Annotated in this window: 106 protein-coding genes and 2 tRNA genes; 69 read left to right on the forward strand and 39 right to left on the reverse strand. The window is 45.8% G+C overall.

The annotated features are described in order from the left end of the window. Positions 1–105 precede the first annotated feature (105 nt). Positions 106–474, reverse strand: a complete 369-nt coding sequence (locus tag CMM32_00815) for a hypothetical protein (protein ID MBT05450.1) — start codon at positions 472–474, stop codon at positions 106–108. A 316-nt stretch (positions 475–790) separates the two neighbouring features. Here CMM32_00815 and CMM32_00820 point away from each other — a divergent pair, with 316 nt between their 5' ends. From CMM32_00820 to CMM32_00840, 5 genes are all read left to right on the forward strand, one after another. Further along, positions 791–1,207: a phospholipid-binding protein gene (locus CMM32_00820; protein ID MBT05451.1), complete on the forward strand. Its 417-nt coding sequence runs from the start codon at positions 791–793 to the stop codon at positions 1,205–1,207. Positions 1,208–1,389: 182 nt separating this feature from the next. Then, positions 1,390–2,190 carry a hypothetical protein gene (locus CMM32_00825; GenBank protein ID MBT05452.1) on the forward strand — a complete coding sequence of 267 codons (801 nt, stop codon included), beginning with the start codon at positions 1,390–1,392 and terminating at the stop codon, positions 2,188–2,190. A 242-nt stretch (positions 2,191–2,432) separates the two neighbouring features. Then, positions 2,433–2,828 (forward strand): hypothetical protein, encoded by a 396-nt coding sequence (locus CMM32_00830; GenBank protein ID MBT05453.1) that lies wholly within the window; start codon positions 2,433–2,435, stop codon positions 2,826–2,828. Positions 2,829–3,267: 439 nt separating this feature from the next. Next, a complete protein-coding gene (locus CMM32_00835; protein MBT05454.1) occupies positions 3,268–3,648 on the forward strand; it encodes a DUF805 domain-containing protein in 381 nt (126 codons plus the stop codon). Between the two features lie 70 nt (positions 3,649–3,718). Continuing rightward, the gene (locus tag CMM32_00840; GenBank protein MBT05455.1) at positions 3,719–4,207 is read left to right on the forward strand and encodes a hypothetical protein; all 489 of its coding nucleotides are present in this window, start codon (positions 3,719–3,721) and stop codon (positions 4,205–4,207) included. A 101-nt stretch (positions 4,208–4,308) separates the two neighbouring features. On the opposite strand, the gene CMM32_00845 is transcribed toward CMM32_00840, so the two are convergent. Then, positions 4,309–4,566, reverse strand: a complete 258-nt coding sequence (locus CMM32_00845) for a hypothetical protein (protein MBT05456.1) — start codon at positions 4,564–4,566, stop codon at positions 4,309–4,311. Positions 4,567–4,688: 122 nt separating this feature from the next. Here CMM32_00845 and CMM32_00850 point away from each other — a divergent pair, with 122 nt between their 5' ends. Beyond that, entirely contained in the window at positions 4,689–5,534 is an 846-nt protein-coding gene (locus tag CMM32_00850; GenBank protein MBT05457.1) for a hypothetical protein, read from the forward strand. 237 nt (positions 5,535–5,771) lie between these two features. Here CMM32_00850 and CMM32_00855 read toward each other — a convergent pair whose 3' ends face one another. Beyond that, complete coding sequence (locus tag CMM32_00855) at positions 5,772–6,002, reverse strand: hypothetical protein (protein MBT05458.1); 231 nt, start codon at positions 6,000–6,002, stop codon at positions 5,772–5,774. Then, a complete protein-coding gene (locus tag CMM32_00860; protein MBT05459.1) occupies positions 5,999–6,181 on the reverse strand; it encodes a hypothetical protein in 183 nt (60 codons plus the stop codon). Before CMM32_00860 ends, CMM32_00855 begins: the two co-directional genes overlap by 4 nt. Positions 6,182–6,414: 233 nt before the next feature. Between CMM32_00860 and CMM32_00865 the strand changes: the two genes are divergently transcribed. The 4 genes from CMM32_00865 to CMM32_00880 all read left to right on the forward strand — a co-directional run bounded on the left by CMM32_00865 (position 6,415) and on the right by CMM32_00880 (position 8,150). Then, a complete protein-coding gene (locus tag CMM32_00865) occupies positions 6,415–6,705 on the forward strand; it encodes a hypothetical protein (protein ID MBT05460.1) in 291 nt (96 codons plus the stop codon). Between the two features lie 38 nt (positions 6,706–6,743). After that, positions 6,744–7,475, forward strand: coding sequence for a cation transporter (locus CMM32_00870; protein ID MBT05461.1), 732 nt, complete (start codon positions 6,744–6,746; stop codon positions 7,473–7,475). Between the two features lie 18 nt (positions 7,476–7,493). Beyond that, the gene (locus tag CMM32_00875; protein MBT05462.1) at positions 7,494–7,808 is read left to right on the forward strand and encodes a hypothetical protein; all 315 of its coding nucleotides are present in this window, start codon (positions 7,494–7,496) and stop codon (positions 7,806–7,808) included. A gap of 114 nt (positions 7,809–7,922) precedes the next feature. Beyond that, positions 7,923–8,150, forward strand: coding sequence for a hypothetical protein (locus tag CMM32_00880; protein MBT05463.1), 228 nt, complete (start codon positions 7,923–7,925; stop codon positions 8,148–8,150). 205 nt (positions 8,151–8,355) lie between these two features. Here the strand turns inward: CMM32_00880 and CMM32_00885 are convergent, their stop codons facing one another. Further along, positions 8,356–9,123 (reverse strand): short-chain dehydrogenase, encoded by a 768-nt coding sequence (locus tag CMM32_00885; protein MBT05464.1) that lies wholly within the window; start codon positions 9,121–9,123, stop codon positions 8,356–8,358. A gap of 175 nt (positions 9,124–9,298) precedes the next feature. Between CMM32_00885 and CMM32_00890 the strand changes: the two genes are divergently transcribed. The 3 genes from CMM32_00890 (at position 9,299) to CMM32_00900 (ending at position 10,976) form a co-directional block, all read left to right on the forward strand. Beyond that, entirely contained in the window at positions 9,299–9,838 is a 540-nt protein-coding gene (locus CMM32_00890; GenBank protein MBT05465.1) for an aminoacyl-tRNA deacylase, read from the forward strand. Positions 9,839–9,922: 84 nt separating this feature from the next. Beyond that, a complete protein-coding gene (locus CMM32_00895) occupies positions 9,923–10,444 on the forward strand; it encodes a hypothetical protein (GenBank protein MBT05466.1) in 522 nt (173 codons plus the stop codon). A 37-nt stretch (positions 10,445–10,481) separates the two neighbouring features. Then, positions 10,482–10,976 (forward strand): hypothetical protein, encoded by a 495-nt coding sequence (locus CMM32_00900; protein ID MBT05467.1) that lies wholly within the window; start codon positions 10,482–10,484, stop codon positions 10,974–10,976. A gap of 142 nt (positions 10,977–11,118) precedes the next feature. Here the strand turns inward: CMM32_00900 and CMM32_00905 are convergent, their stop codons facing one another. The 3 genes from CMM32_00905 to CMM32_00915 all read right to left on the reverse strand — a co-directional run bounded on the left by CMM32_00905 (position 11,119) and on the right by CMM32_00915 (position 13,616). Then, positions 11,119–11,550, reverse strand: coding sequence for a hypothetical protein (locus tag CMM32_00905; protein ID MBT05468.1), 432 nt, complete (start codon positions 11,548–11,550; stop codon positions 11,119–11,121). A gap of 366 nt (positions 11,551–11,916) precedes the next feature. Further along, entirely contained in the window at positions 11,917–12,351 is a 435-nt protein-coding gene (locus tag CMM32_00910) for a nitroreductase (GenBank protein MBT05469.1), read from the reverse strand. 128 nt (positions 12,352–12,479) lie between these two features. Further along, complete coding sequence (locus CMM32_00915) at positions 12,480–13,616, reverse strand: hypothetical protein (protein ID MBT05470.1); 1,137 nt, start codon at positions 13,614–13,616, stop codon at positions 12,480–12,482. A 143-nt stretch (positions 13,617–13,759) separates the two neighbouring features. On the opposite strand from CMM32_00915, the gene CMM32_00920 reads away from it, so the two are divergent. From CMM32_00920 to CMM32_00935, 4 genes are all read left to right on the forward strand, one after another. After that, positions 13,760–14,188, forward strand: coding sequence for a thioesterase (locus tag CMM32_00920; GenBank protein ID MBT05471.1), 429 nt, complete (start codon positions 13,760–13,762; stop codon positions 14,186–14,188). Between the two features lie 69 nt (positions 14,189–14,257). Beyond that, a complete protein-coding gene (locus tag CMM32_00925) occupies positions 14,258–14,902 on the forward strand; it encodes a hypothetical protein (protein MBT05472.1) in 645 nt (214 codons plus the stop codon). A 113-nt stretch (positions 14,903–15,015) separates the two neighbouring features. Continuing rightward, positions 15,016–15,450: a hypothetical protein gene (locus tag CMM32_00930; GenBank protein MBT05473.1), complete on the forward strand. Its 435-nt coding sequence runs from the start codon at positions 15,016–15,018 to the stop codon at positions 15,448–15,450. Between the two features lie 33 nt (positions 15,451–15,483). Continuing rightward, positions 15,484–16,029: a hypothetical protein gene (locus tag CMM32_00935; protein MBT05474.1), complete on the forward strand. Its 546-nt coding sequence runs from the start codon at positions 15,484–15,486 to the stop codon at positions 16,027–16,029. A gap of 75 nt (positions 16,030–16,104) precedes the next feature. On the opposite strand, the gene CMM32_00940 is transcribed toward CMM32_00935, so the two are convergent. The 3 genes from CMM32_00940 to CMM32_00950 are packed head-to-tail and all read right to left on the reverse strand — an operon-like array spanning position 16,105 to position 17,421. Then, the gene (locus tag CMM32_00940; protein MBT05475.1) at positions 16,105–16,428 is read right to left on the reverse strand and encodes a hypothetical protein; all 324 of its coding nucleotides are present in this window, start codon (positions 16,426–16,428) and stop codon (positions 16,105–16,107) included. 1 nt (position 16,429) lies between these two features. Further along, positions 16,430–16,615, reverse strand: coding sequence for a hypothetical protein (locus CMM32_00945; protein ID MBT05476.1), 186 nt, complete (start codon positions 16,613–16,615; stop codon positions 16,430–16,432). Between the two features lie 23 nt (positions 16,616–16,638). Then, entirely contained in the window at positions 16,639–17,421 is a 783-nt protein-coding gene (locus CMM32_00950; protein MBT05477.1) for a fatty acid hydroxylase, read from the reverse strand. A 174-nt stretch (positions 17,422–17,595) separates the two neighbouring features. Here CMM32_00950 and CMM32_00955 point away from each other — a divergent pair, with 174 nt between their 5' ends. The 9 genes from CMM32_00955 (at position 17,596) to CMM32_00995 (ending at position 28,905) form a co-directional block, all read left to right on the forward strand. Continuing rightward, a complete protein-coding gene (locus CMM32_00955; protein ID MBT05478.1) occupies positions 17,596–18,516 on the forward strand; it encodes a 2-dehydropantoate 2-reductase in 921 nt (306 codons plus the stop codon). A 64-nt stretch (positions 18,517–18,580) separates the two neighbouring features. Then, positions 18,581–20,032, forward strand: coding sequence for a succinate-semialdehyde dehydrogenase (NADP(+)) (gene gabD / locus CMM32_00960; GenBank protein ID MBT05479.1), 1,452 nt, complete (start codon positions 18,581–18,583; stop codon positions 20,030–20,032). Between the two features lie 30 nt (positions 20,033–20,062). Continuing rightward, complete coding sequence (gene gor, locus CMM32_00965; GenBank protein ID MBT05480.1) at positions 20,063–21,436, forward strand: glutathione-disulfide reductase; 1,374 nt, start codon at positions 20,063–20,065, stop codon at positions 21,434–21,436. Between the two features lie 63 nt (positions 21,437–21,499). Further along, entirely contained in the window at positions 21,500–22,879 is a 1,380-nt protein-coding gene (locus tag CMM32_00970; protein MBT05481.1) for a 3-deoxy-7-phosphoheptulonate synthase class II, read from the forward strand. A 122-nt stretch (positions 22,880–23,001) separates the two neighbouring features. Continuing rightward, entirely contained in the window at positions 23,002–24,126 is a 1,125-nt protein-coding gene (locus tag CMM32_00975; GenBank protein MBT05482.1) for a nicotinate phosphoribosyltransferase, read from the forward strand. Between the two features lie 168 nt (positions 24,127–24,294). Continuing rightward, a complete protein-coding gene (locus CMM32_00980; GenBank protein ID MBT05483.1) occupies positions 24,295–25,962 on the forward strand; it encodes an NAD+ synthase in 1,668 nt (555 codons plus the stop codon). Positions 25,963–25,977: 15 nt separating this feature from the next. After that, positions 25,978–27,366 (forward strand): cysteine--tRNA ligase, encoded by a 1,389-nt coding sequence (locus tag CMM32_00985; protein ID MBT05484.1) that lies wholly within the window; start codon positions 25,978–25,980, stop codon positions 27,364–27,366. A gap of 72 nt (positions 27,367–27,438) precedes the next feature. Next, complete coding sequence (locus CMM32_00990; protein MBT05485.1) at positions 27,439–28,215, forward strand: RNA methyltransferase; 777 nt, start codon at positions 27,439–27,441, stop codon at positions 28,213–28,215. Positions 28,216–28,290: 75 nt separating this feature from the next. Further along, positions 28,291–28,905: a 30S ribosomal protein S4 gene (locus CMM32_00995; protein ID MBT05486.1), complete on the forward strand. Its 615-nt coding sequence runs from the start codon at positions 28,291–28,293 to the stop codon at positions 28,903–28,905. 47 nt (positions 28,906–28,952) lie between these two features. Here CMM32_00995 and grxD read toward each other — a convergent pair whose 3' ends face one another. The 8 genes from grxD to CMM32_01035 form a co-directional block, all read right to left on the reverse strand. After that, entirely contained in the window at positions 28,953–29,300 is a 348-nt protein-coding gene (grxD, locus tag CMM32_01000) for a monothiol glutaredoxin, Grx4 family (protein MBT05487.1), read from the reverse strand. Positions 29,301–29,328: 28 nt separating this feature from the next. Then, entirely contained in the window at positions 29,329–29,568 is a 240-nt protein-coding gene (locus CMM32_01005) for a BolA family transcriptional regulator (protein ID MBT05488.1), read from the reverse strand. 27 nt (positions 29,569–29,595) lie between these two features. Then, entirely contained in the window at positions 29,596–31,773 is a 2,178-nt protein-coding gene (locus CMM32_01010) for a phosphoribosylformylglycinamidine synthase II (GenBank protein ID MBT05489.1), read from the reverse strand. After that, a complete protein-coding gene (locus CMM32_01015) occupies positions 31,770–32,459 on the reverse strand; it encodes a phosphoribosylformylglycinamidine synthase I (protein ID MBT05490.1) in 690 nt (229 codons plus the stop codon). The genes CMM32_01010 and CMM32_01015 overlap by 4 nt, the downstream gene beginning before the upstream one ends. 37 nt (positions 32,460–32,496) lie before the next feature. Beyond that, positions 32,497–32,739, reverse strand: a complete 243-nt coding sequence (locus tag CMM32_01020; GenBank protein MBT05491.1) for a phosphoribosylformylglycinamidine synthase — start codon at positions 32,737–32,739, stop codon at positions 32,497–32,499. A gap of 7 nt (positions 32,740–32,746) precedes the next feature. Further along, complete coding sequence (locus CMM32_01025) at positions 32,747–33,511, reverse strand: phosphoribosylaminoimidazolesuccinocarboxamide synthase (protein MBT05492.1); 765 nt, start codon at positions 33,509–33,511, stop codon at positions 32,747–32,749. A gap of 204 nt (positions 33,512–33,715) precedes the next feature. Then, positions 33,716–34,153, reverse strand: coding sequence for a rod shape-determining protein RodA (locus CMM32_01030; GenBank protein ID MBT05493.1), 438 nt, complete (start codon positions 34,151–34,153; stop codon positions 33,716–33,718). Between the two features lie 98 nt (positions 34,154–34,251). Continuing rightward, the gene (locus CMM32_01035) at positions 34,252–35,022 is read right to left on the reverse strand and encodes a hypothetical protein (protein ID MBT05494.1); all 771 of its coding nucleotides are present in this window, start codon (positions 35,020–35,022) and stop codon (positions 34,252–34,254) included. A 147-nt stretch (positions 35,023–35,169) separates the two neighbouring features. Between CMM32_01035 and CMM32_01040 the strand changes: the two genes are divergently transcribed. Beyond that, a complete protein-coding gene (locus tag CMM32_01040; GenBank protein ID MBT05495.1) occupies positions 35,170–35,454 on the forward strand; it encodes a hypothetical protein in 285 nt (94 codons plus the stop codon). Between the two features lie 78 nt (positions 35,455–35,532). Here CMM32_01040 and CMM32_01045 read toward each other — a convergent pair whose 3' ends face one another. After that, positions 35,533–36,825 carry an adenylosuccinate lyase gene (locus CMM32_01045; protein ID MBT05496.1) on the reverse strand — a complete coding sequence of 431 codons (1,293 nt, stop codon included), beginning with the start codon at positions 36,823–36,825 and terminating at the stop codon, positions 35,533–35,535. A gap of 138 nt (positions 36,826–36,963) precedes the next feature. Between CMM32_01045 and CMM32_01050 the strand changes: the two genes are divergently transcribed. Both CMM32_01050 and CMM32_01055 read left to right on the forward strand, forming a co-directional pair. Continuing rightward, the gene (locus CMM32_01050) at positions 36,964–39,006 is read left to right on the forward strand and encodes a bifunctional aldolase/short-chain dehydrogenase (GenBank protein MBT05497.1); all 2,043 of its coding nucleotides are present in this window, start codon (positions 36,964–36,966) and stop codon (positions 39,004–39,006) included. Positions 39,007–39,125: 119 nt separating this feature from the next. Continuing rightward, positions 39,126–39,713: a disulfide bond formation protein DsbA gene (locus CMM32_01055; protein MBT05498.1), complete on the forward strand. Its 588-nt coding sequence runs from the start codon at positions 39,126–39,128 to the stop codon at positions 39,711–39,713. A gap of 65 nt (positions 39,714–39,778) precedes the next feature. Here CMM32_01055 and map read toward each other — a convergent pair whose 3' ends face one another. Both map and CMM32_01065 read right to left on the reverse strand, forming a co-directional pair. Further along, a complete protein-coding gene (gene map, locus CMM32_01060; GenBank protein MBT05499.1) occupies positions 39,779–40,591 on the reverse strand; it encodes a type I methionyl aminopeptidase in 813 nt (270 codons plus the stop codon). A 113-nt stretch (positions 40,592–40,704) separates the two neighbouring features. After that, complete coding sequence (locus tag CMM32_01065; GenBank protein MBT05500.1) at positions 40,705–41,403, reverse strand: DNA/RNA nuclease SfsA; 699 nt, start codon at positions 41,401–41,403, stop codon at positions 40,705–40,707. Positions 41,404–41,517: 114 nt separating this feature from the next. On the opposite strand from CMM32_01065, the gene CMM32_01070 reads away from it, so the two are divergent. Both CMM32_01070 and CMM32_01075 read left to right on the forward strand, forming a co-directional pair. Further along, the gene (locus CMM32_01070; protein MBT05501.1) at positions 41,518–42,273 is read left to right on the forward strand and encodes a competence/damage-inducible protein A; all 756 of its coding nucleotides are present in this window, start codon (positions 41,518–41,520) and stop codon (positions 42,271–42,273) included. A gap of 7 nt (positions 42,274–42,280) precedes the next feature. Further along, positions 42,281–42,670, forward strand: coding sequence for a hypothetical protein (locus tag CMM32_01075; protein ID MBT05502.1), 390 nt, complete (start codon positions 42,281–42,283; stop codon positions 42,668–42,670). Positions 42,671–42,698: 28 nt separating this feature from the next. On the opposite strand, the gene CMM32_01080 is transcribed toward CMM32_01075, so the two are convergent. The 3 genes from CMM32_01080 to CMM32_01090 form a co-directional block, all read right to left on the reverse strand. After that, positions 42,699–43,445 (reverse strand): hypothetical protein, encoded by a 747-nt coding sequence (locus CMM32_01080; protein MBT05503.1) that lies wholly within the window; start codon positions 43,443–43,445, stop codon positions 42,699–42,701. A 55-nt stretch (positions 43,446–43,500) separates the two neighbouring features. Further along, a tRNA-Leu gene (locus CMM32_01085) sits at positions 43,501–43,586 on the reverse strand. Positions 43,587–43,666: 80 nt separating this feature from the next. After that, positions 43,667–44,425, reverse strand: coding sequence for a 3-oxoacyl-ACP reductase (locus tag CMM32_01090; protein MBT05504.1), 759 nt, complete (start codon positions 44,423–44,425; stop codon positions 43,667–43,669). 294 nt (positions 44,426–44,719) lie between these two features. Between CMM32_01090 and CMM32_01095 the strand changes: the two genes are divergently transcribed. Together CMM32_01095 and CMM32_01100 are read left to right on the forward strand one after the other, a co-directional pair. Further along, positions 44,720–45,805 carry an ABC transporter substrate-binding protein gene (locus CMM32_01095; protein MBT05505.1) on the forward strand — a complete coding sequence of 362 codons (1,086 nt, stop codon included), beginning with the start codon at positions 44,720–44,722 and terminating at the stop codon, positions 45,803–45,805. Positions 45,806–45,843: 38 nt separating this feature from the next. Then, on the forward strand, positions 45,844–46,914 hold the full coding sequence (locus tag CMM32_01100) for a phosphotransferase family protein (GenBank protein MBT05506.1): 1,071 nt from the start codon (positions 45,844–45,846) through the stop codon (positions 46,912–46,914). A gap of 98 nt (positions 46,915–47,012) precedes the next feature. Here the strand turns inward: CMM32_01100 and CMM32_01105 are convergent, their stop codons facing one another. The 4 genes from CMM32_01105 to CMM32_01120 all read right to left on the reverse strand — a co-directional run bounded on the left by CMM32_01105 (position 47,013) and on the right by CMM32_01120 (position 50,558). Then, entirely contained in the window at positions 47,013–47,801 is a 789-nt protein-coding gene (locus tag CMM32_01105) for an enoyl-CoA hydratase (protein ID MBT05507.1), read from the reverse strand. Between the two features lie 42 nt (positions 47,802–47,843). After that, positions 47,844–48,614, reverse strand: a complete 771-nt coding sequence (locus CMM32_01110; GenBank protein MBT05508.1) for a 3-hydroxyacyl-CoA dehydrogenase — start codon at positions 48,612–48,614, stop codon at positions 47,844–47,846. Between the two features lie 80 nt (positions 48,615–48,694). Next, the gene (locus CMM32_01115; GenBank protein ID MBT05509.1) at positions 48,695–49,462 is read right to left on the reverse strand and encodes an NAD kinase; all 768 of its coding nucleotides are present in this window, start codon (positions 49,460–49,462) and stop codon (positions 48,695–48,697) included. Between the two features lie 106 nt (positions 49,463–49,568). After that, a complete protein-coding gene (locus CMM32_01120; GenBank protein MBT05510.1) occupies positions 49,569–50,558 on the reverse strand; it encodes a GTP 3',8-cyclase MoaA in 990 nt (329 codons plus the stop codon). A gap of 187 nt (positions 50,559–50,745) precedes the next feature. On the opposite strand from CMM32_01120, the gene CMM32_01125 reads away from it, so the two are divergent. The 4 genes from CMM32_01125 to CMM32_01140 all read left to right on the forward strand — a co-directional run bounded on the left by CMM32_01125 (position 50,746) and on the right by CMM32_01140 (position 54,965). Continuing rightward, complete coding sequence (locus CMM32_01125) at positions 50,746–51,948, forward strand: acyl-CoA dehydrogenase (protein MBT05511.1); 1,203 nt, start codon at positions 50,746–50,748, stop codon at positions 51,946–51,948. 17 nt (positions 51,949–51,965) lie between these two features. After that, the gene (locus CMM32_01130; GenBank protein ID MBT05512.1) at positions 51,966–53,102 is read left to right on the forward strand and encodes a carnitine dehydratase; all 1,137 of its coding nucleotides are present in this window, start codon (positions 51,966–51,968) and stop codon (positions 53,100–53,102) included. Continuing rightward, a complete protein-coding gene (locus CMM32_01135; GenBank protein MBT05513.1) occupies positions 53,095–53,934 on the forward strand; it encodes an acyl-CoA dehydrogenase in 840 nt (279 codons plus the stop codon). The genes CMM32_01130 and CMM32_01135 overlap by 8 nt, the downstream gene beginning before the upstream one ends. Before the next feature lie 20 nt (positions 53,935–53,954). Next, positions 53,955–54,965 carry an NADP-dependent oxidoreductase gene (locus CMM32_01140; protein ID MBT05514.1) on the forward strand — a complete coding sequence of 337 codons (1,011 nt, stop codon included), beginning with the start codon at positions 53,955–53,957 and terminating at the stop codon, positions 54,963–54,965. A 46-nt stretch (positions 54,966–55,011) separates the two neighbouring features. Here the strand turns inward: CMM32_01140 and CMM32_01145 are convergent, their stop codons facing one another. The 4 genes from CMM32_01145 to CMM32_01160 form a co-directional block, all read right to left on the reverse strand. Beyond that, on the reverse strand, positions 55,012–56,793 hold the full coding sequence (locus CMM32_01145) for an acyl-CoA dehydrogenase (protein MBT05515.1): 1,782 nt from the start codon (positions 56,791–56,793) through the stop codon (positions 55,012–55,014). A gap of 130 nt (positions 56,794–56,923) precedes the next feature. After that, positions 56,924–57,865, reverse strand: coding sequence for a threonylcarbamoyl-AMP synthase (locus CMM32_01150; protein ID MBT05516.1), 942 nt, complete (start codon positions 57,863–57,865; stop codon positions 56,924–56,926). Between the two features lie 22 nt (positions 57,866–57,887). Then, positions 57,888–59,036, reverse strand: coding sequence for an aspartate aminotransferase (locus CMM32_01155; protein ID MBT05517.1), 1,149 nt, complete (start codon positions 59,034–59,036; stop codon positions 57,888–57,890). Positions 59,037–59,070: 34 nt separating this feature from the next. After that, positions 59,071–60,588: a galactonate dehydratase gene (locus CMM32_01160; protein MBT05518.1), complete on the reverse strand. Its 1,518-nt coding sequence runs from the start codon at positions 60,586–60,588 to the stop codon at positions 59,071–59,073. Between the two features lie 264 nt (positions 60,589–60,852). On the opposite strand from CMM32_01160, the gene CMM32_01165 reads away from it, so the two are divergent. The 10 genes from CMM32_01165 to CMM32_01210 all read left to right on the forward strand — a co-directional run bounded on the left by CMM32_01165 (position 60,853) and on the right by CMM32_01210 (position 70,448). Then, entirely contained in the window at positions 60,853–61,578 is a 726-nt protein-coding gene (locus tag CMM32_01165; protein MBT05519.1) for an NAD(P)-dependent oxidoreductase, read from the forward strand. A gap of 25 nt (positions 61,579–61,603) precedes the next feature. Next, positions 61,604–62,455 carry a 2-hydroxyhepta-2,4-diene-1,7-dioate isomerase gene (locus CMM32_01170; protein ID MBT05520.1) on the forward strand — a complete coding sequence of 284 codons (852 nt, stop codon included), beginning with the start codon at positions 61,604–61,606 and terminating at the stop codon, positions 62,453–62,455. 106 nt (positions 62,456–62,561) lie between these two features. After that, positions 62,562–63,626 carry a 2-ketogluconate reductase gene (locus tag CMM32_01175; protein ID MBT05521.1) on the forward strand — a complete coding sequence of 355 codons (1,065 nt, stop codon included), beginning with the start codon at positions 62,562–62,564 and terminating at the stop codon, positions 63,624–63,626. 111 nt (positions 63,627–63,737) lie between these two features. Then, positions 63,738–64,958, forward strand: coding sequence for a 5-aminolevulinate synthase (hemA, locus tag CMM32_01180; GenBank protein ID MBT05522.1), 1,221 nt, complete (start codon positions 63,738–63,740; stop codon positions 64,956–64,958). Between the two features lie 121 nt (positions 64,959–65,079). Beyond that, positions 65,080–65,994 (forward strand): branched-chain amino acid ABC transporter permease LivH, encoded by a 915-nt coding sequence (locus CMM32_01185; protein ID MBT05523.1) that lies wholly within the window; start codon positions 65,080–65,082, stop codon positions 65,992–65,994. 21 nt (positions 65,995–66,015) lie between these two features. Beyond that, on the forward strand, positions 66,016–67,296 hold the full coding sequence (locus CMM32_01190) for a branched-chain amino acid ABC transporter permease (GenBank protein MBT05524.1): 1,281 nt from the start codon (positions 66,016–66,018) through the stop codon (positions 67,294–67,296). A gap of 2 nt (positions 67,297–67,298) precedes the next feature. Further along, entirely contained in the window at positions 67,299–68,126 is an 828-nt protein-coding gene (locus CMM32_01195) for an ABC transporter ATP-binding protein (protein MBT05525.1), read from the forward strand. Next, positions 68,127–68,849 carry an ABC transporter ATP-binding protein gene (locus CMM32_01200; GenBank protein ID MBT05526.1) on the forward strand — a complete coding sequence of 241 codons (723 nt, stop codon included), beginning with the start codon at positions 68,127–68,129 and terminating at the stop codon, positions 68,847–68,849. Beyond that, positions 68,849–69,199, forward strand: a complete 351-nt coding sequence (locus CMM32_01205; protein MBT05527.1) for a hypothetical protein — start codon at positions 68,849–68,851, stop codon at positions 69,197–69,199. The genes CMM32_01200 and CMM32_01205 overlap by 1 nt, the downstream gene beginning before the upstream one ends. Positions 69,200–69,338: 139 nt before the next feature. Then, complete coding sequence (locus CMM32_01210) at positions 69,339–70,448, forward strand: branched chain amino acid ABC transporter substrate-binding protein (GenBank protein MBT05528.1); 1,110 nt, start codon at positions 69,339–69,341, stop codon at positions 70,446–70,448. A gap of 21 nt (positions 70,449–70,469) precedes the next feature. On the opposite strand, the gene CMM32_01215 is transcribed toward CMM32_01210, so the two are convergent. After that, positions 70,470–70,892, reverse strand: coding sequence for a transcriptional regulator (locus tag CMM32_01215; protein MBT05529.1), 423 nt, complete (start codon positions 70,890–70,892; stop codon positions 70,470–70,472). A gap of 359 nt (positions 70,893–71,251) precedes the next feature. On the opposite strand from CMM32_01215, the gene rpiB reads away from it, so the two are divergent. From rpiB to hppA, 10 genes are all read left to right on the forward strand, one after another. After that, on the forward strand, positions 71,252–71,716 hold the full coding sequence (gene rpiB, locus CMM32_01220) for a ribose 5-phosphate isomerase B (protein MBT05530.1): 465 nt from the start codon (positions 71,252–71,254) through the stop codon (positions 71,714–71,716). Positions 71,717–71,771: 55 nt separating this feature from the next. Continuing rightward, positions 71,772–73,082, forward strand: a complete 1,311-nt coding sequence (gene glyA, locus CMM32_01225) for a serine hydroxymethyltransferase (protein ID MBT05531.1) — start codon at positions 71,772–71,774, stop codon at positions 73,080–73,082. A 19-nt stretch (positions 73,083–73,101) separates the two neighbouring features. After that, a complete protein-coding gene (locus CMM32_01230; protein MBT05532.1) occupies positions 73,102–73,560 on the forward strand; it encodes a transcriptional regulator NrdR in 459 nt (152 codons plus the stop codon). Between the two features lie 19 nt (positions 73,561–73,579). Further along, positions 73,580–74,659, forward strand: coding sequence for a riboflavin biosynthesis protein RibD (gene ribD / locus CMM32_01235; GenBank protein MBT05533.1), 1,080 nt, complete (start codon positions 73,580–73,582; stop codon positions 74,657–74,659). A 9-nt stretch (positions 74,660–74,668) separates the two neighbouring features. Further along, positions 74,669–75,280, forward strand: coding sequence for a riboflavin synthase (locus CMM32_01240; protein ID MBT05534.1), 612 nt, complete (start codon positions 74,669–74,671; stop codon positions 75,278–75,280). Further along, positions 75,270–76,406 (forward strand): 3,4-dihydroxy-2-butanone-4-phosphate synthase, encoded by a 1,137-nt coding sequence (gene ribB / locus CMM32_01245; GenBank protein MBT05535.1) that lies wholly within the window; start codon positions 75,270–75,272, stop codon positions 76,404–76,406. Before CMM32_01240 ends, ribB begins: the two co-directional genes overlap by 11 nt. Next, the gene (gene ribH, locus CMM32_01250; GenBank protein MBT05536.1) at positions 76,403–76,852 is read left to right on the forward strand and encodes a 6,7-dimethyl-8-ribityllumazine synthase; all 450 of its coding nucleotides are present in this window, start codon (positions 76,403–76,405) and stop codon (positions 76,850–76,852) included. The genes ribB and ribH overlap by 4 nt, the downstream gene beginning before the upstream one ends. A 10-nt stretch (positions 76,853–76,862) precedes the next feature. Beyond that, positions 76,863–77,339 carry a transcription antitermination factor NusB gene (locus tag CMM32_01255; protein ID MBT05537.1) on the forward strand — a complete coding sequence of 159 codons (477 nt, stop codon included), beginning with the start codon at positions 76,863–76,865 and terminating at the stop codon, positions 77,337–77,339. A gap of 1 nt (position 77,340) precedes the next feature. After that, complete coding sequence (gene thiL / locus CMM32_01260; protein MBT05538.1) at positions 77,341–78,339, forward strand: thiamine-phosphate kinase; 999 nt, start codon at positions 77,341–77,343, stop codon at positions 78,337–78,339. A gap of 125 nt (positions 78,340–78,464) precedes the next feature. Further along, positions 78,465–80,549, forward strand: coding sequence for a sodium-translocating pyrophosphatase (gene hppA / locus CMM32_01265; protein ID MBT05539.1), 2,085 nt, complete (start codon positions 78,465–78,467; stop codon positions 80,547–80,549). A gap of 38 nt (positions 80,550–80,587) precedes the next feature. Here the strand turns inward: hppA and CMM32_01270 are convergent, their stop codons facing one another. Continuing rightward, positions 80,588–81,091 carry a hypothetical protein gene (locus tag CMM32_01270; GenBank protein MBT05540.1) on the reverse strand — a complete coding sequence of 168 codons (504 nt, stop codon included), beginning with the start codon at positions 81,089–81,091 and terminating at the stop codon, positions 80,588–80,590. 89 nt (positions 81,092–81,180) lie between these two features. Between CMM32_01270 and CMM32_01275 the strand changes: the two genes are divergently transcribed. From CMM32_01275 to CMM32_01315, 9 genes are all read left to right on the forward strand, one after another. Continuing rightward, a complete protein-coding gene (locus CMM32_01275; protein ID MBT05541.1) occupies positions 81,181–81,747 on the forward strand; it encodes a hypothetical protein in 567 nt (188 codons plus the stop codon). Next, on the forward strand, positions 81,740–82,300 hold the full coding sequence (locus CMM32_01280) for a hypothetical protein (protein ID MBT05542.1): 561 nt from the start codon (positions 81,740–81,742) through the stop codon (positions 82,298–82,300). The genes CMM32_01275 and CMM32_01280 overlap by 8 nt, the downstream gene beginning before the upstream one ends. Before the next feature lie 76 nt (positions 82,301–82,376). Next, positions 82,377–82,553: a 50S ribosomal protein L32 gene (locus tag CMM32_01285; GenBank protein MBT05543.1), complete on the forward strand. Its 177-nt coding sequence runs from the start codon at positions 82,377–82,379 to the stop codon at positions 82,551–82,553. 41 nt (positions 82,554–82,594) lie between these two features. Then, a complete protein-coding gene (locus CMM32_01290; protein ID MBT05544.1) occupies positions 82,595–83,623 on the forward strand; it encodes a phosphate acyltransferase in 1,029 nt (342 codons plus the stop codon). A gap of 136 nt (positions 83,624–83,759) precedes the next feature. Continuing rightward, complete coding sequence (locus tag CMM32_01295; protein MBT05545.1) at positions 83,760–84,053, forward strand: integration host factor subunit alpha; 294 nt, start codon at positions 83,760–83,762, stop codon at positions 84,051–84,053. Positions 84,054–84,127: 74 nt separating this feature from the next. Then, positions 84,128–84,631 carry a MerR family transcriptional regulator gene (locus CMM32_01300; GenBank protein ID MBT05546.1) on the forward strand — a complete coding sequence of 168 codons (504 nt, stop codon included), beginning with the start codon at positions 84,128–84,130 and terminating at the stop codon, positions 84,629–84,631. Positions 84,632–84,683: 52 nt separating this feature from the next. Next, the gene (locus tag CMM32_01305) at positions 84,684–85,352 is read left to right on the forward strand and encodes a hypothetical protein (protein ID MBT05547.1); all 669 of its coding nucleotides are present in this window, start codon (positions 84,684–84,686) and stop codon (positions 85,350–85,352) included. 146 nt (positions 85,353–85,498) lie between these two features. Next, entirely contained in the window at positions 85,499–85,759 is a 261-nt protein-coding gene (locus CMM32_01310) for a hypothetical protein (GenBank protein MBT05548.1), read from the forward strand. Positions 85,760–85,857: 98 nt separating this feature from the next. After that, positions 85,858–86,403, forward strand: a complete 546-nt coding sequence (locus CMM32_01315; GenBank protein ID MBT05549.1) for a hypothetical protein — start codon at positions 85,858–85,860, stop codon at positions 86,401–86,403. A gap of 108 nt (positions 86,404–86,511) precedes the next feature. Here CMM32_01315 and CMM32_01320 read toward each other — a convergent pair whose 3' ends face one another. After that, positions 86,512–86,976, reverse strand: a complete 465-nt coding sequence (locus tag CMM32_01320) for a chemotaxis protein (protein MBT05550.1) — start codon at positions 86,974–86,976, stop codon at positions 86,512–86,514. A gap of 156 nt (positions 86,977–87,132) precedes the next feature. Between CMM32_01320 and CMM32_01325 the strand changes: the two genes are divergently transcribed. From CMM32_01325 to CMM32_01335, 3 genes are all read left to right on the forward strand, one after another. Further along, positions 87,133–87,210, forward strand: a tRNA-Pro gene (locus tag CMM32_01325). 85 nt (positions 87,211–87,295) lie between these two features. Next, positions 87,296–88,957 carry an NADH-quinone oxidoreductase subunit F gene (locus CMM32_01330; GenBank protein MBT05551.1) on the forward strand — a complete coding sequence of 554 codons (1,662 nt, stop codon included), beginning with the start codon at positions 87,296–87,298 and terminating at the stop codon, positions 88,955–88,957. Further along, a complete protein-coding gene (locus CMM32_01335) occupies positions 88,954–91,695 on the forward strand; it encodes a formate dehydrogenase subunit alpha (protein MBT05552.1) in 2,742 nt (913 codons plus the stop codon). The genes CMM32_01330 and CMM32_01335 overlap by 4 nt, the downstream gene beginning before the upstream one ends. Before the next feature lie 45 nt (positions 91,696–91,740). Here CMM32_01335 and CMM32_01340 read toward each other — a convergent pair whose 3' ends face one another. The 3 genes from CMM32_01340 to CMM32_01350 all read right to left on the reverse strand — a co-directional run. Next, complete coding sequence (locus tag CMM32_01340) at positions 91,741–92,112, reverse strand: hypothetical protein (protein MBT05553.1); 372 nt, start codon at positions 92,110–92,112, stop codon at positions 91,741–91,743. Continuing rightward, positions 92,109–93,107, reverse strand: coding sequence for a hypothetical protein (locus CMM32_01345; GenBank protein ID MBT05554.1), 999 nt, complete (start codon positions 93,105–93,107; stop codon positions 92,109–92,111). The genes CMM32_01340 and CMM32_01345 overlap by 4 nt, the downstream gene beginning before the upstream one ends. 68 nt (positions 93,108–93,175) lie before the next feature. After that, the coding region (locus CMM32_01350) for a hypothetical protein (protein MBT05555.1) at positions 93,176–94,532 on the reverse strand (1,357 nt) is incomplete at its 5' end.

Here is a 94,532-nt window from a genome sequence, read left to right on the forward strand (position 1 = left end):
TGGACCTAAACCCATTGTTTAGGCGTTATGAAATAACTACTGGGATTCTGCCCGTGAATGTGTCGTGAGAGATTACAAAGGTTGTTGAGTAAGTAGACCTAGTTCTTAATTAGAAAACCCAAAATCACTCATCAGAATAGTCTTATCGACAACGTCCATACTGAAGTCGGACCACACCTCTGGATACTCTCGTTTTAATAGTTCCTCCTTTGCCAATCTCTTCTTCAAGATTGAATGGACATGAACACCTCTGAACCGTTTTCCACGCACAGTCAGGTATCCCTTCTTATTTAACCCCTCGGCAATGGCATTAAAGGTCATTCCTTGCTCTCGATACTCAGAGATGGTCTGATAAAGGAATAGTTGGTATGAGGAATAGTGATTTCCAGTGAGGGCAGGGGATCGATAAGTGATGGTGAAGTTGAAGGTTAGGTCAGTATTTTTTAATGCACCCCTACACCGTACAAATGCCACGGTGGAGTAAGTTCCAAAGGACGTATTTTCCCAATTAAGGCATCTTTCATAGGAAAGGTTTGTTGGCCTATGCAGAAACTCATTACCACCAAAAAAATTATTTTTCTATCGGTACTTTTCCTGTTACCCTGCCAGTTTGCTTAATTTCACCATCAAAAATCAATGCTTAAGATACGAGAGGCGATAATGAGGCAGCACAAAAATTTGACTTTGTGTCTGAAAACTAGACTTTTCTAGTCTCGGCACCTGTATTGCAATTTGCAAAACACGGATACTGTAACGTCTAAGATTTAAGCGTTTTGGGGAGGGAAAATTCGTGAATTATATAAATAAACTATTTTCGTATAGCGTAATCATTTTGTCTTTTGTGATCCTGCAGAGTCGAGCTCCGGCAACCGCGGATGATTTTGCGTTTTCATTTGAATGGGGAGATATTCCGAGGTGTACTACTGGGAGCCCTACCGACGTCGACAATCCAATTTTTACTCTATCAAATCTGCCAGCGGGAACGGTCGAGATAGATTTTAAACTTCGTGATCTCGATGCGCCAAGTTGGTTTCATGGAGGTGGAACTATCCAATACGTTGGGGAAGATGTTATCCAACCAGGAGCGTTCAGGTATAAAAGTCCTTGTCCGCCAAGCGGTAAGCACAGGTATCGTTGGAAAGCTACAGCCAAGAATGCAGACGGTGATGTTCTCGCAGAGGCGAAGTCTATAAAGCATTATCCGTAGGCGGTTTTCTGAAATTTTTTGGTTTTAAATGCGATGCGACAGCGGGGCCAAAATTAGTTATGCATTTTCAAAAAACATAACAAAAGGTCAAAGGGCTTAAATGTGCAAACATATCTGAGGAATGTAAATCAAGAGGGTTTATTGGTATTCCCTGATTTCTCTCAATGTGTCATCATTCTCGTATGAAAAACCTGACCGCCACCATCTGCCTAATGATTGCCGTGCTTCTTGGAAGTGCGGGGGTCAGTTGGAGTGCTGATTTCGAAAAATCATTGCGGGTACTCTATGAAGATTTAACGCCCGATCAACGATTAATTATTAAGTCATTACCACTACGGCGTATTGAATATCCTCAACCTGCGGGTACTAAGTATCAAGGTATATTTATAGACAAAGTGTGTGGCGATCAAGGTTACGGTACTGGTGGCATACTCGAATTGGATGATGGCGAGATGTGCTTTGATTTAGAAAATGGTGAGTACGGTTTTGGATGTTTAGAGAGAAGAATTTATTCTGGCGGTAGTGGCGATGTACTGCGTTATGGACCTTGGGTCGGTCGGAATGGTGAATTACGGTTTTTTGATAATGGAGGTTTTGAGGTAATTCCGACAAATAAAGAGATATTCGCTTTGTTCGTTTGCGCTTCCTCTAACGCAGAAATAACCCGCCTATTGCAAAATGCAAAAACAGAGTTTCTTCGACTTGCTAAGAAGGAAGATGCTGCCGCCATGTATAGGTTAGGTTGGTTGGATCAATTTTTACGAAGGAAATTTTCCCGCGCGGCAGAGTGGTACGAAAAATCGATGTATCTAGGTAACAAAAATTCGAAAGAGGCACTTAGCATGATGTGCAACGATGCCAATGGGGACAAAAATGGCAATTTCCGTTGGGGATCGTTCGCGGATTATCCGGGACGGACAGAGTCGTATGCTGACGTTAAGAGAGTATTACGTCATTGTAATTTTGCGGAAAAATCAGATTAGGTTCCTATAGGACACATACTAAAGGAACACCGATGGATATCTGCGTGGTTGCAATTGAGACATAGGAAATGTTGCTGGGTTGAGACTTGCCCGGCGCTGCGCAAACATCCACCCGTCTCCCACCCAGAACTCCACACGCCCCATTTTCTCTACCCATACCGAATATTCTCTGGCAGAATTTCCCTATGAAACACCTGACCACCACCTTCTGTCTGACGATTACCGTGCTTCTTGGAAGTATTATGTGTATTCAAAATGCATTTGCAAAAGATCTCTTCCTGTATGGCGGAAGCAATCACGATGAGTTTCTTGGGTGTCTAGTTTGTAATGAGTTTGATGGAGATAGTGTATGTAATGGATTTGGTAGATATGGGAATGAGTTTGGATCCAATATGTGGAATGAATTTTCGTCTCCTTATGGAAATGAATTTAGCAGTTGTAGTCCTTGGAACGAATTCTCGACCAGCACATGCGTTCCTGTCTTAGTCGATCAGCAGGGAAATTTTTATGGATACTTTACCACCAATACAGCAAGAACTGACGCCGTAGATTTCGCAGATGCACTATACAGAATATTCAGGGGACATGATGGTGACGTCGAAGCAGTCAGGAAAACGTTGTGTGATTTATTGAATTAATGATTTTTACCAACAGATGATAAAGTGAATGGGTATTTACTACCTCAGTGCGGATTCCATTTTTAGAGAAGGCATGGATGTTGAAAAAGCAGCAGATATGGCAAGGAAAGTTGTGGAAAATATGTATAATTAAGAATTCATATATTAAGTTTTTGTGGGGGTTTAGGAACCCCTATCACCAATATGGACTGTTCTAACATAAACAACCTCTGTCGATTAAAAGCGTTGATTTTCTGCGGTTTTTACCCCTAAAAATACCCTCCGACAGAGTGTCCTGTAGGGTGGTGAGTCTGATATAGAGGATTTATCGGTATTCCCTGATTTCCTCCAATCTGTCATCATTCTCGTATGAAACACCTGACCACCACAGTCTGCCTGATTCTTGCCGTGCTTCTTGGGGGTGGGGGTGGTAAATGTACAATACGAAGGGGCGACTGACATGAACCTTTTTGATGCTGTAAAAGTATGTTTTGTAAAATACACAAATTTTTCTGATAGAGCGTCTAGGTCAGAATTTTGGTTATTTACGTTATTTAACGCTATTGTAAGTTTGATGTTGATGTTTCTTGATCCATTGATCGCAGGGGAGTCGTTCCTGGATTACGATGAAATATTTCCGCCTTTATCTACTATTTTTTTACTGGCCATAATTATTCCAGCGATTTCTGTATCAGTAAGACGCCTTCATGATGTTAACAGATCGGGATGGTGGTTTCTTATCGAATTGACCATCATTGGAGTACTATTCCCGATCCTATACTGGTGCTGCAAGAAAGGGGATGAAGGAGAAAATAGGTTTGGACCTAAACCCATTGTTTAGGCGTTATGAAATAACTACTGGGATTCTGCCCGTGAATGTGTCGTGAGAGATTACAAAGGTTGTTGAGTAGATGAAACATATTCTGGCACCCATGCTCCTACTGGTCTTTCTGTCCCCCGCACTTGTATTAGGTGAAGAGCTTAGGATTGATGATTTGGTTGAGCGAGAAGGTATTTATTACAAAAAATTCAGCGATGTTCCATGCTCTGAGAAGAAAACAAACCAAAGAGAACAAGCCTTGAAGGATTTTGTATTCTATTGTCCTTATGCTGAAAAGGGCGAAAATGAACAGCTGCAGGGCGCGGGTCACATGACGACTGGAGAAAGGGAGGGTCCTTGGATCAAGTATCACGAGAATGGGCAATTAGAAAGCAAAGGATACATAAAGAATGGAATGTTGGAAGGTCCTTGGGTTGGTTATCATAAAAATGGCCAGTTAAGTATTAGAGGCACCTACAAGGACGGGAGGCGAGTGGGGATCTGGATACAATACTATGAAGATGGAACGATACACGAGAAATACACGGGTATTTTCGAGAATGGTGAAAAGGTTAAATAGGGGATGAAACACATCTCCACCCCCGCACCCCTAAGGATTTTCCTGTTCATCAAACTATCCCTTAAACATTGTTGAATCTCGGAATAACAAGATTTTTTTTATTAATTCATTTTTTCTAATGAATAGACTTCATCGATACAATTGAACTTGGTATCCCATGTTTGCATTTCCGCAGATGTCATTAATTCCTGAAATTTTTCCATATCAGTTATGTGAATCATCAAAGCGATCTTCCCCTCCCTTATTATCGCTATATCATAATCAGTAAAAAAATCTCCAACCCTTTCTTTCGTGGCATTAAACATTTCCATATAGTCATCAGTGGTGCCATCAAAAGTTGAAACTACGCATATATTCATAATTTTCTCCTAATTATTAAAATACAGTAGAGTTGTTCGTGAACTAGAGGTTAAATCTACTATTGAATTGTAAAAATGGAATATTGCTCAGAGAATTTCTGATGTCTATGGTGTAGAAGTTGATGTCGGTACAGCGTGAACTACAGTGTTTTAAGTGGACCGGGTCTAAATGGTTGATAGCAAATAATATTATCCCTTTGATTCCAGGTAATTGTGAAAACTACATTGAACCCTTCTTAGGAGGGGGAGCGCTGTTATTGAGTAACGCAAAAAGATTTAAAAGGATTACTGGAGCAGACTTATATCAACCTTTAATAAATCTTTGGAAAGTGCTTAGAGACAAACCTCAGGAAGTTATTGAACGTTATGATGTTTTGTGGGGCAAACTTCGCCAAGAGGTCTTGGAAATTGATTTAGGTAGAGACAAAGGAAAAAACTACCCGAAAATATTCTATAAATGCCGGGAAGAGTTTAACCGAACCAAAGACCCAGCACTTTTGCTCTTTCTATCTAAAACCTGCTTGAATGGAGTAATAAGGTTTTCCAAAGGTGGGCAATTTAACAATTCTTTCCATCATGGAAGACTCGGTCAAAAACCTGAAGCATTTCGCAAATGTGTTATGAATGTCTCACAAGTCATAAAGGGCGTTAATTTTCTTTCCGCAGATGCGTTGGAGATAGTTCAAAATGCCAACGAGAAAGATTTTATCTTTTTAGATCCTCCTTATTTTGCCTCAAAAAATAGATACATCGAGAATTATACACTTGAAAATTTGGAGACACTATTGGAACACCTGAATAGTAAGGGAGCGAAATGGATATGTACCTACGACTCACGGAACGATGTCAAATTAAACCCTAGTTTGTTCCGTCAGCATCTACTGAGTGATGCGTATCAGTCACGGATTAGAAGGACAAGCGGTCAAGGTGTTCAAAGCACTTCGGAATCAATCTACATGAACTATTAGCCGAACGGATAAACTCTGCAATGTTGTCGCAAAGGACAGTAATAGGAAATCTCTTCAGACGGCTGTATTATTGTAACCAGGGAAAAAAGATCTAGTTTTGTCTATCCAAGATGGATTAGTAACCCTAAAACATTACATTTAGTCTTCAATAAGAGGGTATAAGAAAAGTTCCTATGATAAGTGGTATTTAATGTTCACAATAAGGTTATGGCGCGGTAATTTTGATATCAGGAAACGCTATAAGAAAAAAAATCGGATTATCAGTGCAAGTGCCATCATGACAAAGAAGTGTAAAAAAAATACTTTCCACCTGTCCATAAAGGGGAAGTTAGTTAGATGATCCTTAAAAGTCTTGGAATACCTTTTCCAGCTTATAAGCTTCCTAAAATAATCCGCGAGGTAAAAAACACTCGCAAACAATGCCGGTATAATAATTGCCCAGAGTAGGGGTCCTTCCCACCAAATCATTTGTCCAATTCCCACATGTTCCCTGTAGCCCCGGTCCTGCGGGACTGCTCCAATACAAACATTAGCCAGACATTTTCCTGCCAATTAGAGAGTGCTTGATCTGGCAAGATAGCTAATACTACATCATGTATTGAACAATCTACTCCATTCAAGGCAGTATCCAAAGAGCAAGCCACCATATAACAGGTTAAGCCATGCCTTTACGCTTGTCCCGTTGCCGAGTTGGAAGAGCTCCAATGGCCTATTGAGTTTACTAATTTCCTAAGCAGCGTCACGGGATGTCAAAGTTTTCCTTTACTTGGTTATTGATATGTTAATGGGAGCAGGTGTATCAATGTTTTATCGTCGATGTGATAGGCATATTGTTGGGGGTAAATACTAGGGAACGACTTAGGAATAGGTTGTGAGAATAATGAAAAAAATAATTATAATATCTCTACTATTGTGGGCACCTATTGTCACCAAGCCATCAAGTGCTCAGGAAATTGTAAACACTGAATGGGAGGAGAATTTTTTGACTGTAACTTATTCTCCGACAAAAGGGGTTGTAAGTTGTACTGTCTATAGTTCTGAGGGAGCAGGAATTGGTGGATCCGCAGCAATGAGTGTTGGTGGTGTGGCAGTAGTAAGGGTAGAACTGCCTGAAGAATTTGTTAATACAGAACTTAGAATTGAGTGTTCTTCTCCAACCAATGGTTACTGATTGGGGAAGAGAACAATGTAGATTTACAGTAGTACTTTATGGGGTTTTGGAACTCGTTTATAGGATCGCGCTTGCCAACTAAAATATTTTTTAAAATCAAAGAACACAAATTATTCCAAGCTGTGGTGATTGCAGCCATTGTTTTATCAGCTTTGGTCATTGGTGTTTCTACGTTTGAGGTCTCTAGTTCTTACAAAACTATCTTTCAAATCATTGATCTTCTTATAACGATATTTTTTGTTGTTGAGATCAGTATTAGGTATATTGGGGAGCCTCAAAAGCAGTTATTTTTTAAGAGCGGATGGAATATATTTGATACGATTATAGTCCTCATCTCTATTATTCCATTAGGTCCAGATTCTTCTGTTTTATTGCTTAGACTATTGCGGATTTTTCGGGTTCTAAGGTTGATTTCTGCGGTGCCAGAGCTGAAGGAGTTAATTGAGGCGCTGTTTCTTTCGATAAAGAGAGTTTTCTATGTTGCCCTGCTTTTGTTTATCATTCTGTACATTTATGCCTCTTTTGGAGCGATATTATTTGCTGAGGAGGATCCGTTAAGATGGAAAGATTTAGGAATTTCTATGATTACCTTAGTTCAAGTGCTGACATTATCAAGCTGGGAGCAGGTAATGTTGCCACTTCAAAGAACGTTTTGGTGGTCGTGGATATATTTTTATAGTTTTGTTGCTATCGGGTCGATCACTATACTAAATTTGATAGTTGCTGTGCTGGTTGACGTGGTTACATCTCAAAAGAAGAAATTACCCTAATTGAAAAGGAGTGAGTGCGTGCTCTCCGAGATTAGTGCCAACTGCCCGGCAAAAGGTGTTTTCTTTTGTAGAAATTTGATCTTTGGAGGAGCAATGTCCGAGAAGAATTCAGTAGTGAATTACCAGTGGGAGTATAAAACTCTAAGACATGATACCAGCATCATGGGTTATGAAAAGGGTATGAATGACCTAAGTCGGGCAGGTAAGAATGGTTGGGAACTCGTGTCCACAGTTGCAGCCACTAGCCCCACCAATCCAGACACAAAATATCTCTGCCATTATCTTAAAAGAAAAACCGGTATGTTTGTCATAGATCTGGAAGAGGCTAATTAATTGAGTGTCACTGGTCGGGAAGAGAAACATTCGTTTCCTGAAGTGGAATCTGGGTCGTAAACTATTAATACCCGAAATTTGCAGAGCATTGCCGGCGTCGATGGTGGCAAGATAATGAGTTTCACTGGTGGGGATCTGGGCAAAGATTCTCCTGGGAACCTATCGAAAAAGATGTGCACTGCAACCATAAGAGGTCAGATTCTTTCCATAAACTGTGAAACCACAGATCAAGATGGAGACAGCGTTTATAGTTCTTTGTATCGAGATATGAGCAAAGGTCCTAAAGGGGTCAGGAAAGTTCTTGGCGGGACAGGAAAGTATGTTGGCGCAACGGAGGTATAAAATTACGTGGCGGACTTCATTGATGTCTAAGTTGGTATTGCCGTACTTTTGGGAAAATGGAAATAAAAGGTTGGGTTCACGTATGGAATTCAGCGTGTAGGACGTTCTTCATTGGCCTTGTCCTGCACGTTCGACTCTATTGTGAAGATATATTTTCAGAAAATGTGGTCGCGGACTCTGGAAATTTTTGCGACAAGTTTAGTCTTCACACTATAGTTACTCCGCTATCGACTGGTATCACTTGTCCGGTGGTAATAGTTGATTCGTCTCCAGCCAGATATACTGCTAATTCCGCTACATGTATTGGCTCCCCGAGACCAAGCAGATGTGTTTTTGATATTGCTTCGATCTCGGGACTCTGCGCTAAGAGTTTTTTAACCCGGTCTGACAAGGTTACGGACGGAGCAATAGCGTTCACTCTAATTTTATCAGGGGCATATTCCACCGCCATGGACCTAGTGAGAGAGGTGACGGCGCCTTTTGCGGCAGTATAACAATCCCGGCCTGGCAGCGCCATTAGAGCAACATTAGATGACATGTTAATCACTGATCCACCTCCAGATTTCGCAATTTCTGGGATAACAATCTTGGAACAAAGAAATGTGCCAAATAAATCTAGATTAATGCAGCGCCAAAATTCCTCGAAAGGAGCCTCGGTAACAGGGCCATCCTGGAGGGTTGATCCACCAGCATTGTTATGCAGGATATGAAGTGATTTATAGTGTTTGATGGTTTCTTTTACGGCAGCCTTAACGCTCTCAGCATTGGTTACATCAGTTTCAATGAAGATGGCATCACCACCTGCATTTTTCCCTTTGGAACGGGCTGATAAAGCGGCTTCTTCACCTGTAACTTTGTCTATTTCAGCTATAACAACTTTTGCACCCTCTTCCGCGAAGCGTTCTGCAGTCGCACGACCAATTCCGCCTCCACCACCGGTAATGAATGCAACCTTATCGCTTAATCTTGCCATTTTCTTCTTCATATATTTGTATAGTGTATTGCAATTTCCAGAATAATAGCCCTTTGTTTGTGTGTTATGTCAAAGAATTTATCCAAAGATCCCCTATTGGGTTGGTGGTGTGGATGTTCTAATGGTATTAAGGGCCTTCAGAGGCTCAAATGAACTCTGAAGTGGAAGAAATAATATGGAATTCGATGCCTCATCGCGCTTTCAGGACAGTCTTCCCGTCTCTTCGGATCAACTTTTGAGACAGCTACAGCTTTGGGCCATTGACTATAAGTGCCACTATCACGTACCAGTCGGAACGGTCCAACAGTCGAAGCTAATTCAACATCGGTTCTCACAAGTTGGTGGTCGAAGCGGGCATATCAAAAACCTGTACCTTCGGGATAAAAAGAAGAACAACTTTCTAGTAACAGTCCAGCAAGACCGGGAGATTAATCTGAAAGAATTGAAAGATATTATAGGAGCGGGCCGCTTATCATTTGGCTCTCCAGAGCGGTTGATGGAGAATTTAGGTGTGTACCCAGGTGCTGTAACCCCATTTTGTATGATTAATGGTGTAAAGACCGGTGTGAGGTTTTTTCTAGATAATAGTCTACGATTATGCTCTAAAATATATGCTCACCCCTTGGTTAACGATAGAACTCTTGAGGTATCGTTGCGGGATTTAGAAAAATTCTTTGATAGGATCGGTGCACAAATTAATTGGATCAGAGCATAATGCGTTTGGCATTTTGAAGGGTTTGGAGAGCATGGTCATTATAGTGAATGGATATTTCAAAATGCATAGTTATGGAGATGTTGTATGAGCTGTTTATCGCAGTTGAATGTAATTTCGTTTAATAAACGGAATACAGTATCATTCCTACTTTTGCTTGCCTCATTTGTTCTTTTGGTCCTGGGCGTTACACAGCCCATGTTAGAAATTTCGGCAGAGCATGCTGGAAGGGAGTTATTTTCTTATAAGCAATCGATTATAGAGGCAGTCGAGACTTTATACGAGGGGGAAAATTATCTGGTAGCCTTTTTGATCTTATTCTTTAGCGTCATGATACCAGTCTTGAAGGGTATCGTAATCCTTTGGGTATTCTTTTTTGGTACGTTGATCCAAAAAGAAACAGCCCATAGTTTTATCTTCACTATTGGCAAGTGGTCGATGGCAGACGTATTTGCCGTTGGTGTTTTTATTGCTTATTTAGCTAGCAAGGCCTCTGGAATGCTGGATGCAAGGTTAGAGTCGGGATTTTATTTTTTCACAGGATACTGCATTGTGTCACTATTATCGCTGCAGGCTAAAACGCGGCCTACTAAATTGGATAAAAGTTGAGGTGAGAGGGGGATTCCTGGTAAATCTCTGCCGTTATATGCTTTTGCTAGTAAGCAGACTAGATGCCAAAACTACTTTAAGTGTTGAGTGCTTCTCTTTGTCTATAGCGTGCCTCGTTGTGTTCAGTATTGGATCCCCATATTCTTTTCCTGGTGCTGTAGCAGGAGAGTTAGATGGCAAGGGACTGTCCTGTGTTGGAGTGACAGGCTCAACCGAAGATTTATACTATGGGTTTGTATTTAAGAATGGCCGTGTGAAGGCTTTATCGATTGTAAGGGGTCGCCTGTATATCCCCGCGAGCGATGAGGATGTCCCTTATAAATTTGATGGGCAAGACCGAATAGAATGGAGATCGAGGAGTCCTCTTCCTGAGACACGAACTCCGTCAAGTGGTTTTACCCATGTGGTGGACAGGAAGAGTATGAAACATACAGTATTGGGCGAAAAAGGGGGGTTCGAAGGTGGGCTTTGCTTCTTCGACACGGCGGTTGGTGTCAAGGTAGGCTTATTGCAGAGAATAGATATTCCTTAAAGTTGCGGAAGAAGCGTGTCTACGAGCTTAGTTGTGGGAGCAAACCGTTTCCTAGAAGGGTTGCAAAATTGTTTCGAACGAAACCCCGTGAGTTGGGATCTCTCAGGGCGGGAGCCCTGAGAGATGAGCAGTTTCTTACATTTTATTCTTTGCAATTTGCCGTAAGATAGCCGACCCCAACAGTAAAGTCAGAGAGTTCTACCGTATATACGCATGTGGAGGGTGACCCGGCATACTTTCCTGTTCCGCCTGTTCTCTGAAGGGTCCCTTGTTTATTGCCCCCGGACATGTCTCTAGAGACTGTTGTATATTCAATGTCTCCATCTTGATCTTTCCCCTGGCAATGACCTGATATTTTTCCATTGGTTACGTTTACCACGCATTTCAAGCTCGCCTTGTTGCCATTTGAATCTTCGGAATAACCTATAACGGTCGCATTCATAGCATTGGAACCATTATGGGTTGCCACCATGTCCGCATTTTCAAATTTATAGACATTGCGAATAGTATAGTCCGCGGCAGCCATGCTCGAAGACAGACAAACCACAGAAACGATTAGAACTAGGAATCTCATAGTATCTCTCCATGTTTGATTACGAAAACTTTGGCAGATTGCTAATACAAGAGGCAAAACAATCACATTTGGTATTATAAACAGTCACAAATAATTAATAAATATCCAAATAAGTTCCAGGTGTGTAGGGAAAAGTGCAGGGATTGGGTTTGTGGTGTCATCGAATGAGAAAGTTGGGGGCATATGGACCAAGCCATTTCAAAGCTTCTTGCGTTCCTGGATTAATGTCGAGGATACCTTCAGGAAATCTCATCTGAACTATGGGTTGTAGACCTTATGGGCTGGACGATGGTCGCAAAGCATGGATGCACAAAGGAGCCCTTAAGCCCTAACTAGAAAAGCGTTTCTGGAAGTTTTTCGGCTATCTTAAAGAGGTTCTGCTAGGAACACCGGAATTTTCCGAGAGGTTTTGTCTTTGTACTCGTTATAGGGAGAATATGCTTTGGCTGCTTCTTCCCAAAGAGCCTCGCGCTCAGCCTCATCGTTAACTTCCCGTACCCGCATCTTCGTTACTTCAGTCCCATCGCGGATTTCAACCTCAGGGTTTTTCCTAAGATTATATACCCAAGTTGGGTTGTTGGGACGGCCGCCGTAAGACCCAACTAAAATATAATTTGAATCAACTTTTACCCGCATCACTGGAATTTTACGTATGGCCCCAGTCTTGTTGCCTTCATGTGTTATGATTATGCACGGAAGGCCAGTGTCTCGCAGTGTCGTGCCTTTCGTGCCACCGCTACTTTCATATAATTCTACTTGCTCGCGGACCCAGTCTAGGGTGGGTGGAATATAGTTTGCCATCAAAATTCTCTATGCTAGGTAGCTGAGTTTAACGTTTAATTTATTCTCAGTGTATCATAACCAAAATCAACTAGAAACAAGTTACATCAAGCCTTAATATTTTTTTAGATCTAAAACTTTTAGCAAAATTAAGGTCGGGACAGGTCGCTTATGAGAAATTCAATAACCGCGTTCGAAATTTTGTGGTCCGCATGGCTTTCATCCAACATAACTGAAAATGAACCTCCCTGTCTCGTTTGCCTTACCATATCCTGAACATCTGGTTCGTATAGTGTGCCGCGAAGTCCATTGAAACAACATCGGTCATAGCGATTATAAATCTGTACTTGTTTACGATTTTTGCCAATGGCTCCTAACACGAATAAGTCCAAGGAACTTGCTATGCTTAGCATGGGTTTGTAAGAGGGAGGGCCGTCCGGCATGACTTCATTGCGGACGCGTATATAGGCGGGATATGCGCCTGCAATTGGATAGCTGCGTTCAATTCTTGGGTCGAGTGCGGCTACGACAACCGCAAGGTAGGCCCCCATGGAAAACCCTATTATGTCTATTGATTTATAATCTTTTTGTTTTAGAGCATGATTCATGCTCGCGAAAATAGGATTAAGGTGGTATCGGTAGGGTCTATCGAAGGATGACATTTGGTGGAAGATATTGGCCAAAGCTTTTGAGTCTTTCGTTGGAAAACCATAAGCAGGATTCAATATATGTCCGTGCCCCAGGGGATATAAGACGATAAGGTCAAACCCTTCATTCATTAGTTCTAGGAAAAGAGCTCTCATTTTGTGGGCAGCCTCGCCGAATCCATGGTGATAAATGATTAGGCGGTTGGCTTCGGGCGAACGGGACAGGTAGACTGGGTTTGAATGAAAACCAAGTTCCATTTGTAAGGTAAGTTGATGTACAGTATCTAGCGATGCTGTGATTCCGAGCATTTCTGCATCTGTTGAACTAACAAATTTCTGGGGAAGCAACTCCGCAGGAAATCCTTCATTGCCCCATAGAGCAGTAATTAGGGATTGTCTTGTTTTCGAGAAGTTAATGGTTAACTGCTTGTTTAACTTACTGGAGGGATCTATGACCATCAGTGATGGGTCTACTCTTTCATATATATAAGGGCTATCAGCTTTGAGTCGCTTATATATGACACGTGTGTAATCAATTTTGTGAGCGAGTATGTCAAAAATTAATATCGCTATTACAAAAATAATTAGTAGGGAAATAAATTTGCTGAGGCCATGTGTGTATACAGAGAGCGGTTTCATGAAATGCTTGCGGAACGGACCCCTTGTTGATGATCAATGCGTTTTTGTTTCTAGCTCATAGCATTCCAATCGCTTCATGTATTGCCCAAAAAATATTGGTATACAAGCAATATTGTTATTTCTTAAACGAAAGAAGCGGTGCGATGAAACGTGTTGATTATAGATTCTTTTTCCCATTTAGGGTCCGTTATTCGGAGATTGACGGTCAGATGATTGTTTATAATGCTCACTACCTTACCTATTTTGATACGGCTATTACCGAGTATTGCCGCCTTTTATCCTACGATTTCGTGGGAGAAAGGGAAAGGACTGGGCAGGACTTTCATACGGTGAGGGCCTTAGTTGAGTACAAGGCACCTATATTTTTTGATGATGAGATTGAAGTAGGTGTGCGGACATTACGGATAGGGAATTCAAGTTTAACATTTAATTTAGGAATTTTTCGCTTGCAACAGTCAGACTTGTTATCATCAGGCGAAGTGGTTTGGGTTAACACTGATCAATCTAGTCGTAAGGCTGTCGCTGTTCCTCAAAAATTAATTTCCAAACTAAATGAGTTTGATCGGAAATAATGATGATGGCTCTTGGGAAGTATTTTCAAGCCATTTTTATTCTTGGGGTTGTCCTTTTAGAAACCTGGTATGCTCTGTAAACTAATCAGGAACAAATTATTTCTAGGTGGTGAGCTGCTTGTGCTGAGCATCTTGCTGCCTGGCGCAGTACTCTTTTTTAAGCTGGCGCCATATATACTTTTGTTTCTGTGGGCTATCCTAATCTATACCTTGTTTATATACCATAATCTTGAGAGAGAGCCAGGCGTTGTAATTATTTTTGATCGTAGAATACTGTTTTTAATTTTTATTAGGTGGTCGTTTTTTAGTATCCTCTTGTTGATCCTAACGTACCAGGTGTTTCCAGATAAGTTATTTATGATTCAGGCCAATAACCCTGGGTTAATTTGGAAAATTTTACTGTTTTATCCAATATTTTCAGCGTTGCCCCAGGAGTTTATTTTTTGCAAATTTTTTTTTCATCGATATAAGTGCTTTTTTGGTGAGGGGGCTCTGATGGTAGCCATGAGTGCCATAGCGTTTTGTATCGCCCATATTTTATTTTTCAATTGGGTGGCGCCAATTTTGGGTCTGTTGGCGGGAATTATTTTTGCAAGCACATACCTGAGGACACGTTCTCTTGCCATGGTTACGCTGGAGCACAGTCTTTATGGAAATGCTATATTTGTTATGGGTCTAGGGTGGTATTTTTGGGGGGGGTCTATAAATTGGTAGGCGTGCAAGAGTTACTGGCGGGTTTTAGGTCTCCCGTTTTCAGAATCCATAGTGGACCATAAGATCTTTTACAGTGTAATCACCACATTGCCTTAGAATTGGGAAATCTGACCATGAGAAAATTTAAGATAGCGGTGCTCGTTGCGGTATTTTCTGTCGTTCCTTTGCTTGGCCTCGGTATGGCTTGTGGCGCTATAGATGGCAAGGGGTATCGGTGCTCAAGCACTATTGATGAGAGATTGAATGAGCAGGATGTAGAATCATTTTTCTATTTTCAAGATAAGGAAGTTTATAGAGCTTATCTTGCTGTGACGCAGGATGTCACGGAGGTTATGACTGAGAACCTTGGGCCCTATTCTTTTACCCCAGAAGGAATGGCCTGGGCCGGTATTTATGAGCTTGATAAGGAGTCGTTGACGCTTTCAGTTGGAGCCAATGTTCCGGCTACACTCTCGTGTGTATTAATGGCTAGTCCCTTGGTTGAGATTCTTGCGCACTTTGAGCCTATATTGGCAGCTGCCAATGATTCTAAGGACTCTTCTGAGTGAAACTTTAGCTGTTGATTAGATGTGGGTGGGTGGATGCCAGGTAGGTCAATGGGTATTATTCCTCTTTCCGAGGAACTTGGGTTCAGCAGGGCGAGAGAGAAAGTGCGGGAGGTTTTTTTTCTCACTTCGGCAAGTGGGGAATCATTGGGTGGCCCCAAGGCCGAAGATTTATTTTTTAACTGGGCTGGTTGGTATATGGAAAATATTCCTGAACAAACCTTACTATTGCGGGAGCCAGGAAATAAAGTCATCGGCTACTTGGTAGGTTGCTTTGATAGCATGTCGGCACAGGGGCTTTTCAAACATATCTTCTATTATACGACATTTGCGTGTTGGTATACTGAATATCCTGCCCACTTTCACGTTAACTGCCATCCAGATTATCAAGGAGTGGGCTATGGTAAGGCTCTCGTGGAGAGGTTTGAGAGCGATGCCAAAGCTGCCGGCGTAAGAGGTTTACATGTCGTGACAGGATCCAAAGCGCGAAACCGCACATTCTATGAACGATTACAATTTCACGAGCGAGACCGAAGAATAATTGGCGAAAGATCTCTAGTATTGCTCGGGAAAAGTTTGTGAAGACACAAATTTTTGGGTTGTACGGCACCAGAGAACAGTTACGGACTGAATAAGGGTGTGCCTTTTAAGGGCTATTTACTTTTGGATTATGTTTTCTAGTGCGTGGCTTATGTCAGCACTTGTCATTTCCCAGTCATTATCAAAATATGCGACAACCTTCTCCATGAAAGCCTTGTATAAATTAAGGGCAGCGGCATCATTATTTAGATGATCTGCCAGGATTGCTAAGGCTAACTGAGCGGGTTCTGCTCCTTCGTAACTCCACTCAAAAAGGCCGTCTCGCGAGAGCTTTTTTAGGTCAGTGCGGTGGGGAAGTGGTTTCCCGTCCACCCAAACTTCCGCACCTTCTTGAGTTCTGTCACCGCGATATCGTCGGACAGGGTTCGAACTAGCGTCCAATTCACTCTCCCTTTTTTCTGCCACCTTTGGCTTCAGGAAATATCCACATTCCCAACAGCATGATAGCTCCAACAAGTAGAACCAAGTGCTGACTTGTCGTGTGTCCAATCGCGGCCTGCCACCGCGAAATAAAAATAGCTCCAGCGACTACCAAAACACTAATTAATATTTGAACACTTCGTGGCACGGCCTGTTATTCAATTTCTAGTTTTATGAAGTTTGTTGATCTGATTTTCCGGTCGGAGTGTGAGCCGTATGGCGAAGACCTGCTTTGATATGTTTATTATTGTATCCATTAAATAGGTGACCTAAAAGCCCGCGTTGCAGATCAGATGTTCCAAACATCCAGTCACTAATTGGGAAGGTTAAGTTCATATTTTTTTCCATCATGATGGAGTGACTGTGATGAGCCGTGTGATGTCTTCGAAGGGTATTAACTAAAGGGCAATATTTTACGAAAGGGCTTTCTCCCACGTGACAACAAAAGTGCATAAATTCATATATCAAGTACATACCTACGGTAGTTGAAATCAACAACCAGCCGGCATTACTCGAGATACAGAGTCCTACTAGCAAGGCAGGTGGGATAGACATGATCGTAAAGACTACTAGTGCATATGGAGGAAAGAAAGTTACCCGCCAATCTCCTGTGGAGGCAAACCGCATATCTTTTTCGGTGAAAAATTGATGGTGATTTAGTGTGTGACGAGTATATATAGCCTTAAACAATGGGTTTTTGCTTGGCCTGTGCATTATGTGCCGGTGTAAAAACCATTCAAAGAAATTACAAGCGATCCCGATGGTCGGGATAGTTAGCCATTCCCACCATAATATATACTCCATATTGGCTATGAAAATTGAGAAAAGCCCGATACCAATGCTATAAATTATAGCCACATGTAACCAGCCACTGTACCATCCGTCTATGTTATCGCGATAGGTTTTCCGGAACTTTCTTTGCCTTTCATTCATCGCAGTATTTGAAAGTTCCATATTAGTTTGATCTCCGCAACTTTGTCATTGTAACAGGGTTAAGAAGCTGCTCTTTACTTTCATGACCTCCAAAAGGCAACCATGCGGATCATAGCATAAGTAATAAGTGACTTGAAGAGCTGGTTGTTAGATCCGCGGAAGGTCTAATTAGCTTAAATCTAGGGGTTTTGAAAAATGAAAATCGGAATTATTGGCGCTGGCGGAGTAGGCGGGTTTTTTGGGGCGAAATTGGCAAAATCTGGTCATGATGTGACATTCATCCAAAGGGGACCCCATTTACAGGCTATGCAGCGTAATGGATTAAAAGTGGAGAGTGAGTCGGGGGATATAGAGCTCCCGACAGTTCTCGCGACTGATGATCCTAGGCGGGTGGGGCTAGTGGATGTCGTGCTAGTGACCGTGAAAAGTGGTCAGACAGATGAGGCTATTGCGTTGATCAAGCCAATGATGGGCCAGAATACTGCTGTAATTACTCTACAGAATGGCGTTGAGAATGAGTGTAGGTTGATGGCAAAGTTGGGGGAATCGAGTGTATTGGGCGGAGTTGCCTATATTTTATCATTGATTAAGTCGCCCGGCGTCATCCAACAAACGGGACCAATGGCCAGGTTGGAATTTGGAGAACTAGATGGTACCCGAAGTAGACGAGCACTTAATTTTCTAGAAGTTTGTGAAAATGCCTCTATTGAGGCGACGCTGTCTGATAACATTCAACAAAATATATGGAAGAAGTTTGTTTTTCTTTGTCCTCACAATGGTATGACGAGTTTAACTCGCTCGAGTATAGGAAAAATTCGTGATGATCGGGACTGTCGGTCACTCTTGGAAGGGGCTGTTCATGAATTGCTGCTTCTAGCTGAAGCCAAGGGTATTTCGGTTGGCTTAAATGGTACTTCAGAAGTGATGAAAATGTATGATAGCATGCCTCATGCAATGACATCTTCCATGCACTATGATGTGCTTCACAAAAAGCCATTGGAGCTTGATTGGCTGAACGGCGCAGTGGTCCGTTTGGGGAAAGAGGTAGGTATTTCTACACCAGTAAATAGTTTCATATACGCGGCGTTAAAATTATTAAAAGATGGAGCGGTCTGAGCAGACTGTCTCATGGTTTAAGCTAAAGTGGGGTTGTGAGTTGAACAAAGGACGGGATGGGAGAATGAAACTCAAGGACCAGAAATTATTTTGTCAAAAGTGTTTCATAGATGGCGAATGGGTCGATGCTGATTCTGGTGAGACTGTTGAAGTTACTAATCCAGCTGATGGAAAAGTGATTGGTACCATGCCTAATGCGGGCGCGGCAGAGACCAAAAGGGCAATATCTGCAGCGGATCAAGCGTGGAAAGGGTGGAGGGCGATGACCGCCAAAGAGAGGGCCGCGTTGATTAGAGCGTGGCACGATTTAATTTTGGAAAATTTGGATGATATAGCCTTGCTTATGACCATGGAGCAAGGGAAGCCGCTGAGCGAAGCAAAAGGCGAGATAGTCTATGCGTCATGGTTTATAGAGTGGTTCGCAGAGGAGGGAAAACGAGCCTATGGGGATGTAATACCGCAAACTATTGCTGATAAGCGGATAGTGGTAACCAAGGAACCAGTAGGTGTTGTGGCTGCAATTACGCCATGGAATTTTCCAGCAGCCATGATTACACGCAAGGCCGGCCCAGCGCTTGCTGCGGGTTGTCCAATAGTTATAAAGCCAGCGAGTTCTACCCCTTTCACTGCGACTGCGCTGATCGAGTTAGCAAATCGTGCTGGGATTCCAAAAGGCGTAATTAATTTACTTAGCGGGTCTGCTCGAGCCATCGGTGGAGAAATGACCCACAATCCGACGGTACGAAAACTATCTTTCACAGGTTCCACGGAAATCGGCAAAGAACTAATGTCGCAGTGTGCGGGAACAGTTAAAAAGGTCTCCCTTGAGTTGGGTGGGAACGCCCCGCTAATCGTTTTTGATGATTGCAATATGGAAGAGGCGGTAGCTGGGGCAATGGCTTCTAAGTACCGCAATACAGGTCAAACTTGTGTGTGTGCTAACAGAATTCTAGTACAAGATGGTGTTTACGAGGAATTTTCCCGTAAGTTTGCTCAGTCGGTTGGAGAACTAGAGGTGGGATCTGGCTTGGACCACGGGGTATCACAGGGACCATTAATTGACATGGCCGCTGTGGAAAAGGTCGAAGAGCACATTAAGGATGCACTAGATAAGGGGGCGAGGCTAATGGTGGGAGGTGAAAGACATCCATTGGGTGGGCAGTTTTTTCAACCCACAGTGCTCTCTGAGGCGACTAATAATATGAAGGTAGCGAAAGAGGAAACCTTTGGCCCAGTCGCTCCAATATTTCGGTTCTCTACAGATTCGGAGGCCATTAAGATGGCAAATGACACTGAGTTTGGACTTGCCGCATACTTTTTTAGTAGGGACATAGGTCGAATTTGGAAGGTCGCAGAAGCGCTTGAATACGGCATGATTGGGATAAATGAGGGGATAATTTCTACAGAAGTGGCCCCTTTTGGGGGATTCAAGGAGTCAGGTTTAGGCCGGGAAGGTGCAAGAGAAGGCCTTAACGAGTTCTTAGAAACGAAGTACCTATGTATGGGTGGCATATAATGGTTATAGATCGGGCGTAAGGTTATAAAAATGCAATTTGATTACGACTTATTAACAATTGGAGCTGGGTCCGGTGGTGTGGCAGCCACTCGCCGTGCTGGAAATTACGGGGCTCGATCAGCTATATGCGAGGTCGATCGTGTGGGAGGCACCTGTGTTTTAAGGGGATGCATTCCGAAGAAGTTTTTAGTCTATGCTGCCCACTTCGCCCAAGAGGTTTCCGACTCAGTGGGGTATGGCTGGGCTACAGGAGATGTAACCTTAGATTGGGAGAAGTTAATTAAGCGTAAGGACTTGGAGTTGGATCGGTTACATGGAATTTATCAAAATATGCTGGATAAGGCGGGAGTAGAGGTGCTGTCGGGTAGGGCCTGTTTGTTGGATGAACACAAGGTCATGGTCGAATCCGATAAAGGACGTCAGGAAGTAACGGCAAAGAATATACTGGTTGCGACTGGTGGCTGGCCGCAGATTCCAGATGGCATGGGGTCCGGTCCTTTTCTTACTTCAAACGAGGCCCTTTCTCTTGAGAAACTTCCGCAGAGATTAATTGTGGTAGGAGGCGGGTATATAGCGGTAGAGTTTTGTGGCATCTTTAACAGTCTTGGTGTTGAAGTGATTGAGGTAATAAGGGCAGGCCGAATTTTGCGAGGTTTCGACTGGGATGTGAGGTGCCATTTGCAGAACGAGATGGTTCGAAAGGGGGTCAAAGTGGAGTCGGGGGTGACTATCAGTAATGTGACTGAGGTCTCAGAAGGGTATAAGGTTAAACTTTCAAGTGGTGCCACAATAGAGGCAGACGAAATTCTTTTTGCTACGGGACGAAATCCAAATACATCTGGGCTAGGGCTTAAGGAGGCAGGCGTACTGTTATCGGAAAACGGGGCTATTAAGGTTGATGAGTGGTCCCGAACAAGCGTTCCAAATGTCTATGCTATTGGAGACTGCACGGACCGCCTAAATTTAACCCCTGTGGCTATTGCAGAAGGCCGAGCATTGGCTGATTCACTCTATAATGAAGACCCTAAAACAGTCGATTATGACAGCACTGCAAGTGCTGTGTTCAGTCAGCCTCCAGTTGCCACAGTTGGTATGACGGAGGAAGAAGCACGCGGTAGGTTTGAATCTGTTTCTGTTTATCAGTCGGAATTTCGTCCATTGAAGGCTACTGTTAGTGGTGACGAGGGGAGGACAATGATGAAACTCGTCGTCGATGAGAGTTCTCGTAGGGTAATAGGTTGCCATATGGTTGGGGAGGATGCACCGGAGATAATACAAGGAATGGCGGTGGCCTTAAAATGTGGTGCAACTAAAGAACAATTTGATGCTACAATGGCTATCCACCCGACAGCGGCCGAAGAGTTTGTTACAATGTATGATGCAAAAGTTGGTCCCCTTGAATAAGTCTTTATTGATACTACGATAGTCTGCGGTAATTGATGTGAGTTTTGAAGGATAGGTGAATTTATGACTGAGGCTTGGAGTTTAGAGGGGTGGCGCAAGCTCCCGATAAAACATCAACCCGTATATGCTGACCCAAGAGCCCAAGCGGCAGTTGAGGATCAGATAAAAATGTTTCCACCGCTAGTGTTTGCGGGCGAAGCGAGAAGCCTAAGAAGTCGGCTTGCGGATGCCGCTAATGGACACGCCTTTCTTTTGCAAGGAGGTGATTGCGCGGAAAGTTTTGCAGAGTTTCATCCAGACCACATTAGAGATACCTTCAGGGTTTTGTTGCAAATGGCGGTGGTGCTAACCTATGGAGCTGCGTTACCGGTGATTAAAGTTGGAAGGATGGCTGGGCAATTTGCTAAGCCGAGATCGTCTGATGTCGAGGCTCAAGATGGTGTTGAGTTGCCTAGCTACAGAGGGGATATCATCAATGGTATCGAGTTTTCTGAAATGTCCCGCCTGCCAGATCCTGGAAGGATGTTACAGGCTTATTCTCAGGCAGCCTCAACTCTAAATCTTATTCGGGCTTTTGCTCAGGGAGGATATGCTGACCTTCATGAAGTGCATCGTTGGAATCTTGGTTTTGTTTCGGGTAGCCCGCAATCGGAGAGATACCAAGACTTGGCGGACAGAATTGGGGAGAGCCTCGCCTTCATGGAGGCCTGCGGTCTAACAACCGATGGGGTTGCTGAACTCCGTCAGACGGACTTTTTTACGAGCCACGAGGCGTTGTTGTTGGGTTATGAGGAGACGTTGACCCGTGTGGATAGTACCACTGGCAGTTGGTATGATTGCTCTGCTCACATGTTATGGATTGGTGACCGCACAAGATCCTTGAACGAAGCACATGTAGAGTTTTTGCGGGGCGTACAGAACCCGATTGGCGTTAAGGTTGGCCCGTCCATGGACCAAGAAGAGCTTCTAAAACTTATTGATATCCTAAATCCAGGCAATGAGGCTGGCCGGTTGACACTGATTGCTAGAATGGGTGCTGATAAGATAGGTGAATTGCTTCCACCTCTTTTGGCCCGGGTAAAGGCGGAGGGGAAGGTCGTTTTATGGGCCTGTGACCCGATGCATGGGAATACTATTAAATCATCAACGGGTTACAAAACGCGGCCATTTGATCGCGTTGTTTCCGAAGTGGAGCAATTTTTTGGCGCGCACTTGGCAGAGGGTACTTATGCGGGTGGGGTACATTTTGAAATGACTGGCCAAGATGTAACCGAGTGCACTGGTGGTGCCCAAGAAATAAGTGAAGAAAGTCTGCGAGACAGATACCACACGCATTGCGACCCTCGACTAAATGCCTCCCAAAGCATAGAGTTGGCCTTTTTGATTGCAGAGCAGTTGAAGGCACAAAGGAATGATATTTCGGGAGAGACAACGGCTGCGTAAGAGTGAAATATTCTAAAGGCTTAAACCAGAAACCGGCCAGACGAACTGGGGCTCCTGTATCAGGGGTTTAATTGCCGTAGCATGCTATTTACACCACCTAACTTTGATGACTGATTTGCGATATGTCTGATTTTGAATCCTACCTCTCAGCCCATTCTGATAGCTATTTTAAGCGAACTCGAGAAATAGTCAGACGTAACGGGGATAGTGAAGTGACATATGCGGTTTTCATGCGGAGGCCGGTTATTTTTTGTCCGAAGCTGGCCTTTGAGTGGATTGAAACAGCGGCAACTGAAAGAGAAACCAAATTTTCTATAGAATCCTGTTTCAGCGAGGGTGACCATGTTGGAGCGGGAGAGGTGCTATTCTATATATCGGGCCAGATGTCTCATTTGGTTGATCTAGAAACGACCTACCTTCAAAGACTGGGGGCGCCCTGTGTAGCGGCTTACAACGCTTATCTCATGTGCACCTACTTGCCTAAGGTTTCTTTTCTTGCCATGGATGCTCGGCATTGCGCTGGTGCGGGTATGGCTGATCTTATGGCGTATGCTGCCAGCGTCGGTTCTGCAAGCGCAAAAAAGAATGCGGGTTCAGTGGGTTTTATCGGTTGCGCAACCGACGGCACCGCGCATTATTTTGGGAAAAGAGCGGGGTTTGGCACCATGCCGCATGCTTTAATAGGATATGCAGGTTCTACTATTAAGGCTGCGGAAATGTTCCACGAGACGTTTCCCGAACTGCCACTAACAGTTTTGATTGATTATTATGGTCAGGAAATAACAGATTCTATCGAAGTATGCCGACGTTTCTCTGCCTTTGCTGAGGAGGGTAGGCTCAGTCTTCGAATAGACACACATGGCGGACGCTTTGTGGAAGGGTTGGACACGGCACGGTCCTACAGTGTATTGGAGCGCCACGTTCCTGAGGCAGTTCGCACATACAGAACTGAGACCGAACTGAGGTGGTTGGTTGGCACAGGAGTAACAGCTGCTGCCTTATATCATTTGAGAGTTAATTTGGATGAATCTGGTTATAAGAATGTAAAAATTGTAGCGAGTTCTGGATTTGATATGGCTAAATGTAAGTTAATGGGGCAGGTAAAAGCGCCGATAGATATTGTGGGTACGGGTTCCTACTTACCGGAAAACTGGTCAGAAACCTATGCCACGTCAGATATTATCACCTATGATGGGAAATCGGGGGTAAAAATAGGCCGAGAGTTCTTGCTGCGAAAGGACGATTAGAGAGATAGCTGCTTTTTCTCAGAGTAGGTGATCTAGATATAGGATTAAGATAGAGATTAGGGTCGTGGTGAGCATTAATTTTGAAGTATAAAAATGTCCAGGCAGGCCAACGGAGCTAGCCCTTTTATTCGAGATGAATTGTTGTTTCATTAAATTGCCGGATTAGGAATGAATAAAGATTTTCGTATAGCACTGGCCCAATTGAACCCGGTCGTTGGAGATATGGAGGGCAACGTAGTTATGCTACGGCAGGCGCGCTCGGAAGCTGCCCGTGAAGGAGCGGACCTTCTGGTAAGTGGGGAGCTCTCGATCACTGGATATCCCCCCGAGGACCTTGTGTTGCAACCTGGATTTTGTCGGGATGTAGAGAGTTGGGTTAAGAAACTGGCGGTGGAGACACTGGATGGGGGGCCAGCGGTATTAGTGGGCGCACCATGGTATTATGAGGGGCAGTTGTACAACGCCGCACTCTTGTTAGATGAAGGAGAAATAACCGCCCAAAGGTTCAAGCGTCATTTGCCAAATTATGGTGTTTTTGACGAAGTTCGGGTTTTTAAGCAAGGGCCAGTGGCCGGCCCTGTTCCTTTCCGTGGCGTCAGAATAGGAATAATGCTTTGCGAAGATATGTGGTTTGAGGAAGTTGCGGAGACTTTGAGTGAGTCGGGGGCACAGATTTTGGTGGTCATGAATGGTTCCCCCTATGAGATTACTAAAGAAAATAGCAGATTAAATTTTGCGGTAGCTCGCGTACAGGAAACAGGACTTCCCCTAATTTATGTAAACCAAGTTGGTGGACAAGATGAGTTAGCTTTCGATGGTGGATCCTTTGTTCTAAATGCAAAGAATACTTTGTGTTTGCAGGCTCCCCGGTGGGAGAGATCGGTAGCCATGACCCGGTGGAACGCTTTGGATAATGGACAGTGGTCGTGTAAGAAGGGGAACATAGCTCCGGAGGTTACAGGTCTAGAGGCTGTTTATTCAGCAATGGTGGTGGGTATAAGAGATTATGTTCAAAAAAACAAATTCCCTGGTGTTATTGTGGGTTTATCTGGCGGAGTCGACTCTGCATTGTCCGCAGCGGTCGCGGTAGATGGCTTGGGTCCGGAAAGAGTTTTGTGCGTAAGAATGCCATCTCGTTTTTCCTCACAGCATAGTTTGGACGATGCGGAGAGCTGTGCTCAACTTTTGGGTGTAGAATGTAGAACTATACCGATTGAGCAAGCCCACCTTTCATTTGATGGAATGTTAGGGGAAATTTTTTCTGGATATGCCCCGGATTCGACTGAGGAAAATATACAGGCTCGTATAAGGGGCCTTATTTTGATGGCTATCTCCAATAAATTGGGCAAGATGGTCCTAACTACCGGAAACAAGTCTGAAATGTCAGTTGGATATGCAACCTTATATGGTGATATGTGCGGTGGATTTTCAGTTCTGAAGGATGTCTATAAGACAAAGGTATACGAACTTTGCGAATGGAGAAACAAACATTGGGAAGATCGGTTCCGAGGCCCGCAGGGCCAGGTGATACCAGCCACTATTATTACGAAGGTCCCTTCGGCCGAATTGCGGCCAGATCAATCTGATCAAGATAATTTGCCCGCGTATGACGTATTGGATGATATCTTAAATTGTCTGATAGAGCAGGAGCTAAGTAATGTAGAGATAATGGATAAAGGGTATAGTGAGGCCTTAGTGAAAAAAGTGCGTAACCTTCTTTATCTGGCAGAGTATAAACGGCGGCAAGGTCCACCTGGGGTTAAAATAACTGGTAAGGCCTTTGGTCGGGATCGTCGCTATCCCATTACTAATGGTTATCTTCGGCTAGATAATTAAATTATCATAAGAATCATGACTTTACAGTTATATAATTCGTTGGGCAGAACCAAGAGTAAATTTGTTCCATTAAACCCGAATGAGGTAAAGCTCTATGTCTGTGGGCCAACCGTCTACAGTGATATACACATAGGTAATGCTCGACCGATTATAGTGTTTGACGTGTTGTATCGGTTACTAAAATTTTCTTATCCGCGGGTCACGTATGTTCGAAATATTACAGATGTCGATGATAAAATTTTAGCGCGTGCCAAGGAATTAGGTGAACCAATAAAAGAGCTCACGTCACGAACTGTTAAACAATTCCATCAAGATATTGCTCAACTAGGTACTATCGATCCTGATCATGAGCCTCGCGCCACGGATCATATTCGCCACATGATCCAGATGATTAAAAGGCTTGTCGACGCTGGATTCGCGTACGTAGCCTCAAGGCATGTGTTGTTTCATGTTCCTTGTGTTCCTAGTTATGGGATGCTTTCTGGACGGTCGCGGGATGAAATGGTAGCGGGCGCTAGGGTAGAGCCAGCCCCATACAAAAAAGATCCAGGTGATTTTGTGCTTTGGAAGCCCTCAGAGAAAGGCGAAATGGGCTGGGACTCACCTTGGGGAAGAGGCCGTCCAGGTTGGCATATAGAGTGTTCAGCAATGAGCACAGAATATCTTGGTGCAGATTTTGATATTCATGGGGGTGGTGAGGATTTAATATTTCCACATCACGAAAATGAGATAGTGCAGAGTTGTTGTGCATACCCAGACACTGGCTTCGCCCGTGTATGGTTGCATAATGGCTATCTCCAATCCGAGGGTACTAAGATGTCCAAATCATTAAATAATTTTTATACCGTGAAGGAGTTGTTGGGGGTTGGAGACCGCCAGAGAATGTGGCGAGGTGAATCTATTCGCCTAATGATGTTGGGCACTCAGTATAGGCAGCCGCTAGATTTTCGGGTTCAGGGAATAGAGACTTCAAAGAACAAATTGGACCGATGGTACAGGGCCGCCTCACTCGGAGCTCCATCTGATGTTGATCCATCGAGTAAGTTTTTGGAAGCTTTGAGAGACGATTTGAACACTCCGTTAGCAATATCTGTCTTGGACTCTATGTGTGGGAGAATTCTTGCAGGCGATGACGGGAGATCCAGGCATATTGAGGAATTTATTGCAGGTGCTCAAATGTTGGGGTTGTTTCGATATGAGCCGCGCATATGGTTCCAAGGTGGTTCACCTGAGACTGAAACAAGGGAAAAGACTAAAATTGAATCCTTAATCGAACAGCGAACATTGGCAAAAAGAGAAAAAGATTTTGAGAAGGCCGATTATATTAGAAAGATATTAACAGAGCAGGGCGTGATCCTCGAAGACAAGCCGGATGGTCAGACTGTATGGCGGTGGTCGACATGATTTTGGCAAATTGTAGTTTCGCAACGGAAATTTAGTGTCTGGTCAGTAGGTAAATAAGTTGGTGTAGGAGCTGTGGATAGAACGGAAGAATTAAAAGCGGGCCCAGCAGTTATTTTGGTAGAGCCGCAACTCGCGGAGAATATTGGAACTGTGGCTCGGGCGATGCTGAATTTTGGCCTAACTGATTTGCGATTGGTAGCGCCACGGGCTGACTGGCTTGATAAAAAAGCAACTGCCACCGCGTCCGGTGCAAATATAGTGTTACGCGGTGCTAAAACCTTTGGGAGCACTGAGGCCGCTATTGCGGATCTGCATACTGTATATGCTATGACAGGGCGGCGGCGTGATTTGACAAAAGTGGTAATGGTGCCCAATAAAGCTGCAGCTAGCATGTTTGAAGATGTTAACGCCGGAAAATATCCTGGTATGCTCTTTGGGCCTGAGGCCAGCGGGCTAAATAACGATGATATTGCATTATCGGATGCTGTTGTATCTGTACCTACGAACAACGATTTCAAGTCGCTTAATTTGGCTATGGCAGTGCTTTTACTTGGCTATGAATGGTTTTTACAGCTGGATTCAGGACGGTTAGCTGAGGTTCTCGAGTTGGGCCAGGGTAGGCCAGCGACTAAAAAGGACTTACATGGGCTGTTTGACCATTTGGAAGGGGCGCTGGATGCATGTGGTTTTTTCAGAGTACGAGAGAAACGTCCTCATATGGTTCGAGGTATTCGGAATATTTTTCAACGATCGCACCTAACGGAGCAGGAAGTTAAGACCTTCAGAGGGGTTATCTCTGGTCTTGTTAGCCACGGTGCGGATCCCAGGAAAATGACGAACGATGGTTGACGTTAGGAAATCCGCGCTTATAGTGCATTTTTCACTTTTCCTCGTGGGGTCCCGTATTAACAAGCTGGAGTATCAATGAGTAAACGTCAGAGCTCAAAATATAAGATTAACAGGCGGTTGTCCGTAAACCTTTGGGGGCGTCCAAAAAGCCCATTTAACATTCGGGAATACGGGCCTGGCCAACATGGGCAGCGAAGGCGCAAGGTCTCCGATTATGGGACCCAACTGCGGGCTAAACAGCAATTACGGGGATATTATGGTAATATCAATGAAAAGCAGTTTCGGCGAATATACGCTGAGGCGGTGTTGGCACGTGGTGACACGAGTGAGCAACTGATTGGGCTACTTGAAAGAAGATTGGATATTGTGATTTATCGGATGCTGTTTGTCCCTACGGTGTTTGCAGCGCGGCAGTTAATCAGCCATGGGCATGTCATGGTTAACGATCGACGTGTGAACATTCCTAGCTACCGCTTGCGGGAGGGTGATGCGGTGGAAGTAAGGCAAAAATCGAAGCAACATCCGGTTGTGCTTGAAGCCATCCAGACACCAGAGAGGGATGTACCTGATTATATGGAAGTGGACTTTGAGAAACTTAGAGGTACTTTCATTAGGACACCACTTTTATCGGATGTGCCATTCCCAGTCCAAATGGAACCCAATTTAGTGATTGAGTACTACTCTCGGTAGGTATTTTCAAAATTGGATTCCACCTATTAAGGGGGTGCGGTACTTTCTTATTCTACCCCTAATTCTATGCCTTTTTCGCTGAACACTGAGCTCAGTTCTCCAGCCTCGTGCATTTCCCGAATAATATCGCATCCCCCGACAAATTCTCCCTTAACGTAAAGCTGGGGAATTGTCGGCCAATTACTGTACTGCTTTATCCCTTCCCGGACTGCTGGCTCATTCAAGACATCGACGCTTTTGAATTGTACTCCCAGGTGGGTTAACACTTGCACTACCATGGCGGAGAACCCGCATTGTGGGAATATAGGAGTACCTTTCATAAACAACACCACAGAGTGGTCATTTATTTCCTGTTCGATTCGCTCGAATGTTGGGTTATTCTGGTCGTTGGCCATGTTTATTTTCCTTTGTTATCGCTTTTACCTACACTTCGTCTGGGACCGACGTATGGAGTGCTAGGGCATGAAGCTGGCCCCCCATGGCGCCTTTTAGTGCTTGATACACCAGTTGATGTTGCTGAACGCGGCTTTTCCCTCTGAACGCCTCTGACGTCACGTAAGCGGCGTAGTGATCTCCATCACCTCTAAGGTCATCAATTCGAATTTTCGCGTCAGGCATGGATCCTAAAATCAATTTTTCTAGTTCAGAGGCATCCATTGCCATTTTAACTTCCTTTGAATAAAATTAGTTTTAGCTAACGTTGGTATAGGATGGAAACCACCCTGTATGCAACTTGTTTAGTGCTTGGATTGGTATTGCATCGCCTGAATTTAGTGTCAATGCGGTTCCTCCGACCCTCCCTATTTCAGCTAAATTAACCTCTGCCCGTAAGGCTTTTGCGGAAATAATACCGACAGCCTCCTCAGTTGTAGTCAGAATATACCGGCCTTGATCTTCCCCAAACAGCCAACTTGCGGTTTCCTCACCTTCTAGCGTAATCCCCAGGTTTCCAGCCAAACACATCTCTGCAATGGTGACTAACAAGCCGCCATCCGATATATCGTGACAAGCCGTTACTAGCCGTTCTTTGATTAACTTTCGAACGAAGTTGCCGTTTTTATATTCCAACGAGAGGTCTACTTCAGGGGGAGACCCAAAGTCTCCATTAAAAATATTTCTGGCAAAAAGAGACTGCCCCAAATGCTTTGGCGCACCGCCGACTAAAAGCACTCTATTGCATCGAGCCGTAAGAGCTAGGTCACAGCGTAGGCCGATATCTTCTAATATTCCAACGCCGCCAACCTGGGGAGTCGGTGGAATATTAGAATTCTCTGTTTCATTGTAAAAAGAGACATTGCCAGAAACGACTGGGAAGTTCAGGGCACGGCAGGCCTCCGACATCCCTTCAATCGCTTTTACAAACTGGCCCATTACCTCTGGTTTTTCTGGATTTCCAAAGTTTAAGCAATCTGTAATAGCGAGTGGCTGGGCGCCGACGCAGGTAAGGTTTCTCCAGCACTCGGCAACGGCCTGTGCTCCACCTACTTTGGGTTCCGCCACGCAGTATCTGGGAGTACAATCAGCGGTAACAGCTATAGCTTTATTAGACGAGTGTATTCTAATCACAGCAGAGTCGGAGCCTGGTCCTGTTGCGGTATCTGCCATTACGGAGTAATCATACTGTTCCCAGATCCATTTCCGTGATGCGAGGTCTTTGCCTCCAAGCATTTTGCTGAGAATTTCTAATGGTGCAGGTAATGAGACGGGAAGGGCAGGAAGCTGGGGTGGCATAGGGGGTTCTACCCAGGGTCGTTCATAACTAACACCATCGGCTAAAGGTTTTACTGGTACCGAGGCCGCCACTTTTCCTCCTGCTTTTAGGACTATGTGATCACCGTCGGTGACCCTGCCAATGACTGAGAAATCTAGTTCCCACTTTTCGAATACTCCCCTAGCTTGGGCTTCGGACCCCGGCCTTAGAACCATGAGCATACGTTCTTGGCTCTCTGAAAGCATGAGCTCATAAGGGGTCATGCCCTCCTCTCGGCTCGGCACTAAATCCATATCCAGTTCTATGCCGCCTTCCCCTTTAGATGCCATTTCTATAGCTGACGATGTCAGGCCAGCAGCACCCATATCTTGAATGCCTGTTATCGCATCGCTTGACATTAATTCCAAACAGGCTTCTAGAAGTCTTTTTTCGGTGAATGGGTCCCCCACTTGAACAGTCGGACGCTTATCTTGAGAGTCTTCGTCGAAAGATGCTGAGGCCATAGTGGCGCCGTGGATCCCATCTCTACCCGTTTTTGAACCCACGTACACAACGGGGCTATCTACCCCTGTTGCACGGGCATAGAAGATGCCATCTGCTGCTGCAAGCCCAACACTCATGGCGTTGACAAGGATATTTCCATCGTATCGAGTATCGAACGTGCACTCGCCTCCCACAGTAGGAATACCCATGCAGTTGCCATAGCCTCCGATTCCCGCAACTACGCCATCTAATAAATAACGGGTTTTTGGGTGATCTTCGTGGCCAAAACGAAGGCAATTCAGTGAAGCAAATGGGCGGGCGCCCATAGTGAAGATATCTCGCAGAATTCCGCCAACTCCGGTTGCGGCGCCTTGATATGGTTCAATATATGAAGGGTGGTTGTGGCTCTCCATCTTGAAAACCAGAGCTAGGCCATCTCCAATGTCTACGACGCCAGCATTTTCTCCTGGTCCGCAAATAACCCAGGGAGCCTCCGTCGGAAGTTTCGACAGCCATTTTCTCGAAGATTTGTATGAGCAGTGTTCGCTCCACATGGCGGAAAAGAGACCGAGTTCAGTAAAATTAGGGGAGCGTCCCAATATCTTTTTGATACGATTGTACTCTGCCTCTGTTAGACCCATTCCCTGGGCAGATTTTAGGTTAACCGAAGTCATACAAGCTCATTCACCAACGCGGCGAACATGGCTCTTCCATCTGTGCTTCCATGTTCCAAGTCGGTAGCTCTTTCAGGGTGTGGCATCATCCCTAGTACCCGGCGAGATTTACTGAGAATGCCGGCAATAGACATTTGGGAGCCGTTGGGAGACTTATCATCATTAACAGAGCCGTCCTTCATACAGTAGTGAAAGGCAATCCGGTTTTCAGAAGTCAGGCGTTCAAGGGTTTCAGGGTCGGCATGATAATTTCCCTCATTGTGGGCTATTGGCATGGAAACCATGTTATTTCTCTTGAAACCGCTAGTGAAGATGGAGTTCGAAGTGGCTACTTTTAGTGTAACAGTTTTGCATATAAATTTCAGGTCACGATTTCGAAGTAATGTCCCAGGTAGCAATCCACACTCTGTCAGGACTTGAAATCCGTTGCATATTCCAAGAATGGGTATCCCGGCGGAGGCTTTCTTTAGCACCGATTCCATTACTGGAGATCTGGCGGCTATGGCGCCAGCTCGTAGATAGTCACCATAAGAAAACCCACCAGGAATCGCTATGAAATCTACCTCGGGGAGTGCTGATTCGCCGTGCCATACCATCTTGACCTCTGCTGAGGCATATTTTCGAAGGGCTGACGCCACATCTCTATCGCAATTTGATCCCGGGAACACGACCACAGCAGCTTTCATATGAACAGCCGGCTATTTATTAAAGTTGAATAGTTAATCAAGTTATTATCTCAATGGAATAGTCTTCTATAACGGTATTTGCTAAAAGTTTTTCGCACATTAGCCGTGCCGTTGCCTCCGCATCTTCAGGTTTTGTCTCATTAATAGTGAGTTCAAGAAATTTTCCTTGACGAACTTGACCTACCTGAGGGAAGCCTATTCTCTTAAGAGACTGCTCGATGACCTTCCCCTGAGGGTCTAGCACACTGGGCTTAAGAGTTATATGAATACGAACTTTCAAGGTTTTTCTATTGAGTTGTATCAGGACCATGAAGATCACGAGGGCTTCCCTCCGGGAAGATTCCCAGGCGCCGAGCTACTTCTTGGTATGCTTCTTCCACTCGATCTAAGTCACGACGGAAACGATCTTTATCAAGTTTCTCGTTAGTTTTCAAATCCCACAAACGGCAATTGTCTGGGCTTATCTCGTCCGCCAAAACCGTTCGAACCTCATCTCCTTCATAGAGACGGCCGAATTCTAGCTTGAAATCAACGAGCGTGATTTCTAGTCCCAGAAATAATCCAGATAGAAAATCATTTATCCTGAGAGCCATCGCTAATATTTCATCAAGTTCTGTTGGTGAGGCCCAGCCAAAAGCTGTTATATGCTCTTCCATTATCATTGGGTCATCTAGTTCATCAGACTTATAGTAGTATTCAACGATAGATCTTGGTAGGGCTGTCCCTTCTTCAAGCCCAAATCTTTTGGCTAAGGATCCGGCGGTTACATTCCTCACGACAACTTCTATGGGTATGATCTCAACTTCTTTTACAAGTTGTTCCCGCATATTAAGGCGGCGAACAAAATGGGTGGGTATCCCAATTGCGCCTAATTTTGTCATTAGGTATTCTGAGATTCGGTTGTTTAATACCCCCTTGCCAGTAATAGTTCCCTTCTTTTTATTATTGAAAGCGGTCGCATCGTCCTTGAAGTGCTGCACAAGAGTGCCGGGCTCCGGGCCTTCAAATAGCACCTTGGCTTTGCCCTCGTATATTTGTCTTCGCCGCGACATGTTTGTCTCTTTCCAAAGATATAGGAGTTTTAGCAACGGGTCATACTGTTATGGCTAAAGCTGCCAAAGAGATTATCGATCTTTTAACCTATAAGTAAACCACACACAACGGCCCCATCCCAAATATAGCATATATTACCAGGGGAAGGGCCGCACTATACCCAAAATTCGGTGCCTTTATGATGTGTGTTTGCTCGGGTAAAATTACTCGACTATTATGGTTATTACTTCTGAGTGAATTGGTGGATTATGTGGCAAGTGGTAGTGGTCTGCTAATAACAATTGGAGAGAGTGTTTCCCTGGAAGGAGTTCAATTGTTGTTTGGGTTTGTCCACCACCAAAGTGGCGATAATTTTCGTCGGAAGGGATAGGTTCGTTGAGTGGAGGCAGTGCAGCATCAACGATTAGGTGATGGTGCCCAGTGCCTGTCTTTTCCACTCCTGCTGGAGCGACCCCCATACCATCTAGTCCAAACAAGATAGTCACAGGGGAGGAAACAGTATCTCCATTCACCGGGCTAATTATATACACACGAGTTCCGACATTTGACTCCATGGCATCATCCGAATGTACCACGATCGGTGTTAAGCAAATTAAGCCGGTAGCTAATAGCGCAAGCTTTAAGTATAAATTTTTGAACATTTATTCCTCCTTGAAGGCACTGATCTAGGCGAGTTCGTGGTCCATTATCCCGGACTATGGGGCGTACGTCCAGAATAAGAGCACGATCCACGACGATTTTATTTCTCTGTTGAGAACCTTATCCGGTAGTAGGGTGATGGGCTGGGATACCCATCAGAGAAGTGCCAAACTGGTGGGACAGTAGAAAATTCAATAGAGGGTAAGGCGATTAAGGAACTTGAGGTTGTCCCAAACCCCGTTTCCGTCCAAATACGCATTGCTTCTGTTGGTCCCGCCTGAGGCTCATGGACACGACTGGCTAGCAAGTCTTTCCAGGATTGCCAATTATCAGATTCTGGAATGGGTTCCGTTGTTTTTCTAAATACGGGGAGATAGGTTTTTATTCGAGAGGACCTATAATCGTTGATATCCCAGGATGTCAACATTGATAATCCGAAGGGTATTGGTTGCACATGAATGTTATCTGATTGCTGGGCGCAGCGATGGGCTACCCAGAATGCATCCCTATTGTCAGCAACAACCATATTGAAGGGGCGGTACGCCAGACCATTTATGTTGGAGAGAGATTGTGCAGCGGATGAGGCGTCGGCATGCTCGAGTGCCTCCAATACTAGTTCTCCACGGCTGCGTTTATTTGCTTCAGTGCCTAACGTACCTGTGCGATTGAGAATGGCTGCGGTTACCCCATAATCGTTAATGCCCAGCCAGCTTCCTCCAGCTTCTTTATCCAGGCCACCAACAGTCGTTGGCCGATCGGGCCAATGCCGTGCCGGGGATAGCCAGGGTCGACCCAGAGCCTCATCTCGGTTTGCGCCGATTATGATTGGCCACTTATGATTCGGCCGTCGCAAAATTATCAAAGTACACATCTGAAATCATAACCTGATTTATATGTAGATTTGGGCAACGTGGTCCCCATAATTGGCGTATCAACTTGCAAACAAGATAACGTTTTTTTTCATAAGTATCTTACATAATGGTATATAGGTGTGAATTATAGTTTGGGAGAAAAATAAATAAGCACTTTTAAGAATGGGGAAAAGGCGTTGAAAGCCGATTTCAGCATCATTAGGAACTACAATTTAAGGCGACGGCCTGGGAGAAATAAGCGATTAGGGCTTTGGGCCCCAGATGAGCTTGGATTCTCAGGAGCGAAAGCCGATCTCTATGCAAGAGAAGTTGTTTTGGCTGATTTTGATGAGCCGGGCGATAATGACGTTCTTCGGAAGATTTTTGCCGACTTTGAAAAAGGAAGCGTGGTCATAGATCCTTCAAAATTGGATATGAGACGGATCAGTTGATGTCCGTGGCGAAGCAGCAGCTTATACATGAATAAAACTCATATACACCACCTAAAAAGTTGACCTATTTCTCTGGGTTTAAGAAAAGACGCGGCTAAAAATGTCGTCCAGATATTTTAGTTCATTGGATGAATCAAAAATTCGATCTAATTCATTTTGTGGGATATGGTCTGCAATTTCAGGGTCCGTTTTTAGGCTTTCTCTAAAGCTACTTCCTTGCTCCCACGTGCTCATTGCATTTCGCTGCACGGCACGATAGGCCGCTTCCCGGCTGAGTCCGGCTTGAGTGAGTAATAGGAGAACCCGTTGAGAATGAATGAGGCCACCTAAACTATTCAAGTTCCGAACCATATTATCCGGGTAAACCAGTAGTTTTTCTATTACTTTAGTCAGTCGACTAAGGGCAAAATCCAGGGTTATTGTGGCGTCCGGCGCTATCAAGCGTTCTACAGAAGAATGAGATATATCTCGTTCATGCCACAAGGCAATGTTTTCCATTGCTGGTGCTACCGTGGAACGCACTACCCGGGCTAGGCCCGTTAGGTTTTCTGTGAGAATGGGGTTCCGTTTGTGTGGCATGGCAGAGGAGCCCTTCTGACGAGAGTCAAAGAACTCTTCGACTTCCCGAACTTCTGTGCGTTGAAGATGTCGAATTTCAGTCGATAATCGTTCCACCGAACCTGCCACAACTCCTAATGTGGCAAAAAACATAGCGTGACGGTCTCTGGGGATCACCTGAGTAGAAATTATTTCGCGGGTTAGACCTAATTTTTTTGCAACATACTGTTCAATTTCAGGGTCCAGGGTAGAATAGGTTCCCACCGCTCCCGATATTGCGCAAACTGATACCTCTTTTTGTGCCGCTTCAATGCGCTCTTTTGCTCGTGTAAACTCAGAATATGCGTATGCAAGCTTCAGTCCAAAAGTCGTTGTTTCTGCATGTATCCCGTGGCTCCTTCCCACGCAAACGGTATGCTTGAACTCATGCGCCCTATTTTTCAGCACAATACATAAATTTTCCAGATCGGCGCACAAAATAGTACATGCGCGATTGAGTTGTACTGCAAAGGCCGTATCCAGTACATCAGAGGAGGTTAGGCCTTGGTGCATAAATCGCGCTTCGTCCCCTATATTTTCAGCCACGTTAGTTAGAAACGCTATTACATCATGTTTGAGGTCTCTTTCTAGCTCATCAATCCGCGCAATATCAAATTTTCCACGGTCCATGATTGCTTTAGAAACTCCTGCAGGGATTATGCCCAGGGTCTCTTGTGCTTCGCAGGCGTAACGTTCAATATCAAGCCAGATCTCAAAGCGAGTTTTGGCTTCCCATAGTGATGACATTTCGGGACGGCTATAACGAGGGATCATATGCTAATCTCATCTTCAAAGTGGAGAGCTGATTATTATTTGTGGCTTTATTATTAAATTGTACTAAATACAATATCCAACATGGGTCTAAATTAGAGATTATAAACACTTTAACTCCAACAGTCGAATAGCAGGAATATGGAAAATCTGTGGTCCCAAAAAGAAGCTGAAGAGCTAGCTAAATATTACAAGGCACAGGGGGTTGGCCGGGATATCGCCATGCGGGTCTATAGCTCTCGTTTGCTTGGTGGTGTTTCAGATCTTGTTCTTCATGGTGGTGGTAATGTTTCGGTAAAGACCCGGGAGGAAGATTTTTTAGGTCAGACTGTGGAGGTTTTGCGGATCAAGGGTTCAGGGTGGAACATGGACACAATTGAACCAGATGGTTTGCCTGCCGTGAGACTTAAGCCGTTACAAGATAGCGTTGCATTGGACAATTTGAGTGATTTCGAGATGGTGAATCTTCATCGTACCAGTTTGATGGATAGCTCAGCCCCGAATCCCTCAGTTGAAACACTATTGCATGCGTTCTTACCACACAAATTCGTGGACCACACTCACTCTAACGCTATTTTAGCCCTTACCGATCAAGTGAATGGAGCGCAAATATGTCAGGAGATTTTTGGTTCTAGGGTAGCTATAGTTCCTTATATAATGCCTGGATTCCACCTCGCAAGAAGCGCTCTGGATGTATTCAGGGCCAGTCCAGCCTCTGAAGGCTTGATCCTGTTAAAGCATGGTATTTTCACTTTTGGCGAGACGGCTGAAGAATCCTACAATCGTATGATAGAGCTAGTTACCTTGGCCGAATTTAATATCCCGGATTCTGCAGTGCCTAATGTGCAACCGGTTGCTGATTCTGTGCCAAGTCATGACTTGGGCCCAGTTATTAGAGGTAAGTGTGTGGTATCAGGCCAGGGAGATGGGGAGGCATATCCATTTGTTGTTAGTTTTCGCACCAGCGCCGCCATCAGGTCATACAGTATGTCGAGGGAGGCGTCGCGGTTAGTGATGTCCGGGCCAGTGACGCCTGATCATGTTATTCGGACTAAGCCGTGGCCGCTACTGGTGGATCCCCCTAAAATTGACGAGTTATCCAATTGGGCCGATTATTTTGGCAAAAAGCTGCAAGACTACGAGAATCACTACCATGATTATTTTGCACGAAATAACTCCAAAGAACAAACCTCTAAAATTGCTCTAGACCCTCTACCACGAGTTATCTTGGTGAAGGACATTGGCCTGTTTGCCCTAGGGAAGGATTTAAGAACCGCAAAAATTGTGGCTGATATAGCTGAGACTAATGTTCGCGTTGTGAGTGATGCCGAAAGAGTTGGAAAATTTGAGAGTATTTCTGAGAAAGAGATTTTTGACATCGAATATTGGCCATTAGAGCAAGCTAAGTTGGGAGGGGTTCCTAGGTCTAAATTGTCAGGAAAGGTAGTTGTGGTGACAGGGGCTGCGGGGGCCATAGGTAAGGCGATTGCTGAGGCGTTCCATGGTGAAGGTGCTGAGGTGATTTTGCTTGATTTTTCCGAGGAGGGATTAAAATCAACAGCTGAGTTTATGGGAGGGCATCCCATATGTTGTGATGTCACGAATCCCGAAGAGGTAGCTGCGGCTTTTAAGCAAATAAAATCCCTTTGTGGGGGAGTTGATATCCTTGTATCCAATGCGGGGATTGCGTTGGAAGGGCGCATAGGGGACGTGCCAGACGAAGTTTTAAGACGGAGTTTTGAGGTAAATTTCTTTGCTCACCAGAATGTGGCTAGCCGTGCTGTTGAGATAATGCGGACTCAGGGTATGGGGGGTGTACTTTTGTTTAACGTTTCTAAGCAAGCTGTGAATCCTGGGAAAAATTTTGGGCCGTATGGGCTTCCAAAGTCGGCAACCATGTTTCTGTCTCGTCAGTATGCTCTTGACTATGGTGGGGATGGCATTAGGTCTAATGCTGTAAATGCCGATAGAATCCGGTCTGGTATTATGACTGCTGAAATGATCGCGTCACGCGCGCAGTCTCGTGGGCAAGATGTGGAGCAATACATGAGCAGCAACCTTTTGGGACAGGAGGTGGGTGCCGAACATGTGGCTAAGGCATTTGTAGATCTTGCCTTATCACCCAGGACAACGGGTGCTGTGCTAACGGTTGATGGGGGCAATATTGCTGCGGCTCTGCGTTAGCCAATGAATTGTTTGAGTTGTATTAGTAAAATGCATCATTCTTTGTCTATGTTGTCGGGACGCATTTATAGTTTGCACCTGTACTGCGGGATACGTAATTCAAGCTAGGGAGTATTGTTATGTCGAAGAAGGTAGAATTTTTATTTGATGTGGGCAGTCCCACAGCTTATCTGGCCTATACCCAGTTGCCCCTTATTGCAGAGAAGACAAATGCCGAAATTGAATGGACGCCGATGCTGTTAGGGGGGCTTTTCAAAGCTGTCGGGAACCAGAGCCCGGCTTTCCTCAAACCAAAATCGGAGTGGATGTCGAGAGATATAGCGCGGTTTGCTGAGAGATATGGTGTTCCTTATCAGAAAAATAAGCACTTTCCCGTTAATACACTTCATTTAATGCGTGGTGCTATCGCCGCTCAGGAGGAGCAAAATTTGCCTGAATACCTTGATTGTGTTTTCCGTGCCATGTGGGTGGACTCAAAAAAAATGGATGACCCTGAGGTGGTTAGCCAAACTTTTGAGGCCGCTGGGTTGGATCCAAAGCATATTTTTTCTAGAGCACAAGAGCAGCCAGTCAAGGACGGTTTGATCCGTAACACCGAAAGTGCAGCAGAAAGAGGAGCTTTCGGAGCTCCTACTTTCTTTGTTGAAGGTGAGATGTTTTTTGGCCAAGATCGATTAGATTTTGTGGAGCAAGCTTTGCGAACCTGAGCCATTAAAAATTTTCCGAATTCTGGTGTGTCATGGGCGAGAGTGTCATGCGTCCATAGAGGATCTTAGTACGGTGGGCAATGGTATCCTTTAGGTGATAAGGTAAAAATTTTATGGCCATTTTTGGTGACGCCAAGGGAATGCTCAAATTGGGCCGATAAAGACCGATCGCGAGTCACTGCCGTCCATCCGTCTTCTAAGATTTTTACGTCGAGCTTTCCCTGATTAATCATTGGTTCGATTGTAAAAAACATTCCCTCTGCAAGCTCCATGCCGTCTCCCTCTTTCCCATAGTGCAGAACACTGGGTGCGTCATGGAATACCTGTCCTATTCCATGTCCACAGAAGTCTCGCACGACCGAATATCGATGTTTTTCGGCAAAAACCTGAATTGCGTGTCCAATATCCCCCAGGGTAGCTCCTGGTCTAACTACTTCTATGCCCCTCATCATGGCTTCATACGTAATTTCCACGAGCCGACGTGCCTTAAGCGGAACCTTGCCCACGAGAAACATTCGGCTGGAGTCGCCATGCCATCCTTTTAAGATGACGGTAATATCAATATTGATGATATCTCCATCTCTTAATTTCTTGTTCCCAGGGATGCCATGGCATACAACATGATTGAGTGAGGTACATATTGATTTGGGGAATCCCCTATAGTTGAGTGGGGCTGGTACCGCATCTCTGTCAACTATGAATTCGTGGCATAAAGAATCCAGTGCATCTGTGGTGATGCCTGGTTGCACATGCGGTGTGATAAAATCTAAAACTTCGGCCGCCAGAGCCCCAGCTTTTTCCATTGAAATAAAATCGCTTTCAGAGTGGAGTTTTACCTCACGGCCATCCGAGAAAATCTTGTTTTTTTCTTTAATCATAGTTTTTATATAGTACGTTTAATGTGACAGTGATTAGTTAGCTTGTTTCTCCAAATCCCTTAAACCAGGTATTAGTGTATCAGAATCCAAGGTAATTTATTGGGCATAAAAGTCTAACGTATCAGTCTTATTCTCCTGTCAAGGCAGATTGCTTTAGTAGTTAAACGACATGAATAACACAAGTGTTCCACACCACTGCTTGTTGCTTTAATAAAAGCATTGTGGTACTCGGGATCAATATCTTTAGCAATCTTAAAGGTTGCACAATCCTCTCTTTGCACGAGATACACCATCACGGCCCGGTGGCCAAGTTTCACCATATTAGATAACTCTCTTAAATGCTTTGCTCCACGGGTTGTTACTGAGTCAGGAAACTCGGCACTTTTTCCTCGTTTAAGGTGAACATTTTTAATTTCTACAAAGCATTTTTCTCCGCTGGATTTCTCGAGAAGAATATCTATGCGAGAGGATTCTCCATATTTTACTTCTCTTCGAAGGCTGTGGTAACCAGACAACGCCTGTATTTTATTATTATTAATAGATTCAGCCACTATGCTGTTTGGATGATTTGTATTTATTCCGACTAGTGAATCTCCGATTCTAATCAACTCCCAAGACCATCGCAATTTCCGAGAAGGATTTTGGGCAGGAGATACCCAGACTTCGGACCCTGGTTCTTTCAGTCCTGTCATTGCTCCGGGGTTAGCAACGTGCGCTGTGACGATTTCCCCTGAAGGAAACTCAATATCGGCCAAAAAGCGTTTGTAGCGTTTCAATAAGGTCGCCTGGACTAACGGTTCCACAAATTCCATTACCGCACATTAGAACACTTGGGCCAATAGGTCTATCAGTGACTTGGTCTTTCGCGCTTGGGTGGGGGAGCTGTTTAGGTTATAACCCTTTTGGGTCTGGGAGGATCAATTAAGATGATTGCTAGTAAGAATCCAACTGCATGTGTACTGATTATTGGGAATGAAATTCTTTCGGGGCGGACAAAGGATGTGAATCTTAATTTCATTGCCACCCGGTTGACCGAATTGGGAATACGATTAATGGAGGCTAGAGTTATCCCGGATGCATCAGATGTGATTGTAGACACAGTGAATAATTGCCGGGGCCGATATGATTATGTGTTCACTACTGGCGGTATAGGGCCAACCCATGACGATATCACTGCGGATTGCATTGCCAAGGCTTTTGGAGTGGGGCTGGTGAAACATCCTGAGGCAAGACGATTAATAGCAGAAATGTGCGAAAAAAATGGTGTCGAGCTGAATGAGGCACGTTTGAGAATGGCAAATGTCCCTGAGGGTGGGATATTAGTCAAAAATCCGGTTTCGGGGGCCCCAGGCTTTAAGATGGAGAATGTGTTTGTGCTGGCAGGTGTCCCAAGGATCATGCGAGATATGTTTGCTGGATGCGAGATTCATCTAGAGGGTGGGAAAAAAATTAAGAGCCGAACAGTAGTGGCTTATCTTGCTGAAGGTGTTATTGCTGAGCCCTTACGAGATCTTCAAGCTCGTTATGAAGACGTTGAAATGGGTAGTTACCCTTTTTACACTGATGGAAAATTTGGAACGAATTTGGTTCTACGCAGTGATAATGATCTTAGCTTATCGGATGCTGCAAAAAAGGCGGCAGAACTGGTTCGTAGTCTGGGTGCTGATCCAGAGTTCGAGTGAAGTGATTATGTCGGTAGTTGTGATTAGTATTGATGAAGTTATCATTCGGGTGCAAACGTTGGATACGCGGACAGCGATGAGTATTATGGCTGCTTGTCCTATAGAATCCACTGCGATTAAATGGGGCGAGGAAATTTATTTCTCTACACTGGTTTTGGTCCCTCGCGAGGAAGATTCAAAGTCAATTGTTGAGAGAGGGGAGGTTGCTTATTGGCCTGAAGGAAAAGCAATTGCGATTGGTTTTGGCCCTACTCCAATAAGCAGAGAAGGTGAGATTCGTTTGGCAAGTCCCTGTAACATATGGGGCCATGCGCTTGACGATGTCGGGGCATTGGGCGCTGGAGAAAATGGTGACAGAGTGGTAGTCCAATTAATGACGTTGGAACATGGCATGTAGCGCTGATTAGTTCGCAACTTTATCTACTTTATTTTTTTTGTAACTCGCGTAGGGCTCGCAATGCTTTTTGCCGAATAATTTGGGCATAGGCATCTTCGGTTCCTAATCTTGATATAGCTTTTTCCAGATGGTTGCTGGCAAGGCCAATGTTATCATCGCTTAATCTCAATAGGCCCATCGCATATTCAAAGTGAGCCAGCCCGGAATTTGGCTGTAATTCTAAAGCGCGTTGGTAGGCAGCTAAGGCATTTTCTTCGGTAGCCCCGTACAGCATCTTTGCCATAAACCCGGCAGCAGCTACGATCTCGGCATTCCATGAGCCAATACTTAAATGGGCCTTAAAATTCTGTGGATCAAGTTGAACAGCCCTGTCCATGGCTGTTTTCGTCTTTTCAGCAAAACCACCCGTTAACGCTTCAGCAACGCCGATAGTTTGGGCGTAACGCCCAAGTGTATGGGAAACTTCCAATGATGCAGCGCTGCTGTTGGGATCAAGTTCAACTGCCTTCTTCGCATAAGCTATGGCCCGCTCAAAATGTTTTTGTTTGTCGCTATCATTTGCGATTTCGTAGCCATGGATAGCTAAAGCGCGGGCTGCCAGCGTGAAGCCTTCAGATCCCCCTACATCAGCGGCAATTGCAGATGCTTCGANNAATTTTCCGTNTNNCATTAATTTGGTGGCGGTATGAATATCATCCGAATAGGCGATAGGAGCTACCAAAATGGAGACCAAGAACCAAAACAAGGTGGTTTTAATCCAGAAATTTTTCGCCATCTATATTTCCTAATAATAAACGCAAATCGTTTTGGTGAGTGGAGTGGAAAGGTGGTGGTCGGCGCGGCGAGACTCGAACTCGCAACCGCAAAGCGGGACAGATTTTAAGTCTGTTGTGTATACCAATTCCACCACGCGCCGATTGGTCTAATTTATAATTTCAGAATTAAATACGGGGGTATCATGTCGTAAGACCTCAAAATGTTAACTTATTTAATGTATCAGCCTCTACCTAAATACGGCATTTTCGTNGCCATAATAGTNAGAAACTGCGCATTTGCATCTGGAGGTCGGCTGGCCATATACAGTATCGCTTGAGAAACATTATCTACGTCCATTGTAGGTTCTATCATAGTTTCTCCATTCGCTTGAGGAACTCCATTTTTCATGCGAGCGGTCATATCAGTAGCTGCGTTTCCAATATCTATTTGGCCACAAGCAATATTATATTGCCTTCCATCTAGAGATGTAGATTTGGTCAATCCCGTTACAGCGTGTTTTGTTGAGGTATAAGGCGAAGAGAACGGACGAGGCGCATGTGCTGAAACGGATCCATTATTTATGATTCGGCCACCTTGTGGGTTTTGCCCTTTCATTAGCNTAAATGCTTCTTGGGTGCACAAAAAGGAGCCTGTTAGATTTACTGCCACAACATTAGACCATTGCTCATAGGTCAAATCCTCAAGTGGTACAGGTGGGGCGCCCATGCCGGCATTGTTAAACAAGAGGTCAAGGCGTCCAAACTCTGCTTTAGTTTTTGAGAATAGGGCCACTACCTCGTCGGGTTTAGTTACATCGGTTGCTATAGGTAGAGCCGATGCAATATTTTCACCTGCCATATTTGCCGTTTCTTCAAGTTGTTCGGATCTACGGCCTGCTAAGGCTACGGAATAACCTTCTCCCAATAATGCCAATGCTGCGTATCGTCCTACACCAGATCCCGCTCCTGTTACTATTGCAACCTTGTTAGACGTAGTCATGACCTTCCCCCATCGTAGTAGAGCTTTTGCTTAGGCCCTAAATATCCAGATGTCCACTGAATTAACACTAGGCTGTTGGATAAGATATTGCAGGGTTGATGTGGAAGCAATCAGGAGTTTAGGGTTGGGGAAAACCTTGCTCTTAGCGCTTGAGAGGGAAATGCAAAGTATTCAACATATCTTGGCTTAAAATATAACGGTGACCATTGGCTGGGGTGATAGACAAGGTACAGAGCTAATGTAATATTAGGTGCTGGCTCTTGGCAGGTTTTCCAAGGGGAACCGGGGGGAGAAATGAAGAGACGCGCTTTTATTAAAACTGGAGCTAGGATTGGCGCGGGTATAGCGGCTGCTGGGTTGGCAGCCCCAGCCATTTCCCAGAATCGTGTTCGCTGGAAAATGGTAACGGCCTGGCCCAAAAATTTTCCTGCCCTTGGCACGGGGACCCAGAGAATTGCTGATTCTATAAAACAGATGTCGGATGGTCGGATGGAGGTAAAGGTTTATGGTGCGGGGGAGTTGGTTCCCGCCTTTGAGGTCTTTGACGCGGTACGGGAAGGAGTTGCCGAGGTTGGTCATGACGCTCCCTATTATTGGTTAGCAAAACATTCGGCCATGAACTTCTTTTGCTCTATCCCAGGAGGTTTAACTGCCCAAGAACATGTTGCATGGATCCAGTTTGGTGGTGGTCAGCAGCTATGGGATGAGCTTTATGCCGGATTTGGACTCAAACCACTGTTAGCGGGCAGTGGTGGGTCGAATGTAGGAGGTTGGTTTACGAAGGAAATATTGAGTCTAGCGGACTTTAAGGGTTTACGGATTCGTATGCCTGGTTTGGGTGGCGAGGTCATGGCCCGCCTTGGTGCGGTGCCGGTAAATCTTCCTGGGGCCGAAATTTTGCCTGCTTTACAGACTGGTGCAATTGACGCTGCTGACTGGATTGCTCCCTACAATGACCTCGCTTTTGGGTTCCACAAAGTTGCCGATTTTTATTATGCACCTGGAGTTTTAGAGCCCGGCCCCGCCCTTGCTTTGACCATTAACAAGGAGGCCTTTGAGGCTTTGCCAAATGACCTGCAGCAGATNGTAAAAAGTGCCGCAGGTGACGAAACATTCCGTTCGTGGAGTGAGATGACTGTCGGCAATGCTAAAGCACTGCGGGCGCTTGTAAATAAGCATAAGGTAAATCTTCGAAAGTTCCCGGCAGAGGTGTATGATGCAATGCTAAAAGCAGGTGCGGAAGTAGCACGTGAGACCGCTTACAAAGATCCTTTGACTTTTAAGGTTTATGAAAATTGGTTGGAATACAAAGAGTTGTCGATGGAACTGGCTCCGATTACGGAATTAGGTTTCATGTCGCTGCGTGACTCCCAAAGATAAGTGGTTTTTCTGTGGATTGTGAAAATAAGGTCGAGTAGATGGCAAGAGATTTCAATTACGAGGGATTAACTGAGACCATCCCTGTCCGTGATGCTCATCAGATAGATGTTGGGCTTCTTTCGGAGTACCTTCGGGGTAAATTGGATGGGCTTTCTGATGCCCTTGAGGTAGTGCAAATGCGTGCGGGCCAGTCAAACCCTACCTATTTATTGGCGTCGGGTAAGATGGAGTGGGTGCTGCGCAAAAAACCGCCAGGGGAACTTTTNCCTTCTGCTCATGCGGTAGAGAGAGAGTATCGTGTGCAAGAAGCACTTTACTCTACGGATGTTCCTGTGGCGCGCATGCTTCACTTGTGTGAAAACTCAGAAATTATTGGGACCCCTTTTTATATCATGGAGCGCATGAAGGGCCGGGTTTTTCACGTAAACTCAGTCCCAGATGTTAGCAGGGAAGAGCGTAGTCTCATAATAAGTGCGATGAACGATGTCCTGGCTCGTATACACAGTGTTGATTGGCAAGAGTGTGGTCTAGAAAGTTTTGGGAAACCAGGAAATTATTATACGCGGCAGGTGGGTCGCTGGAGCAAGCAATGGGAGTTGTCCAAACAGGCCGAGATACCTGAAATGGAAAAAGTAATCGATTGGTTAAAGGCCAATATTCCAGCAGATGATGAGACTACAGTGGTACATGGAGATTATCGGCTTGGAAATATGATGTTTCATTCAACAAAGCCAGAAGTAATTGCTGTGTTTGATTGGGAATTGTCGACTTTGGGTCATCCGCTTGGGGATCTAGCTTATAATCTCCTGCCCTATTTTAATGCAGCAGATGAGTTCAATGGCGTTAAGGGATTAGATCATGAGAAGTTAGGTATTCCGCACCTGCAGGACTATGTGGAAGAGTATTGCGTTAGAACTAATCGGGCAAAATTTGATTTAACGTTTTACATGGTTTTTTCCCTATTTCGAAGTGCTGCAATTGCTGAAGGGATAGCGGCTCGTGCGGCAAGTGGAATTGCAAGTAGTGAGAATGCAATGGAGGTTGGGGCTATGACCCGCTCCTATGCGGTAAAAGCATGGGATCTGGTGGAAGCGGAAGGACTTAGTTAAGGCAGATGGAGTTTATCTAACCGGAAGATTTTTATCAGTTTTGTATAAACGGTGTTTGGTTTTCTGGACCCGTATACGGAAGGCTGGGCTTTTTTTAGTCATTCCCCAGTGAATTGCGGTCGCCGTTTATTTAAAAATGCGTCCACGCCTTCCACAAAATCTTTTGTTCGTGAACTTTCCATTATGCCTTGTGCCTCAGCCTCAAGTTGGTCACTAATGCCCCTTTCTAGTGACTTATTTAGCAAAGATTTGGCTTTACCATAAGCCGCCGTTGGCCCGTTCCCGAGGCGTTCGGCCAGGGTCATGGTTTCACTCTCTAGGTTCTCAGGAGCTGTAACAAAGTTGATAAGGCCGAGTTCTTTAGCTTTCTCAGTACCAAATCGATCGCTGAGTAGAACAAGTTCCATTGCCTGATGATAACCAATTAGCCTTGGAAGGGAATGTGTTGAGGATCCATCTGGACTCACTCCCAGCATTGAATATGCTAGCGTAAAAGTCGAGTTCTCGGCGGCTATAATCATATCGCAGGCCATGGCGATGGAAAAACCAGCGCCGGCAGCAGCACCATGTACACTCGCTAGGACAGGCTTTGGCATTCTTCTAATCGCTATTATGGCATCATGAAGATCGTGAGTAAGATCCAACATATACCGGTCCACACCATTTCCTATTCGCTCACTGAAGGCCCGTATATCTCCTCCAGCCATGAAGGCAGGCCCTGCTCCCTTTAGAACTACGCAGCGAACTTCTTTATTCATTTCGGCCGACAATATTTCCTCTCTTAATTCTGAGGCAAGAACATGGTCTATTGCATTGAGGGACTCGGGACGATTCAGAGTTATTTGAGACACGGAACCGCTAATTTCTTGTATAACCGTTTTGGACATATTTTTCTCTTCTTCAGACGTTAATGATTCATCAACTCAAATCTAGCGGGGGGCTAGGCGTACCGCACCGTNGAGTCGAATAGTTTCTCCGTTTATCATGTTGTTATCGAATACCGAAATAAGTAATTCAGCATATTCGGTTGCTTTACCTAGACGCTGAGGGAAGGGGGTTCCTTTGGCCAGAGATTCTTGAACATCAGCTGGCAGGCCATCCATCATAGGTGTGTCAAAAAGTCCAGGTGCTATAGTGACCACTCTAATCCCATATTGAGCAAGGTCTCGGGCAGCGGGGAGTGTAAGGCCAATTATGCCTCCTTTGGATGATGAGTAGGCCACCTGTCCAACTTGTCCTTCGTAGCCAGCTACAGAAGCGGTATTTACTATTAGGCCCCTACAACCATCGTCATCGGTATCGTTATTTTGCATTGAGGCTGCTACAGCTTTTAGGACATTGAAGGAGCCAATTAAGTTAACNGAGATTACCTTTGCATAGTCTTTTAAGGCGAGAACACCCTTTTTTCCTATGATTCTCCCAGGGCTTCCTATGCCAGCACAATTGGCCAGAAGAGAAATTTCCCCGAATTCTTCCTTTGCGGCCTCAATAGTTCTGTTGATACCCTCCTCATCTGTTACGTCCATGGCCCAGTAACGGGAGTTTTCCGCGCCNAGTTTTTCGACTGTTGCAGCNGCTCGTTGCTCGTCTAAGTCTATGATGGTTACCTTTCCGCCTCTATCAATAACCTTGCTTGCGGTAGCAGCGCCTAAACCAGAGGCGCCACCGGTAATGATTGCATGACTATTTTTCAGTTCCACAAAAAGCCTCCTCTTAAATCATGGTGAGACGATTTTCTTTCCTCAGCGTATCCATTCTGGTTAGGAATCGCCCCTAGAATTTATGATTGGAATTGCTCACTTAAGATACGCTCTTCAAGGTCGTGTTCAGAGTCGAAAAGCAATTGTATGGTCCGCACCTTCTCTTGTCTGATTGAGACCTGTTTCACACGACGTGCCTCAGTATAATCCGCTGTCGCGCTAACGGGACGTTTCTCCGGCTCTAAAATGCGCAGACGTACGGTGCTGGTCTCGGGAAGAAGTGCCCCGCGCCAGCGTCTTGGCCGAAATGCGCAAATAGGAGTGAGTGAGAGTAGACGCGAGCTAAGAGGAAGAATAGGTCCATGCGCTGAGAAGTTGTAGGCAGTACTCCCAGCGGGTGTTGCGGTCATTACCCCATCGCAAATTAATTCCTCTAATCGGGTTCGGCCGTCGACAGAAATCTCGACCTTGGCTGCGTATCTACTTTCCCTGATCAGTGAGACCTCGTTGATGGCGAGACCTTCAATGACTTTGCCATCCTCGCACTCTGCAGTCATTTTCAATGGATATAGATTGGCTGGTTGTGCTTCGCTGACCCGTTTAGGTAGATCTGCGGTTTTGTAAGCATTCATTAGAAAACCAACCGTTCCCTGGTTCATTCCATAGATAGGAATGTCATGATCTATGTATTGGTGGAGTGTTTCTATCATGAAGCCATCACCACCCAAGGCCACAATGACGGTGGCCTCGTCGGGGGCGGCATTTCCATGCAGTTTCTTGAGGGTCTTTAGAGACTTTTGNGCATTCGGGGTATCCGATGCGACAAATCGTATTTTGTGTTGATCCATGGTTGAAGATGCCTTCTTAGGGTCATCACGAGTGTGCAGAAAGTTATCATAGTTGTGACCGCACAGTATCTGATATAGAGGTGGCTTGATAGGGGAATATAGTTAGCTATCCACCTGTCACACTCATATGACGCTCAACTGCAGGTGACGATGTTCTCCGGTCTATAATAAAATCATGACCTTTTGGTTTGCGGGATATAGCTTCATTTATAGCCTCGATTAGTGCNGTCTCATCTGTACTTTTTCGCAGAGGGCTCCGCAAGTCAGCTGAGTCATCTTGGCCTAGGCACATATAGAGCGTTCCGGTGCATGTCAGCCGCACGCGATTGCATGACTCGCAAAAGTTATGGGTCAGTGGTGTTATAAAGCCAAGCCGCTGTCCCGTTTCCTCAATACGCATGTATCTTGCCGGGCCACCTGTTTGATAGTCAATATCGGTGAGGGTCCAGTTTTTCCGTAGACGGCTTCGTACGATAGAGAGAGGCAAATATTGGTCATTCCGATCGCCAGATATTTCCCCCATTGGCATGGTTTCTATTAGGGTGAGATCAAAGCCATTGTCGCCACACCACTTAATCATATTATCAAATTCTGTTTCGTTCGATCCCTTGAGAGCGACGGCATTAATTTTAACCTTTAGTCCTGCCTTTTTCGCCGCTTCAACTCCATTAAACACCTGTTGAAGATTTCCCCATCGGGTGATTTTTGCGAATTGCTCTGGATCTAGGGTATCGCAAGATACGTTAATGCGACGGACCCCACAATCAAACAGTTCTTCAGAGTACTTCGGGAGCTGGCTACCATTGGTAGTTAGAGTCAACTCGTCCAACTGCCCAGTTTGCAGGTGGCGACTCAAATTTCGAATTAAAGACATTATGTTTTTTCTTACTAGAGGCTCTCCCCCGGTCAAACGTAGCTTTTTTACGCCAAGCTCGACAAAAGCAGAACATAATCTGTCTATTTCTTCCAANGAGAGTACATCGGCCTTCGGTAGAAAGGTCATGTTTTCAGCCATGCAGTATACACAGCGAAAATCGCAACGATCTGTTACCGATACTCGGAGATAGTTTATAGGTCTGCCGTGAGGATCAATCATTTTTGCCNCAACCCTTGAGAAAAAATGGTTATATACACTCANATATATCGAAAATTTGACAGGATGGCAATAATTTGCTGCGTCCTATGTNNGTCTCGCTTGACGGGCTAGTATATGGGACTAAATTCTGTTTCCTAACAAATTATCTCTATTAAACCTGATGGAAACAAAGAGAACTTAGAATCTAATGGACAATTTTATTGATCTTCCTTCGGGCGATGACTTAGTTAACCCTGCTATTCCGCTCAGGGAAAATTTTTCAGAAATTAGGGAAGCTGTCCGGGCCCTCTGTGCAAAATTCCCTGGATCTTACTGGCGAAAAAAGGACCAGGAGCGAAGTTATCCGGAAGAATTTGTGTCGGCCCTGACGGCTGCGGGTTATCTTGGGGCGTTGATCCCTGAGCAGTATGGAGGAAGTGGCCTTCCGATAAGTGCTGCCTCTGCAATTTTGGAGGAAGTTCATCGTGCTGGCTGTAATGGGGCCGCTTGCCATGCTCAAATGTATATGATGGGTACGGTGCTGCGTCATGGCTCCGCACAACAGAAGCAACAATTTCTGCCAGAGATAGCGTCGGGTGATCTCCGCCTTCAAGCTTTTGGNGTAACCGAACCTAATACGGGCTCAGATACCACGCGACTACGTACGTTGGCGATCCGGGACGGAAATGAATATGTGGTAAACGGGCAAAAGATTTGGACAAGCAGAGCTGAGTATTCAGATTTATTACTTCTTTTAGCACGCACAACTCCGTTGGAGGAGACACAGTCGCGTCGGGAAGGACTCTCCGTGTTTTTAGTGGACATGCGGTCCGTTGAGGGGCTTGAGATACGCCCTATCAGAACTATGATTAACCACGCTACCACGGAATTATTTTTTACCGATATGAGAATACCTGCTGATAGCCTTATCGGTGAGGAAGGGCAGGGGTTTAGTTACATCTTGGATGGGATGAATGCTGAGCGGATTTTAATCGGGAGCGAGTCCATAGGGGACGCAAGATTTTTTATTGAACGTGCGACACAATACGCTAAGGACCGAGATATTTTTGGCGGTCCTATTGGTAAAAATCAAGGAATCCAATTTCCAATAGCAAGGGCTTATGCGAACATGGCAGCTGCACGGTTAATGGTATTTAAGGCGTCAGCATTGTTTGAGGCAGGGGAAGCAGCGGGTCCTTCAGCAAACATGGCCAAGCTGTTGGCGGGGGATGCTGCCTGGGAGGCAGCAGACATGTGCATGCAGACATTTGGTGGCTTTGGATTTGCCGAAGAATATGACATTGAACGCAAGTTTCGCGAAAGTCGTCTCTATCAAATCGCTCCAATTTCCACCAATATGATCTTAGGTTATATCGGGCAGCATGTTTTGGGCCTGCCACGGTCGTATTAAAGAACTTGGTGTAAAAAGTGCCCACACTGGAAAACTTATTGGTGGTTTCTTTGGAGCAAGCGGTTGCCGCACCTCTATGTTCGTCAAGGTTAGCCGATGCCGGGGCCCGGGTAATAAAGATCGAAAGAGAAGGCGGAGATTTTGCAAGGAATTATGATAGTGTGGTTGAGGGGGAAAGCGCATATTTTGTTTGGCTGAACCGCGGGAAAGAGTCTTTGGTATTGAACATAAAAGATCGAGAAGATGCTGGTCTTCTCAACAAACTCCTGGCTAAGGCCGACATTTTTATTCAGAACCTTCTCCCTGGGGCAGCAGCTCGTGCTGGGTTTGCTTCATCCTCATTGAGAGAGAGGTATTCNAGGCTTATCACGTGTGACATCTCAGGTTACGGGGACACGGGCTCCTACGCCGATATGAAGGCCTATGACTTATTGGTCCAGGCGGAAACCGGATTGTGTTCCATCACTGGAACNGAGGAGGCACCGGGTCGTGTGGGCGTCTCCGTCTGTGATATTGCGGCCGGCCTTAATGCTTACAGCGGAATTTTAGAGGCCTTGTATTCGAGGGAGAAAACGGGACGGGGTGTTGGTGTAAAGGTCTCTCTGTTTGCAGGCATGGCGGACTGGATGAATGTTCCCTATCTTTATCAGACATATACCGGGTCGCCCCTAGGTAGGCATGGATTGCATCATCCCTCGATAGCGCCTTATGGAGCCTATCCCGCTGCTGATGGCAAGCTAGTGTTGCTGTCAATCCAGAATGAGAGGGAGTGGAGCCGCCTATGTCGAGAAGTTTTTGAGCGACCAGAGTTGGAGAAAGACAGTCGGTTTGACTCACCTTTTAAGCGGGGACTTAATAGAACCGATCTTGATGAGGTGGTAAAGGATAGTTTTGCCCGCTGGCCAAGGCGGGAGTTGATGGAGCAGTTGCGCAAAGCTGGTATAGCTTGTGGAGCCCTTAATGAGACAGAGGATTTAGTGCAGCACCCGCAGCTTAGGACAATAAAGTATGGCACTTCAGCGGGAGAGGTTAGTTTGATTGCTCCGCCAGTTGAGTTTAGTGATGGAGAAAGGCGTTACAGGGGTGTTCCCGGAATAGGCCAGCATAATTCGGCCATTCGTGCAGAGTTGGAGGAGGAGCTCATCGATGAATGACGTAAATTTACAGGATTGGGTGGGTAGAACCGAGCAAAATACGGAGCTTGTTTCACTGCGCCAATCTGTAGGTATGTCAGCCATGTTAGATTATGAGTTAACCCCACAAGCTGGTGATCCCCTGCCCCCCGGTTGGCATTGGATGTTTTTTCCAGAGATGGCCAGGCATTCAGTCTTGTCACCTGATGGGCATGCTCCACGGGGAGATTTTTTGCCTCCGGTGGAATTGCCGCGGAGAATGTGGGGTGGGAATCGATTGAGATTTTTTGGGCCAATTCCGATAGGACAAGAGCTGCGGCGCGAGTCCGAAATTTTGTCTATCAGAAGTAAGGAGGGAAGGTCAGGAAAACTAGCATTGGTAACCATTAGGCATAGTTATTTTGAGCATGAGGCCCTTGCGATGGAAGAAGAGCATGACATTGTGTACAGGCCTGCTGCTAATGGGGAGAACCAAAGTCCGCCAGGTCAGGTTCCAACCAGCCCGGCGGATTGGAGTAAAGAAGTCGTTCCAGATGCTGTATTATTATTTCGGTATTCAGCACTGACTTTTAATGGTCACCGCATCCATTATGACATGCCGTATGTGCGCGACGTGGAGGGTTATCCAGGACTCGTTGTGCATGGACCGCTGACGGCGACCCTGCTCATGGAGTCAGCTAGGGAAAGGTACCCTGAAGAGCTTTTTGAGACTGCAGTAGTAAGGGCTCATCGACCTTTGTTTGCAGGTAATAAGCTTGTAGTTCAGGGCTCGCAAATTGAGTCTGGTGTCCAAATGTGGGCGTTGGATCCGGAAGGTTTCGTGGCAATGACGGTAGATATAGTATTTAAGTAGTGGTTTTAAGGAGGTAGCAGATGGAACAACGTATTCTTGGCAAAAGTGGAGTTAGTGTGTCTCGTCTGTGTCTTGGCGCCATGATGTTTGGCGATCAAACCTCAGAGAAAAACTCTGCAAATATTGTTTCAGCNGCCAAAGAAGCAGGGATTAATTTTATAGATACGGCCGATGTTTACACTAAGGGAAAATCTGAGATCATTACCGGAAAAATCATTCGAAGGGAGCGCGATCACTGGGTTTTGGCGACGAAGGTAGGAAGTGAGTTCGGCCAACCAGGGCAAAATCAAGGTGGGCTCAGTAGAAGATGGATTTTGTATGAATTAGATCAATCCCTGAAGCGGCTGGATACTGACTACATCGATGTTTATTACTTTCACCGCGAAGATCACGCTGCCGACCTTGAAGAATCTTTAAGAGCAATTGGAGATGCTATAACTGCGGGAAAAATCCGCTATTTTGGTTTAAGTAATTTTCGGGCGTGGCGCCATTCTGAAGTAATTCGGTTGTGCGACGAACTAGGTGTCCCAAAGCCAATAGTCAGTCAACCTTATTATAATGCCCTGAACCGGATGCCTGAGGTCGAAGTTTTGCCTGTATGTCGGCACCATGGGATAGGTGTTGTGCCGTATAGTCCGATAGCCCGAGGGGTTTTAAGTGGTAAATATTTGCCTGGGAACAAGCCCAAAGCGGGAAGCAGGGCGGCACGTAAAGATAGACGGATGATGCAGACCGAGTATAGGCCGGAGTCTCTGGACATAGCGCAAAAAATACTAGAATACTCAAGCGNCCGCGGTATAGAGCCCGTGCACTTTGCTGTTAATTGGGTGTTGGCTAATAGCGCAATCACTTCAGTGATTGTGGGCCCTCGCACTTTGTCTCAGATGAAATCATATCTTGGGATATCCAAACATACCTGGACCCAAGAGGATGAGGATTTCGTTGATAGCCTCGTACCTCAGGGACATCCCTCAACCCCTGGGTTTTCTGACCCAGCTTATCCCATCGAGGGCCGAACCTTGGAGTTATAAATCAGCCAGGTCAGCTAGTTCGTAGTTCGGGGAGCATTTTTCCTAACTAAATTTCCTCAGGATTAAGGGAAAGGGTTGTAGTCCCTGCTGAGATAATGGGGGCCAGTAGCGCAGCTGCTGGACCAAGGTGTTGTTCAGCAAAAAACTGAGCGGTCATTTTTTTCTTGTTGCCGAAATTCTTATTTTCGAAATTCGAATTAGCCTGAAGAGCACTTTTCCCTAAAAGCCAACCTGCGGCAACAAAACCAAACATTTTACAATACAGCGTTGCCCCAGAGGCGGCTACTTCTGGTTTGCTGGAGACAGTTGTGCGGATCCATTGAGTTGCTTCTTGGAGCGCATCAAGAGCAGTATTGATTTGATTTGCAGTTGCGGTGAGGCTTATGTCATCGCTTTTCAGCATCTTCTGGATTGTTTCTTGCATTTGGTCGAAAAGCCGATTGGTGGCGGCGATTTCTCTTGGAAGTTTGCGGCGCACTAGGTCTAGTGCTTGTATACCATTGGTTCCTTCGTAAATCATGGTGATACGAGCATCCCGAAGATATTGGGCTGCCCCTGTTTCTTCAATGTAACCCATTCCACCATGTACTTGGATCCCAGTTGAGGCAATCTCAAAACCTTGATCTGTGCTCCAGGCTTTCGCCACAGGGGTCATTAATTCGAGATAGCCTCGATAATTCTCTCTGGTCTCTGGGTCCGGATGCTTTTCGGCTAAATCAATAGCCTCAGCCACGGAGTAGCATAACGCTCTTATTGCCTCCGTCTGACACCTCATATCCATGAGCATCCGTCTCACATCCGGGTGTTGAACGATGGCAATCTTTTCTCGGGATTTTCCCGATATATCATTTCCCTGGACTCGTTCCTTGGCCCAAAGCCGAGCTGCTTGATATGATCGTTCAGCGATTGCTAATCCCTGTACCGCNACATTTAATCGGGCGTTATTCATCATCGTGAACATACAGGCCATTCCCTGATTTTCTTCACCTAGCAAAAAACCAGTGGCCCCTTCATTGTCACCATAGGACATTACTGCCGTTGGGCTGGCCATGTGTCCAAGCTTATGTTCCAGAGATACTACCCTGAGGTCGTTTCTTGTGCCAAGTTTCCCCGTTTGATCTACATTAAATTTGGGCACAATAAAAAGAGATATTCCTTTGGTGCCTTCGGGTGCTCCTGGGGTTCGGGCGAGAACGAGGTGAATAACATTCTCGGTCATGTCCTGGTCACCATGGGTAATAAATATTTTGGTCCCAGAAATACGCCAAGCTCCGTCTTCTGGTATCGCTTTTGTTTTCAGAGCTCCCACGTCAGAGCCGGCGTTAGGCTCTGTAAGGTTCATCGTGCCTGACCACTCACCAGAAATTAGTTTAGGAAGATATGTGGCTTTTTGCTCAGGTGTGCCGTGAACTTGAATTGCCTCTATCGCCCCCTGTGTGAGCATCCAGGCGTTGGCCAGGGCCATGTTTGCGGCTTGCCACATTTCACTTACTGCTATGCCGACGGTCCAAGGAAGGTTTTGGCCTCCATATTTGGATTCACCGGTAATCGATGCCCAGCCTGATTCTACATACTGTTTGTGGCACTCGACAAAGCCGTCCGGCATTCGTACTACCCCATTTTCCAGGCGTGCTCCTTGCTTATCGCCGGCCTGGTTTAGCGGTGCGACAGCATCCTCGGCAAATTTTGCGGCACCTTTGAGCACATGGGAAACCAAATCGGGCGTTGCTTCGCTAAATGCTTCCATCGCGCAGACACGTTCNAAATCAAGCATATCATTTAGGACGAAGCTCATATCTTCGACAGGGGCTCGGTATTTATCGGGCATAAATCACTCCGGCAAGAAAAATTCGTAGGCTTAAATCGATCATAAAGGAGCGAATGTTTCATTTATTATCGTGATACGCAAGGGGCAACCATTTTGGCTTTTTTCTTAAATAGGTACTTCTGAAGTGGCTTTACGAGCACGCTCGCTGCAAGCGATCATTTATGGCTAGTCCTAAGCCTTCGCTTGGAATTGGCATTACTGCTATGCCAGACGAGTGGGTGTCGTCGAGGCGATGCAGCATACAGAATAGATTTCCTGCTGCTTCAATTAGGTTTCCACTTGGGCTTAGATTTTCTTGATATTTGCTGCCTACTAGTGGTTTCGGACCAAACGCCAGTAGAGCTTCTCCGGCAACACAATGTGTTGCATTCATCCGTATTGGTGTCTTGGGAGAGTAGTGGCTTTTCAACATACCCGGAGCTACTATCTTATCTTTGTCGGATGGGTCCAATGCCCCGGTAGCAGGTTTTATTGTTTCCACCGTCACGCCACCTGGCCGGAGCAAAACAGGGATCTTTGATGTTAGGTCGATAATAGTTGACTCAACTCCGATGGGGCAGGGGCCGCCATCCAGCACTAAAGAAACGGTGGAGCCCAAAAATTGTGCTGCGTGTTCTGCAGTAGTTGGGCTTAGGAGGCCAGATGGGTTTGCACTGGGTGCGGCAATGGGCCGCTCAAGTTGGTCGAGTAAGGCAAGCGCTGCAGGATGAGTTGGGTTCCTAAGGGCTATAGTATCTAGGCCAGCGGTAGCGAGTGCGGAAACTTCTGAGTGTCTACTTTTTGGTAATACCAAGGATAGAGCTCCAGGCCAAAATTTGGCTGCTATTTTTTTTGCCAAAGTGTTGAAGATGGCGTGTTGCTCGGCAGCCGTCTGATTTTTCACATGGATAATTAACGGGTTAAATGTTGGACGTCCCTTAGCCTCAAAAATTTTTGCAACGGCCGTGTCGTTGCATGCGTCGGCACCCAATCCGTAGACGGTCTCCGTNGGGAACGCAACGAGTTCGCCGCGGCGAATAAGATCAGCGGCTTCAGTTAGACTTTTGGCTGTTATTTTTTTTATTGGNGGAATGTTTAGTGCTCGAATTTTTGGGTTATTGGTTAAGGNTCGGCTCTAAACGATCCAGGGCCAAACTTAAAATTTCGGGCGACTTTGCATAGCAGATGCGGAAGTATTCTTCTCCACCTTCACCAAAGGCAATACCTGGAGCTAACCCAACGTTGGTTTCCTCGAGTAGTTTTTTGGCAAAGATGCGGCTGTCTGCAACACCCTCAATCCGGAAAAACGCGTAGAAGGCTGCATCTGGTCTAGGCATGGTGACGCGTGACATGCTGCCCAAGCGCTGCTGGATGGTGTCCCTTGCTAGCTTATACTTTTGTACCATGTCTTTCATAAACTTCTCACCCTCTTCAACGGCGGTTATGCCGGCATGCTGCGATGCCGTAGGAGGAGATGCCACATTATACTCCGTAAGTTTTTCCAGGATTGGAATTAGGGTCGGTGGTCCGGTTATCCAACCGAGGCGCCATCCTGTCATCGCCCAGGATTTCGAAAAACTATTCACAATCATGACTAGATCATCTGGTTCGGCAACTTCTAGGAAGGACGGCGCGTAATGTTTATCATAGATAACTCTGGCATAAACCTCGTCGGATATAATCCAGATATGTTTCCTGCGACAAAATTCAAGCAGTGCTTCCATTTCAGCGTGGCTCATTACCCAGCCAGTGGGGTTATTAGGGCTATTAACGTAAATCGCCTGAGTTCTATGATCACAGATCTCAAGCAATTTATCCAATTCTAAGTTCCAACCGTCCTCACGTGGAGAGAGAGGGTTCATTCGGACTTCACCACCCATTATTTCTATGCACCGAAAGAAATTTGGCCATACAGGAGTTACGGCAACTATATTNTCGCCCGGATTAATTATGGTTTCTGACAGCATCATCATGCCGTTCATTGCAGCAGATGTGACGATTATCCGTTTCTCACTTATGATGCGGCCATATAGTGAACTCATATAGGAGCTAAGGCTGGTTATAAGTTCCGGGATTCCCCGATTGGGAGTGTAAAATGTATGCCCTTCACGAAGGGCCTTGTCTGATGCCTTGATTATGAAATCAGGAGTCGGAAGGTCAGGCTCCCCAAACCATAATGGGATCACATCTGNCTGTTGCATCCCTAGATGGGCGATTTCTCGTATCGGAGAAACCTCTAAGTCCCTTATTGTAGGTCGGATCAAGAGCTCTGGTGCACCATTTTTGGTTGTTGTCACGCTACATTACCGCTCCGATTTGCCATGGCACAAACTCATCACTTCCAAAACCAAGCGCTTCACTTTTAGATTGCCGGCCCGAAGCGATATCCAAAATCACATTAAAGATTTGTTCACCCATTTCGGCGACAGTTGCTTCGCCGTCAACTACCGGGCCACAATTAATATCCATATCCTCAGACATGTGCTCAAACATGGCACCATTTGAGGCTAGTTTGATGCTCGGGACTGGCTTGCAGCCAAAGACAGATCCGCGACCTGTGGTAAAGCAAACGATGTTAGCTCCGCCGGCAACCATGCCTGTGATAGAGGCTACATCGTATCCTGGGGTGTTCATAAAGGTGAAACCCTGCGCCGTTACTTGTTCTGCATATTGGTATACATCCACAAGATTGGTCGTGCCTCCCTTAGCCGCAGCGCCCAGGGATTTCTCTAGTATTGTAGTTAACCCCCCCGCCTTATTTCCAGGGGAAGGATTGTTATTCATTTCAGCACCATTCTTTGCTGTGTATTCTTCCCACCATTTTATAAAATCAACAAGTTTCTCCCCAACAGCGCGATTTTCCGCTCGGCGGGTTAATAAATGCTCAGCTCCGTATATTTCTGGAGTTTCAGCTAGGATCGCCGTGCCTCCGTTCCGAACGAGTAAATCTGCAGCGGCACCTAGAGAGGGGTTTGCAGAAATTCCGGAATAAGCGTCCGATCCACCGCATTCAAGGCCAAGTTTTAGATAGCTTGCTGGGAGGGTCTGGCGTGTGGCCTTATCTGCTATGGGTAACATTTCTTTCAGTCGCGCCACTCCTTCTCTTACCGTTGCCATCGTTCCACCCACGTCTTGAATGGTCATGGCTTGGAAGGCATCATCCTGTTGCCAATCGTGCCTTTCCATCATTCCGGCGACTTGGTTTACCTCGCAGCCTAATCCCACCATTAGCATGCCCGCAAAGTTGGGGTGGCCCTTATAGCCATTGATTGTAGCTTGGAGAAAATCCCACCCTAGTCCCGACGCAGCCTGTCCACAGCCGGTGCCATGAGTGTATGCAACAACACCGTCAACATTAGGGTAATTCTGAAGCTCTTCCTCCGTGAAGGCATCCGCGATCATTCGTGCTGCAGTGGCAGAACAGTTAACGGAAGTCATCACTCCCAAATAGTTTCGGGTTGCGACGCTTCCATCAGGTCGTTTTATGCCTTGAAAGGTAGCACGTTCCGGTTCTGGTACGTAATCAGTTGGTTTAGCATCCACTCCAAATTTATAGTCCCGGTCAAAAGACTGCATTTCAACATTTTGAGTGTGGACATGGTCTCCCGCCTTAATATCGGAGGTCGCGAACCCTATAATTTGGTCGTATTTGCGAATGGGTTGCCCAGTTGCAATATCTGAGGTCGCTACTTTATGTCCAACAGGAATTTCATTGGACGTTATTAGGTCTTCTTCCGAAATCTTTGTTTTTTTTGGGATAGTTACTTTTGCGGTAACTACGTTGTCAGATCCGTGTAGACGAATAGTTTCTATCATACTTGAAGACATTGGCGTCTCNCCCCCCTCCCCTTTATCTCGTGCAGGCGTGACACATTAGTGGGAAACTATGGATAGCGCAATCCACAGCTGATGCGCCAGCGGCAACGTTTTTTAGCAGATTGATTTTGTTGTGGTAGTNCTGCGTGTGTTTGAGAGAGGAGGCAATCATTTCGGGGAGCTATATTCATAATTCTGCTATGATTAAGTATAGGCTTTGGGGTATATAACGAGTGTCAACCAAAATATGGGATTTAGTAGCTTATGAGATTAAAGAATAAGTCTGCTTTTGTGACCGCCGCTGGTCAGGGTATGGGGCGGGCTGCCGTAGAAGCATTTCTGCGGGAGGGAGCCCGCGTTTATGCAACGGATCTGGATCCAGATAAATTGGCTGGACTTGGGGATGCGGAATGTTTTGGCTTGGATGTTTTGGATGCCGACCAAATAGCCGCAGCCTATGAGCGAACAGGCAATGTTGATATATTGTTTAACTGTGCTGGGCACGTGCCTGTCGGAAATGTTTTGGAATGTTCGCTGGAGGACTGGGACTTTGCCTTTAACCTTAATGTAAGGTCCATGTTTAGGACAATTCAAACGTATCTGCCTGGTATGGTGGCTGTCGGAGGGGGGAAAATTATAAATATGGCCTCGGTTGCTTCTTCGGTCAAAGGTGTGCCGGATCGGGCTGCATATTCGGCATCTAAAGCCGCTGTTATAGGTCTTACCAAATCCGTGGCCGCTGATTACGTTTCAAAGGGCATTACTTGCAACGCCCTTTGCCCGGGGACGGTGGATACGCCGTCATTGCAAGATCGGATTAATGCCTTCGAAGACCCTAAGGAGGCACGAAAAATGTTTGTGGAACGTCAACCCATGGGTCGTTTGGCCACAGCTGAAGAGTTGGTTGAGATGGTNGTTTATCTTGCGTCGGANTCAGCTNACTTTGTGACNGGGCAAACAATGGTTGTAGATGGTGGAATGTGTTTNTAGNAATATTTGTAGAGAGGATTGATANATGAAGTTGGTGCGGTATGGACGTATNGGCCGGGANAANCCAGGCCTNATAGATGANGANGGTAAGCTCAGGGATTTGAGNGGNANGCTATCGGATATCACTCCNGATANACTTTCTCCGAAAGGNATAGCNAAATTGGATAGGNTAAATGCCAAACGNCTTCCNTTGGTTAAGGGNAGGCCNCGCTTTGGCGTTCCNTGGAATGGACCNGGTAAGATCGTNTGTATTGGGTTGAATTATGTGGACCANGCNAAAGAGACNGGAAGCCCTATNCCNAANGAACCNATTATTTTCCTGAAGGCTAATAGTGCNTTNAACGGACCNAACGATAATGTTGCGATCCCAAGGGGCTCTAAGAAAACTGANTGGGAAGTTGANTTNGGNGTGGTNATNGGAACTANAGCCCANCACGTTTCCAAAAANGATGCCCTTAAANATGTTGCTGGNTATACCATTTGTAATGANGTATCGGAGCGAGAGTATCAGATCGAGCGCGGAGGAACCTGGGATAAGGGAAAGGGCTGTGATACTTTTGGTCCAATAGGACCTTGGCTGGTTACCAAGGATGAGATTCCTAACCCACAAAGACGAAACTTGTGGCTCGATGTAAACGGGCAGAGAATGCAAGATGGTAGCACTAAAACGATGATTTTCGATGTCGCTACACTGATTAGCTATACTAGTAAGTTCATGTCACTGAATCCAGGTGATGTTATTTCAACTGGAACCCCACCCGGCGTTGGGAGTGGCATGAAGCCCCCCAAGTTTTTGAAAGTCGGCGATGTGGTCACCCTAGGTGTAGAGGGACTAGGGCAGCAAACGCAAAAGATGGTGGCTTGGAACAAAATTTAAGCTTTATCCAGGTAACTTAAGTATAGGTGTGATAGAGAAATATTAGGGTGTGGTCGCCAAAGAAACTAGTTGGCGGCTGCATTGCTGGAGAGAAGGGGTTATGAAGATGCCTGAGGGAAAATTCAAAGTAGTTGTGCAGCGTCCGCCGGACGGGAGTTTGTTTGGAAAAAACGCCTATGAAATGGAGAGAGAGGCCCTCGATCCAATAGGAGCGGAGATAGTGGAAGTTGCAGCGTCCACATCTGAGGAATTTGTTGCCCAAGCTAAGGATGCGGATGCAGTAATTGGCCATAATAGGCGCATTACTGCCGAGATAATTTCTGGTCTTGATAAGTGTAGCGTCATTGGTCTTGGTTCGGTTGGCGCGGATACCGTAGACGTTGATGCCGCAACAAAAAATGGAATTGTCGTGACCAATGTTCCTGATATTTTTATTGAAGAAGTAGCGGATCACACTATGGCGATGCTTCTGGCAGCTTTTCGTAGATTGCCTGAGATGCATCGAATGACAGTAGAGGGTGAATGGGCGAAAGGCCGAGAGTTATTATCAGAGTTCCCAAGATTATGGGGGCAAACTATTGGTCTCATATCTTTTGGGAATGTGGCAAAAGCTGTGGCTCGGCGCTGCCATGCATTTGGCTTGCATGTCATNGCTTATGATCCCTATTTGTCAGAATTGGAGATGAGTTCAGTAGATGTAGANCCGGAAACCAGTTTAACTCGCTTACTACAGCGGTCGGATTTTGTTTCTATGCATGCTCCTCTGAATGATGAAACCCGTCACATGCTTACAACAAAGCATTTTTCCTCTATGAAGACATCTGCGATTTTTGTAAACAATGGACGTGGTCCAACGGTGGATGAAGCTGCCTTGATTGCGGCCTTAGAGAATTCAGAAATTGCTGGCGCAGCATTAGATGTATTTGAAGTCGAACCCGTGACGCCAGAATCCAATAATCCTCTGGTGCGGATGAATAATGTAATTTGTTCTCCACATGTTGCTTCGGCATCGGATCGGATGCGCCCCGAGGCTTTGAGGCGGATGGGAAGGGAAATTGCAACGGTTTTGACCGGACGTTGGCCTCGTAGCGCTGTCAATCCTGGGGTGCTTCCGAGGACCGAATTGGTTCGCTGGCAGCCCTATCCGCAAACGCGAGGGCCAAACCGTTAATCAAATATCTTCTCCAATATGGATACTCGTGTTTGGCCCTAGACTTCCAAGCCTATTGTTAGGCCTAACATATGTGGCGATCACAAACGGGACATGGTAAAAGACTTTCTGATGGAGTACTCAGTTTTTTTTAAGAACAGGCTTAAAGATCTGCGTTCTGAGGGGCGTTACCGGGTCTTTGCGGATCTCAAACGGCATGCGGGAGCTTTCCCTCATGCCTCTTTTTATGATCATGATGGTGCTGCGCGCGATGTTGTTGTTTGGTGTAGTAACGATTACCTGGGGATGGGCCAGAATGAATTGGTCAGAGGGTCTATGACCACGGCCATCCGGGAGGCCGGTGCAGGTTCAGGTGGAACCCGTAATATTTCTGGCACTACCCACTATCACGTTTTGTTAGAGCGGGAACTTGCAGACCTCCATGAAAAAGAGGCGGCTTTATTGTTTACTTCTGGTTATATATCTAACGAGGCAACNTTAGGGACGCTGGGAGCAATGCTGCCAGGTTGCGTCCTTTTATCAGATGAGTTGAACCACGCATCCATGATCTCGGGGGTGCGGAATAGCCGATCACCCAAGATAATATTTAAGCACAATGATCCGATGGATCTGGAACAACATTTATCGAAATTGGACCCGGAAAGTCCAAAGATTGTNGCCTTTGAGTCTGTCTACTCTATGGATGGTGATATAGCTCCAATAAGAGAACTATGTGAGGTAGCGAAGCGTTTCGGGGCTATGACTTATCTGGATGAGGTGCACGCTGTTGGCATGTATGGCTCCAAGGGTGGGGGAGTTGCCGAACAGGAAGGTTTGATGGACCAGTTGGATATCATCGAAGGGACACTCGCAAAGGCATTTGGTGTCATGGGCGGGTACATTGCTAGTACTGCCGACATTTGCGATATAATTAGGTCCTTTGCATCTGGGTTTATTTTCACTACATCTTTGCCGCCCGCAATAGTTGCCGGGGCTTTGGCCTCAGTTTCGCACCTTAAACAAAGCCAAATTGAGCGAGAGCAACATCAAGAAAGGGTATCTACTCTTAAAGCCAAGTTGCGCGAAGAGGTTATCCCATTCCTGGAGAATCCTAGTCACATAATCCCGGTAATGGTAGGCGACCCCGTTTTATGCAAAAGAGCTAGTGATATGTTGCTGGATTTACATGGGGTATATGTTCAACCTATCAATTATCCCACTGTCCCAAAGGGTACCGAGCGTTTGCGAATCACGCCTACGCCGCTACATACGGACGATATGATGGATCATTTATTGAANGCGCTGAAGGATGTGTTTGAGCGCTTAAGTATAAAGAGAGCTGCAGCGGCCTGAGGCTTTTGCTGCTTCAACCTATCTGCAATAAAGCGTATATTGAGGTTGTGGGCGTAGAAAGTCTCTCTTTACGTATTCAAAAGAGTCTGTTCACCGAAGGAACATTACCAGGAAACTATCGATGGCATATTTTCTCCAACAACTAATTAATGGAATTACACTTGGAAGCATTTATGGGTTGATCGCCATTGGTTACACCATGGTCTATGGCATTATTGGAATGATCAATTTTGCACATGGTGAGATCTTCATGATAGGTGCGTTTTTGTCAGTTTTGGCGTTTACAATTTTAGGTGTATTGGGCGTAACTTGGTTGCCCTTGGCACTTATTTTGGTACTCCTCTTAGCAATGGTCTTTACCTCTGCTTACGGCTGGGCAGTGGAGAGGATTGCCTATCGCCCCCTCAGGGGTTCGCAAAGACTNGCTGCGCTAATCTCTGCAATCGGGATGTCACTGGCTTTGCAAAACTATGTGCTGCTAACTCAAGGCGCAGGAGTGAAGGTCTTGCAACCCCTTATGCAGGGTGGCTTTCAGGTATACTCCCAGGAAAATTTTTCAGTCACTATAAGTTACGTACAAATATTAATTTTAGTGATAACCACCTCTCTTATGGTTTTATTTTCAAATCTCATCAGCAGGACTGGGTTGGGGAGGGCGCAAAGGGCTTGCGAGCAGGACCGTGGTATGGCGGCCCTTCTAGGAGTGGATGTGGATAAGACTATCTCTCTTACCTTTGTCATGGGAGCCTTATTGGCGGCCGTGGCGGGATTAATGGTCACCCTGTATTACGGGGTGATCGATTTTTTTATGGGGTTTATTGCAGGGCTCAAGGCTTTTACTGCTGCGGTTCTTGGGGGTATAGGCTCGGTNCCAGGAGCAATGTTGGGTGGCATGCTGTTAGGCTTGGTTGAGGGGTTCTGGGCGGGTTACTTTTCCGTTGAATATAAAGACGTTGCTTCATTTGGAATTCTTATATTGGTTCTAATTTTTTTACCTTCGGGTTTACTAGGACGTCCAGAGATAGAAAAAGTCTAAGGGCAAAAAAGAAGTGTCATTGTGAATAACATTCAGCGCAAGCATTTTAATATATACTCTGTGTTCAAAGAATGTTTCTTGATTTCTGCATCGGCTTTTGTTTTGGCTTTGCCTTTGATTGGATTCCGGACCTTCAATGCTACCGAAGGGTTAGATTGGAATTTTAGATGGGGTTATTTGTTGATTGCAGTGATTATAGTCTTTATTGGCAGAGCAATCTTAATCCTATGGCGTCAGATCAATTTTAGTGGAATCGAGGAATATTGGTTAAGAAAATTAAAGCGTGTTAGTCCGAGGGAATCCACTCCTTTCTTGGTTATCTTAATTGGCCTTCTTTTTATTTTACCTTTTCTACCGGAGGTTGATCGTCGAATAGTTGACTTAGCTACACTTGTTCTAATTTACGTGATGTTAGGATGGGGTCTGAATATTGTAGTGGGTCTCGCAGGGTTACTAGATTTGGGCTATGTCGCTTTTTACGCGGTTGGGGCATATACCTTTGCTTTATTGGGCACGGTTCACGACTGGTCATTTTGGGGAAGCCTTCCTGTTGCAGGAGCCATAGCGGCTATGTTTGGCGTATTGTTGGGGTATCCTGTTCTTAGGTTACGAGGCGATTACCTCGCGATAGTAACTCTAGGTTTTGGTGAAATTATCAGAGTTGTTCTCACAAACTGGGTGGAGTTTTCTGGTGGGCCTAACGGAATAGCGGGGATTCCGCGGCCTACGCTGTTTGGACTTGAGTTTACGAGAAGAGCCTCGGACGAACAGAGCTTTCACCATTATTTTGATATTAATTTCTCTGGGGATCATCGGATTATTTTCCTTTATTACGTGATTTTGGCATTAGCGCTCCTTACAAATCTTTTTGTGCTTCGAATTAGGAAATTGCCTATTGGTCGAGCCTGGGAAGCTCTTCGTGAGGATGAAATTGCTTGCCGTTCGTTGGGGATTAATCCGGTCAATACTAAATTATCTGCCTTCGCCTTAGGTGCAATGTTTGGGGGCTTTGCTGGAGCTTTTTTTGCTAGCCGTAACGGATTTATAAGCCCTGAGAGCTTTACATTCATTGAATCCGCTATAATCCTGGCGATAGTGGTGCTGGGGGGAATGGGCAGCCAGATTGGGGTAGTTTTTGCTGCGTCGGCGATAGTCCTTTTGCCGGAGTTTCTTCGCGAATTTTCGGAGTATCGTATGCTCTTTTTTGGTATGGCGATGGTCTTAGTTATGCTTTGGAGACCGCGAGGNCTTATGTCGCATCGNAGACCAACTGTTGTTTTGTCAGNTTCAGACTCAAAATGAGTATGAGAAATTTATTAGAGGTCGAGCATTTAACTATGCAATTTGGTGGTTTGACCGCTATCAATGATCTTAGCTTAGCAGCTAAAAATCAGGAGATTACTGCCATTATTGGACCGAATGGAGCTGGGAAAACCACCGTATTTAATTGCTTGACGGGGTTTTATAAACCTACTGTTGGCCGTTTGAGGCTGTCCGTTCCGGGTCAAAATGAAGTGTATTTGGAAAGGATGGATGACTTTCGGATTGCTAGAGCAGGTGTTGCTCGGACATTCCAGAATATTAGACTTTTCCCAGCCATGTCGGTCTTAGAAAATCTGATTGTAGCGCAACACAATGAATTAATGAGGGCTTCAATGTGGTCGATTGGGGGTTTGTTGGGGTCTCGGAGGTACAAAAAGCAAGAAGAGCTTGCAATTGGAATTGCTTCTGAATGGCTGGACCAAATCGGTTTGAATGGGGCTGCTGACAAAGCTGCTGGAGATCTCCCTTATGGCGATCAGCGAAGATTAGAGGTAGCCCGTGCAATGTGTTCTAAGCCAGCATTATTATGTCTTGATGAGCCTGCGGCCGGTTTGAATAGCCAAGAGTCTGGTGACCTTAATTCACTTCTTTGTGGTATACGAGATGAGTACGGAATTGGAATCCTATTAATAGAGCACGATATGGACGTGGTTATGAAGATCTCTGATCAAGTAGTAGTTCTTGATCACGGACAGAAAATTGCTTCTGGGTCTCCCAAAGTTGTGAGCGAGAATCCAAAGGTAATAAACGCTTATCTCGGTGAGCCAGGTGGGGGATCTCTGCCATCGGAATTGGAGGGTCGTAGATAAATGTTAGTGCTTGATGGGGTGAGTGCCTTCTACGGAAAAATACAGGCCCTGAACCATATAAGTTTGCGTGTGGAAGAAGGTGAAATCGTTACTATGGTTGGAGCTAATGGAGCTGGAAAGTCGACTACTCTAATGACTATTTGCGGCTCGCCTAGGGCGCGAACTGGGAACATTAAGTTTGGTAAACAGGATATCACTAATCATCCAACATTTGAGATTGTTCGTCTGGGCCTAAGTCACGCACCAGAGGGACGGAGAGTGTTCTCTCGCATGACGGTTTATGAAAACTTGCAAATGGGTGGTGTTGTTGGTTCCCCTGGAAATTTTGCAGCTGACATCAACATGGTCTTCGAGCTCTTCCCTATTTTAGAGGAACGAAGGGAACAAAGAGCAGGCACTCTCTCTGGAGGAGAACAGCAGATGTTGGCGATTGGTAGGGCTTTGATGGGCCGGCCACGTTTACTGTTACTCGATGAGCCCTCGCTTGGGCTTGCTCCAATAATCGCTATGAGAATATTTGATGTGATCAAGCAAATAAACCGCGAACAAGGTGTCACCGTTTTGTTAGTCGAACAGAATGTTCATCAGTCCCTGCGGCTTTCCCATCGCGGTTACATTTTAGCAAATGGAAAAATCTTGGCCCAGGGGACTGGGGAGGAGTTGTTATCGGACGCAGATATTCAGGGTGCCTACCTAGGTGGCGCTAGCTGCGTTTCGGGCTGATGCAGTCAGCTTTTCAACACTATTTTTTGATCTTTTTGCTTTTTACAATTCCCTTTATAGGAGGTGCGGCGTTCCTTATGGGCCGCGCCCTGGCCAAGACTTGGAGGTCAGTCTGGTGGGTGGTGCCTTATTCTTTATTGCTGGGGTTAGTTGATCGCTTTTTGGTTTTTGCCCTATTTGAAGGCGAATTATTATCCGTCCTCCAATATATAGGAGGGACCTGTGCCATCTTATGTATTGGTTTATCGGCATACCGGTTATATTTCGTATCAATGCTTGTAAATCAGTATCCTTGGATCTATCAGCGGACAACATGGGTGACGTACATAAATAAAATAAAGGTTCCCTAGTTAGCAAATTAGTTCTTGTAGTTTGCACTGCGACAAAAAGCTCATATTATGTCGCTAGTGTTTATCTATTGTGGAAATCCCGGCTGGTTACTAGCCTTAACGTAAAGAATAGGCCTATACAGGAGCACGACCAATGAAGATGACTTTTTATGTGGCCGCAGCGGTTTTAACTATTTTGATCTCGGCTATCACCCGGAGTTCAGTGAATGCCAATGATATTACTATCGCCGTGGCAGGCCCCATTACTGGGCAATATGCAATATTTGGTCAACAGATGCTCCGCGGNGCTGAAATGGCAGTAGCAGACCTTAATGAGGCGGGTGGTGTTCTTGGGAGGAAGCTCGTGTTGGAGGTAGGTGACGATGCTTGTGAAGCTAAACAGGCCGTAGCTGTTGCAAATCAAATGGCGAATAAAGGTGTGGTCTTTATGGCCGGGCACTTTTGTTCAAGCACCTCTATTCCAGCTTCTGAAGTGTATTATGAGGAGGGAATTTTGCAAATTTCTCCGGCGTCGACTAACCCATTGCTAACCGAGCGCGGTTTCGACAATGTTTTTCGAACTTGCGGTCGGGATGATCAGCAAGGGCAGGTTGCGGGGCAATTTCTGGCCGAGAAATTTCCGGGAAGTAGGATAGCTGTTCTTCACGACAAGACGGCTTATGGTAAGGGGTTAGCTGATGAGACCCAGAAGGAGCTCAAAGCTCGCGGAGTAGAATCAGTCCTTTATGAGGCTTATACAGCAGGTGAGAAGGACTATTCAGCTCTGGTCAGTAAGCTGAAAGCTGCCAGTGTTGATATTATTTATTTAGGTGGTTATCACACCGAGGCGGGCCTTATTGTTCGGCAAGCGCGTGCACAGGGGCTTTCCGCGCGTTTAGTTTCGGGTGATGCCTTGGTGACCGAGGAATTTTGGTCAATCACTGGAGAGGCGGGGGAAGGAACCCTATTTTCGTTTAGCCCTGATCCAAGTAAAAACCCGGAGGCAGCTGAAGTGGTTGAGCGGTTTAAGTCTCAGGGATTTAAGCCCGAGGGTTACACCCTATACACATACGCCGCCATACAAGTTTTTGCTCAGGCCGCAGAAATGGCTGGGTCGACAGCGGTTGATGCTCTTATAGNGAAATTACAGTCAGAGGTATTTGGAACTGTTTTTGGCGATATAGGCTTTGATATGAAGGGCGACGTTAATGCTCCTGGCTACGTATTCTATGAATGGAGTGATGGTAAATACGGCTATACTGAAATGTAGTATCTCAACTCATTCGCTCTATTATTTTTGTTTTAATCCCAAGCCACTTTGCTTCGCATATTCTGATCTTCGAGCTGCATAATTGGGAGCAACCATAGGATAATCCGATGGTAACTTCCATTTAGCTCGGTATTCGTCAGGGCTCATATTGTACGTAGTTCTCAAATGACGTTTTAGCATTTTAAGCTTTTTCCCGTCCTCTAAGCAGATCACGTGGTCGGGGGTGACGGAGCGGCGAATGGGAACAGCGGGTCTCAAAGCACTTTCTTCTTCCTGCAGCGGCTTTTTATCTATTTCAGCCAGGCTCTTGTGCACCGCATGGATGAATTCAGGGACCCGCCCAGCCGGGAGAGAGTTGTGGCGCAAATAGGCTGATACAATTTCCGATGCCATGGCCAAGAGTGACTTTGTATCAGATTCTATACTTGGCGACTGTTGATCCATTCTATCACTACCATAAAGTAATCTAAGATAATTATTACTGTTGGCAGAAGTAATACATGGTGTCAATAGTAATTAACAAAAATTATTTCATTAATAGGTGCTTTTACTATGAATATCTAAGTAATAAATTTGTAAATGATATAATTGAAGACGGGCGCGCATAAGGTTGGGCTCCTTTAGGCTTAGTGAGCTTGCTATTGGGGGTTCAAGATGCATTTAATTACTTAAGTATTGGTGAGTATGTACAACATTTGGGGTTAACTTCTATCGCATCTTGCCGTATGTAGTATGTTTACATTGGTACACGAGGATTGACACTTCGGCTCTATGCGCTGAAATAGAAGACGTGCTGATTGATAATGGATTTAAGCCCTAACAAAATTGTTGCGATTGCTTCTGACCATGCTGGCTTTGGCTTGAAGGCGGTTCTTGATCGGAAAATTAGGTCTTATGGTCTTGGTGTCCTAGATTTGGGGCCTATGGACGACAACTCCGTGGATTACCCGGTGTATGCAGGGAGACTTGCTTCAGCATTAATTGCTGGAGAGGCGGTGCGGGGGGTGGCTATCTGCGGGACGGGTGTTGGTATGAGTATTGTTCTTAATCGGACTCCGGGGGTTCGTGCGGCNGTTTGTTGTAGTCCTGATGTAGCCGAATTGGCTCGGAGACATAATGACGCAAATATCTTGGTTTTGGGAGCGCGAGTGATGGAGGAACCGGTCGCAATACAATGTCTTGATGTTTTCTTTGAAACTGGTTTTGAGGGTGGCCGACATGCGCGGCGAATCGAGCTCATAGATAAGAGTGGTAATAGTAACATATAAAAATATTTTTATAGATGGTTTGTAGTTTAATTTGATGAAGAGTGTAGGGAGTAGAATGCCAGTTACCAAATCAGATAGCTCTCTTTCACAGAGCAGTCTTGCTCAGGAAGACCCAACTATCTACGTTGCTATTGCGGATGAGCGTCGTAGGCTAAATGAGGGTGTCGAACTCATAGCATCAGAGAATGTGGTTAGCAGGGCCGTTCTGGAGGCCCAAGGCTCTGTAATGACCAATAAGTATGCCGAAGGCTATCCCGGCCGCCGCTATTATGGTGGATGTGAATCAGTTGACATAGCGGAAACTGCAGCCATAGAACGAGCTAAAACGCTTTTTGGATGTGAGTTCGCCAATGTACAGCCGCACTCTGGCAGTCAGGCCAACCAAGCTGCAATGATGGCTGTAATCAAGCCAGGCGATACCATTATGGGTATGTCTTTGGCTGCTGGGGGGCATTTGACCCACGGCGCGCGCCCAAATCAGTCTGGGAGGTGGTTCACCCCCGTTCAATATGGGGTGACGNAGACGGATGGACGGATCGATTACGATGAACTTGCGAGAGCAGCGCATGACAGTAGGCCCCGGTTAATTATAGGCGGTGGTTCAGCTTATCCCCGAATCATTGAGTTCGATCGGTTAAGGGAAATCGCCGATTCTGTGGATGCTATATTGATGGTTGATATGGCACATTTTGCTGGTTTAGTTGCTTCTGGAGTCCATCCTGATCCATTTCCTTATGCCCATATTGTTACAACGACCACTCATAAAACCTTACGAGGTCCGCGGGGCGGGATGGTTCTATGCAACGACGATAAACTAGGCAAAAAAATTGATTCGGCAGTGTTTCCTGGATTGCAAGGAGGGCCATTGATGCATGTAATNGCTGCGAAAGCGGTGGCTTTTAAGGAAGCGTTGGACCCGTCTTTCAAGATCTACTCTGAGGCCGTAGTCTCTAATGCACGAGTATTGGGGAAAACCCTACAAGAGAGGGGCGTCGAGTTAGTTACGGGTGGAACTGATACTCATCTCTTGCTTGTGGATCTGAGGTTGAAAGGTCTTACAGGGGATGTTGTTGAAAAGAGTCTGGAGAGAGCTGGCATTACCTGCAACAAGAATGCTGTTCCATTCGACCCTGAAACCCCGTCCGTGACATCGGGAGTTCGGTTGGGGACTCCCGCAGGTACGACAAGGGGTTTCGGAAATGATGAATTTAGACTTATTGGAGAACTAATCGGAGATGTTCTTGATGGCTTATGCGGTTCGCGAGGGCAANAAGGTGAAAACACTGATGTTGAGAAAGCTGTTAAGGCGAGGGTTATGAATCTATGTGAACAGTTTCCCTTGTATTCTGAAAACAACAAAATGTAGCTAGCGGGGAGTAGGTATAGTGCGGTGTCCATTTTGCGGTTTTGAAGATACCCAGGTCAAAGACTCTCGTCCAAGTCAAGATCAATCAGCAATTCGGCGGCGACGTTCTTGCTCAAGTTGTGGGTCGCGTTTTACCACCTTCGAACGAGTTCAGCTCCGTGAGCTTACTGTTATTAAGCGTGATAAAAGTAGATCGCCATTCGACCGGGAAAAGTTGATGCGTTCGGTTAGCATAGCAACCCGCAAAAGACCTGTGAAACCAGAAGAAATTGAACGGATGGTTAATGGCATTGTGAGGCGACTAGAGACTTCGGGCGAGAGCGATGTTTCAAGCACCACCATAGGCGAGCTAATAATGGATGGCTTGTCTCACCTCGATTCTATAGCATATGTGCGCTTCGCTTCTGTTTATAGAAATTTTAGGGAAACGAAGGATTTCGAGGAGTTCATAGATGAACTCCAGAGTGACAAAGATTAACGCGTTTGATCAAAAATTTATGGCGTTGGCACTGCGCTTGGCGGAGCGCGGGTTGGGCCAAGTATGGCCAAACCCGGCAGTCGGTTGTTTACTCGTTTGTTCAGGCAAGATTGTTGCCCGTGGGTGGACACAACCTGGTGGAAGGCCGCATGCGGAAACTGAAGCCTTAAGGAGACTGCCCAAGAAACTAACACCCTTAACAGCATATGTGACCTTAGAGCCGTGCGCCCATCATGGTAATNCCCCACCTTGTGTTGAGGCATTGATCGATGCCGGTGTAACCCGGTGTGTGGTGGCGATTCTAGATCCGGACCCCCGGGTTTCGGGAAGGGGTGTTGAGCGCTTAAAAGCTGCAGGTATTAGCGTCGAGGTAGGGCTGTTGAGTGAGAAAGCTGAGGACTTGAACTCGGGTTTTCTATCGCGTGTAATTAAAAGCGTGCCCATGACAACGATCAAGCTGGCTACCTCAATGGATGGTTGCATAGCTACTCGTTCCGGGAATAGTAAGTGGATCACTGGCCCGACGGCGCGGGCGCGGGCTCATTTAATGAGGGCAGAGCATGATGCTATTATGATTGGTGCGCAGACCGCCCGGCAAGATAACCCCCATCTCACTTGCAGGTTGCCTGGTATGCGGGGTAGATCCCCGGTTCGGGTGGTTCTTGATACTCATTTGTCTTTACCATTGGATGCCCACCTCGTCGCGACTGCTTTGGAGGTGCCCACTTGGATCATAACTGCAACTGAAACTAAAGCCATCCGATCATCACCTTTTGAGAAGGCAGGGGTTACTGTATTGAGAGTTAAGAAAGGCGAAGACGGCATGTTACGAATGGGTGAAATTATGTCCGAGTTGGCTCGTAGAGGTATCACTCGTGTACTAGTAGAAGGTGGTCAGAAAATTATCACGTCGCTGATGCGGGCAGAATTAGTAGCCAGGGTAAGCTGGTTTCGTGCTCCTAGGATTATTGGAGAGGATGGGGTACGAGCCATAGGCGCCCTGGGTCTGGATGACCTGGAAATGGTACGACGATGGAGACGTGTCTCCTGGGAGCAGTTGGGAGAAGATACGCTAGAATGCTTCGTTCATGAGGACTAGGTGCGCAATATGTTTACCGGTATAGTGACAGACATTGGTGAGGTAGTTGAGGTTGATGGTTCTGCCGAGAGAAGGCTGCGGATAAAAACTGGATATGAAGTTGATTCAATAGCTATTGGTTCGTCTATTGCGTGTTCCGGAATTTGTTTAACGGTTACTGACATTGGCCCTGATTGGTTTGGGGTGCTTGCGTCAGAGGAGACTGTAAGTAAGACTTCTATATCGCGATGGGAAGTTGGAAGTTTTGTTAATTTGGAAAGAGCTCTTCGAGTCGGTGATGAACTCGGGGGACACTTTGTCACAGGCCATATAGATGGAATGCTATGCTTAAAGAACTCATTTNATGCAGGAAGTTCTGTTGAGATGATTTTCAACATTGAGGCCTGGGCTAGACCTTACCTGGCTGCTAAGGGTTCTATTGCTCTCGATGGGGTTTCATTTACTGTCAATAAGGTCGATGAGACATCATTTTCCATTAATGTTATACCCCATACAAAACAAGTTACTACTATAGGTAAATTAAGGGCTGGAATGATGGTAAACGTTGAGATTGATATGCTGGCCCGCTACCTGGACGTTGCTTATAGAGTGGGGAACAGAGTTGGTTTTAATGAAAGATAGCAGCAGAAAGAGGGGGCGTGAGCCAAAGTTCCTTTCCACAATAGAAGAAGTCTTGGATGATGCAAGTAACGGCAGGATGCTTGTTCTAGTTGATGATGAGGACAGAGAGAATGAGGGTGATTTGGTTATACCCGCTCAAATGGCCACACCTGAGGCGATAAATTTCATGGCCAAGTATGGCCGCGGTCTGATCTGTTTGGCTCTTCCAAAAGAACGTGTCGACGAATTGAATCTCAAGCCCATGGAACGGAGAAACCCTAGCAGATTTGAGACTGCATTTCTAACGTCAATAGAGGCATCCGAAGGCGTGACAACGGGGATTTCTGCAGCAGATAGAGCCCATACCGTTCGAGTAGCAATCGATCCCCAATCTACAGCGGATGATATTAATACCCCGGGGCACGTATTTCCGCTTCAAGCAAGAGATGGCGGGGTTTTGGTTCGCGCGGGGCATACAGAGGCGGCAATTGATATAGCGCGGCTATCAGGGCTTATACCTGCCGGCGTTATCTGTGAAATCATGAACGATGACGGAACTATGGCACGATTTGATGATTTGGTCGCTTTTTGTCGATTGCACGGACTCAAAATGGCAACAATATCTGATCTCATAGCGTATCGGAGAAAAACAGAGCGGTTAGTGGAACCTATCGCTGAGAAAGTATTTTGTTCTCGCTATGGCGGTTCCTTTAAGATGATCATCTACAAAAATACCGTTGAGTATGCCGAACATATTGCNTTGGTTAAAGGGAATGTTTCAGGTGGCGATGCAGTGTTGGTCAGAGTTCACGCCGTAAATGTCTTGGGCGATTTGATCGGTGAAATGGGGAGCAGTTCCGCTCACGATTTACATCGTTCTATGGAGATGATCAACGATGCGGGGCGAGGGGTTGTTGTTTTAATNAGGGATACATTTGCGGCCAGTGTCTCAGAAGGGTTCGTTAAGAATGACCCTTCCTTGAAGATAGAGGGGTCCTGGCGTGATGTGGGCGTGGGGGCACAAATTTTGCTTGACCTCGGTGTGACGGAAATGATCCTCTTGTCCAATGTCGAGAGAGCCTTTGTAGGGTTGGATGGGTTTGGCCTTCGGGTATTGGAAACCCGCAAGATTGAAGGAATTTTATGAACGCTAATCCCCCGAGCCCTCATGTATTGGTCGCAGTGTCTCGTTTTTATGTGGATATCTCGGAGCAATTGCTGTCCGGTGCTCAGCAGTTATTGCGGGAAAAAGGTGCTACCTCTGAAGTACTCGATGTGCCTGGTGCTTTTGAGTTACCGGCTGCTGTTCGATTTGCAAGTTTATCAGGAACTTTTGATGGCTATGTTGCTTTGGGGTGCGTTATTAGGGGCGAAACTAGCCACTACGAGCACGTATGCACTGAAAGCGCGAGAGCACTTTCGGACTTGGCCGTAAGACTCCAACTAGCTGTGGGATATGGAATTTTGACTACTGATACTCGGGAACAGGCTTGGCATCGAGCCTCCGTCAAGGAGCAAAACAAAGGTCGTGATGTGGCTATAGCATGTCTCCGTATGGTCGAGTTGCGGCGGCGGTTTACGGCCCAGGGTTAAGGGCCCGATAATGACAAACAATAGGCGGCAAAGGCAGCTTGCCCGGTTGGCAGCCGTCCAGGCTTTATTTCAGTTGGAGGCCAATGGGCAGACCGCTGCTTCAGTAATTCATGAATTTAAGGAGTTCCGCCTAAATCAAGCAACACGGGAACAGGAAGTCACTAGCGTTGATAGAGCTCTTTTTTCCCAAATTGTGGCAAGTGTAGATAGGGAAATTCGTGAGCTCGACACCAAGATTGAAGGTGTTCTAGTGGGGGGTTGGACCATTCTGCGCTTAGATCCCACAAGTAGAGCGCTTTTGCGAGCTGCGTGTTTTGAGCTCAAGGGGAGCTCTGTTCCTGCCCGGGTCATAATCAAGGAGTATGTGGATATTGCGGGTGGCTTCGGTGGTAAAGAGGAAACCGCGTTTGTGAACGCTGCCTTAGATACATTAGCACGAAAAATTCGGCAGGAAGAAATGAGCAAAAGGGCTGAAGAGGGGGGGTAGAGTGGCGATGGGCGGTGGCCAACTGACAGATGAGTTTGGGGTCATATCGAGGTATTTTCGCCCGCTTACCGGTGGTAAGCCGGCCGCCCTTGATTTGGGAGATGATGGTGCTGTTATTCAATCAACATCCGGGGCGGAAATAGTGATTACATGTGATGCGCTAATTGCTGGCGTTCATTTCTTGGAGGACAGCCAGCCTCAGGCAGTGGCGGCGCGGGCGTTGCGGGTAAATCTCAGCGATTTGGCTGCCATGGGAGCCGCCCCGGTGGCATATACATTGGCGTTAATGGTTCCAGTGGGGACACCAGAAAAATGGTTCGAAGAGTTTTCTTTACAACTCCTAGAAGACCAGAAGAGGTACGGCATATGGTTGATTGGGGGAGATACCGTGGCGACACCCGGACCCTTGTCAGTTTCCATAACAGCTTTTGGGGAGGTACCTTGCAATTCTGCATTGACTAGATCAACTGCTAGGGTTGGTGACCGGATTTATGTGACCGGCACCATTGGTGATGCTGCACTTGGATTGAGTGTTTTGAAGGGTGATTTGAAACAATGTGATAAAGCGACTATAGAATACTTTGTGAAGCGATTTCTTTGGCCGGAACCTCGACTTTCTGTTGGGAGGGGCATGCGAGGGATTGCAAGTGCTGCGGTTGATATTTCAGATGGTTTGCTCGCGGATATAGGCCATATTTGCGTGGCGAGTGATGTAGGTGCGAAGGTATGGGAATCGTCCATACCATTTTCTTCTAGGGCTGGATCCTTGATAAGCACTGGGGCCGTCCTGAGATCGCAGTTGATGGGCGGAGGGGACGACTATGAATTAGTGCTGGTCGTTCCTGAAAAAAATAATCAAGTCTTTTGGCAAACTACTGTGGAGCACGCGGTAGCCGTAACAGAGATTGGTGTGATTACAGGAGGTAACGAGGTTTGTCTGGTGGATGAGCAGGGAAATTCGATTGGAACTGGGAGGTTGGGGTATAGGCATGCCTTTTAAGACAACGTCGCTTGCGTTATCTGCGTACCTCTGGCATGGTCCGTCCGCTTTGGTGAGGTTTAATGAGGTTTTGCTTTGTGGTTGAAAAGGGTGAGTATTAATACTTAGGTAAAAGGATACAACGTATGTCTATAGCACTGTCTGTCGCCATTATTTGTGGGTTGTTGGCGGTCGTTTATGGTTTGTTTACGACCCGGCAAGTTTTATCCGCGGATGCGGGGAATGACCGAATGAGAGAGATCGCTGGCGCGGTTCAAGAGGGGGCTAGTGCCTACCTCAATCGTCAGTATAGAGCGATAGGGATAGTAGGTGTCTTGATAGGCGCTGTCCTATGGCTGTTGCTAGGGAAAGAAGTGGCTATAGGTTACCTGATAGGTGCTATTCTTTCTGGGGTGGCTGGTTACCTGGGTATGAATGTGTCGGTTCGGGCTAATGTTAGGACAGCAGAGGCCGCGAGGAAGAGCTTGGCTGAGGCATTGTCTATCGCTTTCAAGTCCGGAGCTGTAACTGGGTTATTGGTAGTGGGCCTTGGTCTGTTGGCCGTGAGTGTCTATTACGCCGTGCTTCTTGGTATGGGCGTAGAAACCCGCGTTCTTCTGGAAGCCTTGGTAGGATTGAGTTTTGGAGCATCGTTGATATCTATTTTTGCCCGACTTGGCGGTGGAATTTTCACCAAGGGCGCTGACGTTGGTGCTGATCTGGTAGGCAAAATTGAGGCCGGGATTCCAGAGGATGATCCTAGAAATGCGGCTGTAATTGCCGACAACGTTGGTGATAACGTCGGTGATTGCGCCGGCATGGCAGCGGATCTATTTGAGACGTATGCGGTTACCGTTGTGGCAACCATGCTTTTGGCAGCTATCTTCTTTCTACCAGCGGACCAAGCCGTAATGATGCAGTTCCCTCTTGCAATTGGCGCCGTTTGTATTCTGGGTTCTATCATTGGGACCTACTTCGTTCGGTTGGGGGGTAGCCAAAGTATTATGGGCGCATTGTACAAAGGTTTGATAGCGACAGCAGTTATTTCTGCGGCTCTAATTGCGGTGCTAGTAGGCTGGTTGCTGGGTTTTGATACTCCATATACGTTAACTAAAGCCGGAAACGCTGTGGTTACAGGTGGAGGGTTATACATTTGCGCCTTGGTTGGCCTTCTTGTGACGGGTTTGCTGGTTTGGATTACAGAGTACTACACGGGGACGGACCATCGTCCTGTTAAGAGTGTTGCTCAGGCCTCGGAGACGGGGCACGCTACAAATATTATTCAAGGTCTTGCAGTATCCATGGAGTCGACCGCTCTGCCAGTTTTGGTGATTTGTGGTGGAATTATAGTGGCCTATATAACAGCAGGGTTATTTGGCCTAGCGATCGCAGCGACCACGATGTTAGCTTTAGCCGGAATGGTCGTTGCACTAGACGCTTATGGGCCTGTCACAGATAATGCCGGCGGAATCGCTGAGATGGCTGATCTGCCCGAGGATGTGAGGCGGACCACTGATGCACTTGATGCCGTTGGAAATACAACCAAGGCTGTTACAAAGGGCTATGCCATCGGATCGGCAGGTTTAGCGGCTCTCGTTTTATTTGCAGCCTATACTGAGGATCTTGGCCATTATTTTCCTCAATTGGAAATCAGTTTCGAACTGCAAAGTCCGTACGTCGTGATCGGCTTGTTCTTAGGCGGATTGTTGCCGTATCTTTTTGGAGCCCTTGGTATGATGGCGGTAGGACGTGCTGGTGGTCAAGTTGTCGTAGAGGTCCGTCGCCAATTTAAGGAAATTCCAGGTATCATGGAGGGTACTGCAAGGCCAGAATATGGGAAAGCAGTCGATCTCCTAACAAAGGCTGCCATAAAGGAGATGATTGTTCCTTCTCTATTGCCTGTTCTTGCTCCAATAGTTGTCTATCTTGTTATTTGGGCTGTTGCTGGGCAAGCAGAGGCCTTTACAACTCTTGGAGCCATGCTGTTAGGAACAATAGTGACAGGAATTTTTGTGGCTATTTCTATGACTTCAGGCGGTGGTGCTTGGGATAACGCAAAAAAATATATAGAAGATGGGAATCATGGAGGAAAGGCGTCGGAGGCGCATAAAGCGTCAGTTACCGGTGATACTGTGGGAGATCCATATAAGGATACAGCGGGGCCTGCAGTTAACCCAATGATAAAAATTATCAATATCGTGGCCATACTGCTTTTGGCAGTTCTTGGCTAAGTGCACCTGTTATCCAGGAATATATGTTTTGATTATCTTTAAGGAGTGGTGCCGGGAGAATTACTAAAGCGGCCAAAGTTTCCAAAAAGCTGCTGAAGGAGTGATAACTTTCGGCCCACGGTAGGTGTTTGTTGGGCATTGGGCTCTATTCTTATGGCATCTAGCATAGATTTTTCTTCTAAGGACACTAGTACGCCCGCCTCGTTAAAAGTTAGAGCTAATATTTCTTGGTCAATTATTTCTGGTTTGAAAAAGAATTTGTTTTCCGTGGTTTGTGTGACGTAATACCAAATGTCTTGGTCAAAGGTACCTATTATGGTTGGACTTCCAAGAAGGACAGCAATCTCGTTTTTACTTTGTTCACCCAGTTGAAGCCGTTCTATAAGATCAGTCCTAGGCATAAACCCGTGAGTGGTTATCCTAGGTTGGCATCCGCTTCCAAATAGAAGCATTGAAAGTGCCGAAAGGGCTATCAGTTTAGATCGATAACAGCATAGCTGACCTAGCCCTAAATTTATTAAGATGGATACCCTAGACATCATTTCGTTAATGTATCTAGTTTATTATATATAACAATGGGTATCTCCGGTGGTTAACCTAATTATAAATGATTTATTGAGTGTATAAATAGATGTGGTGGAATGGCTTGCTTACGTTTTGGGCCCAGCGAAAACTAAACAAACTCTGCGCTGCAGACATTTATCATAGGTTGGTTGTGTCATCGCGGGATCGGTTCTTATTTGAGGTGGTAGGGGTACCGGATAATCCGCAGGGAAGGTTTGAGTCGCTCATAATGCATATGTTTCTGTTTCAGAGGAGGTTGGGGGAGATCGAGTCTGGTGGCTTGCTAGCCCAGGCGCTCATGGATGCAATGTCAGACGACCTAGACCGTTCCATCCGGGAAATGGGTGTCGGGGATTTGAGTGTGGGAAAACACGTGAAAAGGCTTTTTAAGGTGGTGGATCAGAGATTCCACTTATATGAGGGTAGCCTTGATAAGCCTGAGAAGATGACTGACGCTTTAGGGGTGGTTTTTCCAGTCAAGACCGAAACACCAAGAACTGTGGAGGTTGATTTGCTGAATACCTATCTAGCTAGTTTTGCCGGGAAATTAAGTGAATACAGCGATGCGGATATAGTCGCCGCCAGTTTTTCTTTCCCAGCCTTTACTAGGAGCAATTTGTGTAAAAATGGCTAAAGATATGGTAGCGAGACCTGTTTGCATAAGCATAGTGGAAATTGGAAGCAAAGGATGGGAACGCAAATTGCAGTGGGATTCCATTTCTAGAAGGAGACTTGCAGATTTTCTTAATTTGGTGGAGTTGACCGAATTAGTGGCGAATGTGAAGGTATTGAAGAGTTCCAAGGATGCCAATGCATTTATTTTAAGTGGAGAGTTTAAGGCGTCCTTTATTCAAGAGTGTGCAATTTGTATGGGAGCAATTAGTGGCAGTTTGGAGGAGGATGTTGGGGCGAAATTTGTGCCAGTTGGTTTTCAAGTAAATAGAGAGGATATATTTACCCACTTGGATGAGGACCATCCTGAGATATATTCAGATGGAATGTTAGAGGTAGGCAAGTTAGTCCAAGATCAACTAAGTCTATCACTTGCCCCCTATCCCAAACATGAGCAGGATGAATGTGGTGAGTTAGGAGTAGGTGACGCTTGTTCCTGGGTTAATTCCAAAAACACACCATTTGCTGATCTTTCTAACTTATTGAATAGAAAGAAAAAAAATCCTACTGGGTGATATGGACTTGCCCTTCTAGGCGACTTTGATTAATAAACCTAACCGGTTATTCACTGCGGAAGGATGGGTGGTATAAATGGCAGTTCCCAAGAGAAAGGTTACGAGGTCACGTCGTGATAAACGGCGGTCGCACCATTCTTTAAGTCAGATAAATTTGGTGGAGTGCTCTAATTGCGGAGAACTGAAGCGTGCCCATCATATGTGTTCAGCTTGTGGCTACTATCGTGGGCGGGAAGTGGTGTCGGTAGAGTGACTACATGACTGAGTATGGCGGCGATTGAAAGTCGGCCTGCAATGAAACCCAGGAATCTGATAGCTATAGACGCAATGGGCGGTGATGAAGGGCCAGTTGTGGCTATCGCTGGGGCTAGTGTGGCTAAGGAAAGATTCCCAGACTCTAAATTTGTGATGTTTGGTGATGAGGCGGTGTGTCGTCCGCTGATGGCTAAATATAAGCAGCTATCTACTGACTGTGATATCGTTCATACCAGCGAGCTGATAACCCCTGATGCGAAGCCATCTGTCGCCTTAAGGAAGGGGCGGTCCTCTAGCATGGGGATGGCTATCCAAGCTGTTGCCCATGGAGAAGCAGATGCGGTGATTTCAGCAGGTAATACCGGGGCATTAATGGCTATGTCCAAGGTTTTTCTCAAGACCCTTCCAGGTATTAGTCGGCCAGCTATCGCTGGCCTTATTCCAACCCGAAGAAGTGAAAGCGTTTTCCTCGATCTTGGCGCTAATGTCGAGTGCAGTAAGCGAAATTTGGTAGAGTTTGCTTGTATGGGTACCATTTTGGCCCGGGCTGTGTTGGGGGTAGTAAGGCCGACAGTAGGCTTGTTGAACGTAGGTCAGGAGGAGTTCAAGGGTAAGAGTGACCTTCGGGAGGTCGCTCATCTACTGCGTCGCTACGAACAGCACTTCGAGTTTAAGGGTTTTGTAGAGGGAGATGATGTTGCCACCGGGACAACCGATGTAGTTGTAGCGGATGGTTTCACTGGGAATGTTGCCTTAAAAGTGATGGAAGGAGTTGCTCAGGCCTACTCTGACTTTTTGCGAAAGTCTTTACGAAGCTCTTTGATGTCACGTGTCGGAGCGATACTTGCGAGTTCTGCCTTCGAGCGGTTGAGGCTTAAAGTGGATCCTCGTCGACATAATGGTGCGATGTTTGTTGGTCTCAATGGGGTGGCGGTGAAAAGTCATGGCGGGACAGATTTGATTGGTTTTGCCAATGCAGTTGGTGTTGGAATTGATATTGTTAAGCAAGGTGTAAATGACAGAATTATTGCTGATCTGGCTGAAATAGATTTAGGTGAACTGGAGTAGTGATAAGTGACTAAGGCCTTTGTAGAAAGTGGTTGCTGATCAGATCAAATCACTGAGGATTTTCATCCAAATAATTGATATTGACCCACTTTATAACAAGGCATACTCTTTACTTGATTAAAATAGGAGTGAATACATGACGGGAAAAACCGTCACTAGGGCTGATTTGAGCGATGCCGTTTTTAGGGAGGTTGGTCTATCTAGAGATGAGTCTGGGAAGTTGGTAGCGTCAGTTTTTGAGCATATCTCAACTTCCTTGGTTAATGGAGCATCGGTAAAGCTTTCGTCCTTTGGCTCTTTCAATCTTCGAAATAAGGCTTTGAGAGTTGGAAGAAACCCAAAAACGGGCGAGGAGGTTCCAATTACGCCGAGGCGAGTTGTAGTTTTCAGAGCATCTCATGTCTTGAGAGAGAGAATGAACAGTAATTGATCTGACGGAGATAGTAGCTAACAAGCTGCAATCTTGTAAGGAAGATTAAGTGCTCTCTTGTTAGAAACATGGGAATGACGTGGTCGTACTCCGAGACCCTTAGTTGTGCTCTGTGTTTTTTTGTGGAGGATTGTGGGTTGAGGGCAACAAACAAGTCAACCGGCGCTTTTCGGACTATTAGTGAAGTGAGTAAAGAATTGAACGTCCCTCAACATGTCTTGCGGTTTTGGGAGAGCCGGTTTGCTCATATCCGGCCCATGAAACGTGCAGGTGGGCGGCGTTATTATCGTCCAGAGGATATCCGTCTTTTGGTTGGGATAAAAAACTTTCTTTATGATGACGGTTACACGATCAAAGGGGTTCAGAAGTTGCTTCGGGCGCATGGACCTCGGTTGCTGGTAGGTAGGGCTGAAGGGCAGTCATTAGTTGAGATGGATAAACAAGGTCAACTTTTTAGCGACGAAAGGACGGGTGATGGTGTTGGCGCTGATTCGAGATCCAACCCTAATCGGAAGGTGGTTCGGGAGATTATTGCCGAACTCGAAGACCTGCGTAACCTCCTAGACAAGGCTCTATGACTGGGGCGCTCGCGAGCCAGTGGTTGACAGTCAGTAAATAGTTGTTCTTACCATGATGGTCGTCGTACCATCTGGTATGTCGTGGCGGAAACCTTTCTTAATTTCTTTTGTGTGTTTTTGGGTTTGCCACCCGGTTTTTGCGGGGTACGATGAAGGTATCGTGGCCTACAACTTAAGCGATTTTGGTACTGCTAGATCTGAATTTCTCCAGTCTTCTGAGCAGGGAGATTCTCGCTCCCAATTTATGTTGGGCCGGATTTACGAGCGTGGGCTGGGGGTTGATAGGAACCCTCTGGTAGCTATGAAATGGTATCGTTTGTCTGCTGGGAAAGGCCATGCCGTTGCGCAATATACTCTTGCAATGATGCACCGAAGGGGTTTGGATCCAGCGACCCGACCGCGCTCAGGAGCAATGGGTGTTGGGGGTGTTGTTGCAACCCCTTCCCAACGGCTTGGGATTGGATATATGGAGGCCTTGAAGTGGTTTGAATTGGCGGCTGATCAAGGTCTGGCTGATGCCCAATATAATTTGGGTTTAATGTATGCAACGGGTAACGGTATTCCGGCTGATTTTATTGCCGCGCATTTATGGTGGTCGGTTGCGGTGGATTATGGTAGCGAAGAGGCTAGGAGAAAATTGGTATTGTTAGAACGTTTGATGACAGAGGCAGATATAGGAAAGGCACGTAGGCTAGCTGTTGAATGGAGGGATAAGCGTTGAGCCTTGAGGAGTCTTAGCTAAAGCTGAAGGAAAATGTTATGAGCTCTATGGCATACGATTTTGATATAATTAAGTGCCAATGTAAAAAGTTTTTTAAGCTTTAGGGGAAACGCAAACTTAATTTTAAAATCAATACGGTAGTCTTTATGAAGATTTTGTCCGTAGTATTATCCTTTATGACTTGGCATGAATATGTTGAAGAAAGTGGCTCGCCCGAGAATTGGGTCGTTGTTGGAGAAGCGGCCGAGCGGATGATAGTTAGTGGCACGGTAACAAAAAGTTATTCGACTGAAGTACAATATGGTGTCAAACATTTCTATGTGGTTTTATATAGTGGCTATCAGTGGTTGTGTGAACAGGCCACCTATCGTATTTCGTGTCGTGTTGAAACAGAGGGGCAACAATGATGTGTTTGTCTTCATAAATTTGTGGAATCCATTTGTTTTGGCCCCATGAGTAATGCTATAGGAAGGGTCTTACAAGTATTCTTAGATAAAGGCTTTTTATGCGTACATTGATAGCGTCGTTGGTAGCACTATTTTACCTGAGCGCGGGACCTGTGGTAGCCGAGGATGGTCCCGCTAAGAATGCAATGTCGTGCTCAGCACTGTATTTTGTGGCTTCTTCTTTAGTATTAACTGAGAAAGATGCAGCTAATTTATTTGTCAGTATTCAAGTTATGTTTGATGGGGTGTATGCGGCTTTTGAGGAGCAACGTCTCGGTCAGCCAATAGCTACTGACATGATTACGGAAATTAAGTCGCAGGAAGTTTTACGTCTTGGAGATCTTTATGAGCAAGAACCTAACCAGATGTATGCCTTGGAGATGCAGTGTAATGAGTGGCGAAATGGTATTTTTCCGTATTTGGTTGAACTGATTGAAAGCGATCCTTCCGACACTAACGGCAATGCCATTATGTTGAATATTCCACAAATTCCGATGGTCCCTGAGGATACAAATCCTCGTTGGGATCAGAGCAGGTATCTCGTTGATTCATCCTTTGCAAAATGGAATGAATTGGGTCGGATCACTCCTCTTCAATTAAGATAAAAAGGGCAGTTTTTTCTTTTGAGGGGGTCCTAATTTAGAGTGGTAGATAGGGCGGCATCGCGTGAGTGCCGCCCTGTATATTGCAAAATGTAACTTGGTTGAGGAGAATTATTGTGGCTGATAATAGCCTACCCCGCAGACCTGCCCAGCGACACGCGTGACGAAAGCTGTTTTCGTAAATTCTTTATCAGATCCTGTGGTCGGTCTTTGTAATTTGTAGGTTACTTCACCCGTTTCGCCGCCCTGAGCGGCATTCCATAACGCTTCTCCCAATTGATCTCCCCGTAAATTCGTCAGCGGTACTTCAAAAATATTTACGCCTATCAAATTCAGGTGGGCCGTAAGGGTTCCTTCACGATTAAAGCAGAACACATACAGGTCCTTTTGGATGAAGCCACCAGAACCTGTGGTGAATGAATTTAAGGCACGATTTTTATCCACTCGCAGAAATGCCACGGCTCTTTCCAACAGAGCGGCAGCTTCCTCTTTTGTCCCAAACTCATCTGCCAAGGACGGTAGAGAGAGGAAAGTTGAGCAAACAATAGCCAATATTAACGCCCTAAAAAGTTTCATGATGGACCTTCCTTTCATATGTAAATAATTTATTTCAAATATGGCCCATAATAACAAGAAATTGAACTGAAAGGTAAGTGGGTCGCCAGACCCTGAAATGCTTGTTATAGTTAAAGTATTGGATAATAAGTCGTGATAGCTAATGTGTATTCTTGTCGGAGCGTGGCGCAGTCTGGTTAGCGCACTTGTCTGGGGGACAAGGGGTCGGCGGTTCGAATCCGCCCGCTCCGACCAATTTTGTTTGCACTTTCGCGTAGTGCAATCGCTGGCATTAGTTTCCCACGTATAGTAACAAGAATTGGCTGAAATAGAACGAGTGATGGGTTCAAAGCGTATCAAAAGAAAAGCACGGGAGTCGGAATCGGATGCAATAATCGATCTCACACACCTATTGGGATATGGACCATTTAGGCGTGATTTATTATTGGAGTATCTGCATGCCATACAGGACGCTTATGGGTGTTTAAGCATAAAACACTTAGTGGCTTTGGCTGAAATTATTCAAATTCCCCAGGTTGAAGTATATGAGACTGCAACTTTTTATGCTTATTTTGATATTGTCGGTGAGGCAGGAGAGCAACCGCCAATCACCACGATCAGAATTTGTGATAGTTTAATTTGCTCGATGCATGGAGGAGAGAACCTTTTAAGGTCAGTTAAGGGAGATGTAGGCCCAACTGTAAGAGTTCAGAGAGCGCCGTGTATGGGAAGATGTGACCATGCGCCGATTGCGTTAGTAAACAAACGATACATAGAACGCGCCAATGGCGAGCNGATANAATCGTGTTTAGCCNGNGGTGCCAANATGAATGCCCAGCCGTTGATNGGGNNTTATCAGGGNCTTTCTTCATATNTGGCTNNAGGTGGATATNAAATCCTGAAGAAAATCAGGCGAGGNGAAAAGCTCCGTGCGGATGTTTTAGATGAGTTAGTCAANAGTGGTTTGAAAGGTCTTGGTGGAGCAGGTTTTTCTACTGGACGAAAATGGGGGTTAATAAATCCCAGCGATAATCCTCTTATGGCAGTAAATGCTGATGAAGGGGAACCTGGTACATTTAAGGACAGGCATGTATTGACCTCTGCCCCGCATCAATTTTTAGAGGGCGTCTTGATAGCGGCAGCAGTCGGGAATGTGAGAGAGGTATATATATATCTCAGAGCCGAATATCCAGACTGTTACATTATTCTTCAGCAAGAGTTGAAGGCAATAAAACAAGCAGACCTAATTGGAGATGTAGTGGTTCACCTCCGGAGGGGCGCAGGGGCCTACATTTGTGGCGAAGAATCCGCCATGCTTGAAAGCCTTGAGGGTAAGCGTGGAGAGCCTCGGCATAAGCCACCTTTTCCCACAACCAAAGGTTTGTTTGGGAGACCAACATTGGTCAACAATGTGGAAACACTGTATTGGATCCCAAGAATTTTAAAGGGAGATACTGGCTGGTCCGCTAATCATGGTAAGAGGGGTACGTCCGGATGGCGCCTGTATTCTGTCTCGGGTCGGGTTGCGGAGCCAGGAGTAAAGTTGGCTCCTATTGGCGTGACGGCTCGTGAGCTGATTGACCAATATTCAGGCGGAATTAGTGATGGACATGTATTTAANGCCTATTTGCCGGGGGGTGCTTCTGGCGGATTGTTGCCTGCTTTCCTGGCAGATCTTCCTTTAGATTTCAATTCGCTCGACGACTACGGATGCTTTGTTGGCTCTGGTGCACTAATTATCTTAGGNCAGAGAGATTCAATTATTGATGTCAATCGAAACCTAATGAAATTTTTTGAGGATGAGAGTTGTGGTCAGTGTACCCCTTGTCGTGTTGGCTGCACCAAAATGCTTGAACTCATGGCGCAGCCAAAATGGGATAAAGAATTNATAGGCGAACTAAGTAATGTGATGGCCGATGCTTCCATTTGCGGCCTTGGGCAAGCNGCTCCCACGGCTCTTCTCAAATCCCTTCAATTCTTTGATGATGAGTTACCAACATGACTAGTTCAGTCAGTTTTACAATTGATGGAAGGAAGGTTGAGGCTGCTCCCAACGAGACCATATGGGACGTTAGTAGACGAGTAGGTTCTGATATTCCGGTACTGTGTCATTCTCCATCGTTTGGCTATCGTCCAGATGGAAACTGTCGGNTGTGTATGGTGGAGATCCAAGGAGAGCGTGTCTTGAGTTCGTCCTGCAACCGCAGACCGGAACCAAATATGGTTGTCGTCACTGATAGCCAGAGGGCAGAGTCGGCGCGCTCAATGGTTCTTGAATTACTTATGGCGGATCAACCCGTTTCTGCATCTGCAAGCATTCCAGAAAGCCAAATTCAAAAGTTNGCTCGCCAACGAGGTNTGGTACAGAGTAGATTCCCTGAAGGTGGAAAGCTCCCGGCTGATAATACTCACCCGGCTATATCAGTTAATTTGCAGGCGTGTATCCACTGTACGCAATGTGTAAGGGCTTGTCGCGAGGTTCAGGGGAATGATGTTATTGGTATGGCCAATAGAGGTTCCGAGAATATCATTGTCTTCGACATGGATGATAGGCTGGGGGATTCTAGTTGTGTGGGCTGTGGGGAATGTGTTCAAGCCTGCCCAACGGATGCTCTATTAGAGCGGGGTATTCAGGCGACTGAAAAGGCCGAAAAGTTCGTCGATAGTTTGTGTCCCTACTGTGGGGTAGGCTGCCAAGTGCGCTATGGGGTGGCGGGAAATCGCCTGGTTTCTGTGGAAGGCCGTGATGGACCGGCGAATAGGGGTCGCTTGTGCGTTAAAGGAAGATTTGGGTTTGACTATGTGCATCATTCAAGTCGACTCATTCGGCCGCTAATCCGTAAAGCAGGGATTAAAAAATCTACAAACTATTTGGNTAATCACGGGGTTATTGAGGAGCAGTTTCGAGAAGCATCTTGGGAGGAAGCATTAGACTGTGCCGCTAATGGTTTAACAAGAATTCTCAGGGAACATGGAAGCGCCNCGCTTAGTGGGTTTGGTTGTGCGAAAGGTTCCAACGAGGAGGCATACTTATTTCAAAAGTTTATTCGGACTGGATTGGGCACGAATAATGTGGACCACTGTACTAGGCTTTGTCATGCAAGTTCGGTGGCTGCTCTCATGGAAACCATAGGTTCGGGGGCAGTTACGGCGCCTTTTAGTGAGGCCTTGAATTCAGACGTGCTGTTGGTTATTGGAGCAAATCCGGCCCAGAATCATCCGGTAGCAGCAACGTTTTTTAAGAATGCCGTAGATAACGGAACGGCCCTAATAGTGGTGGACCCAAGAGGGCAGGTATTGAAGAATTATTGTAAGCATATGGTGCGTAATAAGCCAGGTACAGATGTCGCGTTACTTAATGCAATAATGCACGTAATCATCAAAGAGGAAATTTACGATCAAGAGTTTGTGGCACAAAGGACGGAAGGATTTGTAGAGCTGCGGGAGCACCTTAAGAGGTTTAGCCCAGATAGTGTTGCGGCGCAGTGTGGTGTTGATCCTGATCAAATAGTGGTGTGTGCAAGAGCCTTTGGAAATGCCAAGAACGCAATGATTTTCTGGGGAATGGGAATCTCACAGCACATACATGGGACAGATAATGCCCGGTGCCTCATTGCATTAGCATTGTTGACAGGCCAAATCGGTCGACCAGGGACGGGTTTACATCCGTTAAGAGGGCAAAATAATGTGCAAGGGGCTTCGGATGCCGGGCTGGTGCCGATGTTGTATCCAGATTATCAGTCGGTATCGGATAGCCAGTCTCGGGAGTTTTTTGAAAAATTTTGGGACTGTAAACTAAATCCCAAACCAGGTTTGACTGTAGTAGAGATTGCTGACGCAGCTCATGATGGTACGATTAAAGGCATGTATGTGATGGGAGAAAATCCTGCAATGTCGGATCCTAACCTAAATCACGCCCGTGAAGCCCTTAGTCGGTTAGAGCATTTAGTTGTGCAGGATATTTTCTTTACCGAGACAGCTTCTTTTGCTGATGTGATACTTCCTGCGAGCGCGTTCCCCGAAAAAGATGGCACCTTCACAAATACGGATCGTAGAGTTCAGATGGGGCGGAAAGCTATCAATCCGCCAGGCGAGGCGCAGCAGGATTGGTGGATTATTCAGGAATTAGCTAAGAGAATTGGCCTGCCGTGGAGCTATGATGGTCCTAGCTTTGTGTATTCAGAAATGCGCAAATGCATGCCGTCCATTGCTGGCATTAGTTGGGAGAAGTTGTCTCGGGAGAGCGCCGTCACCTATCCCTGTCTTGAAGAAGGTGACCCAGGAGAAGAGTTGATCTTTTCAGACTCTTTTCCGACCCCTGATGGTCGAGGCAGATTCATAATTTCGGATACTGTGGCACCGGATGAGGAACCCAATGAGGAATACCCTATGATCCTCACCACTGGACGTAAATTAGAACATTGGCACACCGGAGTGATGACCAGGAGGTCAGAAATTCTTAACCAGCTCGAACCTGAGGCAATGTGTGAAATGGCTCCTTTGGATATAGAACGCCTTGGTTTAACAGTAAATGAGAAGGTTAGAGTGACTAGCAGGAGAGGGGCGATTGAGTTGGCTGTTAAGGCCTCCTCCCTTACACCTCCAGGGTTAGTTTTCATCCCTTTTTGCTATGCGGAGGCAGCGGTAAATTTACTGACTAATCCAAAACTTGATCCATATGGAAAAATTCCAGAACTGAAATTTTGTGCGGTGAAAGTTGAAGCTATACATGTTTCTTAATTTAGTGCCCGAATGGGCGCGGGCTGGATCAGTGAATATAATTCCTCAAAAATCGGCTGTTTTGGGGCATGGGAATTTTTCGGTTAGCACGTAATAGGAAAGTATCCCTATTGATATAGAATTGGGGATTGTTGGGTATTTCACGATATAATCTAACAAATTTTCCTCTAGCCAGGCTGTACTGAGGGCGGCAGTGTGTGGATTGCAATACAATTCTCGGCCCTCGTTTTTAAGTAAGGAAATATTTGCTGACTCCAGTCCATGAAGAAGACCTCTTAAATAAATTCCTAGGAACTTCTGTTTCCTTGAATCTCCCGTTTTTGTGATTTCCAGAAATAATTCTTTATCCATGTGAGAAGCTATTGCGGAATTTGTGAATTGTAAGAAAATCAAGAGAAGAAAAAGTAGGTTTTTCATTGGGAGATCAACTCCCCATTTGAAAGATCCCATTGCCGAATATTTTGGTCGCTTCCTGCCGTAAATGCAGTTTGTGAGTCGGGGGAAAAGGCAACGGCCCAGATTGCAGAAGTATGGGCTTTAACTTTTAACTTTGTAGTGAAATTTTCCAGATCCCAGAGAATTAGGTATCCATCCCCATCCCCAGATATACTTAGGAGTGAGTTGTTGCTTATTTCCAGAGATGTAACGTAATTCGAGTGGTCGGTAAGTCTCTCTAGTTCGATGCCAGTTTCCAAGTCCCATAATCTGACTGTTTGATCAGTGCTAGCGGATGCAGCCTTTCCACTACCGCCCAGATAGGAGGCCGCATTAACGCTGTGGGTGTGTCCGCGGAGAACTTTGATAGTATTTCCGCTGTCAATATTCCATAAACGGACAGTGTTGTCATAACTGGCCGATAGTACCGTCTTTCCAAGAGGACCATATTCCACAGCCATTACGTTGGCGCGATGGCCTCTCAAGGTTTGAGATACTTTTTGGGTTCTCATGTTCCAAATTTTCACAGTATAGTCCCAGGACGCCGATGCTAAACTGGCTCCATCAGGTGCGAAATCTACTCCATAGACTGCATCTTGGTGATGGATCAACTCGTTTATCTTCTTGCCAGTAGTTAAGTCCCATAGGTAAATATAGTTGTCCCAACTTGCAGAGGCGAGGAGGATCCCATTAGGGGAAATCGCTATATCATTAATACTCATAATGTGACCATCGAGTATCTGAAGTGGCGTATGGGTTGAGGTATCCCAAGTGCGAATGCTTGTATCCCAACTGGCGGAGATTAATACTTTCCCATGATTAGTTACTTCTAGATCATTGACAAAGCCTTCATGACCTATCATATCGCAATTTCCGTTTGAGGTGGCCAGAGTAAAAAGGCTTATAACCCCAATAAATTTCCCATGGTCGGCCACAAACTTAAAAATTCTTCTGAGATTAGAGAAAATGTTTTTCATTATGGGACAGAAGTCGTGCGGTTCTCATTTGTTTGCTAAAGGTCCTGGGGTGCTCTTTTTTTTCTTCTTCAATCTATAAGTTCGATAAAATTAATGCTTGGGTCTTTCTTTATTTTTTCTAATAGGCCTGTTTCCCAGTCGAGATAGGCTTTCATTTGTCTTTCCTTTTCATCTGGGCCATAGTCATAGGGAAGTTGGTAGACATCATTGCCTTGGCTTATCATCCGTTCGGAATCGCTGCTTAAGTGATAACCAGCCTGTATCCAGCTTTCAGTTCCACCTTCCAGAAGCATTATTTTTGCGTTGGTTTTGTTTACTAAGTCTTGGCAGGCTAATGTAGCCAGCTTCCCGTCAGGAGATGTTAGGATGAGTAAGCTACTTTGTGAAAACTCAGCCAGATATCTGTCTAAATCTGAACGGATTATGAACCATGAGCCTGGAATATGCCCGTTCTTGTATTCACGGCTATTGGCAAAATCTAAAATAGTCTTGGGTGTACCACTTGGCATCTCCGACAGTGCGCGTGCGCTGATAGATTGGGCGAAATGAGGTAATCGTTCTTTTTCTGGTCCTTCATCATGGACAAGACTAAACTCTTGATAGTCGGTATCCAGAACTAAAACATTTCTTCGGCCCATTTGAGCTAGCCAGGAAGCGGTCATCCTTGATCTGGTTCCATTATCACAAGTCAAAACAACTCGCGCTCTATGGGTCCCTATGAACTTATCTGTGGCCTGAACAAGCTGCCCTCCTGGAGCACTACGGGCTCCAGGCAGATGTCCTGCACAAAACTCTTCAGGTGTACGAACATCTAGAAAATAAAGTGTATGTTGTTCTGACTGGTCTTTAAGTTTTTGAAGAGTTTGCCAGCTTATCAACTCCAGCTGAGTTCGTCTGGCTACTTCAATGGACGATTTCACTGACCAACTACGGCCTGTTGCGTGAGTTTTTGGAAGCAAGGTTTCCTGTCTAGTGGCGAGAGGAAGGCCAGCTAAATGCCATCCCATCGTACCATTTTCTAATGCGACAACGTCATTTTGCAGTCCGGCGTTGATCAGTGATTGTGCCCCAATAATGCTCCGAGTTCTTCCTGCACAGTTTATTACCACGAGTGTCTTAGGATCCGGTGCCACTTCCTGAATTCGGTGGACGAGTTCTGCACCAGGAATATTGATTGCGTTTGGCAGGCTCATTCGAAAAAATTCATCTTTTGGCCGGCTGTCAAGCACGACTACATTCTTCTTAGTATCTTCGAGAATCTGAGATAGATCCGCGGGGCTTATGTGGGGCGTCTCATATTTCTCTTCGATATATTCGCCAAAGGCTTTACTAACAACATGGATCCCTGAGTAAAGAGAAAATCCAGCTTCTTTCCATTTTGAAATTCCGCCTCGTAAGATTTTAAGATTTTCATATTGCTGTTTG

The sequence above is a fragment of the Rhodospirillaceae bacterium genome (assembly GCA_002728255.1).
Lineage (GTDB): Bacteria > Pseudomonadota > Alphaproteobacteria > UBA7887 > UBA7887.

What these genes read in the sequence shown, in the direction of transcription:
- CMM32_01035 (MBT05494.1), bottom strand. Translation starts at nt 35,022, where the DNA reads ATGTGTACTTTGATAATTTTGCGACGGCCGAATCATAAGTGGCCAATC.
- CMM32_00845 (MBT05456.1), bottom strand. Translation starts at nt 4,566, where the DNA reads ATGAATATATGCGTAGTTTCAACTTTTGATGGCACCACTGATGACTAT.
- CMM32_00950 (MBT05477.1), bottom strand. Translation starts at nt 17,421, where the DNA reads ATGGAACTTTCAAATACTGCGATGAATGAAAGGCAAAGAAAGTTCCGG.
- CMM32_01005 (MBT05488.1), bottom strand. Translation starts at nt 29,568, where the DNA reads ATGGCAATGGATGCCTCTGAACTAGAAAAATTGATTTTAGGATCCATG.
- CMM32_01255 (MBT05537.1), top strand. Translation starts at nt 76,863, where the DNA reads ATGACAAACAATAGGCGGCAAAGGCAGCTTGCCCGGTTGGCAGCCGTC.
- CMM32_01340 (MBT05553.1), bottom strand. Translation starts at nt 92,112, where the DNA reads ATGAAAAACCTACTTTTTCTTCTCTTGATTTTCTTACAATTCACAAAT.
- CMM32_01280 (MBT05542.1), top strand. Translation starts at nt 81,740, where the DNA reads ATGGCTAAAGATATGGTAGCGAGACCTGTTTGCATAAGCATAGTGGAA.
- CMM32_00835 (MBT05454.1), top strand. Translation starts at nt 3,268, where the DNA reads ATGAACCTTTTTGATGCTGTAAAAGTATGTTTTGTAAAATACACAAAT.
- CMM32_00870 (MBT05461.1), top strand. Translation starts at nt 6,744, where the DNA reads ATGGGGTTTTGGAACTCGTTTATAGGATCGCGCTTGCCAACTAAAATA.
- CMM32_01050 (MBT05497.1), top strand. Translation starts at nt 36,964, where the DNA reads ATGGAAAATCTGTGGTCCCAAAAAGAAGCTGAAGAGCTAGCTAAATAT.
- CMM32_01300 (MBT05546.1), top strand. Translation starts at nt 84,128, where the DNA reads ATGACGTGGTCGTACTCCGAGACCCTTAGTTGTGCTCTGTGTTTTTTT.
- CMM32_00865 (MBT05460.1), top strand. Translation starts at nt 6,415, where the DNA reads ATGAAAAAAATAATTATAATATCTCTACTATTGTGGGCACCTATTGTC.
- map (MBT05499.1), bottom strand. Translation starts at nt 40,591, where the DNA reads ATGATTAAAGAAAAAAACAAGATTTTCTCGGATGGCCGTGAGGTAAAA.
- CMM32_00915 (MBT05470.1), bottom strand. Translation starts at nt 13,616, where the DNA reads ATGAAACCGCTCTCTGTATACACACATGGCCTCAGCAAATTTATTTCC.
- CMM32_00930 (MBT05473.1), top strand. Translation starts at nt 15,016, where the DNA reads ATGAGAAAATTTAAGATAGCGGTGCTCGTTGCGGTATTTTCTGTCGTT.
- CMM32_00920 (MBT05471.1), top strand. Translation starts at nt 13,760, where the DNA reads ATGAAACGTGTTGATTATAGATTCTTTTTCCCATTTAGGGTCCGTTAT.
- CMM32_00925 (MBT05472.1), top strand. Translation starts at nt 14,258, where the DNA reads ATGCTCTGTAAACTAATCAGGAACAAATTATTTCTAGGTGGTGAGCTG.
- ribH (MBT05536.1), top strand. Translation starts at nt 76,403, where the DNA reads ATGAACGCTAATCCCCCGAGCCCTCATGTATTGGTCGCAGTGTCTCGT.
- CMM32_00985 (MBT05484.1), top strand. Translation starts at nt 25,978, where the DNA reads ATGACTTTACAGTTATATAATTCGTTGGGCAGAACCAAGAGTAAATTT.
- hppA (MBT05539.1), top strand. Translation starts at nt 78,465, where the DNA reads ATGTCTATAGCACTGTCTGTCGCCATTATTTGTGGGTTGTTGGCGGTC.
- CMM32_01270 (MBT05540.1), bottom strand. Translation starts at nt 81,091, where the DNA reads ATGATGTCTAGGGTATCCATCTTAATAAATTTAGGGCTAGGTCAGCTA.
- CMM32_01345 (MBT05554.1), bottom strand. Translation starts at nt 93,107, where the DNA reads ATGAAAAACATTTTCTCTAATCTCAGAAGAATTTTTAAGTTTGTGGCC.
- CMM32_00970 (MBT05481.1), top strand. Translation starts at nt 21,500, where the DNA reads ATGACTGAGGCTTGGAGTTTAGAGGGGTGGCGCAAGCTCCCGATAAAA.
- CMM32_00830 (MBT05453.1), top strand. Translation starts at nt 2,433, where the DNA reads ATGTGTATTCAAAATGCATTTGCAAAAGATCTCTTCCTGTATGGCGGA.
- CMM32_00955 (MBT05478.1), top strand. Translation starts at nt 17,596, where the DNA reads ATGAAAATCGGAATTATTGGCGCTGGCGGAGTAGGCGGGTTTTTTGGG.
- CMM32_01105 (MBT05507.1), bottom strand. Translation starts at nt 47,801, where the DNA reads ATGTCCAAAACGGTTATACAAGAAATTAGCGGTTCCGTGTCTCAAATA.
- CMM32_01135 (MBT05513.1), top strand. Translation starts at nt 53,095, where the DNA reads ATGAATGACGTAAATTTACAGGATTGGGTGGGTAGAACCGAGCAAAAT.
- gabD (MBT05479.1), top strand. Translation starts at nt 18,581, where the DNA reads ATGAAACTCAAGGACCAGAAATTATTTTGTCAAAAGTGTTTCATAGAT.
- CMM32_00900 (MBT05467.1), top strand. Translation starts at nt 10,482, where the DNA reads ATGCTTTTGCTAGTAAGCAGACTAGATGCCAAAACTACTTTAAGTGTT.
- CMM32_01315 (MBT05549.1), top strand. Translation starts at nt 85,858, where the DNA reads ATGCGTACATTGATAGCGTCGTTGGTAGCACTATTTTACCTGAGCGCG.
- CMM32_01285 (MBT05543.1), top strand. Translation starts at nt 82,377, where the DNA reads ATGGCAGTTCCCAAGAGAAAGGTTACGAGGTCACGTCGTGATAAACGG.
- CMM32_01055 (MBT05498.1), top strand. Translation starts at nt 39,126, where the DNA reads ATGTCGAAGAAGGTAGAATTTTTATTTGATGTGGGCAGTCCCACAGCT.
- CMM32_01200 (MBT05526.1), top strand. Translation starts at nt 68,127, where the DNA reads ATGTTAGTGCTTGATGGGGTGAGTGCCTTCTACGGAAAAATACAGGCC.
- CMM32_01045 (MBT05496.1), bottom strand. Translation starts at nt 36,825, where the DNA reads ATGATCCCTCGTTATAGCCGTCCCGAAATGTCATCACTATGGGAAGCC.
- CMM32_00895 (MBT05466.1), top strand. Translation starts at nt 9,923, where the DNA reads ATGAGCTGTTTATCGCAGTTGAATGTAATTTCGTTTAATAAACGGAAT.
- grxD (MBT05487.1), bottom strand. Translation starts at nt 29,300, where the DNA reads ATGGCCAACGACCAGAATAACCCAACATTCGAGCGAATCGAACAGGAA.
- CMM32_00840 (MBT05455.1), top strand. Translation starts at nt 3,719, where the DNA reads ATGAAACATATTCTGGCACCCATGCTCCTACTGGTCTTTCTGTCCCCC.
- CMM32_01010 (MBT05489.1), bottom strand. Translation starts at nt 31,773, where the DNA reads ATGACTTCGGTTAACCTAAAATCTGCCCAGGGAATGGGTCTAACAGAG.
- CMM32_01275 (MBT05541.1), top strand. Translation starts at nt 81,181, where the DNA reads ATGTGGTGGAATGGCTTGCTTACGTTTTGGGCCCAGCGAAAACTAAAC.
- CMM32_00910 (MBT05469.1), bottom strand. Translation starts at nt 12,351, where the DNA reads ATGGCAAACTATATTCCACCCACCCTAGACTGGGTCCGCGAGCAAGTA.
- CMM32_01160 (MBT05518.1), bottom strand. Translation starts at nt 60,588, where the DNA reads ATGATAGAAACTATTCGTCTACACGGATCTGACAACGTAGTTACCGCA.
- CMM32_01195 (MBT05525.1), top strand. Translation starts at nt 67,299, where the DNA reads ATGAGAAATTTATTAGAGGTCGAGCATTTAACTATGCAATTTGGTGGT.
- CMM32_00885 (MBT05464.1), bottom strand. Translation starts at nt 9,123, where the DNA reads ATGGCAAGATTAAGCGATAAGGTTGCATTCATTACCGGTGGTGGAGGC.
- CMM32_00995 (MBT05486.1), top strand. Translation starts at nt 28,291, where the DNA reads ATGAGTAAACGTCAGAGCTCAAAATATAAGATTAACAGGCGGTTGTCC.
- CMM32_00935 (MBT05474.1), top strand. Translation starts at nt 15,484, where the DNA reads ATGCCAGGTAGGTCAATGGGTATTATTCCTCTTTCCGAGGAACTTGGG.
- CMM32_00855 (MBT05458.1), bottom strand. Translation starts at nt 6,002, where the DNA reads ATGATTTGGTGGGAAGGACCCCTACTCTGGGCAATTATTATACCGGCA.
- CMM32_01305 (MBT05547.1), top strand. Translation starts at nt 84,684, where the DNA reads ATGATGGTCGTCGTACCATCTGGTATGTCGTGGCGGAAACCTTTCTTA.
- CMM32_01320 (MBT05550.1), bottom strand. Translation starts at nt 86,976, where the DNA reads ATGAAACTTTTTAGGGCGTTAATATTGGCTATTGTTTGCTCAACTTTC.
- CMM32_00980 (MBT05483.1), top strand. Translation starts at nt 24,295, where the DNA reads ATGAATAAAGATTTTCGTATAGCACTGGCCCAATTGAACCCGGTCGTT.
- CMM32_01075 (MBT05502.1), top strand. Translation starts at nt 42,281, where the DNA reads ATGTCGGTAGTTGTGATTAGTATTGATGAAGTTATCATTCGGGTGCAA.
- CMM32_01310 (MBT05548.1), top strand. Translation starts at nt 85,499, where the DNA reads ATGAAGATTTTGTCCGTAGTATTATCCTTTATGACTTGGCATGAATAT.
- CMM32_01290 (MBT05544.1), top strand. Translation starts at nt 82,595, where the DNA reads ATGAAACCCAGGAATCTGATAGCTATAGACGCAATGGGCGGTGATGAA.
- CMM32_00890 (MBT05465.1), top strand. Translation starts at nt 9,299, where the DNA reads ATGGAATTCGATGCCTCATCGCGCTTTCAGGACAGTCTTCCCGTCTCT.
- CMM32_00880 (MBT05463.1), top strand. Translation starts at nt 7,923, where the DNA reads ATGAGTTTCACTGGTGGGGATCTGGGCAAAGATTCTCCTGGGAACCTA.
- CMM32_00825 (MBT05452.1), top strand. Translation starts at nt 1,390, where the DNA reads ATGAAAAACCTGACCGCCACCATCTGCCTAATGATTGCCGTGCTTCTT.
- CMM32_01295 (MBT05545.1), top strand. Translation starts at nt 83,760, where the DNA reads ATGACGGGAAAAACCGTCACTAGGGCTGATTTGAGCGATGCCGTTTTT.
- CMM32_01015 (MBT05490.1), bottom strand. Translation starts at nt 32,459, where the DNA reads ATGAAAGCTGCTGTGGTCGTGTTCCCGGGATCAAATTGCGATAGAGAT.
- CMM32_01025 (MBT05492.1), bottom strand. Translation starts at nt 33,511, where the DNA reads ATGTCGCGGCGAAGACAAATATACGAGGGCAAAGCCAAGGTGCTATTT.
- CMM32_01070 (MBT05501.1), top strand. Translation starts at nt 41,518, where the DNA reads ATGATTGCTAGTAAGAATCCAACTGCATGTGTACTGATTATTGGGAAT.
- CMM32_00905 (MBT05468.1), bottom strand. Translation starts at nt 11,550, where the DNA reads ATGAGATTCCTAGTTCTAATCGTTTCTGTGGTTTGTCTGTCTTCGAGC.
- CMM32_01065 (MBT05500.1), bottom strand. Translation starts at nt 41,403, where the DNA reads ATGGAATTTGTGGAACCGTTAGTCCAGGCGACCTTATTGAAACGCTAC.
- gor (MBT05480.1), top strand. Translation starts at nt 20,063, where the DNA reads ATGCAATTTGATTACGACTTATTAACAATTGGAGCTGGGTCCGGTGGT.
- CMM32_01030 (MBT05493.1), bottom strand. Translation starts at nt 34,153, where the DNA reads ATGTTCAAAAATTTATACTTAAAGCTTGCGCTATTAGCTACCGGCTTA.
- CMM32_00860 (MBT05459.1), bottom strand. Translation starts at nt 6,181, where the DNA reads ATGGTGGCTTGCTCTTTGGATACTGCCTTGAATGGAGTAGATTGTTCA.
- CMM32_00975 (MBT05482.1), top strand. Translation starts at nt 23,002, where the DNA reads ATGTCTGATTTTGAATCCTACCTCTCAGCCCATTCTGATAGCTATTTT.
- CMM32_01215 (MBT05529.1), bottom strand. Translation starts at nt 70,892, where the DNA reads ATGGATCAACAGTCGCCAAGTATAGAATCTGATACAAAGTCACTCTTG.
- CMM32_00850 (MBT05457.1), top strand. Translation starts at nt 4,689, where the DNA reads ATGTCGGTACAGCGTGAACTACAGTGTTTTAAGTGGACCGGGTCTAAA.
- CMM32_01205 (MBT05527.1), top strand. Translation starts at nt 68,849, where the DNA reads ATGCAGTCAGCTTTTCAACACTATTTTTTGATCTTTTTGCTTTTTACA.